Origin of the sequence: Deinococcus detaillensis, from assembly GCF_007280555.1 — a bacterium.
Taxonomy (GTDB): Bacteria; Deinococcota; Deinococci; order Deinococcales; family Deinococcaceae; genus Deinococcus; species Deinococcus detaillensis.
Genome location: NZ_VKDB01000001.1, coordinates 385,878 through 487,005, shown reverse-complemented (window position 1 = coordinate 487,005; position 101,128 = coordinate 385,878). Strand labels below are relative to the sequence as shown.

The following is a 101,128-nucleotide window of genomic DNA, read 5'->3' as shown; positions in this document are numbered from 1 at the left end:
TTGACTGGCACGGTGGGTGCCGGATTGACTGGCACGGTGGGTGCCGGGTTGACTGGCGTCTCATTTACAGGCGCTTGAGTAGAAGAAGGTGGCGACTTTACTCCTCCTGTACTGGCTGCCGGAGCAACGCCCGAGCTACACGAGGTCAGGGCGGCCATCAAAGCGAGAGACAAGTAGAGGTATCGCATGGCCTTCAATTTACCTAACCTTTATCTTCATTGCGTGAGCTGTCATCCAAATAAATTGGATGTCGGCCTTTTTTTCTTTTTTTGTACTCAGATTGATCCGTCTTTCACCACGAGGTGATAGAGATTCCTATCCTTTTCATGCCGGCGACTGACTCACGCTTCCCCACCCTGCGCTACTCTGAATGCATGACCAAAGCCTCCTCATCTCCTTCTAAATCGACGCTGTCCAAAGTGACCGTCGCCGACCATCCGCTGATTTTGCACAAGCTCTCGCGGATGCGCGACGTGGAAACCGGCGTCAAGGAATTTCGCGAGTTGGCCGGCGAAATCAGCTTGCTGCTGGCTTACGAGGCCATGCGCGACCTGGAGACGGCTCCGCAAACGCTGAGCACACCGATAGAAACCGCCGAGTTCCCGATGCTCAGCGGCAAAAAGCTGGCGCTGGTGGCGATTTTGCGGGCCGGGCTGATTATGGCCGACGCGATTGTGCAGCTCGTTCCGGCGGCCAAAGTCGGCCACATCGGCCTTTACCGCGACCCGCAGACCCTTAAACCGGTGGCCTACTATTCCAAACTCCCCCAAGACATCGCCGAGCGCCGCGTTTTCGTGACTGATCCGATGCTGGCAACTGGCGGCTCGGCGGTGGCGGCCATTCAGACCCTCAAGGACGCTGGAGCGCAGACCATCAAACTGATGACCATTCTCAGCGTACCGGAGGGCATAGCCGCCGTTCACGCCGCTCACCCTGAAGTGGAAATCGTCACGGCAGCGATTGACACGGGCCTGAACGATCACGGCTACATCGTGCCGGGACTGGGCGACGCGGGCGACCGAATTTACGGAACGAAGTAGCCAAAAGGTGGGAGGCAGCGCGGCTTGTGCTTCGCGCAAAGGTTAGGAGCGAGAAGTGGACTTTTGCGTTTCACACACACCGCGAGCCACATCCCTCACGCTGCCCGCGTAGACTGAACCCAAGTTATGGATCAACTTCGCATCTTCGCCCAGCATCTCGGCATTGCCGACCTTTTCGGACGCGGCTTTCTGGCCGTGCTGCTCACGTTTGTCACGGCTGCCGTGATCACTTGGCGCTTCATTCCGCCGGTTCGGGACTTCGCGCTGAGGGTCGGCTGGGCCGATATGCCCAACGAGCGCCGCCTCAACACCGTGCCGCTGCCCAACGCGGGCGGGCTGGCGATTTTTGCGGGCTTTGTCATCAGCATCGTGGTGGGCTGGGCGCTGCGGCCCATTGTCATCGAGCACGTCAATATTCAGGTGCTGGCGATCTTGCTGGGCGCGACGCTGCTGATGTTGGTGGGCTTTATCGACGATCAGTACGGTCTGTCGCCTCTGTTCCGGCTGGGAGTACAGCTTCTCTCAGCGGTGCTGCTGCTGGTCAACGGTCTCAGAATCGACTTCAACGCCATTCCCTTTTTGCCCGTCCTGGACGGCAACGTGGCCAATATCCTCAGTATTTTCCTGACCGTCATCTGGGTGGTCGGCCTGACCAACGCCATGAACCTGCTCGACGGCGTGGACGGTGTGGTGGGCGGCGTGGCGTTTATTGCCAGCATGGTGCTGCTGGTCACGGCGGCGCAGTTTACCGATAGGGCCGCCGCCGTCATTTTGCTGGCGGGTCTGGCGGGCTCGGCGCTGGGGTATCTGCGCCACAACTTCAACCCCAGCAGCATCATCATGGGCAATGGTTCGACCTTGTTCGGCTACACGCTGGCCGCTGTCAGCTTGCTCGGCACCCTCAAGATCAGCGCGGGGGCCAGCTTGTTGGTGCCGCTGCTGATTATGGCCCTGCCGATTCTGGATACCACGCAGGTGGTGGTCGGACGGCTGGCACGCGGCATCCGCAATCCGCTGGCCCACCCCGACAAAACCCACCTGCACCACCGCGTATTGGCCCGCACCGGCAACGCCCGCCGCACCTCGGTGGCACTGTGGACTGTGGCGCTTCTCTGCGGTGTGGCGGGCATGTTCGCCCAAGGGATTGCGCCGCTCACCGTGCTGCTGACCGCTGTGTTTATTGGTGGCAGCCTCTGGTTTGTCGCCGCCCGCCGTATCCGGGCCCAGATCATCGAAGCGGCGCAGGGACGCAGGGAACTGAATTGAGCCTGAGCCGATGAGCTTTGGCCGATGGTTGAAAGGAGCACTTCCCTTTCTAAAACTGATTTCCGCACTTTGAGACGACCCTCGCAAGGAAACCCCCATGAAAAAAATTGTCCTCGCCTTTGGCACCCGACCCGAAGCCACCAAAATGGCCCCCGTTTACACGGCCATCCAAGCTCAAAGTGGCCTGACCCCGCTGATTTTGTCCACCGGACAGCAGCGCCAGCAACTCGACGGAGCGCTTTCGGTGTTCGGCCTCACGCCCGACGAAGACCTGCAAGTCATGACCGAGCGCCAGACGCTGGCCGACTTGACCGGCAAGATCGTGCCGCAGGCGGGCAAGAAGCTGCGCGAGATGGGTGCTGACATGGTGCTGGTTCACGGCGATACCTCCACCACCTTTTGCGTGGCGCTCAGCGCTTTTTATGAGGGCATTCCGGTGGGGCACGTGGAAGCCGGCCTACGCAGCGGCAGCATGACCGAGCCGTTTCCCGAGGAAGCCAACCGCCGCCTGACCGGGGTGCTGAGTACCCTCGATTTTTCGCCGACCAGCGGAGCCGCCGACAACCTGCGGCGCGAGGGCAAGTCGGAAGCGGGCCTCTTTGTCACCGGGCAGACCGCTGTGGACGCGGTACGGATGGTGGCCGGACGCGCGGCGCTGCGGCCCGAGTGGCAAGCCAAATTAGACGCTGGACAGCAGCTGGTGACCATCACCATGCACCGACGCGAAAATCTGCCGATGATGCCCGAAATGGCGCAGGCTCTAGCCAACGTGGCCCGCGCTCACCCCGAGCTGTATTTCGTGTATCCGGTGCATCTCAATCCGGCCGTGCGCGAGGCGGTGCGGCCTGCGCTGGGCAACCTCGCCAACGTAGAACTCACCGACCCGCTGGATTATCACGACATGGCCCCGTTGATGGCCGCCTCTCTACTGCTGGCCACCGATTCGGGCGGCCTCCAGGAAGAAGGCGCGGCGCTGGGCGTGCCGGTGGCGGTGCTCAGGAACGTCACCGAGCGGCCCGAAGGCTTGGCGGCGGGCGTATTGAAACTGGCCGGCAACGACCCGGCACAGGTAGAAGCCACTTTGCTGGAGCTGCTCGGCAACCCCGCCACGCTGGAGCAGATGCGGGCCTCGCGCAATCCCTACGGCGATGGGCAAGCGGCGGGCCGCATCGCGCAGGCAGTGGCGTGGCACTTCGGCCTGGCCGAGCAGCCTAAGAACTGGAGCTGAGCAAAGAGCAGTTCACCATAACCACCTTCTCTCAGCCTCAAAACTCTCTCAAATACTCGTCCAGAAAGAGCGGCGATTGCAGCGGCAGGTACGCGGCGGCGGTGGCGGCGTCTCCCTTGCTGCCGAGCAACTTCATCAGTTCCGCGCCGGCTTGAGCGTAGCGGGTCACGTCGGCCCCAAAGGTCTTGGCGTCGTAAGCACTGGTGCTGGCGGCGGCTTTGGGCTTCCAAACCTTGAGGGCTTTGATGCGGTCTTCAAAGGCTTTTTTGGAAGCGTTCAAGCTGAGCGTAAAACGGCCCGCCGTCTGTCCACCCACCGGACTCAGAACCAAAGCCGCCACACTGGAGAGCGTGCCCTCAATTTCGGGATAACTGCGCGGTACGGCGTGCGAGTGCATCGTGCCGCCGCCCGCCATCGCATAGGCCAATGAGCCTTCGAGTTCGCGCAAGGTGCGGTAGAGGGTTCGCAGCTTGACAATGCGTTCACGCAGTTGTGGCGAGTTGCCGAGGGTGTCGGTGAGTTGGCTGGCTTGGCACTCGGCATACGCCGCGCTGCCCTGATCTTGATCGGCCTCGCTCCACTGCTCCAAGCTGAGGGTCAGGTAGGTGTTGATGTCCAACTTGGCGGCCAGCGGGCAAGGCAGCGGCGCAGCGTGAGCGGAGCTGAGCAGCAAGCCGAGAACCAAAGGCGCGGTCAGTGAAAAGCGGCGAAGCGTCATGCTCCTGATTGTGCCGAGTGTTTCTGAAGTCTGGGTGATGGAACCCGCTAGCCCTCGGCTTTGGCTTCCCGCTGCATCAGGGCCGAGAGCGCTTCTTGCGGCGAAAGCTGGCCTCCCGCGACGGCGGCTACCCCCTGCACAATCGGCAATTCTGCGCCGCTCTCCTGCGCCCAGGCCGAAAGCAGCCGCGCCGTTCGCAGGCCCTCGACCACTTTGCCGCCGCCTTCCGGAGCAACGCCGCGTGCCAGCGCTTCTCCGGCGGCGCGGTTGCGCGAGTGGCGGCTGGTGGCGGTGGCGACCAGATCGCCCAGTCCGCTCAAGCCGTAAACCGTGTCTTCCTGCGCTCCCTGACTGGCGAGGTAGCGGGCCATCTCGCGCAGGCCCCGCGTAATCACGCTGGCGCGGGCATTGTCGCCCAGCTTCAGGCCGTCGCCGAGGCCCGCAGCCACCGCCACCACGTTTTTGAGCACGCCGCCGAGTTCCACGCCCACCACGTCTGAGCTGGTGTACACGCGCAGATTGGGCGTCATCAGGTGGGCCTGAACTGTGCGGGCAAACTCGGCGTCTTTGCTGGCCACCACCGTCGCAGCAGGCAAGCCCAGCCCGATTTCCTCGGCGTGGTTGGGGCCGCTCAGCACCGCGACGCGCCCAAAGCCGAGCCCAGTAGCCAACTCGCTGAGGCGCTGCCCCGCTGGAGCCAGTCCCTTGGCGCACAGCACCGCGCCGAGCTGGGGCGGCAGAGCCGAGAGCAAATCACTCATGCCTACACTCGGAACCACCAAAAATGCCCAGTCCGCGCCCTCCACAGCGGCGCTCAGGTCGCTGGTGATCCGCACGTTGGCGGGCAAGCTCACTCCCGGCAGGTAAGCCGAATTGATGCGGCTTTCCCGCAACTGCGCTGCCAACTCCTCGCGCCGCGCCCACAGCGTCACCTCAGCGTGGGTCTGAGCCAAAGTGACGGCCAGCGCCGTGCCCCAGCCGCCCGCGCCCAGCACCACCATCTTTTGCAACGGGTCTGTTTCATTCATCGGTGGCTCTCCACGCAAAGACCCACACGCGGGGGCAGTCGGCTTCCGGCGGAGCGTAGTCAGGGTATTCCAAGATCTCCCAGCGCTCAAAGCCCGCTGCCCCGAGCGCAGCGGCGAGTTCGGCAGGGTCGTAACCGCGCTCCTGATGGGTTTCCACGAACTCCTCGGTTTCTCCGTCCTCGCTCAGCACACGGCAAAAAGCCTGCACCACACCCACATCCTGCTCGGCGTTGTAATGGTGCGACCAGTGATAATGCACCTGTGAACCGTCTGGCAGGGGTTCTAAACCTTCGATGCTATCGCCTTCCCACAACTCGCGCACGCCGATGCGGGTGTTGACATCAAAGGCCAGCAAGCCGCCGGGACTCAGGTGGGCGTGCATTTGCCGCAGAGTCAACTCCAGATCACCGTCTGCGGTCAGGTTGTTGACGCTGTCAAAGACGCAGGTGACAAGATCAAATGTTCTTCCCAGTTCAAAGGTTCGCAAATCGCCATGCACAAACCTCACCCCCGGCATTCGCTCAGCAGCGACCTTGAGCATTTCAGGGCTGGCGTCTAGGCCCGTCACTTCCAGCTTCAGGGCTGCGAGTTGCTGGGTCAGGCCGCCCGTGCCGCAGGCCAAATCGAGGGCGCTGGTGATGCTCAGGCCCGCTTCTGCGGCGTAGCTGAGAATGAAATCCGCCCAAACGTCGTATTCGATATCGGCCATAATCGCGTCGTAAACGCGGGCGAGGGCCGTGAAAGGCGCGTGCTGCATCTCGGCATGATAGAGGCTGGGGCCACTCAAGGTAACGCTCAAGGTGACTAGGCGCTGCTCATCCCCAGCCGCTAGCATGGCAGCTATGAAGTTTCATGCCCTGCTCGCCCCTGCCCTCCGGTTTGCGCTGACCGGCGCGGCCCTGCTCGGCGTTTCGGCACAGGCCCAGACCGCTGCCGGCCAAACCCCCCTCGTCAAAGTGACCGACGCCAAGTTGCCGTTTGACGTCAGCTTGCCCAGAGGCTGGGTCGGCCTCAACCTCAAAGACGGTCTCGGCGGCATCACCATTGCTTCGCAGCCTCAGCCGCCCGCTGCGCTGATGCGGCTGCTGTACATTCCCAAAAACGGCAAAAAAGTAGATCTCAAGTCTGAGTTCAGCAGTTTCGAAAAAGCGGTGGAGGGAAGCGGCTCGGCCCTGACTTTCAAAGGCGAAAAGCTGGCCAATTACGGCGGGGTTTCGGGGCTGATGCGCCAGTATGTCATCACCAGCAAGGAAGGCACGCTGGTGATGCGGGTGTGGTTCGGTAACGGAGCCAAGAACTTTTACAGCTTCCAACTGACGGTGCCCAGCCAAGCCTTCGAGCGGGTCAACAAAACCTTCGAGCAGGTGCTGGCGACCATAAAATTCTAGGGAGAAATTTTAGGAAGCAACTTCTGAGCTAGAGTTCGGAGCACCATGCGCCACGACCTGACTCTTTCTGACGGCTTTTACACCCTGCGCCCCCTCCAAGACAGCGACGTGGAGCCGCTCATGCAGTTGGCTGCTCAAGCGCCGCACGAGTACGCCCAGATGGGGACTTCGCCGGTGCTCAGGGCTTATTTCACCGCCGCGCTGGAGGCTCCCGACCAGATGCCGTTCGTGTCATTGGTCGGCGGAGAGTACGCGGGCAGCACCCGGTATATGGAGATGCACCCGGAGCACAAACGGCTGGAAATCGGCAGCACCTGGCTGGCTCCGGCGTATCTGCGGAGTGGGGCCAACCGCGCTTTGAAGCTGCTGCAACTGACCCACGCTTTTGAGGTGATGCAAATGCGGCGGGTGGAAATCAAGACCGACGCCGTCAACGTGCGCTCGCAAACGGCGATTGCGGCGCTGGGGGCAGTGCGCGAGGGCGTGATGCGCAAGCACATGGTCAGAACAGACGGAAGTGAGCGCGACACGGTGATGTTTAGCGTCACGGATACAGAGTGGCCGGAGATGAAGGCGCGGCTGGAGCGGCGACGCTAAAGTTGTGATTATTGTCTCAAGCAGGACGTTTCCCCCGCCTCCACAGGCGTAGCATAGAGCCATGATTCAGTCCCGTGACCCCGAAATGACCCCCATTATCGCCAAAGTGGAAGCGGGCCAGCGCCTGAGCTTCAAAGAGGGCATGGTGCTGTTTGACACGCCCGATGTGAACGCCCTGATGCGCCTGGCCAATCTGGTGCGCGAGCGTCAGCACGGCGACAAAACTTACTTCGTCCACTCAATGCGCCTCGAATTCACCAACATCTGCTATGTCGGCTGCACTTTTTGCGCCTTCGCCGCCCACAAAGGTGAGGAGCGGGCCTGGGACTACGACGCCGACGCGGTGGTCGAGCAGGTGCGGGCCAAGTACGAGCCGGGCCTGACCGAGCTGCACATGTCCAGCGGCCACCACCCCAACCGCCCGTGGAGCTTTTACCCCGAGATGGTCAGCAAGCTCAAAGCCAACTTTCCCGAGTTGCAGGTCAAGGCCTTTACGGCAGCCGAGATCGAGCACCTTTCCAAAATCAGCAAGAAACCCACACTGGAAGTTTTGCGCGAGCTGCAAGCGGCGGGCCTGAGCGCCATGCCGGGCGGCGGGGCTGAGATTTTTGCCGACCGAGTCCGCAAGCAAGTCGCCAAAAACAAAGTCAAGGCCGAAAAGTGGATTCAAATTCACCGTGAAGCCCATTCGCTCAACATGAGAACCAACGCCACCATGCTTTACGGCCACATCGAAACTTTAGAAGAACGGCTCGATCATATGGACCGCCTCCGGAACTTACAAGATGAAACCGGCGGCTTCCACGCTTTCATCCCGCTGGCCTTTCAACCGATGGGCAACACGTTGGCGCAGAACCTGGGCAAGACCGATTACACCACCGGCTTAGACGATCTCAGGAACTTAGCAGTGGCCCGCATTTATTTAGACAATTTCCCGCACATCAAAGGCTATTGGGTGATGATCGGCAGTGAACTGACCCAGGTCAGCCTCGATTGGGGCGTCTCAGACGTGGACGGCACCATCGTGGATGAGCACATCGCCCACGCTGCTGGCGCGACCAGTCCGCTGGGCCTGAGCAAAGAGCGGATGATCAACATGATTCAGCAGGCCGGACGCTTGCCGGTGCTGCGCGACGCTTATTACAACGAGTTGGAAGTTTATCCGGCGCGGGTCGAAGCGGCAGACTGATTTGCTATCCTGAGCCGAATGGACGCCGACACTCCCCCCGCTTTGGCCGAAGTTTTGGCTTTGGATGACGCCTGGAACCGGGGCTACCAAAGCAGAGACGCCGGGCTGCTCGGCGGCGTACTGGCCGACGACTGGCTGGCCCTCTTCGCTGACGGCGGCGTTGCCACCAAGCTCCAACTCCTCGCGGACGTGCCGAGCAACCCCGAGGCGGCGCTGAGTTTCGAGCGCCAAACGGCTCAGCTGTACGGCGATACGGCGGTGGTACGCGGCAGCCTCACGGCCAACGGCCAATATGTTCAGAGCTTTTTGCGAATTTATGCCCGCCGCGCCGGAAGATGGCAAGCGGTGGCGGTGCAGGTCGTGCCTTGAACGCTTTCTCAGACGATATTGCCGGTTTGGACGATTTTTTGACCATCAATGCCGTACTGATTTTGGATGACGCTTGGAACGCCGCTTACCAAAACCGGGACGCGCAAGCACTCAACGATCTGATTGCCGACGATTGGTCAGGCTTTTTGCCGGACGGACAGGTGATCAGCAAAGCCGTGTTGCAGCGGGCCATCACCACTTATCCCGAAGACGTTCTGGTGTTTAGGCGTCAAGTCGCCCAGCTCTACGGCGACACCGCCATCACGCGCGGGGAGCTGAGTGCCAACGGGGTTCACGCGCAGAGCCATTTGCGCGTCTACGCCCGCCGCGCCGGAAAGTGGCAAGCCGTGGCCGTGCAAGTGGTTCCCTGATTTCGAGTCAGATAAAGGCCCGTTCGTGCGGCTGGCTGGGTGTTCTCATGGCCTTTAGCCAGCATAGAGCATGACCAACAAAGCGGAAGGCGGCTTGCCAGACGGATACAGCGGCGAAAGCGACACCACCCCGGACGCGACGATTCAGGAAGGCATGCAGGGCGGCACCGGCGAGATGGACGCCAACGGCTTAGCGCCGGACTTTGACAGCGGGGAAAAGATGGAAGAGTTGAAGGAGAATCTGGGCAGCGAGTACGGCGCAGACAAATAGAACTAGCCGAGCTAAAAATTTATCTTTTCAACTACGGGTCGCTCGTAAGTTGTTAGAACTTGCCCCATCAAATCGTTTCCATTATTGAAAGGATTGATACCGAGCCAGCACATAAAATGGACTGAGCCACTTGATCCTTCAAATTCCACCAAAAATCTGTCTTCTTCAGGAGATTTTCTGTAGTTTATAATCTTCAGCATACTCTCATTCTCTGGTAGATCGGAATACGCATTGGGTATAGCTGAGGATAACAGTTTATATTTCTTATTTAGAGTTGTATATGTTTTGCCACACTCACTAAAATATCTTCTCCATATTTCCTCCTCTTGCTTAAGTTCCCTATAAAACTTATCGAAACTTAACTTGCCTTCTACATACGCTGGCTCCTCCACATGGCTGGAGTATATAGCGTTCGAGACAGATATGAGATTTAGCCTATCGTGCGTATCAAAGTTTATATCCACAGATGCCTTACGGTTTCCAATCCACCCAGTCCAACTCGAGTAGTTTTTGCCATTACCTGCGACACTAAAGCCTAGTTGCTCTAATCGGTCTTCAGCCTCCTCTTTCGACGAATTCCAGCGTAAACCACCAAAGGTCTCCACTTCCTTAGGTGTAGAGCAGCCTATAAGGGTAAGATTGGCAGCTGCAACGAAAAATAATTTTCTTTTATGCATCATCACTCCAGTTTGCTAGGCAAACGGCGCACCGGCAGACGTACCCAGCCTCGGCGTGATATCCAACGCACCACCACAACGAGCGCGGAGGCGAGAAGTTGCGTTTCGAGGTCGCCGAAATAAGGGTGAATAAAATACACCGTGATGGCTCCCAGCGCGGCGGCAGTGGCGTAAAGCTGATCGTTGCGGTACATCACCTCCGGCACCTGAGCCGCCAGGAGGTCGCGGATAATGCCGCCGCCCACTCCGCTGAGCATCCCCACAAAGGTCACGCCCAGTGGCCCCAGCCCCAGCCGCACGCCGAGCAGTGCGCCGCTGGCAGCAAACAAAGCCAGCCCGATGGTGTCAAAAAAGCTGATGGTGCGCTCGAAGCGGGCCAGCCGCTCGCCGAAGGAAAACGCCAGCAATGAGCCGAGCAAAGCCACCCACAAGTAGGTTTCATCTTGCAAAAAGAGGGGCAGCCCCTTACCGGTCAACGTGTCGCGGATGCTGCCGCCGCCGACGGCCGTGACGCCGCCCAGCACCAGCACGCCAAAAATATCAAAGCGCTTGCGAACCGCTGTCAGCGCCCCCGACATGGAAAAGGCGAAGATGCCTGCCAAGTCGAGGTAATGCAGCCCCGTGCGGATGGTGGCAGGGTCAACGTAAGGAAAGGGGGAGCCGTCAGACACGGAGGACAGCTTAGCGTGTGGGACGTGCAGAAAGTATGTCCGCTTCGCCCAGCACGTGCCGTGAATAATGACCCGCCATCCTAAACGGACTCCCGTGCGTGGCCGTTCCTCCCAGGAGAACGCTGCCCTTTGCAACCTCCTACAGCTTCAGCTCTCCCTCTTTTACCACCGTCTCGCTGAACTTCAACTCGCTGGCAATATCCTGCGAGACTTGCTGGCGCTCCCTGTCGAGGTAGGTTTGGGCGGTGCCGACTTCCTTGGCCAGAATCTGGGTGGTCTGGCGGAAGTTCTCCAGCGCCCGCACTTTGTATTCACTGATGGCGTCAAGCGCGGCGTAAACGTTCTTGAAGGCGTTCTGAAGCTGCTCCACATTGACGGTCGCGCTGCCCGCGCCTTCCTGAATGCGGGCCGACTGGGTACGCAGCAAATTAGAGGTGCTTTCGATCATGTTGCCGGTGGTGGTGTTGAGCGCCGTGACCTGCTCCAAGACCATTTGCTGCGTACCGAGCGCCTGCGACACCAGCACAGCGGTTCTCAGGGCGCTGATGGTGGTGGTGGTGGCGCGGTCAACGCCTTTGACCAGTTCCAAGTTGTTTTTGCGTACCAGATCGAGCGCCAAGTAGCCTTGCACGCTGACGGCCAACTGGGTCAGCAGATCGGTGATGCGCTGGCGAATGGCGAACAGCAACTCCTCGCGCACCATCCGGGCTTTTTCGGGATCGGTCTGCTCCAGCATGGTGAGGCGCTCGGTCAGGGCGTCATCTACGGCTTGGCCCACGTAGGCGTATTGGCGCAGCTTTTGCATCACGTTCCACAGCGCCACTTTCTCGGTTTCGATGGAGGCGTTGTCTTTTCGCAGTTCGTCTTGCGAGCGGTAAAGCGTGTCCAAAATAGCGTTGAGGTGGTCTTGGGCGCTGGCGTAGCGCTCTATATAGCTCTGGACTTTTTTGCCACCGGGCAGCATGCCAAAAAACCGCTTGGCGGGCGTGCCCCGGCTGGGATCGAGTTCTTCGACGGTGTGGCGCAGATCGGTCAGCCCTTTGATGATGCTGGAGCCTTCGTCAAACACGCCCGCTTTGGTGGCCCGCAGGGGGCGTTCCAGCATCCGGTTGCTGACCTGCGCCGCCGAGCGCTGTTCGTCCATGCCCAGCGCGTGAACCGAGTCGAGTTTGCGCTTAAAGCCTTCGCCGTGCGCGTCGAGCTTGGTCACGTCCTGCACGAAAGCGCGGGCCATTTCGTCTAAGCGGGTTTTGTCTTCACCGCTCAGCGGGGTCATGTCGCGGCCCTGATCGGGGGCGATGCTCGGCACGGCTTTGGGGGCTTTGAGGGTTTCAGGCGGGGTGAGTGCCTCTAGGATGTTGCCGTTATCGCTCATGGCTCAGCATACGAGTCGGGGATGAAAAGAGTTTCGGGGTTGGGGAGTGGGAATGAAAAAACCCGCCGAAGCGGGTAGAGAATTGAAGCAAGTGATTGATTTACCTGTTGAGGGCGGCCCAAGGATTAAACAGGTAAGGGTTGAGAGCCTGTGAAGACAGCGACTGGACAGCGTTCTTATTCTTCCAAGTCAGGCGGCCGGGGGTTTGATTGGGAGCCAGCGCTATTGATGTTGACGTGCCATTATAAGTGAAATCCATGACGTTCCAACCTTGCTTGAATGTTAGAGACTGATTCACGTTACCAAATCCTATGCAATTAGCATTGACTGTTACGGTTCCTGCCATATTCGCGAACCACCAGCCTTTGTAAGACACAGTTGAGCCAGCTACGTTTTCAGCAACAAAGGTTGCACCTTTCTGAGAAATAAGTGTGGTGATAGCAACCGATTTGAAGCCACTAGGCGCGGTGATTGGAGAGCCAGTGCACAAACCGAAAGTGTTGTCTGCACTGTTCAAATCTTTGGCGTGAGTTGAATTCATCGTCGCAACGTCAGGCAAAGCAATATCAAAGTTTCCCGTTGCAGTTAAAGGAGAACTTAGGTTAGCTTGTTGGCTGGTGACATTGTCAGCCGTTCCTGCGGTGAAAGGAACCAACGTACCGGAGACAGCAGTCGGCTGAGTGGCTGGAGGCGTTACCGGCGTCGTCGACCCGCAAGCGCCCAAAACGAGCGACGTACCGAGGAGGGCCAACGCCAACGCGGGTTGTTTCAAAGTCAAATTAGTCATGGTTCCATCATGAGCGCTGCAAGCTCTCATCTCCTAGCCCCAAAGCGGTTTGGTTTTTCTCACTTCGCGTCATATATGACAAATTCCACAGCCCATCAGCTTTGCAACTGTCTCACTGCGTCTTTGAGCTGCCAATCACCTCGGGGTCGCCCAGAAACTTTGGCTCGCGGCCAAACAGCACATCCAGTACGGCAGAAACACGGGCCAGCCCTTCGCGGAACTTGACCCTCGCGCCGCCCGTACCCTCCACGTCACGGGCGTCAAAGCCGATGGCGTCTAGGCCGTGCGCCCGTGCCAAATAGATGGCCCGCTCGTTGTGAAAGCGCTGTGAAATCACCGTGAAACGGCCTTGTCCAAACACTTTGTTGGCCCGCACGACCGAATCGAGGGTGCGGAATCCGGCGTAGTCGCGGTGCAGGCGCTGGGCCGGAATGCCGGCCGCTATCAAATCGGCCCGCATGGTGGTGGGTTCGTCGTAGCTGCGGTGGGCGTTGTCGCCCGACAAAATCAGGTCGCTGACTTTGCCCGCTCGGTAAAGGCTCAGCGCGGCGTCGATGCGGTACTGGTAATACGGATTGATCCCGCCGCCGCTGAGATACTTGCTGGTGCCCAGCAGCACGCCGACAGGCCGCGCCGGAATGTCAATGACGGAAGTGTAAAGCCGCCCCTGAGCGCTCAGGCTGACCCACTGGTTGGCCACCGAAACGAGCAGTACCAACGCGGCGGCGAAAGCCAGCAGCCAACGGAGCAGCCATTTGATTGGCTTGGTCAGTCGGCGGCCCATGTCTTGTCTTTGGCTTCCGTCTGGTCACCCGCAGCGAGGTTTACCCTCAGATCCAGCATGGCCCGCACCGCCCGCGAAAAACCTTCATCGTCCAGCGAGCGGTAAAGGTGCGCCCACTGCAAGCGGCGGTAAATTTCGGCGGCCCGCTCCCGCGCTCCGGGTTCGGTGTAATCGAGGCCGCTCAGCACGGCGCGGCGGCCCAACGTATGACCTTCCAACTCGCCCAGGGTCTTTGGCCCCCACGCGAACGAGACTTTGCCCTGTGCCAGCCAGCGCCGCAGGGTGTCTTCAGGGGGCAGGGCGTAGAGCACGACCTCACTTGTGAATTCAGCGCCCGGCAAATCGGCGGCGTCAGCCAGCAACATCAAGCTGGGGACATTGCTTTGCAGGTAAGCGGCCACCTCGCCCGAAGCGTAGACCGCCGCGCCGGTTTTGAGATGGCCCATCGCTGTTTTGGGATCTAGACGTTCCAGTAAGAGGCCAGTGTCCGGCTCGCCCGCCAAGCTCAGAGCGGCAGGCGAGCGCAATGCCTCACCGAAAAACTCAGCATTCTCGCGGCCATTCCACTCGTTGCGGTTGAGGTTGATGGCAAAGTCATGCGGCCCCGAACGGGTGCGGCCCTCACTGTACTTGATGCCGCGCACGCCGCCCACTTTGAAACTGAGTGTTTTTTTGTCTTGGCCGATCAATTTGGCGCTTTCCAAAGTGTCGCGCAAATGCCACAGCGGCGGGCGGTGGCCTTCACCAAACGGCTCGAAGCGCCTAATTTCAGCCGCAAAGTCGAGGTCGGCGCAGGCAGCGGGCAGCAGCGCGTCGAGCCGCACACTCGGCAGTGGACGGGGAAACTGGCGGGCGTAAGCGTGAATGCTGTCGCGGAAGGCGGCGAAGTTGTCCATCTCCAGCGAGAATCCCGCCGCACCCGGATGGCCGCCGAAGCGCTTGAGCAGTGGGGCCGAGTAGTAAAGCCCCTGCACCGCCGAAATGCCCGGCGTGCTGCGAACCGAGCCCTTGCCCTGCGCCACGATGTACACCGGCTTGTAATGCGCTTCCAGCAGCTTGCTGGCGACAATGCCCATCACGCCGGGGTGCCAATCGTCATGGGTGATCACCAGCGCCGGGTCTTCGGGGTCGGCCAGCGTCAGGGCTTCTTTGAACATCTTGTCCTGAATGACGCGGCGCTCGGCATTTTTGATTTCGAGATAAATGGCAATTTTTTCGGCTTCGAGTTTGTGGGTGGTGGTCAGCAGCTCTAAGGCCACTTCCGCTTCGCCCATCCGGCCCGCCGCGTTGATGCGGGGAGCCAGCACAAAGCCCACGTCGCGGGCCGTCACGGTTTTTTTGCCGTTCATCAACGCCCGCACGCCGGGCAACTCGGTGCGCTCAAACTCAGCTAGGCCCGCCACCACCAGAGCGCGGTTCTCGCCCACCAGCGGGGCCACGTCCGCCACCGTGCCGAGGGTCGCCAGCGGGGTGAGGTGCAGCGGGGCGGGGAGGCCCAGTTCGTTGTAGATGGCCCACAGCAAGTGGTAAGCCACCCCCGCGCCGGTCAGGTTGTGGAGGGCGGGGTCGTAATCCTGCGTCAGCTTAGGATGCACCACCAGACACTTGGGAAAGTCCGGCCCCGGCGAGTGGTGGTCGGTGACAATCACTTCCACGCCGAGAGAGAGCAGGCTCCTGACTTCTTCCAAGTTGGTCACGCCGCAGTCCACCGTCACCAGCACGTCAGCGGCCTCGGCGTGCTCCGTGACGCGGTCAGGGTGAACGCCGTAGCCTTCGTTGAGGCGGTGAGGAATAAAGCCGTGAACATTCGCGCCCACCTCGCGCAGCCCCCAGACCAGCGTGGCGGTGGCGCTCACCCCGTCAGCGTCGTAATCGCCGTGAATGCGGATGCGTTTGCCTGCCTTAATAGCCACTACAAGACGCTGTGCTGCTTCCAATAAGCCCGCGTTGGGCGTCAGCGTCAGGACAGGCTCAAGGTGATGGCGGCGAAGCTGACGGGCAAACAGCACCTGAGCCAGCATCGGGGAGACTTCAAACTCGGCCATCACCCGCAAGAGTTCGGCTTTGCTGGCGGGCGGGCTGAGCAGCCAGTGGGTTTCGGGAATGGTGCTGGCCGAAGTCACGGCTGGGCCTTGGTAGAAGTAGGCGCGTACCCCGCAGGCGCTTGAGCCACCAGCGGCGCGGCTTCACCGAGGCGGGAGCGCAGGGTCAGTTGCAACCGCTCCTCGGCTTCGCGTCGGCGGCGCACAGCTTGGCGGCGGCCAATCCGACTTTGCAGCAGCGGCGGCAGCAGCAGCAGAGCGCAGTAGAGTGCGCCCAGCAGCAGCGCCAGCCCCAGTGTCAGGCCGCTGGGCAGCAGCACTTCGCCGTCGCTGAACGGCAGCGGCAAGCGCATCCGCCCGGGGTTTTCTAAGGACACCAACAGCAGATAACCGCCGAGAATCAGCAGCAATAAAACTTGAAGAAACTGCACCACACGCATAGGTCAGGAGTCTAGCGCAGCGGGGGAATGGGAATTGGCTCTGTCGCTCGGCACGCGAAATGGACATGGAAAAAGCCCCCAACGGTGCGGGGGCTTGAAGGCTTGGGTTGAGTTTACGCCGTCGCCGGAGTTTCCACACCCCGTTTGCGGCGGGGAGCTTTCTTGAGCGGCTCGGTTCCGCCCTCGCCGCCCATCACTGGGGGCAACACACGTTCGTGGCTGCGTTCCAGCGCCGCCAAGCCGCCGACGATGGCGACGTCCAGCACCTGATCGAGGTTCTCGGCGGGGTGGAAGGCCATGCTGGAGCGCAGGTGCAGCGGAATGTCGCGCAGGTCGGCTTCGTTGGACTTGGGCATGATGATGTGCTTGATGCCCGCCCGGCGAGCGCCCAGCACCTTCTCCTTGAGGCCGCCAATCGGCAGATACCGCCCGGTCAGGGTGATCTCGCCGGTCATGGCCACGTCGTGCCGCGCCGGAATGCCCGACAGAGCGCTGATGAGGCTGGTGGCAATCGCGCCGCCCGCGCTGGGGCCTTCTTTGGGAATGGCTCCGGCAGGAAAGTGGACGTGAATTTCGGAATTGTCGATCTTGTCTTTGTCGATGTGGAAGCGCTCGGCGTTGGTCTTGATGTAGGTGAGCGCCGCTCTGGCCGACTCCTTCATCACATCGCCGATCTGGCCGGTGAGCAGCAGACCCTTGCCGGGGCTGACCGAGGTTTCGATAAACAGGATGTCGCCGCCGACGGGCGTGTAGAACATGCCGGTGGCCAGGCCAACAGTATCCTCGCGGGCCTCGGTTTCGGGGGTGTAGCGGCTCTGGCCGAGGTAGCGGTCGAGTTCCTTATCGGTGACTTTGACGCGCTTGGCCTCGCCGCCGGCCAGCCTGCGGGCCACCTTGCGGGCCACCGTGCCGATTTCGCGCTCGAGGTTACGGACGCCCGCTTCACGGGTGTAGTTGGAGATCAATCTCTCCAAGGCCGCGTCGGTGATCTGAATCTGGTTGCTTTTCAGCCCGTTCTGGTTGAGCTGGCGCGGCAGCAAGTAGCGCTTGGCAATTTCGAGTTTCTCGGCTTCGATGTAGCTGGAGAAGTCAATGACTTCCATGCGGTCCATCAAAGCGGGCGGAATCTGCTCGGGGTAGTTGGCAGTGGCAATGAACATCACTTCGCTGAGGTCAAACGGCACGCCCAGATAGTGATCGGTGAAGCTGAAGTTCTGAGCGGGATCGAGCACTTCCAGCAGCGCACTGGAGGGATCACCCTGATTGCCGTTGCCGAGCTTGTCCACTTCGTCAAGGAGCACAACGGGGTTCTTGGTTCCGGCAGTCCGCAGGCCCTGAATCAGGCGTCCGGGCATCGCGCCGATGTAGGTGCGTCGGTGGCCGCGAATATCGGACTCGTCCCGTGCGCCGCCCAGGGCAATCCGCACGTATTTGCGTCCCAGCGCTTTGGCGATGCTCTGGGCAATTGAGGTTTTACCCACGCCGGGAGGGCCAGTGAACACCAAGATCGGGCCTTTGTTCACGTCGGTGGAGTCGATCTCGCCGCGCTCGGCCCGCGCTTTGCGGAGTTGGCGCACCGCCAGGTACTCCAGCACCCGGTCTTTGACTTTCTCCAGGCCGTAGTGGTCTTCGTCGAGAATACGGGCGGCTTCGTTCACATCGAGCTGATCGTCGCTGCGAACGTTCCAGGGCAGTTCGGTGACCCAGGTCAGGTAAGTGCGGATTACGCTGGCTTCGGCGGCGTCGGGGTGCATCCGGCTCAGGCGGTTGAGTTCGCGGTCAATTTCTTTTTTGACATCGGGGGCGAGTTCCAGCGCCTCGATCTTGGTGCGAAGCTCCTCGGTTTCGTCGGTTTCGCCATCCTCGCCACCGTGGAGTTCTTTTTGAATGACCTTCATCTGCTCGCGCAGGTAGTATTCGCGCTGGTTGCGGTCAATTTCTTCTTTGACCTGACTGCGGATCTTTTGCTGCACCGCCATGACTTCCTGCTCAGCGTCAAGGAGCGTCAGCACTTTCTTGAGGCGCGAATTCAGGTTGCCTTCTTCCAGTACCGCTTGCTTGTCTTCAAGTCGGAAGTCCATGTGAAAGGCAATAAAATCGGCCAGCTCGCTGGGGTCTTCCTTGCTCTGAATGGCCTGCACCGCGTCACTGGTCAGCCCTTTGCCGCCCTGAATGACGCTCTCGAACTTTGAGGTCAGTTCGCGGGTCAGCGCTTTGATTTCCACCACTTTGCCAGATTTGACGGCGATTTCTTGCACGTCGGCGCGGAGGTACTCGGTTTGGGTGTAGCGGGCCACCCGCACACGCGAGAGTGCCGTGACCAGCATCTGGACGGTGCCGTCGGGGTTTTTGCGCACACGCAGCACGTTGCAGGCGGTGCCCACGTCGTAGAGGTCTTCGCCGGTTGGATCGTCCACATCTTTGTCGCGCTGCGAGACGATCAAAATGACTTTTTCTTCTTCCATCGCCGCTTCGATAGCCGCAATGCTGATGGCGCGGCTGGCATCGATATGCTGCACCATCGTCGGGTAGATCACGCTGCCGCGTACTGGGCAAACGGGGATGTTAAAGGGAATGATGGGGGTGGGAACATCTGGAACAGCGCTTTTATCGGTTGGGCTCTTGTCGGTTGGCATCAAAGGCTCCTTATCGTCGAGGGGAGAAGCGCTACCTTGGTTGTTCCAACACCGGCTAAGCCGTGCCAAGCAACTTCGGTAGAGCAGATAACTTGAGTCCCATACTATCAAGTAAGCGTCGTGATGACAAGTCGGGAGCGCCGTGCCCAGTGTGCCGGTCAGTGGCCTAAGCCATGCAGCTTAGAGCGGGGCTAGGAGCCCACCAGCACGCGGTTAGTGTATCCCAACGGGCCTGACACAACCCTCACCTGAACCTGACGGGGTATTTAGCGTTAACAGGGACTTGCGGCTTTGAGAAGTGGGCTTTGGGTTGTAGGGCGCTGGGATGGGTTGACGCCTGTCGGGTAGAGCGAAAATTCCCTCGTCCTTCCCGCCTCACAAGCCCCACCGACCACCAACTCCTGACCACTCACCACGTCCACCCCTCCTGCACTACACTGGCCCGCATGAGCCGCGACGACTTTTCTCCTTCCTTACCCGGCCAACCGCCCAGCGGCGCACGAATGCTCGAACTGGTGTTTCCCAAAGACACGAATTATCACGGCACCGCTTTTGGCGGCTTCGTGTTGTCGCTGATGGACAAAGCCGCTTCGGTGGCCGCCGTAAGGCACGCCAAGCATCACGTGGTCACCGCCCGCATGGACGCGGTGGATTTTCACCTGCCCGTGCGCTTGGGCGACGCGCTGGCCCTAGAAGCTCAGGTCATCCGGGTGGGCCGCACCTCCATGACCGTGCGGGTAGACGTTTTCCGTGAGACGCTGACTACCGGCGAGCAGCAACTGGCCACCAACGGCACTTTCGTGTTCGTGGCGGTTGACCTTGATGGCCGCCCTGTGGTGGTGCCGCCGCTGGCGACAGGCAACGAAGCGCAAAACTAAAAGTAAAAGGCCGCGCTTGAGAACTGGCTCGTGGGAGAAGCTGGACTGCGCCGTGTGCGCTCCAATCGCGCTCCTGCAACCACCTTCCCTTTTAAGCCACCACCGCTTCCCGCTGCGCCTTGTTGGGAAAGGGAGGGGAAAAGAACTGGCCGCCTTCTTCTGGGCGCAGGCCCGCGCTGAGCGGCCCAAAACCGAACACCTGCGTAAAACGCCGCGCAAACGCCGCTTGGATGCTGGCAGCTTTTTGCGGCAATCCGGCAAGGCCCAGCACCCAGCCCCACTGCGAACAAGCATTTTCTGAAAGCGGATCGAGTTCGCTGCGGCGGCGGGCCAATTCGCAGGCGTGGTCATAGTCTCCTTGCTCGGCCAACGCGCGGCACAGTTCCGCGAGGCGGCGGTCATATTCGGCGGCGAGCGTCTCGGCCCGCAGCATCAAGTAATCGTCCCACGCCGGATTGCCTTTCAGGTGCAGGCCCGCCAGAAAAAGGCCCGGCTTCCATGCCAGCGCTTGCTCGGCGCTCAACTGGCCCAGCGTGTGGGCGTCTACAAAAGCGCCGCTAAGGTCTAACGACAAGCCGCACCACTGGGTTTGCAGCCGCCAAGCTTGCTCACCCAGCGCCTGGCGCAGATGCAGCGCTGCCGTTCTCAGCGAGCCGCTGTGGGGCGAGTCGGGCCAGAGGAGTTCGAGCAAGGCGTCTTGCGGCTGCGGCCCTTCCAGCGCCAGATACAGCGCCAAAGCCAGCGCTTTGCGGGTTTTGAAGAACAAATCTTGGCCACCGATTTGCAAAGACGGCGGGCCCATCACCCGAATGTGCAACTCACTTTTTTGCAGTTCACTTTTTTGCGGCGCACCTTGCATCTTCCTTTCCCCCTTTCGTTGACCCCAAGCCGAGAAGTCCAGTTACCGAGAAGTTCAGTCGAGTCTTATCAACAGTTTCCAGATCAGGCGTGACATGAGCGTGACGGGCGCGTGATGCCGAGGTTTTGGGAAAGAGAAGGTGGAGCGCGGGGAAGGCAGTCGAGTGAAAAGAAGTTAAAAATATACTGGAACTCGGCGGAATTCGTATTAGGCTAGAGCATGACGCCGATGCATCTTCCACCGCATTTGTTCGACTCTCACCTGCATACGCCGCTGTGCAATCACGCTGAAGGCAGTCCCCGTGAGTACGCGCAGGCGGCCCTGGATTTGGGCCTCTCGGGCGTATGCTTTACCGATCATATCCCCATGCCGGCTTGGTTTGACGCCGAGTGGCGTATGAAGCGCGGGCAACTTGACGAGTACGTGCAGACAGTTAAAGACGTGCAGCGGGAATTCGAGGGCCGCTTGGTGGTGCGCCTGGGTCTAGAAGCTGACTTTCACCCCGGCACCGAGCGGTATGTGGCGCAGATCCTTGAAGAACATCCGTGGGATTACGTAATCGGCAGCGTCCATTATATCGGAGCTTGGGGCTTTGACAATCCGGCCTTCAAAGACGAGTACCAGCAGCGCGATTTGGCTGGCCTTTACCGCCACTACTACGCTTTGGTGGAAGGGGCGGCCCGCAGCACGCTCTTTGACGCCATCGGCCACCTCGATCTGCCCAAAAAGTTCGGCGACACCGACCCCGACGGTATGGCCGCCCTGCACGCGCTGGACGTGATCGCCATGCAGGGCCTGAGCCTCGATTTCAACACCGCCGGTTGGCGCAAGCCCGTGAAGGAAGCGTACCCGGCCCCGGATCTGGTGCGGGCCGCCGCCACGCGGGGCATTGCCTTCGTGCTGGGCAGCGACGCCCACGCCCCCGCCGAAGTCGGCTACCGCTTTGGCGACGCCGTCAAGGAAATTAACGACGTGGAAGGCGTGATTGTCAGTTACGCGGGGCGCGAGCGGGTGGGGTAAACACAAAGGGGCCCATCTCCGTCTTTATTGCGGCGTCCATCCCAGCCTCTTCAGTCTGCTGGCTGGGCGACCCCTTGACCACGGTGCCCACAGCGTAACCACCCCAGAGGCTGAAACGCCGGAACCTGCAAAAGCCAGAGCCCCCGCCCGCCTTCCACCCGCCCAAAACCCGCTACCCTACCTGCATGCTTCCCTTCACCCAAAAAGCCGCCGCCAGCGCTCTAGAAACCACCGCCGATCTGCTGGAAGTGCTGGGCGCGGAAGCGTTTAGGGCGCAGGCTTACCGCTCCGCCGCCCGCAGCATCGAAGCGCTGACCAATTGGGACGAGGCCGCCCAGAAGAACTTTCAGGGCGTGCCCAAAGTCGGCTCGGCGCTGGCGGGCGCACTCGGCGAGGCCTTGCAGACCGGCAGCTTTGGCCCCCTCACTGAGGCACTGGCCCAACTGCCGCCCGGCGTGGTGGAGTTGCTGGGCGTGCGCGGGCTGGGGCCAAAAAAAGTCCGCGCCCTCTGGCAAGGCGGATTCGATTCGCTCGAAGCGCTGCGGGAAGGACTGGACGACGGCAGCGTGACGGCCCTCAAAGGCTTCGGCGCGAAGACGGCGGCCACTTTGCTGGAAGCGGTGGAGTTTGTGCTGGCCGCGCAGGGGCGGCAACGCATGAACACCGCCCACCAGATCGCCGAGCAACTCGCAGCGAGGCTGGCCCACCTCAATGCCCGCGCCAGCGGTGATGTGCGCCGCAATCTGGAAACCACCCGCAGCGTCCGCGTCACCGTCAGCGCCACGCCGGAGGAGATTCGCGCCGCCTTGCCTGAGTTGGCATTAGAGCAAGTCGACAAGCGCCCGGTGCTGAGCGGCATCTGGGAAGGCGTGCCGATTGAACTCCCTTACGCGGCGGCAGAAGTGCGCGGGGCTCTGGATTTGATGATGGGCGGCGGCGCGGCTTACCGGGAAGGCTTGCGCTCGGAAGCGGCGCGGCAGGGCTTTGATCTCAACGGGCGCGGGCTGCACCGTGTTCATCAGGAGGGCGGCAAGCAGGGCAGCGGCGAAACGCTGAACACGCCCACCGAACAAGATGTGCTGGCCGCGCTGGGTCTTCCCTTTCGCCCCGCCGAGTACCGCGAAACCGAACACGACGCCGTGTGGGAAAGCCTGCCCGAGCTTGCCGAGCTAGTTACGCCGCAGGACATCAAAGGCTTCATCCATACTCACTCCACCTGGAGCGACGGCGCGGCGAGTTTGGGCGAAATGGTGGACGCCGCGCAGCAGTTGGGCGGCTACCTGGGGACGGCAGATCACTCGCGCAGCGCCTTTTATGCCAACGGTCTGTCGCCCGAACGGTTGCGGGCGCAAATCAAGGAAGTGCGCGAACTCCAGCGGGCGGGCTTGCCGGTCATCGCGGGCAGCGAAGTGGACATTCTGGAAGACGGTTCGCTCGACTTTGACGACGAGTTGCTGAGTGAGCTGGACTATGTGGTGGCCTCGGTGCATAGCCACTTCACGCTCAGCGAGGCGGCGCAAACCGAGCGGCTGATTAAGGCCGTTTCACACCCCCTGATTACCGTTCTGGGCCACGCCACCGGCAGGCTACTGCTGCGCCGTCCCAGTTATGCACTTGACTTAGACGCCGTACTGGACGCCTGTGAAGCCCACCAAACAGTGGTGGAGATCAATGCCAGCCCTTACCGCCTGGATATAGATTGGCGTTTTGCGCTGCGTTACCGCTCCCGTCTCAAATTCGCCCTCAACACCGACGCACACGCCGTCCACGGCCTGAGTGACATCCGTTACGGCGCACTGGTGGCCCGCAAAGCCGGACTGACGGCTGCCGAGGTGGTCAACACCTTGTCACAGGCCGACTTCTTGGCGTTCGTGGCGGCTCAGCGGAGAAGCCGAAGCTCAGCTTCATAGAATAAAAATTTCATACCCGCGCTTGACAAGTCAGCTGAGCGTGGCAAGATTAAAGCCACTCTTCATCAAACTGCCTCCTCACCGGAGTCTGGAGATCATATGAAACGAACCCTCAGTTTACTTCTGCTCAGCGCCCTCAGCCTCGCCGCCGCTCAAAAAGTCGCCACGCCCATCGCGATTGGGATTGCGGTAGCGCAAACCAGCAACGCTTCGCTCTTCGGTCAGGAACAGGTGATCGGAGCCAAACTGGCCGAGAAATTTTTGAATGCACGCGGCGGCGTGGGCGGCACCCCGATCAAACTGGTCTTTCAAGACACCAGCGGCGATGAAGCCGGAGCCATCAACGCCTTCCAGAACCTGATCAGCAAAGACAACGTGGTCGGCATTGTGGGGCCAACCCTTTCTCAGCAGGCCTTCAGCGCCGACCCCATCGCCGACCGTGCCAAAGTGCCAGTAATTGGGCCGAGCAACACTGCCAAAGGCATTCCGCAGATCGGCGCGTACATCTCCCGCGTTTCTGCGCCGGTCACGGCGATTGCGCCCAACGCGCTCAAACAGGCCCTCAAGATCAATCCCAAGCTCAAGAAAGTGGCGGTGCTCTACGCCCAGAACGACGCTTTCTCAACCTCTGAGACGGGGATCTTCCAGCAGACGGCCAAGGACCTCGATCTCAACATCGCCACCGTGCAAAAGTTTCAGACCACCGACAACGACTTCACCACCCAGGTCACGGCGGTGCTGGGCGAGAACGTGGATCTGGTGATCATCTCCGGGCTGGCCAATGACAGCGGCAACCTGATCAAGCAGCTGCGTCAACTCGGCTACAAGGGGCTGATCGTGGGCGGCAACGGCCTGAACAGTTCCAGCATGTTCCCCATCTGCGGCCAGTACTGTGACGGCGTGATTGTCGCGCAGGCCTACAGCCCCACCCAATCGAGCGCCGCCAACCAGCTGTTTGCCCGCGAATACAAGGCCCAGTATAAAAAAGATCCGCCTCAATTTGCGGCCCAGGCGTACACCGGCGTGCAGGTCTTCGTGGACGCCCTCAAGGTGCTCGACCACAAGAGGAAGATCGCCGACTGGGATCTGGGCGAACTCAGAGTGGCCCTGAACAAACAGATCCTGATCGGAAAATACAAGACACCCTTGGGTGAACTCAGCTTCGACAAAGACGGAGACATCGTGCAGCAGGCCTTCTACGTGGCGCAAATCAAGATGAAAGACGCTAAGAACGGCACCTTCGTCTTTTTGAAGTAAGCGAATACTCAGTGGGGAGTGGAGAGTGGGGCTTTATTTTTTCCTGCTCACCACTCCCCACTTGTGGATAAAAAGGAGCATATTCCTTGGAACTGAGCGGTTTTTTACAAAATGTCCTGAACGGTTTGGCGATCGGCAGCGTCTACGCCATTTTTGCGCTGGGCTACACCTTGGTGTTCTCGATTCTGGGCATCATCAATTTCGCGCACGGCGCGGTGTTTACACTGGGCGCTTACTTTACCTACACCCTGATCTCCGGTCAGTTTAGTGACAACGGCTTGCTGAAGGGCCTCAATTTGTTTCCGAACGGCTCACCGCTGGCGGGCAGCGCCTGGGGCTTTGCCCTCTCCGCGCTCGTCGGCTCGCTGCTGGCGGGGGTGGTGGCCGTCATCATCGAGCGCCTCGCCTTCCGGCCCATGCGGACGCGCAGCGCCGACCCGCTGCTGGCGCTGGTGAGTTCGCTGGGCGTGGCGCTGGTGATCGTCAACCTGATTCAGATTCTGGTGGGCGCGGAGAGCTACTCGTTTCCCGATGGCATTTACGGCAACCTGCCGCCCGCGCTGCTGTTTCATCTGGGCGACAAAACCATCATCATCCGCACGGTGCAGGTCATTATTTTTGCCGTCAGCATGGTGCTCCTGCTGATTTTAGGCTGGGTCATCGGACGCACCCGCACCGGCAAGGCGCTCAGGGCCGTTGCCGAAAATCCCGGCACCGCCTCGCTGCTGGGCATCAGCGTAGACCGCTTCGTCATCATCACCTTTTTTCTGTCGGGACTCCTCGGCGGCCTAGCTGGAACGCTGGTCGGCAGTTCGTTTGGCATCGCGGGACCGTATTTTGGCGTCACCTTCGGCCTCAAGGGGCTGGCCGTCATCGTGCTGGGCGGACTGGGCAGCATTCCCGGCGCGGTGGTGGGCGGGCTGGTGATCGGGCTGGCCGAGGCGTTCGTGCCTGCCCAGTACAGCGCTTACAAGGAAGCGGTGGCCTTTGCGCTGCTGTTTATCATTTTGTTGGTGCGTCCCCAGGGTCTGCTGGGCCAGGCGCAGATTCAAAAGGTTTAATGTATGGAATTTCTGCAACAGTACGGCTTTCTGATCGCCACCATGCTTCAGCAGGGTCTCCTGGGCCTGAGCCTCTACGCCCCGCTGATGGCCGGGCAACTCTCGCTGGCCAGTCCGGGGTTTTACGCGGTGGGCGGCTATATCGCTGCCATCCTACTGACCAATCCGGCCTTCGCGGGCTGGCGCGACTCGCTGGGGTACGGCATCTATCCGCTGACCTGGCTGCTCGCGGCTCTGGCCTGTGCGCTGCTCGGCCTTATTGTGGGCGTTCCGGCGCTGCGGCTGCGCGGCATCTATCTGGCACTGGCCACCATCGCCTTTGTAGAAATTTTGCGGGTGCTGTCGCTCAACTTAGAAATTACTGGCGGGGCAGTGGGGATTTTCGCCATTCCGCAACCTTTCGGCTTCGTTGACCGCTGGCAGTACCTGTGGCTGTTCTTGCCGCTGCTGATCCTGACCCTGCTGTTCTTCCGACAGCTCTCCAAATCGCGCACGGGCCGGGCCTTCCGGGCCATCCGCGAGGACGAGCTGGCCGCCGACGCGATGGGCGTGTCGCCAACCCGCTACAAGGTGCTGGCCTTTGTCATCGGCGCAGTGCTGGCCGGCATCGTCGGCTCGATGAGCGCTCCCTTTCTCAATACCTGGAACGCCAAGCAGGGCACTTTCGACGCTTCTATCGCTTACCTGGCCTTCGTGCTGATCGGCGGCAGCCGCAGCATGTGGGGGCCGCTGGTGGGCGGGGCGCTGCTGTCGGCTCTGCCAGAAGTGCTGCGCGGACTGGCCGATTGGCGCTTGGTGATCAACGGGCTGGTGCTGGTGGTGGCGAGTCTGTACTTGCCGCAGGGCATCGTGGGCAGCCTGAGCCGCAAGCCCAAGCCGCCGACCCGTCCCAAGCCGCCGACTCTCAACGAAGGCCCGTCGGGGCCGCCCTACACGTCGGAGACGACATGACGCTTTCTAATACGCTTCAGCAAAAACCCGTGCCCGAAATTCCGATTCTCCTCGACGCCCAGCACCTGACGCGGCGCTTTGGCGGCCTGGTGGCGGTGGGCGACGTGTCGTTTCAGGTGCGGCGCGGCGAGATTTTCGGGCTGATCGGCCCCAACGGCGCGGGCAAAACCACTCTCTTTAACCTGATGACCGGCCTGACGCCGCCCAGCAGCGGCTCGCTGAGTTTCGGAGGCCAGAATATGACCGGCCTCGCGCCGTATCAGGTGGCCGAAGCGGGTATCAGCCGTACCTTCCAGAACATTCGGCTGTTCGGGCCGCTCTCGGCGCTGGAAAATGTCAAGATCGCCCAGCACAGCCGCACCCACGCCGGGCTGTGGACAGGCATTTTTGGCCGCGACAAAGCCGAGGAGCGCCGAGTCGAGCAGCGGGCCTGGGAACTGCTGGATTTGGTGGGTCTGGCTGACCGCGCCGGAGAGCAGGCCGCCAACTTCGCTTACGGCGACCAGCGCCGCTTAGAAATCGCCCGCGCTCTGGCCACCCAGCCGCGTGCCCTGCTGCTCGACGAACCGGCTGCGGGCATGAATACCGCCGAAAAGAGCGCCCTGACCACCTTCATTCGGGAAGTCCGTGACCAGTTTGACCTGACGGTGATGGTCATCGAACACCACGTTCCGCTGGTGATGAATTTGTGTGACCGCGTGGCGGTGCTGAACTTTGGGCAATTAATCGCGGTGGGTAACCCTGCCGACGTCCAGCGCGATCCCAAAGTCATCGAAGCGTATTTGGGGGCCTGAGGAGATGGGGAGAGCAAGAGAGCACTCGCGGCACTCGCCGACCTGCACCCCAGGGGCCTGTGCTTACTCGATGTACAGCACGGCTTTACACTCGTCCACGCCCACCAACTCGATGTCGCTGCGGCGATTTGGTTCCCAGTCTTCCCGCTCAAGCCGCCAGCGGTTCAACACGGCGGGTTCACCGCGCCGGGTGGCCCAGTCCGTGCCGTTGGGTTGGTAGCCCATGCTCTCCGAGACCCGGTTAGACGCCGAATTGTCAAAGAACGCCTCGCTATTCGCCTCCCCCGCGCCAAACCCCCCAAAGGCGAGGTGAAGAATGGCCGCACGCATCTCGCGTCCCAGACCTCGTTGCCGGGCACTGGGAGCCAGCCAAGAAAAGCTGGTGACGGTGCGGCAAGTGTCAAAATTCACGCCGATCAAATCCTGCATTCCCACCGCCTGCCCGTTCAGCATCACCACAAAGTACAAACGCCAAGAATCAGGGTGAACATTGCCCCGCCCGCGCCAGATGGCCTGAAGCCACTTCCTTTCACGCAGCGGATTGTCTTCGTAGAGCGACATCGGATCATCGAATGGGTCAGGTGGGCGCGTGATTACGCCACCACGAACAATAGGAAGAAGCTGGGCCAGCAGTTCGTCCGTCGCTCCACGCAGTTCCAACTGGGGCGTAATGACTTTGAGGTTCAGTGGCGGGTAGAAATCGGTGGACATGAAGACAGGAGAACACGGGCAACCCAAAGAGTCCATGCGCGAAACGGCTTATCACCGCGTTCAGTTTGCGAGAAGCGCACAGAGGGCAAGAACCAACGCAATCCGCTCTATTCCGAGAGATAGAGCCGAGAAAAGACAGCCACAAACGCCAGCCAACCTGTTTCTATTCGCCGCCGCTCTCTGCGCAATCCCACCCGAAAGGAGCCTCCCCTTGCCTCTCCTAGAACTCAAAAATCTCAGCGTCAATTACGGAGCCATTCAAGCGGTGCGCGACCTCTCGCTGACCGTCGAGCAAGGCGAAATCGTGACCCTCATCGGCGCGAACGGTGCGGGCAAAACCACCACGCTGCGGGCCATTTCAAGGATGCTGAAAGCCAAAAGCGGCCAGATTATCTTCGACGGCCATGATTTGTCGCGTGTCACTGCCGATAAGGTGGTCAGCTACGGCATTGCCCAGAGTCCTGAAGGGCGGCAGGTCTTGGCCCGCCAGAGCATCGCCGATAACTTGGAACTCGGCGCGTATATTCGCAAAGATACGGCGGGCGTTCACGGTGACGTGGAGCGGATGTACGAGCGTTTTCCGCGCCTCGGCGAGCGCCGCAGCCAACTGGCCGGAACACTGTCGGGCGGAGAGCAGCAGATGCTGGCCATTGCCAGAGCGCTGATGAGCCGCCCTAAACTTCTCTTACTCGACGAACCGAGCCTCGGCCTCGCGCCGATTATCGTCCTCGAAATCTTTAAGATCATCAAAGAACTCAATGCCCAGGGCGTGACCATTTTGCTGGTCGAACAAAACGCCAAGCTCGCTATGCAGACCAGCCACCGCACTTACGTGATGGAAGCCGGGCAAGTCACCTTCAGCGGCTTGTCGAGCGAACTGGTGGGCGACGAGCGGGTGCTGCACGCTTACCTGGGCGGCTAGATAGGCTGACGGCGCTCCCAAAAACCCCAACGGGGACGAAGCTGAAATAGCCTTCGTCCCCGCTTCCTTCCTTTTGTTTCTCAGAGCGCCCTACGCTGCTCAGCGGGTGCCGTATTCCTGCGTCCAGTAGGTGCCGTACTGGGTGCCCTGCTTGTAGACGTAGCCGACGCCGAGCTCTTTGTACTTGGGATCCATCAATGTTTTGCAGTGTGAGGGGCTGTCAATCCAGCCTTGAACGACGACGGCGATGGCGTATCCGGCGGCGATGTTTTCGCCGAGTTCTTGCCAAGCGCTGTAGCCAGCCGCTTCGTCGCGCTTGATCATGGTGCTGCCGTCCAGGCCGACGTGGCTGAAGTACGACTTGTCGGCCATGTCCTGCGAGTGGGCGCGGGCCGACTTGGCGAGGTAGCCGTTCCAAGTCAGCGGGCCAGCGGCCGCGAACGACTGACCGCCGCAGGTGCGGGCGACGGCGCGGGCCTTGTTGGTCTGCTCCAGCACCATTCTTTCTTCCGCCGTCATATCCTGCGGCCCCGCGTCTTTGCTGCTGTTGGCTCCCAAACCGCCGGAAACTTCGCTGCTCCCCACCGCCGCACCTGCTCCAGCTGAAGGCGAGGGAAGATTTGCGCCTCCGCAGGCAGTCAGTGCGAGAGCGAAAAAGCCGATGGTCAGAAAAGTCAGGGGGGTTTTCATGATGATCTCCAAAAGCAAAAGTGAGGGTGGGGGCCGTGCTCGCCTATCTGAGAAGAAGCTTAGAAAATGCTCCCTTGCAGCGGCCTCACCTCACCGGCCCAGGATGTGAACTTTGACACATCATTTCTTACAAGCTCTAAATTTTGTCGTGCTGGACGCACTTGAGTCTTTGGCCTCTCTCTGCCGAATTCGCCCTCAGCCTTCAATCATGAAGACCCAACACCAAAAACTTCGTTCTGGTAGCTCAACATGAGAGAATTCTCATCTAGCTTGGGTGGTCGATCAGCTCGAATTGTTCACACTTCTTAGAATTTTCTGCGTCTGGACCGCACTTTTTGGATTTGTAAGAACTGGGCTTCATGGAGCGGACAAAACAGATGAGAGCGCTCCGTCTTCATCTGCACCGGCCACCGAGCGGTTGTCACATCTGGCCGCAGTACCATAGGTGCCTTGTGAATCTGATTTTTTCTTGGTCGGCGCTCAGCGCCTTGACGCCCACCCCCGGCAGCGGCGGCCTCCTGCGGCGAGAGCCAGCCGACTTCGTGGTCGAGGAACGCCCCACCTATTTGCCGTCCGGGAGCGGCGACCACTTGTATCTGCACCTTGAGAAAGTCGGCCACACCACCGCTCACTTGGCGCGGCAGCTCAGTGTGCAGCTCGGCGTCAAAGCCAAAGACCTCGGCATCGCGGGCCTCAAAGACCGCCACGCTGTTACCCGGCAGTGGATCAGCTTGCCTGCCAAGTATGAAGCCCGTTTGGGCGATTTCAGCTTGGAGGGCGTGCAGATTTTAGAGACGGGCCGCCACACCAACAAGCTCGGCCTCGGCCACCTGCGCGGCAACCGCTTTACTGTGCGGGTGCGCGGCGCTCCGGAGACGGCGGCGCAGGCGCAAAGCACGCTGGACTTGCTCACGCACCTCGGCGTGCCCAATTACTTCGGGCCGCAGCGCTTTGGCCTCGGCGGCCTGAATGCCGAGGAAGGCCTAAGGGTGCTGCGCGGCGAGTCGGAGCTGCGCGACCCACAAGTCCGGCGGTTCTTGAGCAGCAGCGTGCAGAGCGCTCTCTTTAACCGCTTTGTCAGCCTGAGACTAGAGCGCGGCCTGTTTGATGGGCTCCTCAGCGGTGACATGGCCAAGAAACACGACACCGGTGGGGTCTTTTTGGTCGAAGACGCGCAGGCCGAGTCGCTCCGCGCCGCCCGGAACGAAGTCAGCGCCACCGGCACGCTGTTCGGACGCAAAACCAAACCGCTGACCCTGGACGCAGGCGCACTCGAAGCTGAAGTGCTGGGCGAATTCGGCTTGACGCCCGAGGTCTTCGCTTCCCGCAGGGGCGACCGCCGCCTGATCCGCATTTTCATGGAAGACGCCGCTCTGACGCCCGAAGAAGACGGCTACACCGTCAGCTTTGCCTTGCCCAAAGGCAGCTTTGCCACTTCGGTGCTGCGCGAGCTGATGAAAACAGATGTAGACGCTCCAGACGCCGGTACACCGGACGAAGACGGAGACGACGAGTGAAACGCCGGGGCCGCCCGCTCTGGCTGGCGTGCGGCTTGGCGGGACTACTGAGCGCAGGTGTCTTGGCCGCGCCCAGCGCTGAAACGGCCACCCTGCGGCCTACCTTCGGCGGGGTGCTGCTCGAAGCCCACTTGCTGCCCGGCAGCGCCCAGAGCTTGACCGGCGTGTGGTCAGACACTGGACACGCCAAACTGCTGCGCTGCACCCCAAGCTGCCAAGTCGTCAAAGAAATTCCGCTGACTGGGCCGCTGACTGTTTCGCAGAGCAGTCCTTACCGGGTGGTGCTGGGCGGCACCTTCAAGGTCGGCAAGCGCGTCAAGGTTTTGCTGCGTTTCGGTCAGTCTGACTTGATCGCCGTCGAAGCGCTGGTGACGGCCACGCCTTCTCGGTAAAAGCCTCACCGTGAACTCTCCTGCCATCAACTTCCAATCGCCGCCCAGTCAACTGCGCTCAGCTTTCCTGTCCACTTCCTACGGCACAGCCCAGCGGCGCTACCAGTTGAGCCATGCTGGAGGCGTCTTGCCGTTTTGGAGCTTGCCACAACAGCGCTGGGCCATCTTGACGGCTTGGAATCCACACGGTCAGGCCAGCGACCCCGCCAGCAACGCCGAAGCACAGTCGCGCTTGCGGGCCGCTTTAGCAGCGTGGCCTGCCTTAGAGGGCGTCAATGGTGAAGGCAACTGGGCCGAGCCGAGTTTGATCGTGCCGGCGCTCAACCTGCGCCGCGCCTTAGAAATCGGCCAAGACTTTGGGCAAGCGGCGCTGATCTGGGGCGTGGGCCGCCGAGCAGCGCTGGTGTGGTGCGCTCCAGACGTACGGGTCGAGCGCTTTTGGATGGCTGCGGCGGGTGCTTATGGTACTGGTCAAAAAGGGCTTCTTTGTTGACTGAACGGGCAGGCCCGGTAGGTGCGGACAGCCCCCTGATGGAAGTGAATCACAGCGAGTGTTTAGGAAGCTGATCCGCTCACGCCACCGTCGCTCCAGAGCTTAACCAAACCCTTTGTCGCCCGCCATTTTTGAATGCAGAAAAGCCGGTGCTTTCCTTGTATGGTTTTCCACACCGTCTCAAGCAGAGCTTCACCCAGCGCACACAAAAGCTAGATCTGACGGCAAGCTGACAGCGGTCCTCAGAGACTGCTTAAAGCTGTCCCGAACGGGCTCAAATGGCCCTCCTAACATTGACAATGTTCGGTGAGGGGTGTAATCTTCCGCTACCAAACGTTCAAATGTGGAACCGCTTCCGAAAGCTGGCTTTTGTTCACTGATTACTCGGTGCCGGCCCAAGTCGAGGTTTCATCCGGAGGAATACATGAAGAAACCCGCCATGTTGTTAGCTGTTGCCGCCGCCGCCGCGCTGGGCTCACAAGCCCACGCCGTCACCGTCACTCTCGCCTGCGGTTCCGTGGGCCAGGAACTCCAACTGTGTAAAGAAGGCGCGGCCCGCTGGGCCAAGGCCACCGGCAATACCGTCAAAGTCTTTGAAAGCCCCAACTTGACCAACGACCGTTTGGGCCTGTATCAGCAGCAACTCGCCGCCAAGAGCAGCGACATTGACGTTTACCAACTCGACGTGGTGTGGCCGGGCTTGCTGGCGCAGCACTTCGTTGATCTCAAGAGCAAAGTACCTGCCGCCGAAGTCAACGCCAACTTCAAAGCCATCATCGCCGCCGACACCGTCAACGGCAAACTGGTGGCCATGCCCTGGTTTACCGACGCAGGAGTTTTGTACTACCGCACCGACTTGCTGAAGAAGTACGGCTTTACCGCCGCTCCCAAGACCTGGGCTGACTTGGCAATGATGGCCAAGAAAATTCAAGACGGCGAGCAAAAGACCAATAAGGCCTTTGCAGGATTCGTCTTTCAGGGCAAAAACTATGAAGGTCTGACCTGCGACGCGCTGGAATGGGTCAACAGCTTCGGCGGCGGCACCATCGTCGACGATGCGGGCAAAATCACCATCGACAACCCCAAAGCCGCCGCTGCGCTCGACGCCGCCGCGAGTTGGGTCGGCACCATCAGCCCCAAAGGCGTGACCACCTACGACGAAGAACCCGCACGCGGCATCTTCCAGTCCGGCAACGCCGCTTTCATGCGCAACTGGCCCTACGCTTGGGCACTCGGCCAAAGCGCCGACAGCAAAGTCAAAGGCATGATCGGCGTGGCCCCGTTGCCCGCTGGCCCCGGTGGCAACCCCGCCGCGACCTTGGGCGGCTGGCAGCTCGGCGTGAGCATGTATTCCAAGAATCAGGACGCGGCCATCGCCTTGGTGCGCTACCTGACCGGCCCCGCAGAGCAAAAGATTCGCGCCATTGAAGGCTCGTACAACCCCACTATCACCAGCCTCTACAAAGACAAAGACATCCTGAAGGCCAACCCCTTCTTCGGCAGCCTGCTCGACGTCTTTACCAACGCGGTGGCGCGTCCTTCCGGCCCCACCAAAGGCAAGTACAACCAAGTTTCGCAGGCCTTTAGCACCGCCGTCACCGACGTGCTGAACAAGAAAACCAAAGGCGCAGACGCGGTCAAGCAGCTCAGCACCGATCTGGCCCGTATTAAAGGTCGTGGTTGGTAAACGCTCACCGCGCTCCTGATTGACGGAGCGTAGGGGGATGTCCAGAGGGTACGGACATCCCCCTTTTTTGGATAACAAGCTGATCGTGATCTGACTTACGCTGCATTTGCTGCCTCCCTGCTCTTGCCCACTTTTTTATTTCCGTATTTCGCTGATGGCTTAGGGTTTTGCCCGTGTGCGCCAAGAAGGAGATCACCGGCTTATGACCACCACTGTACCCACCAATAAAGCTGTCAAACAGCGCGGCATCGAAGCGACCCGCGCCCGCCAAGCCGTCTGGCTGCTGATTCCCACCATGATCGCCATTATTTTGGTGGCGGGTTATCCGCTCTACCGCACCATTTTCTTTTCGCTGTTTGAGGCCAACCTCACCTCGCCCGACCAGAAAACCTTTCTGGGACTGGGCAATTTTTGGTTTACCACCGACGAAGGCGTTGCGCTGGGCTTTTTGCAGGATCCCAAATGGTGGGGCGCAGTCACCAATACGCTGCTCTTTACAGTGGTGTCAGTCTTTTTAGAAACTGTTTTCGGCATGATTATCGCTCTGGTGGTCAACAGCGCTTTTCCGGGCCGGGCCTTCCTGAGAACCGCCATGCTGGTGCCGTGGGCCATTCCCACCGTCGTTTCGGCGCAGATGTGGTCGTATATGTACAACGATTCGTTTGGGCTGATCGGGCGCGGTCTGCTCGGCGGAACGGCGCTGCTGGCCAACCCCAGCACCTCCATTTGGGCCATGATCGCGGTGGACGTTTGGAAAACCACTTCGTTTATGGCGCTGCTGATTTTGGCAGGCCTGCAGAGCTTGCCCAGCGACATGTACGAAGCCGCCGACATGGACGGCGCGAGTAAGGGGCGTCAGTTTTGGCAGATGACTTTGCCGCTGCTGCGCCCAGCGCTGTTGGTGGCTTTGGTGTTCCGTAGCCTCGACGCCCTGCGGGTCTTCGACATCATGTCGGTGATGGTCGGCAACGTCTCGGCGGCCCGGCTCTCGATGACCGCTTACGCCAGGCAAGCCCTGATCGACAATCAGTTGCTGGGCATGGGCAGCGCCGTGTCCATCGCCATTTTTATTATCATCATGGTGATTGTGGTGGTTTATGTCACGGCCTTCCGCGTGAAATTCGACTGAGCTAGGAGGACTACAGCATGTACTTAAAACGCACCAACCCCACTTTGTACTACCTCCAACGCGTCGGCTTTTACGCGCTCGTTGTTGTGATTACCCTTTACCTGCTGATTCCGTTTCTCTGGGCAGTACTGACCAGCTTCCGCAAAGCCGGCGACCTGTTCTTGCAGCCCCTGGCCTTTGCCACTGCGCCGTCTACGCTGGGCAATTACATCGACGTGTTCGCCAATCCCAATTTCCGTCTGGGCCTGCTCTACAGCTTGATTACCGCTGTGGGCGCGGTGGCTATTGCGCTGCTGTTCGGCAGCTTCGCGGCGTACGCGCTGGGGCGCTTCAAGTTCAGGGGCAAGTCGGCGGTGCTGTATATCGTGCTGGCCGTCAGCGTGTTTCCGCAAATCGCGGTGCTGGGCGGCCTCTACACCTTGATCAACTCGCTGGGCCTCTACAACACTCCCAGCGGCCTTATTCTCGCTTACCTGATTTTCACCATTCCCTTCACGGTCTGGGTGCTGACCTCGTTCGTGCGTGATTTGCCCGGCGAGCTGGAAGAAGCCGCGCTGGTTGACGGCGCGTCCCCGCTGCAAACCCTCTTTCTGGTTCTGTTTCCGGTGATGATGCCCGCGCTGGTGACCACTGGCCTCTTGGCCTTCATCAACGCTTGGAACGAGTACCTCTTCGCGCTGACCTTTACCAGCACCCGCCGCACCGTGCCAGTGGTGATCGCCAACTACTCCGGCGCGACGCAGTTCGACCAGCCGTGGGGCCAGATCATGGCCGCCAGTATCGTGGTCACTATTCCGCTGATTATTTTGGTGCTGGTGTTCCAGCGCAACATCGTCTCCGGTTTGACGGCGGGCGCCGTGAAAGGCTAAGCACTCCGCCTGAGTCTCTAAATTCGAGCTTCCAAGTTTGAATCTCCAGATCAGAAAGGGCCGGGCCAAGTGTCCGGCCTTTTTCGTGGTTTGGTCAGGTAAACCAGAAACCCCTCAGCCCAGCGCTGCTATAGTGACTTGCCTTAAGGCCACCTTAACGCTGTCAAAAAACATATGAAGACCCTGCCGCCCTCACCCCACCTTCTGGCCCGCTTTATCAAGCTGTGGCCGGGGCTGATTGCTGCCTTCTCTTTGCTGGCGGTGTGGGGCAACCAAACGCCGCACCCCGAGGGTCAGCGCACGCTGATGACGGCGGGGCAAGCCGCCTTGCCGGAACTGCGGGCCATGCCTGCGCCGACGCCGGGGCCAAGCCTGCTGGCCGCGCCGCAAGAAGAACTGATGATCGACGCGCCGCAGTATCAGCGAACTGCGCTGCTGCTGGGCGAAGCCCAAACCGGGCCGAGGATGCCGGACTTGACGGCGCTGGGACGGCAGCAAACTGATGGGGGCTGAGGTCAGGGCCACACGCCACCGACCTTGAACCCTTCTCTTCTACCGGAGTCCCCATGACCTTTAATACCCCCAAACGGCCCGTGCGCCGCAAGAAAGCCGCCCCGCAGCGGCGCAACTCCATCACGACCACCCTCGCCATTTTGGCGGTGCTGCTGCTGAGCATCACCTTTATCTGGCGGCCCTGGCAGCACAGAGACCATATTGGCGAGCTGTGGGGCAACAACTTTAAATTCATTACGCTGGGCCTCGACCTCGAAGGCGGGCTGCGAATGACGCTCTCGCCGGAAACGGGAACGGCCACCAAAGACCAGCTCTCTCAGGTCAAGACCATCATCGAAAACCGCATCAACACCCTAGGCGTCACCGAGCCCACCGTGACGGTCTCGGGCAACAAACGGGTGGTCGTGGAGATTCCGGGAGCCACTCCCGCCGTGCAGGACAGCGCCCGGCAAATCGTCAAGCAGCAGGCCAAGCTGGAATTCAAGATCGTCAACCCCGGAGCCAAGCAGGATCCCGCCGAGTTGCAGCGCAACCCCGCCTCGCTCGGCTACAAGCTCTCCGACCTCGGCCCGGCTGAGGCCACCGGCAGCATCGTGGCGGGCGCGACGGCGGGCATCGACCAGCAGCGGCCCAGCGTCTGGCAAGTCAACGTCAACGTCAATCCCAAAGATTCCAAAGCCTTTGGCGACTTCACCAGCAAGAATGTTCAGAAATCGATGGCGGTGGTGCTCGACGGCCAGATCAAATCGGTGGCCACCATTCAGTCGGCGCTTTACAACAACTTCCAAATCACCGGCAGCTTCGATTCAAAAGAAGCCAGCGAGTTGGCCTTGGTACTGAAATCCGGCTCGCTGCCGATCAAAATTAAAGTGGACGAGGAACGCGCCATCGGCCCGACGCTGGGCGCAGACGCCATCCGCAGCGGCGCAATTGCCGCGCTGGTCGGTATCGCTGCCGTCTTCGGCATGCTGTTTTTCTATTACGGCTTCTGGTTTGGTCTGGTCGGCTCTCTTGGCTTGCTGTTCAGCTCGGTGACCATTCTGGGCTTGCTGGGCGGCTTCGGGGCCACCCTGACCTTGCCGGGCATCGCCGGCCTGGTGCTGACCATCGGCGCGGCAGTGGACGGCAACGTGATTTCCTTCGAGCGCATCAAAGAGGAAATGGGCCGGGGCAAAGGTCTGAAAAACGCCATCAACGTAGGCTACGAACACTCCACCCTGACCATTTTGGACGTGAACGCTTCTCACCTGCTCTCAGCTTTGGCGCTTTACAACTACGCCTCGGGGCCGGTCAAAGGCTTCGCCGTCACTTTGATTATCGGCGTGGTGGCCTCGGCTTTTTCTAACCTGGTGTTCGCCAAGTGGATGCTGTACGCCGTTGCCAACAAGCGCGACTTCAAAGCGCCGTTCAGAATCGGCGTTCCGAACATCAACTTCATCAAAGCGGCTCCCTTTATCACCACTGCCAGTATCTTGCTGGCCATCGCGGGCGCGACCTTCGTAGGCGTGCGGGGACTGAATTTCGGGGTGGACTTCACTTCCGGTACCAGCATCACTGCTAAAGCTGCGCCGAGCACCACCACCGAGCAGGTTCGCACGGCAGTCACCAGCGCCGGCATTGCCAACGTGACCGGCCAAAGCACCAGCATCCAGCGCGACATCAACCCCACAGCGGGGGGCGTGACCTACACCATCAAGGTGCCGGAACTGACCAGCGATCAAGTCAAGCTGCTGGACGCCAAAATCAACGCGCTGCCCGGCGGCGAAGTGCAGCAAACCGAAACGGTGGGGCCAGCGGTGGGCGCAGAACTCACCCAGCAAACCATTTACGCTGTGCTGGTGGGCCTGGGCCTGATTCTTGTTTATGTCTGGTTCCGCTTCGATTTCGTGATGGGATTCGGCTCTATTATCGCCGTGCTGCATGACGTGGCCATCGTGATGGGCCTCTACGCCGTGGCGAAACTGGAATTCAACATCGCTTCGGTGGCGGCCCTCCTGACCTTGATCGGCTACTCACTCAACGATTCCATTATCGTGTCGGACCGTATCCGCGAGAATCTCAAGCTGCTGCGCGGCAAGAGCTACCGCGAAATCGTGAATATCTCGATCAACCAAACGCTCTCGCGCACGGTGATGACCTCGATCAGCACCATGTTGCCGCTGTTCAGCTTGCTGATTTTCGGCGGCCCGGTGCTGCGCGACTTTTCCATTGCGCTGATCGTGGGCATTTTGATCGGCACTTATTCCAGCATTTATATCGTGGCCCCGATGGTGGTGCTGCTGGAAGAACGCATGGGCAAAAAAGCCGTGACCGGCGCGGCAACGCCCACGACGAAGTAAAACCTTAAAAAAGAGGGCGGGCGGCTGATGAAGCTGGCCCGCCTTTTCGTGTCTTTATTTGAGGCCTATGACCACCGCTGCCTCAGTCGTGATACTGCCAGACCCCGTCCACCCAACTGCGCTGCACCGCGCCCCCCAGCCGCAAATACTCGGCGTGGGCCAAAGTTTCGGCCACTGCAAAGCGGCGACCGCTCGGCGGCAATTCGCGGGCAAACAGCACGAAGCTCAGGTCGTAAGCGTGGCGGGGGCGCTCCCGCACGGCCACAAGGAGCTCATCCAGGCGCTCCAAGTGATGCCCGTGTATTTCCTGCGCCCGCGCCGCCACCTTGTCCATCGTTGGCCCGTAGTGGCCCACCACCGCCTGCACCGGGCCAAGCGCCCTGATGTTCTCGAGCGTGGCAAAGTAATCGCCCAGCGGATCGGGCCGCCCGCCCACATATAGGCCGATGTTGGGGGTGATGCGCGGCAAGATGGCGTCTCCGGCGATCAGCATCTCAGTTTCGGGTTGCCACAGCCCCAGGTGCCCGTCAGCGTGGCCCGGCAGCCACAGCACTTGCCAGTCGGCCCCGTCCAGCGTCACCTGTTGCCCCGCTTGCAGCGGCGTCAGGCGAACGGCGGGCCGCACCCATTCGGATGTTTGCGCTTCGCCCACGCCAAAATTCGGCGGCGCACCGTGCTCGGCAAAAAACTGGTGCTGGGCGGGCAACTGCCTTTCCCAGTCCGACCAGAGCCGTTCTTGCTTAACAGAATGGTCGAGCATCTGCACCGACGCTCCGCTGCGCTCCTCGATCAGCCCCGCCAAGCCGTAGTGATCGGGGTGGATGTGGGTCACGATGACGCGCTCGATGTCGGGCCAGTGCAGGCCGAGGGCACTCAGCGCGGCTTCGAGGGCCTGCCGAGCTTCAGGGGTGTTGATGCTGGTGTCGATCAAAGTCACAGGCGGCGAGAGGTCGATCAGCACCGTGACGGTTTTCATCGGCAAGGGAATCGGGACCAAGGCGGCGTAGAGCGTGCCGCGCAGATGGTGCAGCGCGGGTGGGTGGGCAGCGGCGGTCATGGCTTAACTTAGCATCCTGCCTTGAACTCGGTACAAATTTGCTGGGGGTGTTTCTTAAGCTTTTCCTCTAGGTCACCTGCCTTCAACAATACCGAGCAAGCGGCCACCACCCCAAACGGGTCTGGGCTGAAATGACATCTGGGCTGACGCGGGCCTGACAAACCAGTGACGTTCCCCTGACAAACAAACAGCACAGTGTGAGGCATGAAGAAGATTTTGACTTTGGGCCTGAGCCTGATCGCAATGACCGCCGCTGCCGCCTCCGCTGCCACCATCACCGGCGCGGGCGCGAGCTTTCCTTATCCGCTGTATTCCAAGATGTTTGCCGAATACAAAACCGCCAGCGGCAACGACGTGAACTACCAATCGGTGGGTTCCGGCTCGGGCCAGCAGCAGATCATCGCCCGCACCGTGGATTTCGGAGCCAGCGACAACCCTATGAGCGACGAAGCCATGAAGCCTGCTCCCGGCAAGCTGCTGCACATCCCCACCGCCATCGGCGCAGTGGTTCCCTCCTACAACCTGCCCGGCGTGACCACCAAGCTCAACTTTGACGGCAAGCTGCTGGCCGACATCTACCTCGGCAAAGTCAAGTTGTGGAGTGATCCGGCCATCAAGAAACTCAACCCTGACGTGACCTTGCCCGGCCTGCCGATCACGGTGGCTCGCCGCTCGGACGGCTCCGGCACCACCGCCGTATTCACCGATTACCTGAGCAAAGTCAGCAGCGAGTGGAAAACCAAAGTCGGCAGCGCCAACAGTGTGCAGTGGCCGGTGGGCGTGGGCGGCAAAGGCAACGACGGCGTGGCCGGCATCGTCAAAAGCACCCCCGGCGCGATTGGCTACGTGGAACTGATTTACGCCAAGCAGACCAAACTGGACTTCGGCGCAGTCAAGAACCGGGCCGGCAAAATGATCGTGGCCGACAACGGCCCAGCCGCGCTGGCCGCTGAAGGCGTGGTCATCCCAGCCGATACCCGCGTCAGCATCACCAACAGCGCCAATCCCAACGCCTACCCGATTGCCAGCTTTACCTACATCATCTTTTACCAAGATCAGAAGTACGGCAGCCGCACCGAGGCGCAGGCCAAAGACCTCAAGAACCTCCTGAGCTGGATGGTCAGCACCGGCCAGCAGTACAACGAGCCGCTGGACTACGCCAAACTGCCGGCCAACGCGGCCAACAAAGCCAAGACCATCATTGCCAGCATGAACTACGGCGGCGCAAAGTTCTAAACGACGCCACTTGAACCTGACCTTTCTAAGCGGAGCACTCCATTGTGGGCGCTCCGATTTTTGCTGGCTTGTCGACTTTTTCGCAGCCTGACTTCAAGCTGACACTTGAACAGTGAACTATCTTAACGCGCACTTGTTCGGCGCTTAGAGGCCACAGATGAATGAACCCTTTCCCCGAAAAGTGACGCTCCCCAAACTCAGTTCTAAAGGCGACGGGATATTCCGCACCGTCATCGTTGGCTTGTCGCTGGTGATTGCCCTGACCTTTGTGCTGAGCATCGCGCTGCTGGGACAGCAGTCATGGCCGGCCATTCAGAAATTCGGCCTGAGTTTTTTGACCACCAATGTCTGGAACCCGGTCACCAGCGAGTACGGCGCACTGAGTTTGGTGATGGGCACACTGCTGACCAGCTTTTTGGCGCTGCTGATCAGCGTACCGCTGGCGATTGCCTCGGCGCTGTTTGTGGCCGAGTACGCGCCCAAGTGGCTGGCCAACCCGGTGGGCTACCTCGTTGAGCTGCTGGCCGCCGTGCCGAGCGTGGTATACGGGCTGTGGGCGCTCTTCGCGCTCAAGCCGCTGTTTCAGCAGGTGCAGCTGTGGCTCTACACCAGCAACCCCGACTTGACCGCCCGCTGCGCCGAGCTGTTTAACAGCAACACCACCTCGCTGCAATGCTTTTTTATGCCGCAGGTGCCCACCGGCCTGGGCTTTTTGCTGGCCGTCACCATTTTGGCGATCATGATTTTGCCGTTCACCGCTTCGGTGGCCCGCGACGTGATCCGGCTGGTGCCCGCCGATCAGCGCGAGGCCATGTACGCGCTGGGCGCGACCAAATGGGAAGTCATCAGCTTGGCGATTTTGCCGTATGCCAGAGCGGGCATCATGGGCGGCATTATTCTGGCGCTGGGCCGGGCGCTGGGCGAGACGCTGGCGGTGGCGATGGTCATCGGCAACACCCCCGAAATCATCAAAAGCATTTGGTCGCCCACCGCGACGATGGCTTCTATGATCGCCAATCAGTTCGGTGACGCCCGCGAGGGCCTCCAGCGCTCCAGCGTGGTGGGCCTGGGCCTGACACTCTTTTTTGTCAGCGTGTTCGTCAACTTAATCGCCCGCATCATCATTTTGCGCTTGACGCCAAAGGGGCTGTGAAATGGCCGTGTCGCAGTTATCACCGACCTTCAACAAAAACGGCCTGAGCGGTGGCCGCAAATCCAAGAACGCCTTCATGGGCTTTTTGATCGGCCTCGGCACCATGCTGGTGGTCGCGCCGCTGATCCTGATTTTCGGTTTTCTGCTTCTCAAAGGCTTCGGCGCTCTCAATCTCGACTTTTTTCTCAAAACCCCAGCGCCTGAAGGCGAAGCGGGCGGCGGCTGGGCCAACGCCATTTCCGGCTCGCTGCTGATCTTGGCGATGGCCGCCGTGCTGGGCGTTCTGGTGGGCGTCGCGGGCGGTATCTTTTTGGCCGAATTTCCGCGCCACCGCCTGATGCCGGTTATTCGAATGCTCAGTGACGTGCTGAGCGGCATTCCCGCCATCGTGATGGGGCTGGTGGTTTACGCACTGGTGGTCAGACCGATGGGACACTTCAGCGCCTTTGCGGGCAGCGTGGCGCTGGGCCTGTTGATGGTGCCTATCGTGGTCAGAACCACCGAGGAAGTGCTGAAACTGGTGCCGCTGAGCGTGCGTGAGGCGGGCTTGGCACTCGGCCTGCCGCAGTGGAAAGTGATTCTGAGCATCGTGCTGCCCGCAGCCAGCGGCGGCATTATCACCGGCCTGATGCTGGCCCTCTCCCGCGTGGCTGGAGAAGCGGCTCCACTGCTGTTCACGGCTTTCGGCAGCAACCTGGTCAACCTCAATCCCCTGCAACCCACCAGCGCTTTGCCGCTGCAAATTTTTATCGGAGCCACCAGCGCTTACGACGAAAACCAGCGCCTCGCTCAAGCTGGAGCGCTGCTGCTGATTACCCTCATTTTCGTGACCTCCTTGCTGGCCCGCTTTGCCAGCAGGCAAAAGTAAAACGCTGAGTAAAGGTATCCGCTTTTGCCCTCCCCTCCCCAAACCCTGAAAGGAGCTACATGTCCCTATTACTGACCGCCAGCAACGTAGATATCTATTACGGCAGCAAGCAAGCCGTGAACAAAGTCAACTTGGATGTTGAAAAAGGCACAGTCAATGCCCTGATCGGCCCTTCGGGCTGCGGAAAAACCACTTTTTTGCGGGCCATCAACCGGATGCACGACCTCACGCCGGGCGCACGCGTGGAAGGCCAGATTTTGCTGGACGGCCAAGACATTTACAGCGCTGGCGTCGACCCGGTAGAAGTGCGCCGCCGGGTGGGGATGGTGTTTCAAAAGCCCAATCCCTTTCCGACCATGAGCGTGTTTGACAACGTGGTCAGCGGCCTGAAGCTGGCCGGCATGCGCGACCAAAAAGCCCTCATGGAAATTGCCGAGCGCTCCCTGCGCGGCGGAGCACTTTGGGAAGAAGTCAAAGACCGCCTCAAGTCGCCTGCCACTGGTTTGTCGGGCGGACAGCAGCAGCGGCTGTGCATTGCCCGCGCTCTGGCCGTCGAACCCGAAATCCTGCTGATGGACGAGCCGACTTCAGCGCTCGATCCGGCCAGCACCGCCAAGATTGAAGATTTGATGACCGAACTCAAAAAAGTCACCACCATCATTATCGTGACCCACAATATGCACCAGGCTGCCCGCGTCAGCGACACCACCAGCTTCTTCCTGAACGGCGACCTCGTCGAGCACGGCCAAACCGACCAACTCTTCACTTCGCCCAAAGACGAGCGCACCGAAGCGTATGTCACGGGACGCTTCGGCTAAGCCCATTGATCTAGGCCCACTGAGCTAGGCCCATTCAGGTAGGCCCAGCAGCGCCGCCAAAGACCCAACGGAAAAACAAGAGTCTCAGGAGCTCAGTACAGCTATCCTGAGACTCGACGTTTTTGCTGACTTCCGCTTTGCTCAGCGGCCAAGAACCCGCATGACATCCCCCTTACCCATGAACGACATACTAGCCACGATGAACAGCCGCCTCATTACTCCCCTAAGAGGACACCTCAACGTCCGTTTTTTACGGATGCTCAGCATCACGCTAGAACAGATGGCGCTGCTTGAGCAGGCGGTGGGGCGTGGGGCGTTTGCCAATCTGGCCGTCCGCACCGCCGAGCTCGAGCGCGAAACGGACCTTTTGGAATATGAGCTTGAAGACCTGTGCCTGACGGCCATGGCCCAGCCGCTGAGCGACACCGAGCTGCATTTTTACGTGATGGTGTTTCGGAGTCTGGCCGATCTGGAGCGGGTCGGGGACTACGGGCGGCAAGTCGGGCGCGACCTGGAAGCGCTGGGGCCACTGGCCCAAACGGCGGCGCTGCAAGACGTGCTGCCGATTGCCCGCCTCCTGAGCAACATGTTGGAGAGATTGGCCTACGCTTTTGCCGAGCGCGACCTCGACGGCGTCAGGGAAGTGATTCGGCTGGATTTTGAGCAGGTCGACGCCCTCTACGAGCAGCTTCAACGCGCTTCACTCACCCGCATCCTGGAAAACCCCGAAGACGTCGGCGCGGCGCTGACCGCTACCCGGATGGCCCGCAGCTTGGAGCGCCTCGGCGACCACGTGGTCAACGTGGCCGAGCGGCTGGAAGCCAACATGTTGCAGGCCGGCGACTGAGTTACTCGCGCTACTCTGTCCAGCGCTTGAACACCAGCACCGCGTTCTGACCGCCGAAGGCAAACGAGTTGCTCATGGCGTAGTCCACCTGCTTTTCACGCGCTCCATCCGGAATAAAGTCCAGGTCAAGCGCTGGGTCGGGGTCGCCGGCCAGATTGATGGTCGGCGGCAAAATTCCGTCGCTGAGCGCCTGCGCCACCGCGATGGCCTCCATCGCGCCTGCCGCGCCGAGCAAGTGCCCGGTCATGGATTTGGTGCTGCTCACGGCCAATTTGTAGGCGTGATCGCCGTAAACACTTTTGATCGCCAGCGTTTCGTTGAGGTCGTTGGCGGGGGTGGAAGTGCCGTGCGCGTTGACATAGCCGATCTGTTCGGGGTTGACGCCGCCGGATTTGAGTGCTTGACGCATGGCGACCTGAGCGCCCCGGCCTTCCGGCGCGGGCATGGTGACGTGGTAAGCGTCGGCGGAGGTGCCGTAGCCCACCACTTCGGCGTAGATTTTGGCTCCGCGCTTTTTGGCATGTTCCAGTTCTTCCAAGACCACCACTGCGCCGCCCTCGCCCAGCACGAAGCCGTCACGTGAGGCCGCAAAAGGTCGGCTGGCCTGTTCAGGATCGTCGTTGTGCGAGGCGGTCAGGGCGTGCATGTTGCCGAAGCCGCCGATGCTCAGGCCGGTGATGGCCGCTTCCGCGCCGCCCGCCAGCATCACGTCCGCGAGGCCGAGCTGAATGATCCGCGCAGCGTCGCCAATCGCGCCCGAGCCGGTGGCGCAGGCGGTGACCACCGTGCTGCTCGGCCCAGTGGCTCCGAAGCGCATAGCGATGTGTCCGGTGGCCATGTTGGCGATCATCATCGGAATGAACAGCGGGCTGATCCGCGAGGGGCCGCGCTCCACCATCACCTTGGCCTGATCTTCAAAGGTTTTCATGCCGCCGATGCCGCTGCCGACCAAAGTGCCGGTGCGCTCGCCTGCCAATTCTTCCTTGCTCAGGCCGCTGTGCTCTACGGCCAGATCGGCAGCGGCCAGCGCGAGCTGCACGTAGCGGTCAAGCTTCTTGGCTTCGCGGGCCTCAATAAAGGGGCTGAGGTCGTCGTTGACCTGACCCGCGATCTGCGCCCGGCAGGCGCTGGCGTCAAAATGGGTGATCGGGCCGATGCCGCTCTTGCCTTCACGCTGCGCCTGTGCAAAGGTCTCAGCGCCCAAACCAATCGGGCTGACTGGCCCCAAGCCGGTAATCACCACTCGTTTGATCTCCATTCGTTTCTCCCTGTGCGCAATCAAGCTCAACTCAAAGGGGCGAGGTACGGCATGATCCGCAACTCGCCCCAGCCGTGCTTAAACCCGTTTTACTGCTGGCTGCTGATGTAATCCACGGCGGCCTGCACCGTGCGGATGTTTTCGGCGGCCTCATCGCTGATGGTCACGCCGAACTGGTCTTCCAAACCCATGATCAGCTCGACGGTCTCCAAGCTGTCTGCGCCCAGATCTTCGACGAAACGGGCTTCGGGCGTCACTTTTTCGGCTTCTACACCGAGTTTGTCTATGATCACATTTTTGACTTGTTCGTAAGTATCCATGCTGATTCCTCCTGAAGTGGTGTGCTTTGGCTGGCGACAGTCTACACGGGCAGAGCAAAGGGCGTGAAGATACTCAATAGAGTCTAAAATGTGGGCCGCTTCAGTGAGGGTGCAGGCCGCCGTCTACGCCGATGACTTGCCCCGTGATATAACCCGCCGCGTCGGAGGCGAGGAAGCCCACCAGCGCCGCTACATCTTCAGCCTGGCCGAGCCTGCCCAGCGGAATAGCGGCCACGTATCCGGCCTTTTGGGTGTCGCTGAGCGCGTCGGTCATGTCGGAGGCGATAAAGCCCGGCGCGACGGCGTTCACCGTGATGTTGCGTCCGCCGTATTCCTTGGCCAGCGCTTTGGTCAGGCCGATCAGTCCGGCTTTGCTGGCCACGTAGTTGGCCTGACCCGGATTGCCCATCAGGCCCACCACGCTGGAAATGTTGATGATCCGCCCCGCCCGCGCCCGCATCATGATTTTGATGGCGGCGCGGCAGGCGGCAAAAGCGCTGCTGAGGTTGGTGGCAATCACCGCGTCCCAGTCCTCGTCTCTCATACGGATGGCCAGGCCGTCGCGGGTGATTCCGGCGTTGTTGACCAGCACGTGCAGGCCGCCCATCTGCGCCGCCACGTCTTCTACCAGTTTGCTGGCGTTGGCAGGCACCGAGAGGTCGGCCATGAAGGTCTGGGCCGCGCCGCCCGAAGCGCGAATCTGCTCGGCGAGCTGCTCGGCTTCCGCGCTGCTGCGGCCATAGTGGACGGCTACATTAAAGCCGTCAGCGGCGAGTTTGAGGGCCATCGCTTTGCCTAAGCCCCGGCCCGCTCCGGTGACGAGGGCGACGCGCTGAGGGGTGATTGATTGGGTCATGAGTTGCCTTCTCTTGAAAGCTGCATCCTCCAGCCGGGATAAATACCATCTGGAAAGGTTTCAGGGATAGGATAAACGCCATCAACGCCTTCACAACGAATATTCGACTTGGAAGGTGCTGTCTCTGGATCGTAGTACCAACAATGCATAGAGTAGGCGATCTTGTTGCTAGACAACAGACGTAAATTCACTTCGCTGTCCAATCTCAATCTCCCCTGAGACTTGAGGTATCGATGAGTCTCCTTACCCTCCACTTCACCTTGAATCTGGTAAGACTCGGTGCCCACTAGAGCTGTTCCAGAAAGCTTATACATACTCTGATTGATGTACATGGCGTTCAGTTGTAGTTTGATCTGCTTCCCAACTGTTGGACTAATTTTTGGGAAATCTGCCTCCCTTTTTTCAAAATTTCTGCCATCGTAAACTGTGCCGCCCCATGTGCCGCGCAAAATACGGGAGTCCGAGTTGAAATCTATGGGCACTGGTTGATAAGTCTGATTGCAAGACATCATGATCGCCGCAAACGGCAATATAGGAAGAAGACGTTTCACAATGAACTCCTAGCATGAGATAAATTTCTTTGAATCATAACTCAAACTCCTTGACCTGCGCCGCATTCCCCACGTTCATCACCCGTGCGTCCGGCAAAATCCGCTTGACCAGCCCGGTCAGCACCGTACCCGGCCCAAATTCCACGAAGACTTCCGCACCCATCTCGGCGAGTTGGCGAATGCTCTGCACCCAGCGGACGCTGCCGGTGATCTGCTCAATCAGCAGTTCCGGCACCTCCGCCGCGTCACTTATAGCCTGCGCGTTCACGTTGGCTATCACCGGAAAAGCCAGTTGGCCCAGCGGCGCGGCCCGCAAATCGGGAGCGAGGGCTTCGGCGGCTGGCTGCATCAAAGCGCAGTGAAAGGGAGCGCTGACTTTCAGCGGAATGGCTTTGAGGCCGCGTGCCTTGAGCTGGGCGCAAGCGGCTTCCACAGCAGCTTTTTCACCGGAAATGACGGTCTGGGTCGGCGCGTTGTAGTTGGCAGGTTGCACACCTTCCAGACCCGCACAGACTTCCTCGACCACGCCCGGATCGCCCATGATGGCGGCCATTGCGCCCACACCGACTGGCACGGCTTCCTGCATCAGCTCACCGCGCCTGCGGGTCAGCTTCAGGGCGTCTGAGAGCGTCAGGGTTCCGGCGGCGACGTGGGCGCTGTATTCGCCCAGGCTGTGGCCCGCCGCCGCGAAAGGGTTCAAGTTGGTGTGGACTTGCCAAGCGCGGTAAGCCGCCAAGCTGGCCGTCACCAATGCGGGTTGCTGATTGGCGGTCAGGGTCAGGGCATCCAGCGGCCCCGTTTCGATCAGGGCGCGGAGGCCGGGCAAAGTCGATTCGGCGGTGTCAAAGACTTGGCGGACGCTGTCAAATTCGGCGATGAGGTCGGCGCTCATGCCGATGCTGTGCGAGCCTTGACCGGGAAAGAGGGCCGCAATTTTCATTGAAGTCATACTTGTAACTCTAAAGCCTGATCCGCCTGCGCCGTCCCCGCGTGCTTGAGCGGGTCGTACCACTTCAGCGTAGTCGCGCCCCAGCTCAGGCCGCCGCCAAAGGCGATCATCAGCAGCTGTTGGCCGTCTTGGATACGTCCGTCGTCGTAGGCTTCGGCCAGTGCCAACGGAATGGTGGCGGCGGAGGTGTTGCCGTAGCGATCTAAATTGACCACCGTTTTGTCTAAGGAGAGCCCAAACCGCTGGCAAGCCGATTCGATGATGCGGATATTGGCTTGATGCGGAATGAGCCAGTCCACATCTTTGACGCTCAGTCCGGCTTTTTGCATGGCGGCGTGGCCGCTCTCGCCCATCACCCGCACCGCGAACTTGAAGACCTCGCGGCCGTTCATTGCCAGATACGGTTGCATGGCGGCTCCGCTGGGCAACTGATGCGCCACACAGCGCACGTACAAGCTCTCCGCGCCCGCCGAATCCGCGCCCAGCACGAACGACTCGAAGCCGTAGCCGCTCGGCACCGCTTCAATAATCATGGCCCCGCCGCCGTCGCCAAACAAAATGGCGGTGCCACGATCCGTTTGATCCACGATCTTGCTCATGGTTTCAGCTCCTACGAGCAGCACCTTCTTGGCCGAGCCGCCCGCCACCAGGCCCTGAGCCACCGAGCAGGCGTACACGAAACCGCTGCACGCCGCCGACACGTCGAACGCCGCCGCTCCGCGCAGGCCAACCTGTCCGGCGATCAGCGCGGCAGTGGATGGAAACAGCGCGTCGGGGCTACCGGTGGCGCACACCACCGCGTCCACACCCTCCAAAGCGTGAGGAAAGCGCCGCACCAAATCCTGCACCGCCCGCACGCCCATGTGCGAGGTGTATTCGTTTTCGGCGGCAAAGCGGCGCTCACGGATGCCGGTGCGCGAAAAAATCCATTCGTCTGAGGTGTCGAGGTGCTGCTCAAAATCGGCGTTGGTCACGACTTTTTCAGGCGCGTAGACTCCCAGCGCGGTGATACCGATGGCGGGTAAGGCGGGGCGGAACGGCAAAGCAGAACCTTCGGGTTGCGGCATGAATTCAGCCTCCGCCCAGCAGATTAACATTCTTTGAACGGCTGTTCAATGAATAGGTTCCTGCGAAAACCAGACGCTTGCTTCGCCAAATTGAGCCGCTCATCCAGCAAAATAAGCGGGTGATCCCCACTTCTCAGCAGACTGCTCAGCGCAGCGGCATAGCCCTTGATCAAGCGCTCGGGGCGCTCAGCGGCGTCACCTTGGGCGGCGGGATAGGACTGACGTTGGCGCTGATTGGATCGTGGATTTGGCTGTGGAGTCACTCAGCGACCCTTTTGACAAACTGGACGCCTACGGCCCCGCTGTCTGCTTCTCAGCTTCAGCAGTTCACCCTCACTCTGTCGCTGCTGGGCATCCTGAGCGTGTCAGCGGTGGTCGTCAGCACGTGGCTCAGTACCGCCCTGATCGGCTGGACGCGGGCTTACCTCGGCGGCGTGCGCGGCTGGACGCAGGGTGAGGCCGTCAACTTGCAGCGCAGTGAAGCCCTGCGCCTGAGCTTAAACACCACGCTCAGCGTGACGCAGTGGGGATCGGCGCTCGGGGCGGCGGTTTTGATACTGGCGGGCGGTTTATCGGTGAGGACACTGGCCGAAACCGGACTGAACACCGCCGCGCTGGGCCCATTCTCGATCGGGCCAGAGCTAAAACTGACGCTGGCGCTGCTCGGCGGCTTGGTCGCCCTCGGCCTGGCGCTTGCGGTGCTGGTGGGCAATTTGATTTTGGCGGCGGCGCGGCAATGGCTGAGTCTCACGCAGGCCAAGTTGCGCGGCGAACTGAGTGAGGCACTGCAACCCACCGCCGAACGGCTCGGCAACTGGCTGATCTTCTGCTTGGTGCTGCTGGCCTTTGACATCGCCAGTCGGCTCTCGCTGCTGCCGCTGCTGGCGGTGGCCCGCTCTTTTTTTGCGTTTGACTTGCCCGAAAGCTGGTTGGTGCTGTTAGAGGGCGCAGTCTGGCCGCTCGTCGCCGCTTTGGTGATGGGCCTCGCACAAAACGTTGCCCTGCTGCTGAGCTTGCTGCACCTGCGCCGCTTTGCCCTCAGCGCCGCGCAAATCACGGACAGCCCGTCTCCAGAAAGTCGATAATGGGCGAATGAATGCCCGCTCCTTTCCCACCCTGCACGACTGCGACCCCGGCAGCGACGACGCCATCACCCTGCTCACCTTGCTGGGCCGCCCGGACGTGAACCTGCTGGGCGTGTCCACCACGCACGGCAACGCGCCGCTGAGCGCCACCACCCACAACGCCCGCGCCCTGCTGAAACTGGCGGGCCGCGAGAACGTGCCGGTCTATGCCGGAGCGCTTAATCCACTGGTGCGCGAACCGGTTTACGCGCCGCAGATTCACGGCGTCAGCGGCCTCGGCGGGGTGCCGCTGCCCTCCCCCAATGTGCCCGTCAGGAGCGAACACGCCACCCTAACGCTGATTCGCCAGCTCTGCGCCCAGCCTGGCGAGATCACTTTGCTGGCCACCGGCCCGCTGACCAATCTGGCACTGGCTGAGCGGCTCAGGCCTGGTGTGCTGAAGGAAGCCAAGCAGATCATCATCATGGGCGGCAGTCTGGAAAATGGTGCGCCCCGACTCGGCAACACCACCCCACGCGCCGAGTTCAACGCCTACGCCGACCCACACGCTTTCGATGTGGTGCTGAAAGCCGGGGCAAAACTCGCTTTGATCGGGCTGAACCTGACGCGGCAAGTGCAGGTCACGCGGGCGCGGGCGCAGCAACTCGCCGCTGTCGGCACCGCTGCCGCCCAAACCTGCGCCGCCCTGCTCGACGATTATCTAGACCGGATTGGCAAGCTGGGTCAGACGGTGGGGGCACTCCACGACCCCTGCACGGCGGCGCTGATGCTCTCTCAAGAGCTGTTCGAGTGGGAGGAGGCCCGCGTGGACATCCTGACCGACAGCGGCAAACGCCTGGGCGAAACGGTGCAGGTGGACGGCGAACCGAATGTGCAACTGGTGACGGGGGCCGATGAAGCGGGAATTTATGCGCTGGTGGCGGAGGCACTGGGACGGCTGCCGTGAAGGTGGCAGGGGCGGACATGGCAGCGGTGCGGGCGTTTTGCACTCCCTTCTACGCCGAAGCTCACCGCGCCTACCACACCCTCCGGCATGTGGAAACCATGCTGAGCGCCCTTGAGGAACGCTGCGCTCTGACTCCAGTGCTAGTACTGGCAATCTGGGGCCATGATCTGATCTACGATCCTGCCCGAAACGACAACGAGGCCCGCAGCGCAGAAGTGTTCGGAGCGTGGCTGGCAGAACAAGATGAGCCGGACGCACTTCAGAGGGAAGTCGGGGCGCTGATTCTGGCGACCAAGCACGACCAGCCCCCAAGCTCAGTCGCCGCCGCTTTAATGGTGGACGCCGACTTGGCCGTATTTGGCGCTTCAGATGCCGAGTTCTGGGCGTATGAGCGGGCCATTCGGCGGGAATATCAGTTCGTAGATTGGCCCATTTACCGGATGGGGCGGCAAGCCATCTTGAGCCACTTTCTTGAGCGCGAGCGGATTTACAACACGCCAGAGTTTGCTGACTTGGAAGCGGCGGCGCGGGCGCATCTGAGAGCCGCCACCCAGAAACTAGCGGACTCGCCTGAGGAATGAGAAAACCGCCCTTCCCATCAGGAAACGGCGGATTCGATATAAAGCAGCGCTCAGTCGGCGGCTTGCGCTTCCTTGGCGGCTTTTTTGTTGGCGGCGGCTTCGCGTTCCAGCTTGGCCTTGATCTTCTTGAGGCGGAAGCTCTCTTCACGCTCGCGCTGATCAAGCACGCCGCGAATAAAGCGGATTTCGGCCAGAATACCCGGAATCACCACCTGTTCCAAAGCATTGACGCGCCGCGAGGTCTTTTTGATTTCCTCGCCGATGCGCCGCAATTTGGTTTCGGTGGCGGCCACCTTGACCAGTGCGCTCATCACCGTTTGAAAATCAGTGGCGGCCTGAATGGTGCGCGAGCCGACGTTGATCGGGCTAAACGCTGCCGCGTTGCCACGGTCAGGAATCTCCATCTTCGGCACTTTCACGCCGTAGATGCTGACGATTTCCATATTGACGTTGTACTCGCTGCCCTGAGCCAGCGACAAACTCTCCACCGCTTCAGGACTGTCCCACGCTTTGGCCGAAAACAAGGACACGTAAGCGCCTTTGCTGACGCCGCTAAGTTCTTCGCGGGCCGCCAGCGCGTCTTTGATCAATGCAAAAAACTCGCCGATCAGAGCGTCACGCTTGCGCTTGAGCAAATCTGCGCCGCCGCTGGCCGTCTTAAGGCTGGCTTTGGCGGCAAGGAGTGCGCTGCGGGTTGGACTGATGTCTGCCATGATTCACCTCCTTTTTGAGGTTTGGGCGGTGGGTTGTAGGGGCTGACCCGTACAACCCACCGCCGACAACCTTACATCCGGTTGCCCTTCCACATCTCGTCCACCTTGGTGCCGTAATACTTATCAATCGAGTCCTTGCCGATGCGGGTCAGCTGCGACTGGGGCAGCTTGCTCAGGATGCCCCAGGCCACCGTCATCGAGTCCTCGATGCTGCGGTCTTGCCCACCTTGACCGATGAAGTAGTTCTCAAAGTCCTCGGCGAAACGCAGGAACAGCTTGTCGTTCTCGGTCAGCGCGTCTTCACCAGTGATGGCGACGAGCTTGCGCAGATCGAGGCCGTTGGCGTAAGCGGCAAAGAGCTGATCCGAGACATTTTTGTGATCGGCGCGGGTTTTGCCTTTGCCGATGCCGTTGCCCATGAGGCGCGACAGGCTGGGCAGCGGGTTGATCGGCGGGAAGATGCCTTTGCTGTTGAGCGTACGGTCAACCACGATCTGGCCTTCGGTGATGTAGCCGGTCAGATCAGGAATCGGGTGGGTGATGTCGTCGTCGGGCATCGAGAGAATCGGAATCTGGGTGACACTGCCGGGCTTGCCCTGAATGACGCCTGCCCGCTCGTATAGCGAGGCCAAATCGGTGTACATGTAGCCGGGAAAGCCGCGCCGTCCGGGGATTTCTTCGCGTGCTCCGCCGATTTCGCGCAGAGCCTCGCAGTAGTTGGTCAAATCGGTCAGAATCACCAGCACGTGGTAGCCGTGTTCGAAGGCCAAATACTCGGCGGTGGTCAGCGCCATGCGCGGCGTCAAAATGCGCTCAACGGTTGGATCGTCGGCCTTGTTGAGGAACAGCACCGCACGGGCCAGAGCGCCTGTGCGCTCAAATTCCTGCGTGAAGAAGCTGACTTCGCGCTGCGTCAAACCCATCGCCGCGAAGACCACCGCGAACGGCTCGTCAGAACCGGGCACCTTAGACTGACGGGCGATCTGGGCGGCCAGCTCGTTGTGCGGCAGACCCGAGCCGGAGAAGATCGGCAGTTTCTGACCACGAATGAGGCTGGTATTGATGTCGATGGTGCTGATGCCGGTCTGGATGAACTCTTCAGGCTTGGCACGGCTGGCCGGGTTCATGGCCTGACCGTTGATGCTCAGCCGCTTGTCGGCGATCACATTGGGCAGACCGTCAATCGGGCGGCCCAAGCCGTCGAAGCGGCGTCCGATCATGTCCTTGGAGACGCCCAAGCGGGCCACGTCTTCGACTAGGCTCACCGAAGCGGTGGCGAGGTCGAGTCCGCGTGTATCTTCAAAAATCTGAATCACGGCGTGGTCGTCGCTGACTTCAATGACTTGTCCGCCGCGAATACGTCCGTTGCCGTCTTTGATGTTCACGATAGCGTTGTAAGCCAAATCTGAGGCCGCATTGACGAACAGAAGCGGGCCGGAGATATAAGAAACGTCGTTGTATTCTTTCTGGAGCAAGGTCACGCGTTCACTCCTTGTACTGCTTTGGTTTTGAAGGTCGTGTCCAGCTCGTCCATCAAGTTCTCGGCGTAAACCATGAAATCACCCTCGGCCACATAACGGGCGCGGCTGAGTTTCTCGATAACCGAGTTCTGGATGATCTCGTCGATGGTCGCGCCGTTTTTCAAGCTGGCGTCGGCTTCGTCATAGAACTTGAGCATCATTTTCATCAGGCCGTAGTTCTTGGGCATCGAGGCGCTGGCGTCCACCGGATCAAAGCCGTTTTGCTGCAAAAAATCCTGGCGCAGCATCCGGCCCGCTTCGATGACGAGTCTCTCGCTGTCTTGCAGAGCGTCGGGGCCGACGAGCTGCACCACTTCCTGTAGGCTGGCTTCCTGCTGAAGGAGGTTCTGAATGCGCTGACGCAGTTCGGGGAAATCCTCGGCCACGTTCTGACGGTACCAGCTATCGAGAATCGGGGTGAACAGCGAGTAAGAGCCGTTCCAGTTGATTGCCGGAAAGTGGCGGCGGCGGGCTAAACCCGCGTCCAAGCGCCAGAACGCGCCAGTGATACGCAGCGTCGCCTGAGTGACGGGTTCGGACATGTCGCCGCCCGCCGGTGAAACCGCGCCGATCACGCTGACCGCGCCGTCCTCGCCCGCGAGGGTACGCACCGCTCCGGCACGCTCGTAGAAAGCTGCGAGGCGGGCCGAGAGGTAAGGCGGGTAGCCTTCTTCAGCGGGCATTTCTTCGAGGCGGGAGCTGATTTCACGCAGCGCCTCGGCCCAGCGGGAAGTGCTGTCGGCCATCAAGGAAACCGAGTAACCCTGATCGCGGAAGTACTCGGCCAGCGTGATGCCGGTGTAAACCGAGGCCTCACGCGCCGCCACCGGCATGTTGGAGGTGTTGGCGATCAGGATGGTGCGCTGCATCAGCGGGTTGCCAGTCTTGGGATCTTCCAATTCGGGGAACTCGACCAGCACGTCGGTCATCTCGTTACCGCGCTCGCCGCAGCCCACGTAGACCACGATGTCGGCGTTGCCGTACTTGGCCACCGACTGCTGGGTGACGGTTTTGCCCGAGCCGAAGGGACCAGGAATCGCCGCCGCACCGCCCATGACGAGCGGAAACAGCACGTCCAGAATCCGCATGCCGGTGAGGAAGGGCAAGCTGGGGTCTTTCTTTAGGGCCACCGGACGCGCCGCACGCACCGGCCAGTAGTGGGCCAGACGCAGCTTGGTGCCGTCTTCCAGCTCACCGATGGTGTCGTCGATATTGTAATCGCCTTCGCCCACAATGCTCTTGATGCGGCCCTTCTTGTCGGGCGGCGTCAGGATTTTGTGGGTGAAGCTGAACTCCGGCACGGTGCCGAGGATGGCGCTGCCGGTCACTTCGTCGCCCGCGCTGACGCTGGGGGTAAAGTGCCACTTGCGGTCGCGGTCGAGCGAGCTGACTTCGATACCGCGTGCGATAAAGTCGCCGGACTGCTCGCGGATCTTGTCGAGCGGGCGCTGAATGCCGTCATAAATGCCGTTGAGCATGCCCGGCCCGAGTTCGACGGACAGCGGCAGACCAGTGCTGACGACTGGCTCACCAACCGTTAGACCAGAGGTGTCTTCGTAGACCTGCACGAAGGCCGTGTCGCCGTCGAGGCGGATGATCTCACCGACGAGTCTTTCGTCACCGACGCGCACGATGTCAAACATCTTTGCGCCGTACATGCTGCGGGCAATCACGGCAGGCCCGGCGATGCGCTCAATGACGCCTTGTTTGTTTTGGGTCATGGATACTCCTGAGTAGAACGACGTTTATCTAAAGATAAACCGAGCGGAGCGGGCAGGCCCAATAGGTGCCGCTTTGCCCAAGAAGCGAGAAGTTGAAAAGGTACGGCTAGGCGAGAGTGGAGGGATGAAGCACTTTTTGCGGGCAGGCCCGAGAGGTGCCGCTTTGCCCAAGACGCGGAATCCCGAAACGGTAATCTGGCCGTACTTAAAAGGGAAGTCTAAGAGGTGAATGGGGTTAGGAGTCTAAGGAAAAGCCGGGAAAGCATTTGTGAGTCTTTGAGCTTTGCCCGGCGACCCCTGCCCCCGCCCACTGTTTAAAGCTTGATATCAAAGCCGATCGTTTCGCGCACCAGTTTGCCCATGTACGCTTTGGCGTCCACCTGCTCGGCGCTGAAAGCGTCGCTGAGGCTGGGAATCGGCAAAATAATCGGCAGATCGCGCCCACGCATAAGCCGGGCGGTGGAGCCAGCCGGATCAGCGATCAAACCGGTATCGACGGCCACCAAGCCGTACTTGTTGCTGGTGATCATCTCTTCCAACTTGGCCTGAGCGTTCTCGGCAGTGGCTTCCACCACTTCCGCGCCTGCCAGCCGGTAGCCGGTGGCCGTTTCGTTGTCGGCCAAGACGACGACCCGCTGGGTGGCTGAGGTTCCTACTTTTTGGGTCATCCTTGCGCCACCTCCTGACGAATCTGCTCGCCCGGCACGTTGTAGAACTTGCCGCGCCCGATGAGGCGGAGCTTGGCAATTTCCTGTTCCTTGCGGCGCAAAAAGTCAATCGCCACGCCCACGCCCAGCGGATCGCCGGCCGCAGCGTTGCGGGCGGCGTTATCGAGCATTTCGCGGGCCACCTTCTCAGCTTCGGCGGGGCCAGCGGCTTCCAGAATCGGAGCCATCTCGCCCGCGCCGCTGGGGTCGCCTTCGGTGAGCCGCAGGAAGGTTCCGGCGTCGATGTTGCGTCCGCCTTCCACGAACAGAGCCGGATTGGCTCCCACACCGCGCAGAGAGCGCGAGGTCAGTGCGTTGGTGATGTCCACTTCCTGCGACAGGTAGCGGCGCAGGGAGGTGTTGCGCGAAACCCGCAGCGCGTAGCGGTAATAGGCTTGATCGAGAGCGACTTCCAGATCGAGCAGTTTGCTGCTGGAGCTGTAGGCCGCCACGCCCTCGCGGAACGCCGCCGCCAGCGGGTGACCGGTGAGGGTCAGCGCGGTGGAAGCCGAGGCGAGGTCGCCACCTTGAAGGGCGGTTTGCAAAGTGGTCATCGGAATGGTGCCGCCGGGAATCAGGCTGGAGAGCAGTTGCTCACCGCTGCGGCCACTGGTCAGGCCACGGGCGATGGACTTCAGATTCACTAGGTCCCACTTTTGCAGCAGCACGCCGATTTCGGCTTTAGCGTCGCCGTCCGCGAAGCGGTAGACCTTTTCCACCGTCTCGAAGAAATTCTTGGAGAGGCCTTGATCGAGTTCGGGCAGGCCCGCGCCCTGAGCCGTGGCGGCGGAGAGGTCGCCCGACAACTCGGACTCACTCAGCAACCGCAAAAACTCGGGGTAGGTCTGTGCGCCCAGCGCGGAATCGAGGGCACGCCCGTCGAGCAGTTGCGTCCGCATCATTTTAATGCGGGCGTTGATGTAACCGTAGTCGTCGGCCATATCAGCCTTCCGAGAGAATGCGGCTGACTTGCGGAGCAAGCGTGCCTTGCAGTCTCTCCAAGCGGCCCTGCAAAGTGTTGGTCACGCCGCTTTTGCCGTTGTTGGCCACCACCCGCACGCCGCCCTGAATGGCGTAGTTCTCACGCACTTCAAGGTCAGTGACGAGTTCGCGGGCTACGTGGGCTTCGTTGGGATGGACTTCAATCGCCTCGGCGTTGGGCACCACTGCGCGGGCTTCTGCAATCAGGCGGGCCAAAATGTCTTTGTATTCGGGAGCGCGGGTCACGGCCAGCAGTTCATGCTGAGCAGTTTTGAAGGCCCGGCTCATCCCGTTTTCGCCCGCGTTGAGCCGTGAAGCGCTGCGCTCCAAATCGGCTGCCGAGCGGGCGCGGGTCAGTGAGGCCTGCGTCTGGGTTTCTAAGGCCCGGGTGCGGCTCTCGATGAGGGTTTGGGCTTGTTCTTGGGCAGCCCGGATAATGGCTCCAGCGCGGTCACGCGCCTCAGCGCGGATGCGCTCGATCTCCGACTGCGCCTCGTTTTCGAGCAGTTTATCGAGCGCCATCGCTTAGATCTTGCCGGAGAGAATGAAGAAGCCCACCAGGCCGAAGATCACCAGGGTTTCGGGGATGGCAAACCAGAGGAGCATCAAGCCCAAGCGGCCCGGGTTCTCGGCGGTCACGCCAGCGGCAGCCGCACCGATGCGGCCCTGAGCAAGGCCAGTGCCGATTGCGCCGAGGCCCAACGCGAGGCCCGCGCCCACGGCAATCAGACCGCCGTTGGAGTTCACGGCAGTCGTGGCAGGAACGACAGCTTCCTGAGCAAAGCCGGTGCTGGCGAGGGCGAAAACGAGGGCGGCGAGGGCGATCTTGTTGGTCTTGGTCATGCGGGTGCTCCTTTGAATGGGGGATGAACTTGAGGGAGAGGTGGAAGAAAGAACACTCACTGCTTGCTGATGGCCGTGCCGGTGGGCGGGCTGAGGCGGCGCAGTGGGCTATACGGCACGCCAGATTCGTTGTGATAGCCGGTGGGCGTCAAAAATTCGACGAAATGCAAACGGATGGGCTGCAAAACGTGGCCGATGATGGTGATGGCCAGCGCGAAGGCGTGAACCAAGAGCGCCAGAATCACCCCGACGATGATGCCGAGGACGCCGATGCGCTCGTACATCCCCCAGCCCAGATCGGTGGCGAGGTTGGCCAGAATTGCGCCTGCTACACCCACCGCGAACAGACGGGCGAAGCTGATGATGTTGCCGCCCTGCGAGAGGATTTCAATGATCATCAAGAAGACTTTGGACATGACCATGCCGAGAACGAAAACGGCAAAACCGATGTACATGGCAATCAGGAGTGGGCTAGAGAAATCTTTGTAGATGGCTGCATTGACCAATTGGTTGCCGCCCTGCGACAAAAAGCCGAGGCTGATCAAGCCGACCAAGCCGCCGAGCATGCCGATGGCTTCCCACAAGTGGGTTTTGTCGCCGTGACGGCTGGCCAGTTGAACGCGGATCAGCCAGCTCCACAGCACCATGCCGATACCGACGATGAGCGTGGTGATCAGGGCGGTGTTGGTGAAATAAGACGCCAAGCGCGGGAAGACAATCGGCAGTAAGCCGCTTTCCTGCTCGCCGGGTACGGTGATGCCCCAGATGCGCCGAATCCAGTCGTGATTGACGTAGAAGATGTGCAGGTGCTCGGCGAGGTTGCCGAAAAACTCACCGGTCAAGAAGCCCCAGAAAATCGCCCAGGTGCTCATGGTGCGGATAATCACGCCGAGCTTGCCCATTACATCGGGCGAGAGGTACGAGTTCATGGCGGCAAGGTTGACGCCCTCGCCCTTCTTGGCTTTGAGGGCAAACCAAGTACCGACAATAAAGAACAGCAGGCCGTAACCGATATCACCGATGATAAAGCCGAAAAACAGCGGAAAGAAAAACGAGATGATGCCGGTGGGATCGAAGTTGCCGTAGCGGGGCAGCGGCAGCATCCCCAAAATCAGCTCGAAGTTCTTGCTGTAGGAGGTGTTTTTGAGTTCGACCGGCACATGGGCGGTGTGGTGCGAGTCCACCGGGTGCAACTCGTAGCTCACCGCGTCACCGAAGCGGTCGAGCGCCGACTTGAGGCCGGAAATCCGGTCTTCTGGCACAAAACCCTGCATGACGAGGCTGTATTTGCCGCGTGCGCTCATGCCCTCCACGTCGTGAATGGCAACCTGATCGCTCAGGGCATCACGGATGGCGAACAACGTCGGCCCGAACTTGTTGGCCAGGCCAGTGCGCTCACGCTCCAAAGCGTCGCGCTGCGGCGCACCTTCACGCTCGATGCGGCTCAGATCGGCGCTGACCTGACTGATCGGCTGCCCATCAAAGCGCCCCGGCAACCGCAGCTCGCCGAGGCGGGCTTTGCCGAGGGCGGCGCGGGCCGCGTCACGGTCGATGCTGAGGGTGGCCACCGCGCCCACGTGGTCAGCGTTCGACAGCGGGCGGGTCGCCACTTCAAAGCGGCCGTCCAGACTTCCTTGCAGCGCGGCTTGCAAAGCGCTCAAGTCTTCAGGCTTTTGATAGATAAACGGCACCAAGCTGACCCGGCGGCTTTGATCGAGGCCGCCGGACAGCTCGCTCAGCGCTTTGACGGCGGAGCCGTAGGTGCGGGCCACGTCCATATCGGCGTCTAAGGCTTGCCGCCGCTTGGCCAACTCAGCGGCGGGGCCAGCCACTTCTTCGAGAAGGGCGGGCCACTCTGACTCGGCAGGCACCGCCGCAGCAACGCGGCGGGACGCGCCCAATTCGGTCAGGGTGGTCTCGGCGCGGGCGAGGAGCCGCTCGCTTTCGCGGCGAAACTCGGCGTCCTCACCGGTCAGCGGGCCAGCGTTGAGCACCCCTTCCGCTTTGACCGGCACCAAATGCAGCGCTCCAGCATCTTGCAGCGCTTCGATGACGTCGCGGCTGCCCTGCTTGCGGGTGGCGATCACCACCTGCTGCATGTTGTTGATCACGGCAACACCGCCCGCAGGATGGTTTCCACCGCCTGACCCATTTTGGCATCCGAGCGGGTGTGGGCTACCAGCACCTCTTCTTTGGCCTGTGCCTGCGCTTCCTCACGGACGCGCACGCCTTCTGCGGCCATTTCTTGCTCGCGGGCAGCGGTGAGCGTTTTGACTTGCTCGCCGGCCTCCTTCAAAATACGCGCGGCCTCGGCTTCGGCAGCCTCGATTTCACGCGTGGCGTCTTGACGGGCCGCTTCGATCTGTGCATCGAGCGCCTGCTCACGGCTGGCCAGCTCACTTAAAACCCGACTTGAGACGTCCAAATCTTCCCTCCTTTGGTGTGGTTCTTGGCAGTGCGGTTCGTGGCACATGACCCCCCGCGCCCTGAGGTGGGTGGCGGCGAGTCAAACATGCAGTTGGTTTGGCCCGACTCTTAGACTGTCAAGCTCAACGAAAATCTTATCACAGCACCCCCAATCACTTTTTAGGACATCAATCCCGGATGAAGCCCCCGCCGCGTGGCGTGCCCTGACCGGGAAGATAAAGCTGAGGTGAAAGTCACAGCCGCTCCCACCTTCGGCAGACCTGCAAAATCCCCCAGCCACTGCACTGGGGGACACAAAAACGAATGCTCGACCTCACTGGAAAGGGCAATTTAATCAAAACTTAATCTCCGCCGATCATCACCGGAGCGCTGAGGCCCGATTCGTTTTCGGCGTAGCCCTGCTCACTATGCGAGGAGATGTCGATGCCGCTGACTTCTTGGCTGGCCGTGACCCGCAGCGGCAACACCAGACCCACCAACTTGAGCAAAATGAAGCTGCCCACGCCGCAGAACACCAGAGTAAACACCACCGCTTGAGTTTGAATCAGCATTTGCTCGCCCAGCGGCTTGCCTTGGCCCGTCGTCCACGCTAGTGCGCCGGTCAGCAGCGCTCCTACAATGCCCGCAATACCGTGACAGGCAAAGACGTCTAAAGCGTCGTCGGCGCGGAAGGCCTGCTTGAACTGCACCGCCCAGAAGCTGGCGGTGGCTCCGGCAATGCCCACCACCAAAGACGCCCAGGGAGAAACGAACCCGCAAGCCGGCGTGATGGCGACCAGGCCCACGACCAAGCCAGTCGCTGCGCCCACAGCGGTAGGCTTGCCGCCCCGCGCACTTTCCCAAATGAGCCAGGTCAGCATGGCGGCGGCGGTAGCCACGCAGGTGGTCATAAAAGCCAGCGCCGCCGATTGGTTGGCTCCCAGAGCGCTGCCGGCGTTAAAGCCGATCCAGCCGAACCACAAGATCGCCGCGCCGAGCAGCACGAAGGGAACATTGTGCGGCACGTGGGCGGTGCGGCCATGTCCGATGCGCGGCCCCAACACGAAGGCGGCCACCAGAGCGCTGACGCCCGCCGCGATGTGAATGACGGTGCCGCCCGCGAAGTCCAGCGCTCCGCGCACGCCCAGCCAGCCGCCGCCCCAGACCATATGGGCCAGCGGCGAGTAGATCAGGAGGCTCCACAGTCCGCCGAACAGCAAGAAGGCCCCAAAGCGCATCCGCTCGACGACCGCGCCGGAGATCAGCGCCAGTGCGATGACGGCGAACATGGCCTGAAACGCCGCGAAGACGTAAGACGGAATGGTGCCGTTGACAGTATTGCTCAGGCCATTGAGGCCGGCAGCGCTGAGTCCACCAAAAAAGGAATTGCCCGGCGTGAAGGCGATGCTGTAACCGCCCAGCATCCACAGCACCAGCACCAAGCCTATAGAAACAAAGCTCATCATCATGGTGTTGAGCACGCTCTGTGAGCGGGTCAGGCCGCCGTAGAAAAAGGCCAGACCCGGCGTCATGAACAGCACCAGCGCGGCGGCCACGATCATCCAAGCGGTGTCGCCGGTGTTAAAGGCAGGGGCTTTGACCGCTTGGGCCAGCGCCGCACCTATGCTCAACAAGGTCAGCAGCGGCAGCGAGCGCCTCAGTACAGTTGGGGTCAGCAGCATCGAATCTCCTCGGTACGGTCGTCAGGCCCGGTTTAGCGGGTGGGCGTCAGGGTTTTGGTTGCGACGGGCGTCAGGGCGCTGTTGTCTTCTTCACCAGTACGGATGCGGATGACCCGCTCTAGAGGCGTCACGAAAATTTTGCCGTCGCCGACTTCTCCGGTGCGTGCGCCCCGGCAGATGGCTTCAATGGCAAGTTCTATAAACGGCTCGCTGACGGCCATCTTGAATTCCACTTTGTCGTGAAACTCGACGATGACGCGGGTGCCCCGGTAGCGCTCCACGACTTCCTGCTCGCCGCCGTGTCCGCTGACCCGGCTCAGCGTCAATCCCTTGATGCCCGCTTGGAACAGGGCTTCTTTGACTTGCTGCACCCGTTCGGGCCTTACCACTGCGGTGATCAGTTTCATGCGGCTCCTTTGGCCCTGCACTGCAACCTGTCCGTTGAAGCTCCTCCACGACTGGAACTTTTAGGCCATGTCTAAAATGCAGATTAAGGTCAGCCGTGCAGTCTGTCAACGCCAAAGCGTTCATATCGCTGCATTTGTGTGGACAACTTGCACAATTTAGGCGGCGAGACGATTTTTCTAGATCCAAATATGCAATCCGTTCAAACTTTTTTGGACAAGATGTCCATTTGTCCTCCATAAATCAGGCCAGCAAGAAGCGGCGCAGACACTGAACCGTCTGCGCCGCCCTGTCTCTCCCCTGTTCTACGTCAGCGACCTGCGCCTTGGCCGCCGCTGCCACAAGCGGAAGCCAAAATACAGCAGCAGTAGCAACAGGGTCACCGCCAGCACCGGAGCGAAAATCGCCAAAATACTCAGCAGCACCGAAGTGCCGTCCTCGGCAGTGGACACCAGCGGGTTGGCCAGCCCACCAGTCAGGGCGGTAGACGCCGGACGCAACACCGTGCGGCCCATCTGCACGCTGCCCGCCACCACGAAGCCCAGCAGCAGCGACACGCTGGGATCGAGGTGGGTGATGCCCGCATGCGAAGCGAACAGCACCGCCCCCGCCGCCGCGTTGAGAATGCCGCCGAAGACATGCAGGGCGTGGTCTATGCCGGGAATCTTGTCTCCGACGAAATCGAGCGCTCCGACGACCGTGATGCCCAGAAGCACCCAGGTGTTACTCAGCAGCGCGTACGACTCTGGCAAGGCAATCACGCCGTAGCGCTGGAGCAAGCCGACGATCAGCAGCGGCACGTAAGCGTTCAGGCCCGCCGCGCCAGACAAACCGAACGAAGTCAGCAGTCCGGTCAGGACTTCCATTGCGTCACCGTCAGTGAGATCAGCGTCATACGGCTTGATACAGCAGCGGCGGGCCTGAAGTTCTCCGGCTCTCTTGAGCGCGGCTTTACTTCTGAGCGGTTTGAGAAAGTGGTACCGGGCCTGACTCGACTTCCGATTCGGCTGCACTGACCGGCACTTGAGCGGCAGGCTCCGGCTTGGGGCGCAGGTCGGTGTTGTTGTAGGCCGCCTGCGCTTCCTTGGGGCCGGCTGTGACCCACTTGAGCGACGCGCCGACGCCCAGCCGCACCAACTCGTCTAAGGTGGGGCGCTCGCTCTCGGCCCATTTGCTCAGCACCCAGTCGGCAGGGTCGCGGCCAGCAGGCGGGCGAGAAATACCGATTTTGAGGCGGGCAAACTGCTCAGTGCTCAGCACGCGGATAATATCGCGCACACCGTTTTGGCCGCCGTGCCGCCCGCCCACTTTGATTTTGAGTAACCCGAAGGGGCTGTCTAGGTCGTCTTGAATGACCAACAGCGCCTCGGGGCTGAGCTTATAAAACTGCATGGCGGGCAGCGCCGCTTTGCCCGAAGCGTTCATAAAGGTCTGCGGCTTGATCAGCAGGACCTTTTCGCCGAGCACCCGGAATTCGGCTTGCTCCGCGTGTTCGCCGGCTCGCCACACTGCACCCTGTTGCCTTGCCAGCTCGTCGGCCACCTGCCAGGCGACGTTATGCCGGGTTTGGGCGTACTGAGAACCGGGATTGCCGAGGGCCACGATGAGTTTCATGCGTCATGGGCGTCCAAGACTTCCCGCACCTGCGCTTCGGTTTGGTGCACCTTGGGATCGTGCTTGGCCTTCCTAAACCCGTCACGGAAATCTGCGAAGCGGGTGTCGGTATTGCCGAACAGCAGACCGTAAGCTTGGCGCACGTCACCGAGTTGGCGCTCGCCCAGCACGGTGTTTTTTTGGTCGATCACTTCGTCTAAGGTGGACATCAAGCCCGAAAGTGGGCGCAACCACTGAAACGCCGGATCGTTGGTGACGAGGTTGAACAAAGTGAAAGGGGAAGTCACGGGGCCGTGCAAAAACTCGTAGTCGCTTTTGGCCACCTCCAAAAGAGCGGAGTGAAAGTGTCGCAGGGCGGCGGCGAGGGCTTCTAGGCGGGCGCGAACGGGTTCGGCAGTCATGTCCAGCAGTTTGCCACAGCCCGCCGGAGTTTGAATTAACCAATCTGCCGAGCCAGCCCACCAATCGGCGCACACCCAAGCGCTAGCCTGCGTTTATGCTGCGTTACCGAATCTTTACCCCTGACGACTTCCCTACACTCGAAGCGCTCGACTTGGCCGTGCAGCGCCGCGCCGACCCTGCCTTCGACACCCTCGATGAGCGCGAGCGAGAAGGCCGCCTGCGAACTTCGTTGCCCGCCCTCAAGTTTTTTGAACGAAGCGAACACAGCTTTTTGGCGGAAGAGGAAGGCCAGCTCATGGGCGTACTGCTGGCCCAGGCCGTTTGGCAAGGCGACAAGCCAGTGGTGATGGTGGTGCAGGTGCTGCTGACCGAAGGTGCGCCCAGCGAGGCGGCCAGCGGGTTGCTGCACGCCTGCGTCAAGAGCGCTTACGACGCCGCCGTCTACGAAGTTCACTTTCCCGTGACGCCGGAGTTAGAGAGCGCGGCCCACAATGAAGAAGCGCACCTGCTGGGCCGCTACGCAGTGAGCTATCTGGGCAGCCGCCACCAGACCGCGTCCGGCGAGCGGCTCAGTAAAATGCCAAACACGGGTGGCGAGAGTAGCGCCTAAAAAAACGCGGTTCCTGGCATTCACCATGAAAGCACCACTCCCAGAAGACACTAAAAGGAGAATCAACCCATGACCCAACCCAACAACAAAGCCCGCGTCCTGATCGGCGTGCGCGGCATGGAGCAAGAATCGGGCGTCCGCATCTCGGCAGCGCTCTTGGCCATGCCCGGCGTGACGCAGGCCCAACCCGACCAAGGGCAAATCGCCGTGCAGTATGACCCCACCGCCCTGACCGTCATGGATTTGCTGCGGGCCATTCGCAAGCAGGGCTTTTTGGCGGGAATGCTTTAGGTGGCGCTCGGCTATATCGGCAGCCTGACGGTGCGCGTAGAGATGCCCTGGGTCAGCAATCTCAAGGAAAAGCGAGCGCTGGTGCGGCCCGTGGTCGAGCGCCTCAAGGCCCGCTTTCCGGTAACGGTGGCCCGCTTGGACGGCCTCAACGCCCACGACTGGGAAATTATCGGGGTGGTAACGGTCAGCAATGATCGGCAGTGGGTCGAAGAAACCTTGCAACTCGCCGCCGACTTTATCGTGGCGCAGGGCGAGTACCGAGTGACCGAGGAAGAGCGCGGCATCGTGACGATTGAAGAGGTGATGGAGTAATCGAGAACTTCCCTCTCGTCCAAGATGTCCTCTAGAATGATAAACGGGCCGACTAGATAATATGCTCAAGGAGAATATTAGAACCTTGCGTGTTAGATTTGAGCAGGGCAAGTATACATCTGACTCAGGTATTGAATTTTCATTCAAAATAAACCGCAGATACGAACACAAGGAATTAAAGTCTCTTTTTCTCGGTTTTGGAATTCCCGAGAAGAGCGAATACTTTGAATTCCTCATTATGTTTGGCGCTTGCGATATATTTGCAAAATACAAATGTCAAGAAGGAATGACTGAAATACTCATGCAATCTATCGAATTTTTTCGTGTTGAGAAGCTCAGAGAGATCAATGCATCTGTATCGGATGTGCTTATAGAAGATTTATCGCAGTTTTTTTTGGTGGCTCGTAATTCATATTCAGGTTACTATTTTGGCTTCGATCTATCTAGAAGCACTAACACATTTGGTATATTTACTGTTGACTCTTATCCAGAAGATTGGCGAGAAGATACTGATGCTTGGTGCGATTTTAGCGAGTGGATTAACCTACTGATAAAGACGGATGGAAGAAGGAGCAGGTTTTCCAAAAAATGATTGCGTCTAATGAACAGCAGCAGGCCTATCCAAAACCAGAAGTGCTTTTGTAAAGCTGTAGCGCGTGGTTGCCCCACCCCGTACACCTACCCCACTTAAAGTTTCACGCTGCTCTCACTCGCTTGGGGAAACAGAACGCCGTCAGATTCAGCAAATAAAAGAGCGGCGTTTTATCAGCCAGCTCAAAGTGCTGAGCTATCAGTCTGGCAACTGGTGGGCAGGCGGACAGCTCACGCTCCTCACGGCGTGGCGAGTTTGCGGCCCCTCTTTCTTAAACTTTGTGCTCTCCTCCACCGCTGCCTTGCTACAATCTCTCCATTCATGGAAGTGGTTCCAACTCCGGCAGCCGGAGACAGCCAGCCGCCGGTTGTGTGACGGACCACGCCCATCCAAGGAGATGTCATGCTGATTGCCCGTTCCAGTGGAGTCCTGCTCCACCCCACCAGTTTGCCCGGCCCTTACGGGATCGGCGAACTCGGCCAAGAGGCCCGCAGCTTTATCAACTGGCTTGCCAGCGCGGGCCAAAAATACTGGCAAGTCATGCCGCTCGGGCCCACCGGCTACGGCGATAGCCCTTATCAGGCCTTCTCGGCGTTCGCGGGCAATCCGTATCTGGTGTGCCTCGACACCCTACGCGAGCAGGAACTGCTGCTGGACGTGGACTTTGACGCGGTGCCGGAATTTAACCCTGACCGGGTGGATTTTGGCCTTCAGTACATCTGGCGCAACCAAATGCTCAGCCGCGCCTTCTCACACTTCGAAGCGGGCCGGGCCGAGGGCGAAATGGGCGAAGTGGACGCCGAGTTCGCCGTATTCAAGGCCAGCGAGCAGCACTGGCTGGGAGACTACGCGCTATTTATGGCCATCAAAAACGAGCAGGGCGGCCTGCCGTGGAACGCTTGGCCGCTGCCGATTCGCCGCCGCGAAGCCGAGGCCATGTCGGACGCCAAAACCCGCTTGGTTCGCGAAATCGAGCGCTATTCGTTTCAGCAGTTTTTGTTTTTCAGGCAGTGGACGGCCATCCGTGATTACGCCGCCGAACAGGGCGTGCAGGTCATCGGGGACATTCCAATTTTCGTGGCGATGGACTCTTCCGACGCTTGGGCCAACCCGGAGCAGTTTTTCTTTGATGACGAAGGCCAGCCGACGGTGGTCGCGGGTGTGCCGCCAGATTACTTCAGCGAAACCGGCCAGCTCTGGGGCAATCCCTTGTATGACTGGGACGTGATGAAAAAGAGCGGCTTCGAATGGTGGATTCGCCGTTTTCAGGCCAGCTTGAAGCTGTACGACCTGATCCGGGTCGATCACTTCCGGGGCTTTGCGGGCTACTGGGAAATTCCTTTTCCTGCCGACACCGCCATGAACGGCGAGTGGAAACCGGCGCTGGGGCACGACATGTTTGACGCCGTGCGTCAGGCGCTGGGCGACCTCCCGATTATCGCCGAGGATTTGGGCGTGATTACGCCGGACGTGGAAGCGCTGCGCGACGATTACAACTTGCCGGGCATGGCGGTGCTGCAATTTGCTTTTGGCGGCGGCGACTTTGCCGTCAACGCCTTTTTGCCGCACAACCTCAAGGAAAATCAGGTGGTCTACACCGGCACCCACGACAACGACACCACCCGGGGCTGGTGGCGCAATGCCGACGAGCACGAGCACCACACCTTCCGGGTCTACACCCACAGCGATCCCAGTGAAGAGAGCTTTGCTTGGCTGCTGACCACCATCGCCTTTGAATCGAAAGCCAATTTGGCCGTCGTGCCGCTGCAAGATTTGCTGAATTTGGACAGCGACGAACGGATGAACTTGCCCGGCAGCACTGGCCCCGAAAACTGGACCTGGCGCTACCGGGAGGGCGTGGTGTCGGCTGATTTGGCCCACAAGCTGCGCGAGTTGACCGAAGAGACGAAGCGAACGGCTTAAAACAAGAGGCGAAGGGTAAAATTAGGCCGCTCGCTGCAAGGTGGGCGGCTTTGTTGCGGCCTGCTTTGTTGCGGCCTGCTTTGCTTTACCCTGAAGCCATGAAACTGTATACCCGCACCGGCGACGGCGGTCAGACTGGACTCTACGGCGCAGACCGCGTGAGCAAAACGCATCCCCGCGTGGAGGCTTACGGCACGGTCGACGAACTCAACAGCGTGCTGGGCCTTGCCCGCGCCCACAACGCCCGCTCGCACACGCCGCAGGCCGACGTGGAAACGGATTTGGAATACCTGCAAAACGCGCTGTTCGATCTCGGCGCAGATCTGGCGACCCGTCAGGACAGCCCCTATGCCAAAAATGTGGCCCGCATGGACGCTGAGGACGCCGCTTACTTGGAAGCCATGATTGACCGTTATCAGGACGGTGTGGAACCGCTCAAGCATTTTATTCACCCAAGCGGCACGCCAGTTGGAGCCAGCTTGCACGTGGCCCGCAGCGTGGCGAGGCGGGCCGAACGAGACGTGCTCAGGCTGATGGAGGTGGAGGAGGCCAACCTTCAGGCTCAGATCTATCTCAACCGCGTTTCGGATTTGCTGTTCGTGATGGCCCGCGCCGTCAACGCCCGCGCCGGACTGAGCGAGGAAGCCTGGAAGGTCAAGCCGAGGCGTAAAGCGGCGGAGCAGAACAACTCCTAATCCACCACGACGATGCTTAGTCGCCTCGGCCCGTGAACACCCTCAACGCGGCTGAGTTCGATGTCGCTGGTGGCGCTCGGCCCGCTGATCCAAGTCAGGGGGCGGCCCGCCAGCACCGCTGCTTGTAAAGCGGCCACCGCCTCAGGCACACTGTCCACCACTTGCTCGGAGCGCACCACGCAGACATGCCAATCCGGAATCAGCGTCAACGCTCGCCGCCCCTGCCCCGCGCCGTGATCGAGTACCACCGTACCGGTTTCGGCAATAGCGACGGCACAGGTGGTCAGCACGGCGTCGTAAGCGGCGAGGTCGGCGTGGGTGGTTTGCGGCTTGTGGGTTGCGGGCTGCGGGAAAAGCTGGGCTGGAAATCCTTCAGGAATTAAGACATTCTGGCCGCTCAGCAAACCAGCGAGCAGAGCGGGCAAGTCAGCTCCACTGGCGCGGTGAACTTCGGCCCGGTACTCGGCGGCGTACTCGGCAAACTGAGCCACGATCTCGGCCCTTTGGCGGGTCGAAGCAGGAATGGGGGGGCGTTCTATCTCCAGATTGGGGCCAGCGGCGGCACGGTGGATGCGGGTCAGGATTTCTAAACGGGCCTCACTCGTCATTTTGTCCCTCCTCTCGCCACAGCTCACGAAACGATTTGGCCGGAAACGGCGGCAAGTTGCGCGAACTCGTCCAGCCACCGAGCAGGCCGGGTAGAGCGTGAATCGCGCCGTGCTGCACCAGCGGCCCCTGCCCAGTACGGGCCAGTTTCAGCGCTCCCTCAAAGCGGAACGGCTCGTTAAAAATCCAGGCGGCGGTTTTCATAGCAATACTCTCCACCGTGTTCTCTAGATTGTGCGACTTGTGCGGCGTAATCTGTCCACGCAGATAAATCAGGATTTCGGGAATGTTGATCTTGACCGGGCAAGCATCGTAACAGGCTCCGCACAAACTGCTGGCCCACGGCAAGGTGTTGGCATTTTCATCTTCGAGTTGCAGCAGTTGAGGCGTCAGAATCGCGCCAATCGGGCCGGGGTAGACGCTGCCGTAAGCGTGGCCGCCCGCCCGCTCGTAGACGGGGCAGACATTCAGGCAAGCCGAGCAGCGAATACAGCGCAGCGTTTGACGGGCGGCTTCGTCGGCCAGCACGTCGGTGCGCCCGTTGTCCAGCAGAACCAGATGAAATTCCTGCGGGCCGTCGCCGGGGGTGACGCCGCTCCAGAAACTGGTGTACGGATTCATACGCTCGGCGGTAGAGCTGCGCGGCAGGAGTTGCATGAACGGCGCGATGTCGGCCCACTGGGGCAGCACCTTCTCTATACCCATCACCGAAATCAGCACGTCGGGCAAGGTCAGGCACATCCGCCCATTGCCTTCGGATTCCACGATGCAGACGGTTCCACTTTCGGCAATGGCAAAGTTTGCGCCGGATACGGCCACTTTGGTGCTCAGGAATTTCTCGCGGAGGTAGAGGCGAGCGGCTTCGGCCAGCACTTTCGGCTCGTCGGTCAGCAATTCTGCGCCGAGTTTTCGGCGAAACAAATCACGGATTTCGGCGCGGTTTTTGTGAATGGCCGGAACCAGAATGTGGCTGGGCGTGTCTCCGGCGAGTTGCACGATCAGCTCGGCAAGGTCGGTTTCGATGGCCTGAATGCCGCGCTTTTCCAGCGCCGCGTTGAGTTCGATCTCGTCGCTGGTAATGCTCTTGACTTTGATGATCTCCCGCGCTCCATGAGAAGCGGCGAGGTCAGTCACGATGCGGCAGGCTTCGGCGGCGTCCCGCGCCCAGTGAACTTGCCCGCCGCGCCGCTTGACTGCCGTTTCCAGCGTCAGGAGTTGCTCAGCTAAGTCTGAGAGAGCGGCGTCTTTGAGTTCTGCACCTCGCGTGCGGAGAGCTTCCCAATCCGGCAGCTCAGCCACCGCCCGAAAGCGCTTCTCGCGGATGGTGGTGGTGGCGTGCTTGAGGTTCCGCCGCATCTGGGCGTCTTGCAGCGTGTCACGGGCCGCCTCAGGAAAAGGCCGGGCCGGGTGAATGCCTCCAGCGCTCACAGCAGGGCCTCCGCGCTGACCTGCATTGCGCCGATGGTTTCTGAACTTCCAGCGCTCATTGACTCAGTGCTTGCCAAAATTTCCGCCAAATGCACCACGCCCACCCCACTCTGCAGCCGACTCAGGCCGCCGCCGATGTGCATCAAACAAGAATTGTCGCCCGCCGTGCAGCACTCGGCCCCGGTACTCATCACGCTCTGCACCTTGTCGGCCAGCATCGCTGTACTGGTTTCGGGGTTCTTGACACTGAACGTTCCGCCGAAGCCGCAGCACTGCTCAGAGGCGGGCAATTCCACCAGGGTCAGGCCGCGCACATTCTTGAGCAGCCTCAGAGGCGCGTCGCCCACCCGCAGCAGCCGCGCCGCATGGCAGGTTGGATGGTAGGTGACGCGGTGCGGATAGTACGCGCCCACATCTTCGACCTTCAGCACCTTGATGAGAAATTCGCTGAGTTCATACGTCCGCTTTCCAAGTTCGGTGACTTCCCGCAACAAATCGTCGTCTCCGGCCCACTCTGCCGCCTTCGGATACAGGTCGCGCACGAAGGCCACGCAGGAGCCGCTGGGGGCCACGATCACCTCGGCGTTTCTGAAGTCGTTCACGAATTTGCGGATGAGTGGCAGGGCCTCGCGCTGATAGCCGGTATTGAAATGCATCTGGCCGCAGCAGGTCTGCGCTTCGTTAAAGCGGACTTGGTGGCCGAGTCGCCGCAGCAGCCGCGCCATCGCCAGGCCCGTTTGCGGAAAAAGGGCGTCGTTGAGGCATGTGATAAACAAATCTATTTTCATGGTTGGGGGTTGGGTGAGAAAGTTTTCAAGGCGGTGGAGGCCCGCACCACTTGGCGCAGGGTAGGAAGGTCGGTTTGGCCCAGCGCTTGCACCGATAGATTACCCATTAAAGTGGCCTCCACAGGGCCAGCGATCACCCATTTGCCACAGGCGTTGGCGATCAGTTGGTTGAGCAGAGCAATTTGTGAGCCGCCGCCCACCACATGCACCACGCGAATAGCCTGACCGCTCACGTCTTTCAGCACCCTTAGAATCTGCGCCGTTTTGTGGGCGAGGCTGTCCAGCACGCAGCGGGTAATCTCAGCGGGCGTCTGGGGTACGAACTGATTCGTTTCGGAGCAGTACGCCTGAACCCGCACAGCCATATCCGCACCGGGCGGCAAAAAGCGGGCGTCATCCGGGTCAATGGTGGAGCCAGATGCCACGTCGGCGGCCTGCTTGTACAAATCGGCATAGTCCAGCTTCCAGACCTCGTTGCACTGCTGAATAATCCACAGGCCCATCACGTTTTTGAGCAGCCGGTTGGTGCCGCCCACGCCTGCTTCGTTGGTCAGATTCTCGGCGAGGCTGCGCGGCGTGATGATCGGCTGGGGCGTTTCAATACCCACCAAGCTCCAAGTGCCGCTCGACACATAAGCCCAGTCTTGGCCCTCGGCAGGCACGGCGGCGACGGCGGAAGCGGTGTCATGCGTGGCGGGCAGGATCACTTGAACGCCTCTCAGCCCCGTTTCGCGTTCCACTTCCGGCGTCAATTTGCCTAAAGTCGTGCCGGATTCAACGATATCGGACAACAATCTGGTGGGGATATTGAGGGCGTCGAGCAATTCGGTGGCCCATTTTCCCATTTGAGGGTTGAAAAACTGCGTACTGCTCGCATTGGTGCGCTCGGTGACGGCCACGCCGCACAGCCAGAAGTGCAGCAGATCGGGGATCATCAGCAACTTGTCGGCGCGGGCCAAACGTTCAGGCGGTTCGGCAGCGAGTTGGTAGAGGGTGTTGAACGGCAAAAATTGAATGCCGGTGGCGTTATAAATCGCCTGGTCGGTCAGCGTGGCCCGCACCCGCTGCATCACACCATCTAAGCGGGGGCTGCGGTAATGGTGCACCGCGCCCAGCAAGTCGCCCTGAGCGTCCAGCAAGCCGTAATCCACCGCCCACGAATTGACGCCGATGCTCTGAATCTCGCCGTGCTGCGCCGCCAGTTTGAGGCCGTGCAGCACCTCGCGCCACAGGCCCAGAACGTTCCAGTAGAGTTGCCCACGCACGGGTACGCCGCCGTTGGGGAAGCGGTGCAGGATTTCTACGTGGAGCTTGCCGCCTTCGAACGTACCGAGAGCGACGCGGCCACTGGAAGCGCCGAGGTCAACGGCTATGTGACGAGTGGGAGGGGCAACCGCTTTGCTCACTTCACCCCCTCTCCTTGAGAGCTGTACTGGCTCCACTCTCCACGCTTTCACGCGTCGCTCCCCTCAAGGCGGACGGCGACAACAGGGGTGATCTTTGCTCACCGCACATAAGCTATCGGCACCCCGCCGTCCACCGTGATCACGCCGCCCGTCGTCTTGGCGGCAGCGGGCGAGGTCAGCCAGTAAGCGGCCTCGGCAATGTCTTCGGGAAACACATTGACCTTCAGCGTGGTGCGGTTGCGGTAAAACTCCTCCAGTTGATCAGGTTCGAGGCCGTAGGTCGCCGCACGCTCGGCCCGCCATTTGCCGTCCCAGATGCTGCTTCCGGCCAAAATCCCGTCGGGCAGCACCGAGTTGACGCGGATGCCCGCTGCGCCGCCTTCCTCGGCAAGGCAGCGGGCGAGGTGGAGTTCTGCGGCTTTGGCGGTGCTGTAAGCCGCCGCATTCTTACCTGCCGCCACGCTGTTTTTACTGCCGATAAAAATCAGGCTGCCGCCGGTACCCTGCGCTTTCATCAGCTTGAAGGCTTCGCGGGCCACCAGAAAGTAGCCGGTAGACAGAATACTTTGGTTGTGGTTCCACATCTCCAGACTGGTTTCTTCAATCGGGGCGCTGGAGGCGATTCCAGCGTTGTTGACGGCAATGTCCACGCCGCCGTACTGCAACACGGCTTGGTGGTAAGCGTTGATGACTTGCCCTTCCTCGGTCACGTTCATGCTGAGGCTGGTGGCCCGCCGCTGGCCACGCTGCTTGTTCACTTCCTCGGCCACGGTCTTGCCGCCGTCGGCGTTCAGATCAGCAATCACGATGTGCGCTCCGTCCGCCGCCAGCCGGTGGGCAATCGCCCGTCCGATGCCGCTGGCCGCGCCCGTCACGAGTGCTACGTGTCCTTCCAGCGCTTTGGGCGCGGGCTTGAGGCTGAGTTTGTAGAGTTCCATCGGCCAGTATTCGATGGCGTAACTCTCGGCGGCAGACAAGCTCACGAAGCCGCTCAGGCTGCTAGCGCTCTTCATCACCTGAATGGCGCGGGTATAAAGTTGGCGCGAAACGTCGGCTCCCTGCGCGTCGGGGCCACTGGTGACCATCCCGAGGCCCGGAATCAGCACCACGCGCGGCGAGGGCGCGAACATCACGTCGCCTGCCGATTTGTTGCCGTCAAAATACTCGGCGTACTCGGTCTTGAAGCCGGCCACACCGTCTTTGGCCGCCTGAATCAGCGCTTCCACTCCCTGCTCCGGCGTCCAGTTGAGGTACAGCGGCACGCGCTTGGTGTGAACCAGATGGTCGGGGCAGGCCGCGCCCACCTGCGACAGCTCGGCGGCGGCGTTGGAGTTGACGAATTCCATGATGTTAGGAGAAGTGTCCACTTCCAGAATCACCGGACGCGCCCCCTTCATTGCGCCGCGCAGGATCGGCAAAACACTGAAGAGGAGGGCGTCACGCTCGTCGGCTGGCACACTTTGGACTTTCGCGCCGCCAAACGGCTGGGCCTCGGCGTGGACGTCCAGGTAAGTCTGCGCCTCGCCAATAATTTTCAGGGTGGATTCATAGCTCTCTCTGGAGGTGTCACCCCACGTCACCAGCCCGTGTTTGCCCATCACTACGGCTTCCAGCTTGGGATTATCGCGCACCGCCGCGCCGATCTGCTGGGATAAGGTGAAGCCGGGCCGGATGAAGTCCACCCAGGCCGCCCGCTCGCCGTAAATCTCGCGCATCACGTCGGGGCCGTTGGGCGTGCAGGCGATGCCAATAATGGCGTCGGGGTGGGTGTGGTCCACGTGCTTGGCCGGAACGAAGGCGTGCAGCAGCGTTTCGATGCTCTGGCGCGGGCGGCCCACTTCGAAGGCGGTGCGGTCAAGGTAGGCGGTCATTTCCTCGTCGGACATCTCGGCGCGGTCAAACAGGGGCAGCACTTCGTCGAGCTTGAGGCCCGCAAACCCTTTCTCGGTGATGGTGGCAATGTCCGAACCCGAACCCTTAACCCACAGCACCGTCACGTCGCGGCCCAGATGGTCTTTTTCCACACTCTTGGTGCTGGTGTTGCCGCCGTAAATGTTGACCAGCGTACGGTCGGAGCCGAGCAAATTGGAGCGGTAAGTCAGCGAGGCGAGGCCGTCCGACTTGGGCGCGTCGGCGTCGTTCCAGCGGTCTTCGGGCAAAGTTGAGCGGGCTTGAGTATTGGTCATAAGTTCTCCTTATCTGGGCGGTTAAAGCCCTAAAGCTTTCTGGCGGTGGTGCTCGTCGGGGCGCTGATAGATGCGGGCCACCTGTTCGGGGGTCAGGTAAGTGGGGGTGCCGCAGGCGAGGGCATGCAGCAAAATCTGGGCGGCTTTGTCGGCCATCTGGGTCACGGCCTGCACCTCACGGGCAGACTTGCCCAGCGCGATGAAGCCGTGGTTTTGCAGGTAGATGGTTTTGGGCGTGACGCCGTGCGCCTGCTGATGAAACTCAATGGCGTCCCTTAAAGCGCGGGCCAGCCACAACCCTGGATCGGTATACGGCACGCAGCACGGCGCGGGGCCGCACACCACGATTTCGTCGGGAAAGAGCCGTCCGCCTGCTTGCAGAGCAGACCAGCCCCGAGCCGAGCAGGTCAGGCCGTTGATAGACACCGGATGGGTGTGGCCCACAAAGTTCACGTCCGGCAAGCCCAGCAAGAAGGCGTGCAGCAGCGTTTCCACTGAGGGCAGGGCGGGCGTCAGACTGGCACCGGTCAGCAGAGCTTTGATGTCGGCGTCGGCGTAGGGCCGATTACTGCTCAGTACGTCCAGCAGCGGCGCAAACTGCACTTCGCTGAGGTGGGCCTCGGTCAGCGTTCGCAGCTCGGAGCCGCTCGCCTTGACCAAAAAGGTGTCGGCGCTCAGGCGTGCCGAGGTGTTGCCCTCGCCCAGAATCGCCCAGGGGTGCTGCGGGTTGCCCAGCGTGTGCGAGAGCGAGAGCAGTTCATTCAGGATTTTAGGCATGAGCGGCCTCCAGTGCGGCGGGTTCAAAGATCTGCACAGTTTCGGAGCGCCGCACCACGCCGCGCAGTTCGTCCCGCCGCAAATACCCCAGCGTCTGCGCCTGAATCAGCAAATTGCCGATCAGGGTGGCTTCCACTGGCCCCGCCATCACCGTTTTGCCGGAGAGGTCGGCAATGCGCTGATTGAGTAGGGCAATCTGCGAACCGCCGCCCACGATATGAACGGTGTTCAGGTGCTTACCGCTGACCTCCTCCAGCACCGTCAGCGCCTTTGCGGTGGCCTGCGCCAAACTTTCCACGATGCAGCGGGTGATCTCGGCGGGGGTCTGGGGTGGGGTTTGCTGAGTTTCCAAGCAATACGCCTGAACACGCTGCGGCATATCAGCCCCCGGCGCGGCAAAACGGGCATCTTCGGGATCAATCAGCGGGCCAGCTTCAACCTGTGCGGCCTGCGCGTAGAGGTCAGCGTAGTCCAACTTCCAAGCCAAATCGCACTGCTGCAAGAGCCACAGACCCATACCGTTTTTCATCAGCAGGGTCTGATCGTTCGCGCCCGCCTCGTTGGTCAGCTCGGCGGCGAGGGCGGCGGGCGTCAGCACAGGTTCGGGAACTTCCAAGCCCACCAGAGTCCATGTCCCGCTGGACACGAAGGCCCAGTCCTGACCCTCAGCAGGAACGGCGGCCACAGCGGAGGCCGTGTCGTGGGCGGCGGGCGCGATCACCTGCGTTCCGCTCAGGTTAGTCAGGCGAGATACTTCGGGCGTCAGCGGCCCCAAGTCCGTTCCGGCGGGAACCGGTTCGGGGAGTAAATTGGCGGGCAAGTTCAGAGCATCTAATACCGATTTTGACCACTCACGGCTGCGGGGGTCGTACATCTGCGAGGTGCTGGCAATGGTGCGCTCACAGACGGCTTTGCCGCTGAGCCAGAAGTGAAAAAGGTCGGGCGTCATCAGCAATTTATGGGCAGATTCAAGGCGCGTCGGCGACTCGCACAGCAGTTGGAAGGCCGTGTTGATCGGCAAAAGCTGAATGCCGGTGTGGGCATAGAGGTCGGCTCTGGGCATCAACCCAAAGGCTCGCGTCAGCACGCCGTCGGTGCGTGAATCGCGGTAGTGGCGCACCCCGCCGAGCAGTTCGCCGCGCTTATCCACCAGACCGTAATCCACGCCCCAGGTATTGACGCCCACGCTGGCAACCTCGCCGCGCCCAGCCGCCAGCTTGAGGCCGTGCAGAATCTCGCGCCAGATATTCAGCACATCCCAGTACAAGCCGCCGCGCACGGGGACGCCGCCGTTGGGAAAGCGGTGCAAAATCTCGATGCTGAGGCGCTGCTGCGGCGGCTGGCCTTCCAACCGTCCCAGCGCCACCCGCCCGCTGGACGCGCCCAAGTCCACGGCAATGAAACTCACCGACTCGCCGCCCATCGTTAGCGGCTCACCCCCGCCTTTCCCTTGACCGGATAGCCGCCGCCGCCCGTCTGGGTGCCGCGCTCGCGGGCCACTTTTTCCTGATAACCGCTTTGCCGGTGCGCCTCAATCGGTTCAGAGTGAATGCCCATCTCGGCACGCAGTTCCATCAGCAGCGGACGCACATCGGTTTTGAAGGCGTCCATCATGACGCGGTGGGCGGCCAGCACGTCGCCCTTGCTCTGGGCCTCTTTGAGCAAATCACGGTCAATCAATAAAGCTTTGGCATAAGATTCCTGGCAGTTCAGCACGCTTTGCAGCATGGCCTCCACCTTCGGCTCAATATTGTGACTCTGGTCAATCATGTAGGACAAGTTCTGAGCGGTCTGCTTTGTCAAATCGTCCGCCGAGTTCGCGCCGTAAACCAGTTCAGCGTAAATACAGAACAGTTCAAACGGGTTGGACGTGCCCACGATCAGGTCGTCGTCGCCGTAGCGGCGGGCATTGAAGTGAAAGCCGCCCAGCCGCCCCTCGTCCAAGAGAAACGCCACAATCTGCTCGATGTTGACGCCCTGCGCGTGATGGCCGAGGTCAACCAGCACTTGCGCCTTATCTCCAATGGCGAGGCAATGCGAGTACGAAGCGCCCCAGTCAAACAGATCGGTAGCGTAGAAAGCCGGTTCAAACAATTTGTATTCCACCAGCATCCGAGTGCCGCTCGGCAGAGCGTCGTGAACGCGCTTCAGTCCCGCCCGCATTCGGCGTTTGCGTGAGCGCAGATCGTCCTGTCCGGCGTAATTGGTACCGTCCGCGAACCACAACGAGAGGTCGCGGCTGCCGGTCTGCTTCATGACCTCCACGCAGTCGAGCAGGTGCTGAATAGCTTGTTCGCGCACCGCTTCATCCGGGTTGGTGACGCTGCCCAGCCGGTATTCCTCATCCTGAAAGACGTTGGGGTTGATTGCGCCAATGGTGAGGCCACGCTCTGAAGCATATTTTTTTAACTCGCCGTAATCGTCCACCGCGTCCCAGGGGATGTGAATAGCCACGCCGGGCGCGATGCCGGTCAAGCGCTGAACCTCGGCGGCGTCGTCCAGCTTTTCCCAGATGGTTCGGGCCGCACCCGCAGCGGCAAAGGTCTTGAAGCGCGTACCGGAATTGCCGTAGCCCCACGAGGGCGTCTCGATGCGCTGGGCTTTGAGTGCGGTCAGAAGGTCTGGGTTCATGTGGCTCCTTTTGAAGCGGCGGGAAGGCCAAGTTCGTTTTGCTCACCAATCGTCGTGGATGGACTGTCGTCGTGGGCAGCACCCTTATGGGCTCCTCCTCTGCTTTGCAGCTCTGCCAAGAGGACGCCGCTCCTCACCCCGTCATGATCACCTGAATGTCGTCTTCCTCCAGCCGCCTGCGCTGCTCCGGCGGCAAATCGGCGTCGGTAATCAGGGTGTTGATGTCGGCGTGGGTGGCGATGGTGGCCAGCGCCCGGCGGCCCACTTTGCTGGCGTCCAGAAGGGCCACCACGCTGCTGCCACTGGCGATCAGCGCCCGTTTGGCTCCCACCTCCGGCAAATGAGGATCAGTAAAACCGGCGTCGGGGGTGTAGCCTTTGGCCGAAAAAAACACCAGATCCGGATGCAGCCGCGAGATGGTATCGGTGAAAAATGCCCCCACAAACGAGCGGGCAGGCGTGTGAAAATTGCCGCCCACCATCAAAAACGGCACGCCGCCGCTGGCCAGCACGTTGGCGGCGTCCAAGCTGCAAGCAATCGCCTGCACTTTGCGGGCCGGCAGCAAGCGGGCCAGCGCCAGACAGGTGGTGCTGGCGTCGAGAGCCACCGTGTCGCCGTCTTGGATCAGGGCCAGAGCGGCGCGGGCAATCCGTTCTTTGGCCTCCACATGCTGCGCCGAGCGCAATTGCTGAGAAAGTTCTTCACTGGTTTTGTCGAGCAGTTGCGCTCCACCGTGAACGCGCAGCAGCTTGCCCTGCTCGCACAGCGCGTCTATGTCACGGCGCACGGTCATTTCGTGGACACCAAACTCGGCGGCCAAGTCTTTGATCCGCACCACTTTCTCGCTAAGGGCGCGGCGCAAGATGTCTTGCTGGCGTCCCGGCAAGGGAGCCACAGTGTCACTAGGCATGGCTATACTCTAACATCAAAGTGACAAAAGATAACAAGCCCTTGCAATTTTTTGTGCGGTAGTGTTGAATGGGGCCAGTCCAAAGTTCATTTCGATCCCGCGTTCTGGAGGGCCATGACCGCACCCCATCAACGAGTTTGCTTTCTACTTCAAGTGCGCCCCAAGCGCTTAGAAGAGTACAAATCCCGCCACGCCGCTGTCTGGCCCGAGATGTTGGCGGCCCTCTCAACAACCGGCTGGCACAACTATTCGCTTTTTCTCAAAGAGGACGGCTTACTCGTCGGCTATTTTGAAACGCCCAGCTTGGAAGCGGCGCAGTCCCGCATGGCGAATACAGAAGTCAATGCCCGCTGGCAAAGCGAAATGGCCCCGTTTTTTGTAGACCTGGCAGGCACGCCGGATCAGGGTTTTCTACGACTGGAAGAGGTGTTTCACCTTGACTGATCTTCAAAACGCCCAGCCCAACAGGCAGCCTCTCCTGACCCTCAGTCACGCCAGCAAATCCTTCGGCCCAGTCAAGGCGCTCTCGGATGTCAGCATCGACCTCTTTCCCGGCGAGGCTCACGCCCTGCTGGGCGAGAACGGCGCGGGCAAGTCAACCTTCGTCAAGATTCTGGCGGGTGTCCACAAGCGCGACAGTGGCACACTGCAAGTCGGCGGGCAAGATGTTCACTTTCACTCGCCCGGCGAAGCGCGGGACGCGGGCATTGCCATCATCTATCAGGAACCGACCCTCTTTCCTGATCTCAGCGTGGCTGAAAATGTGCTGATGGGACGGCAGCCCTCCGGCGGACTGGGCCGCATCGACAAGGCCGCCATGCGCCAGCAGGTCGCGGGGTTGCTGAGCGAACTCGGCGTCACGCTCGATCCGGCCCGGCTGGTGCGCGGCCTGAGCATCGCCGATCAGCAACTGGTCGAAATCGCCAAGGCCCTGTCGCTCAAGGCCAATGTCCTGATCATGGACGAGCCGACGGCGGCGCTGACATTATCGGAAACCGAGCGGCTGTTCAAGGTGGTGCGCTCGTTGCGGGAACGCGGCGCGGCGGTGCTATTTATTACCCACCGGCTTGAAGAAGTCTTCGGCGAGTGCCAGCGCGTGACCATCATGCGCGACGGCACCTGGGTCAGCAGTGGCCCAATCACTGACTACGACACCGATAAGGTGGTGCGGCAGATGGTGGGGCGCGATCTGGGCGACCTGTATCCACGCGGCGAGGCTCACTTGGGCGAAGTGGCCCTGTCGGTACGCGGACTCAGGCAAGCGGGCGTCTTTGACGACATCAGCTTTGAAGTGCGTAAAGGCGAGATCGTCGGGCTGGCGGGTCTGGTGGGCGCGGGCCGCAGCGAGGTGGCGCGGGCTATCTTTGGCATCGATCCACGTGAGGGCGGCGAGGTCAGGATCAATGGACACGTTGCCCCGCCGCTCAACCCGCAGGCGGTGATGGCCGCCGGGCTGGGTCTGGTGCCGGAAGACCGCCGCCAGCAGGGATTGGTGATGGACATGAGCATCGAGCGTAATGCCAATCTGGCCATTTTGAATCGGCTGCGGAGCGGCTGGCTGATGAACCGCGAGGCCGAGAGCAGCAGCGCCCGCGACTGGACCACCAAGCTGCAACTTAAGGCCCACCGCCTGACCGACCCGGCCAGCAGCTTATCGGGCGGCAATCAGCAGAAGGTGGTGCTGGCCAAGTGGCTGGCCACCAATCCCAGCGTCCTGATCGTGGACGAACCGACGCGCGGCATCGATGTGGGCGCAAAAGCCGAGGTGCATAAGACGTTAGCGGAGCTGGCCGCCTCGGGCCTCGCCGTGCTGATGATCTCCTCGGACTTGCCGGAGGTACTGGGCATGGCCGACCGCATTCTGGTGATGCGCGAGGGGCAACTCGTCGGCGAACTCAGCCGCGAGGAAGGCAGCGAGGAAGCCGTGATGTATCTGGCGACGGGGCAGCGTAAACAAAGCAGTCCACTGGGCGGCGCGGCGTGACCGGCAAAATTGCTCAGACTCAGACCTCCGCCCCGAACCTCCTGACGCGGCTGCTCAGGGCGCGGGAAGTCAGTCTGATGGCGCTGCTGCTGTTCGTCACACTGGGTACGGCAGCCATCAATCCGCTATTTCTCAGCTTCACCAGCCTCAAGGATCTGTTTTTGAACGTGGCCATCATCGCGCTGGTAGTCGTCGGTCAGACCATCGTGCTGCTGATGAAACACGTGGATCTGAGCGTCAGCAGCGTGGTAGGCCTCAGCGCCTTCCTGACCGGCTCGCTGTTCGTGGCTTTTCCGGGCCTGCCGGTGCCGCTCGCCCTGCTGTTCGGTCTGGGGCTGGGCGCGGTGCTGGGCAGCGTCAACGGCTTACTGGTCGCTTACGGCAAGGTTCCGGCGCTGGTCGCCACCCTCGGCACGCTGTATGTCTTTCGGGGAATCGATTACGCGGTGGTTCACGGCGGTCAGATCAACGCTTCCAACTTGCCGCCGAGCTTTCTGGGCTTTGCGACGGGCAATCTGCTGGGCGTCCCCAATCTGGTGCTGCTGGTCATCGTGGTGATGCTGGGCTTCGGGATTTATCTGGGGTCGTACCGGGGCGGGCGCGAATACTACGCGGTGGGGTCCAACTCGGAGGCGGCGGTGCTGGCAGGCATCAGCGTCACCCGGCGCACCCTCACAGGATTTGCCCTCAGCGGGGCGATTGCCGGGCTGGCGGGCGTGCTGTATCTGGCCCGCTACGGTACGGTGGACGCCAACGCAGGCAGCGGCCTGGAGCTGCAAGTGATCGCGGCGGCGGTGGTCGGCGGCGTCAGCATCAACGGCGGAGTGGGCAGTCTGCTCGGCGCGGGCCTGGGCGCACTGCTGCTGGGCGTGATGAGCAGCGCTCTGGTGACGCTGCGGGCACCCGGCTTTTATCAGCAGGCCATTCAGGGGGCGCTGCTGCTGGCAGCCATCAGTGTGGACATGCTGGTGTCTCGCCGTAGCGCCAAGCAGAACGCCAAAGGTCGGCAATCATGAAATGGCGCACTCTGCTGGGCTGGGAAGTCACCTTGATCGTGCTGGTCTTCGCCGCCCTCTTCGGCGGGGCGCTGCTCTCGCCCGCCTTCTTGACCGCTTCCAACCTGACCTTCCTGACCGCCAATTTCAGCGAGGTGGCATTGATCGCGCTGAGCATGACCCTGATTATCATCGTGGCCGAGATCGATCTTTCGGTGGCTTCCACGCTGGGACTGTCCAGTGCGGTGCTGGGGGCACTCTTCGCGGCGGGCTGGCCGATTCCGCTGGCGATTGTGGCGGCTTTGGCGGTGGGCGCACTGGCCGGACTGTTCAATGGCCTGCTGATTACCCGGCTGGGCCTGCCCTCGCTGGCGGTCACAATTGGCACGCTGGCGCTCTACCGGGGGCTGGCTTACGTGGTGCTGGGCGACAAGGCCATCGCCGACTTTCCAGCCTTTTACACTAATTTGGGATTTGGCACGCTGCCGGGCACGCCGATTCCCATTCCCATCGCGCTGTTCTTTGTGCTGGCTGTCATCACGGTGGTGGTGCTCCACGCCACAGCTTTCGGGCGCAGCTTGTACGCCATCGGAGCCAATCCAGTGGCGGCGCGGTTCGCGGGCTTGCGGGTCGAGCGGGTCAAGCTGAGCCTCTTTGTGCTGTCGGGACTGATGTCGGCACTGGCAGGCGTGGTCTATACCTTCCGCTTTGCCAGTGCGCGGGCCGACAACGCCGTGGGCCTGGAACTCGGCGTGATCGCGGCGGTGCTGCTCGGCGGCGTCAGTATTTTTGGCGGCAAGGGCAGCGTGGTGGGCGCGGTGGCCGCCGTCTTTCTCATCGGCATCATCAACGGAGCGCTGACCATCGTGGATGTGTCCAACGAGGTGCTGACCGTCGTGACTGGCCTGCTGCTGATCGGCTCGGTGCTGGTGCCCAACCTGCTCGGCCACTTCCGCACGTACCGCGAGCGCCGCCGCGCCAAAGGGGACCGCGTGATTCAGTAGCCCCCACTTCCCACTCATCTTCCACAGCCGCCTCACCACCCTTCGCCCCTCTCCCCGATCTGGAGGTTCCACATGAAAAAGCGCACCGTACTCCTGTCCGCCCTGACCCTGACCGCTGGCCTCGCTTCGGCGGTCCTGGTCCAGAACACCTATAAAAAGGGCCTCAAGATCGCCATGCTGCCCAAGATCATCAACATTCCCTACTTCACCACCACCGACAACGGCGGCCTAGAGGCCATCAAGGAACTTGGCGGTATCGGCAAGGCCGTGGGGCCGTCGGACGGCGGAGCCAGCTCACAGGTCAGCTACATCAACACCCTGATCGCCCAGCGTCAGGACGCCATCGTGCTGGCCGCCAACGACGCCAACGCTTTGGTGCCTTCGCTCAAGCGGGCGATGGCTCAGGGCATTAAAGTGGTTACCTTTGATTCGGACGTAGCCGTCGAAGGCCGCCAGATCTTCATCAACCAGGCCAAGAGCGACGGCATTGCCAAGGGGCAGGTAGAGCTGCTGGCCAAGCTGATGGGCAACAAGGGTGAATTCGCCATCCTGAGCGCCACCCCCAACGCCACCAACCAGAACGCCTGGATCAAGATCATGCAAGACGAGCTGAAAAAGCCTGCTTACAAGGACATGAAGCTGGTCAAAATCGCTTACGGCAACGACGACGACCAGAAGTCATTCACCGAGATGCAGGGCCTACTCCAAGCCTACCCCAACCTCAAGGGTGTGATTTCTCCCACCACAGTCGGCGTGGCGGCGGCGGCGCGGTATCTCTCGACCAGTCCCAAGAAGGGTCAGGTGATGCTGACCGGCCTCGGCACCCCCAACCAGATGCGCTCGTTCATTAAAGACGGCACCGTCACCGCCTTCCAGCTCTGGAATCCCGGCGACCTCGGCTACCTGGCCGCCTACGCCGCCGCCGCGCTGGCCAGCAATCAGGTGACTGGCAAGGAGGGCGACACCTTCACGGCAGGCAAGCTCGGCAAGTACACCGTCGGCAAGAACGGCGAAGTGGTGCTGGGGCCTCCCACCACCTTCGACAAGGCCAACATCGACAAGTTCAATTTCTGAGCTGATCGCAAGACAAAGCCGCCAACGCCCCCAGTGGGCGCGGGCGGCTTTTTTGAGCTGGATAGGCTGGAATGCTGCGCCGCCTGACGGCTTACCCTGAGCGGCGGGCACGGCGTGTTAGATTTCCCCTATGACTAATCCCCAGACCCATTCGCAGGCCCAGACCCAGAAAAGCGCGTTTATTACCGGCGGCAGCAAAGGCATCGGCTACTCTACCGCCGAGGCGCTGCTCAAAGAAGGCTACGCCGTGACCGTCACCAGCCGCGACCAGGGTGAGATCGAAGCGGCGGCCCAGCAACTCAATTCACAGCAACTTGGAGAGTCTGCGCGGGGCGTGGTCTGCGACGTGCGCGACCTCAGCAGCTTGGAAGGCGCGATGAAAGCCCATGCCGAAGCGTTCGGCGGCTTGGACGTGCTGTTCGTCAACGCGGGCGTCGGCAAGTTCGCCCCCATCCAGGATATGAGCGCCGAGGACTGGCAGGCCGTGATCGACACCAACCTCACCGGAGCTTTTTTCACTGTCAAGGCGGCCATTCCCTACCTCAAGGAAAGCCACGGCTACGTGATCACACTGTCCAGCTTGGCCGGCAAAAATCCCTTCGCGGCCGGCGGAGCCTACAACGCTTCCAAATTCGGCCTCAACGGACTCTCAGAAGTGATGATGCTCGACCTACGCCCCCTAAACATTAAGGTTACCCAGATCATGCCGGGGTCGGTGGCCACCCACTTTGGCGGACACACTCCTTCAGAAAGTGACGCCTGGAAGATTCAGCCCGAAGACATCGCTCAGATCGTGGTGGATTTGGTGAAAATGCCCGCACGCACGCTGCCCAGCCGCGTCGAAGTGCGGCCCGCGCAGCCGCCCCGCAAGTAAATTCAGCTTGCTGTGCCGTTTTCCCGCGCCTCGGCGTCTTCGTGACCCAGAGCGCGGGTTTTTGTGCGCCCAGACAAATAATTCGCCGCAAAAAAAGCTGTCAGAAAATTGAAAGCGCCTGCATGATCTGATGCCATTGTCGCGCCCCCTTCCCGCTCTTAACCCTCTAGACGCAGGAGTGACCGCTTCATGATGATGTTCATGAGGAAATGGTAAAATCAACGCAACTCCTGGAGGAAGCATGTCGAGTTTTCTACAACGGCTCATCAATTCAAAACCAGTGGCCATCGGGGTCGAGATCGGCACCAGTTCGATCAAAGTGGTGGTGCTCAAGCCCGGTTCGCCGCCCGTACTCCAGCACGCCGTCATGGTTCCGACTCCGATTGGCAGCATGCGAGACGGCCTCGTGATCGAGCCGCAGGCGGTGGCCAGCGAACTCAAACGCTTACTCGCCCAGCACCGCATCACCACCAAATACGCTGTCACTGCCGTGCCCAACCAGCAGGCTGTGACCCGCAACATCATGGTGCAGAGAATGGATCCGAAGGAGCTCAAGGAAGCCATTAAATGGGAAGCCGAGCGCTATATCCCTTACCCGATCGACGACGTGAGCCTCGACTTTGACGTGCTCGACGACATTCCCGGCGCGAACGACGACGGACAAATGGAAGTGGTGATCGCCGCCGCGCCCACCGAGGCGATTGCCCGCCAAGTCGAAGTGCTGCGTCTGGCAGGCCTAGAGCCTACCGTCATCGACCTCAAGTCATTTGCCACCTTGCGTGCCCTGCGCGGCAATTTGCTGGGCGAACACCTCACCAAAAGCACCCTGACCGGCACCAATTACACCGAGGGCAACGAGGTGGCCCTCGTGATGGAAATCGGCGCGAGCAGCAGCGTGATCAGTTTGGTGCGCGGCGATAGGATGCTGATGGCCCGCAACATCAACGTGGCCGCCGACGATTTCACCACCGCCCTCCAGAAAGCCTTCGACCTCGATTTTTCCTCCGCCGAGGAAATCAAGATCGGTTACGCCACCGCCACCACTCCCACCGAGGACGAAGAAGACTTGCTCAACTTCGACATGGCCAGGGAGCAGTACAGCCCCGCCCGCGTCTTTGAAGTGGTGCGGCCCGTGCTGGGCGAGCTGATTACCGAAGTGCGGCGCTCGATGGAGTTTTACCGGGTGCAGTCCGGCGACATCGTCATCGACCGCACCTTCCTGGCAGGCGGCGGAGCCAAGCTGCGCGGGCTGGCTCCGGCCATCAGCGACGCGCTGGGCTTTAGGGTCGAGGTGGCCAGTCCTTGGCTGACGGTGCAGACCGATCAGGCCAGCGTAGACACCGGCTACCTCCAGACCAACGCGCCGGAATTTACCGTGCCGCTGGGCTTGGCTCTCAGGGGGGTGAATTCGCGTGGTTGAGATCAACCTCCTCCCGGCGCAGTACCGCAAGCGCACCGAGCCAAACGTTTGGCTGTATGCGGGCGTCGCGGCGGTGGCCGTCACTTTGCTGGCGGTGGCCATTCCCGAAATCGTGGTGGCCACTCAGGTCGGCAATCTGCAAAAACGGCTCGATGATGAAAACGGCCAAATCAGCGGTATAGAGGAAAAGGACGCTCCCGAGTTTCGCCGCCTGACCGCCGACAAAGCCCGCCTGACCGCCATCAGCCAAACTGCCACGAGCCTCAGCAGCGGCAAAACCTACTGGTCAACCGACCTCGCTCAGTTCGTGGCGCAGTTGCCGCAAAACGGAGGCGTGGCGCTGAGCAGCCTTAACATGCACCAAGCCGCCAGCAATACGCTTTATAACGGCAAACCCGCCAGCAAGGAATACGACCTGAGCGGCACGGCGCTGAGTACCAGCACATTGGTCGGCTTTTTAAACGCTTACGACCAAGACAAGTACGGCGTGAACTTCAAAAGCACCCAGCGCAACACCGCAACCAACAATTTTGACTTTACCGCCAGCATCGGCCAATTGGCAGGCACGCCGGTCAGCGCGGCGGCCACGACCACGCCCACCACACCTGCTAACGGCACCCCGGCAAACGTGACGCCCACGACCCCCGCCCCTGCGGCCCCCGCCGCACCGACCAGTGGAGCCACCCAATGAATGCGGCCATGCCCAAACTCAAACCCCGCGACCTGTTTTTTATCGTGGTTGGCCTGTGCCTGATCGCTTTGGTGATGTGGTACTTCCTGCGCTTTCAAGCCCGGCAACAAGAAATTCAGGCGGTACAAACCAGCCTAGATGACGCCGACACCCGGCTCGCCACCTTGCAAGGTCAGCAGGCTCAGCTCCCTCAACTCCGCACCGATGTCAGGGCACTGGAGCAAGAACAAGCCGTGTTCGTTCGCGCCCTACCCAGCACCGTCAAAATGGGACAAGTCATCCGCGACGTGCAGGACAGTGCCAGCGCAGCGGGAGGGAAAATCGACGGCATCACGGTGGCCAGCAGCGCCGAAGCCGATCTGCCCGCTGGCGTGCAGGCGGTCAACCTCAATCTCAACGTGCAGGGCCGCTTCGCACCGACGTTCCGTACCCTGCGCTCGGTGGAGACGATGGGCCGCTTTTCCAAGATCACCAGCGTCAATATGACGTTGCCCGCGCCCAATGACACCGATCCCAACCTCAACAGCGTCATCAACATGACCGTCTACACCTTCGATCCGAGCAGCACGCAGGCCACGCCCGCAGGTGCACCCGGCGCGGCCCCAACGACGCCAAATGCACCCGCCACACCGTCCGCGCCCAGCGCTCCTGCGGGAGGCAATTCGTGAAAGCGCCCCTCAAACTCTCACCCGAAATGAGAATCTTGCTGACGGTACTGGTGCTGGTCGCCTTGGTAGGCGGTTGGTACACTTGGAATACCGGACGCGACGCCAGCGCTCAGGCTCCCAGCGACGTGCCCACCGCCACAGCTCCGGTTTCGCCGACCGCCACCGTGCCGGGCGGTGCGCCGGTAACGCCTGCTCAGACCACCACCGCACTGTCCGGTACGCCAGATTCAGGCACGGCCAACGCCACCGGCAAAGCTGACCCAGCGGCGGCAACGGCTGCCAAGTTGGGTACCATCCAGCCCGGTTCAGCCCAGCCCAACAAGTCGCTGCCCAGCGCCGTCAAGCCTGCGACGCCCAAGCCCACCGCCTCCGGCTCCACCGCGCCCGGCTTAAGCGCTGCGCCCACGCTGGGCAGTTCGCCCTCGGGGCTGCCTACCGCTCAGGGCGGCTCGGAAGCGGCCAGCAGCCCACAAGCGCCGACCCCTTCCAGCACGACCATTTCTCCGGCCCGCACCAGTGCCGTGCTGAGCATTCCGCCGCTGAGCAGCGCTCCTGCCGGTGATACTGCGGCCACAAGCACCGCTCCTGCCGCCAGCACACCCACCGAAACCAACGCCGACGTGCAGCGCCCGCCTTCGGGCATCAATCCCAATGAGCCGCTGGCCAGCGTACCGACGGTCAATCCTTTCAGCCCGCTGAACGTGGTGCCGGATGCCAACTCCTCGGGTGCGCCCGCGCCAGTCGCCACTGCGTCCACGGCCACTCCGGTGCGCCCCACCCCCACCTCGCCGATTGCCTCACCGGTTCGCACCACCGGCGTGCTCCCCAGCGCTCCGATCGTGGTGGCCGACAACAATTCTAGAAATGCTACGGGCAGCCCCTCCGGAAACGGCGGCTTGTCCAGCGGCCCGCGCATCGGCGGTATCCTGCCGCAGCCCAATATTCAAAGCGGAGCGCCAGTTGCCACTCGAGGCGCTGACGGCGCTCAGGGCCAGACCGGCCAGCAGGGTCAGCAAGGTCAAGCTGAACGAGCAGCGGCGCAGGCTGAACAGGCCCAACTTCAGTCTCAGCGCGACGCCGCTCAGCAAGCGCAGAAAGCTCAGCAACAAGCCGCTCAGCAAGCCGCCGCACAGGCTCAGCGTGACGCTGCCCAGCAAGCCGCTGCCCAAAAGCAGGCACAACTCGACGCCGCCAAAGCCCAAAAAGCCGCTCAGCAAGCGGCCGACAAGGCCCAAGTTGAGCAGGCCAAAGCCGCCAAAGTGCAGCAGGCCGCTGCCGACAAACTGGCCGCCGCTCAAAAAGCCGAGGCCGATAAAGTGGCCAAGGCGCAGGCCATCGCTGAAGCCAAAGCCAAATTGGCCGCCGCTCAAAAAGCCAAGCGCGAAGCTGACATCAAAGCGGCGCAGACCCGCGCTCAGGCTCAGGCCAGTATCAGCGTGCCGGGAGTGAGCCAAACGCCGAAACTGCAACTGCCCGGTGTTAATCCGCTGGTCGGTGCGGCAGGGACAACCGGCGGTACGGCCACCAACGCGGCCCCCGGCGTAATTACCCAGCTCAACAACGCCGCTCCCGTCGCCAACTCCGCTGGACAAGCGCTCGCGCCGACTTCTGCCGCGCCGCTCAACACCTTGGAGCGCTACATCCAAGAGCGCAATCTCAGCTTCAACTCGGCAGTGCTGGGGCCGCTCAACACCGCCGTCTTCAAGACCGACCGGGGCTTTGTGGTCGTCTCGGTGGGCCAGAACATTCCCGATACCAATATCAATGTGCGCGAAGTCACTGCTTCAAGCGCCACGCTGGCCCTCGACAACACCGCCAAAACCCTCCAACTCGACAAAAGGTGAGCCATGAAGAACCGTAGCCTGATTTTGCTCTTAACTCTCGCGCTGAGCGCCGCCAGCGCCCAAAGCGCCCAAACCGGGAACGCCGTGAGCGCCGATACCCGCTTGTCGAAGGCCAACGTGACCTTCAAAATCGTGCGCGACGGCACCGGCTTGATGGCGCTCCTGACGGCTGTGGCCAAGTCGGCAGGCTACGAACTGATTCTCGACCCGGCGCTCGACAGCCTCATTATCCCCGGCGTCGGCAGCGGCTCAGGCGTGCCCAGCGACGCAGCCACGCCTCAGGCCGCTCAACCCGGCGTTTCTGCGACACAGCTCACTTACGATTTTGCCAGCAAACCTTTTAATCAGGTCTGGCCCTTTTTGATGGACGTGTACGGCCTGAACTATGACGTGGTCAAACTCGGCAGCAGCGAAGTGCTGCGCGTCGGCAAAAACCCGATTCAGCGGATCGTCGTGTTGCCTAAAACGCTGGACGCCAGCTTGGTGGGAGAGCGCGTCAAGTTGGCCTTCGGAACGCGCCAAACTTCAGCGCCGGTCACCGCCACGCCGGGCAGCCCCGCTCCCCAGACGGCAGGCGGCGACATCGTTCTCGACTCGCCCACACTCAAAATCGTCGGCGAACCGGTTTCCAACAGCTTGATTATTCGCGGCAACAACCAAGAAGTCTCGCAGGTCGAAGCGCTGGTCAAAGAAATTATCGCTTCCCAGCCGCCGGAACTCGCCAAAGTGGTGGTACCGGTCAGTCCGGTAATTCAGTCCATCTACAACGTCAAAGGTGCTCAGGACGACGCGGTGGCCCTTATCAAAGATCAGTACCCCGGCCTGGCCGTCACGGCAGTCGGCAAAACGGGCCAACTGATTCTGAGCGGTCAGAAGACCCAGATCGACGCGGCCCTGACGCTGCTGACACAAGTGGACCGCGCGCCTTCGGTGCAGCAAAACCCGGATGTGCGCCAGCAGGTGTACGGCGTGAAGGGCAGCCAAAAAGACATCGCCGCGCTGCTGACCGCGCAGTTTCCGGCGCTCAAGATCACCCCCGTCGGCACCACCGGCCAGTTGGTGCTCAACGGCACCCAGGATCAGCTCAGCGCCGCCAGCACCCTGCTGGGCCAGGTCGACAAGGCCATTGCCGTGTCGAACGGCCCCGAGATTCAGCAAAAAGTCTTTCAGCTCGTGAACGCCAGCGCGGAGAGCGTCAAAGCAGTGCTTGAAGGCTCATTGGCCCGCGACCTGACCACACAGACCAGCGGTAGCCAGCTCCAGAACAACGCCGCCGTATCGGCAGCCGCGCTCTCCGGACTGACCCCAACCCAGGCCCGGCAAGCTCAGGCTGCTCAGGCTACTGCTCCAGCACCAACCACCGCCGCCAATCCAGCCAGTCCTGAACCGGACACCGCTGCCGTTGCTCCAGCTACTCCCGATGCCACTATCATCGCCGATAAGCGCACCAATACCTTGATTGTGCGCGGCACCGCACAACAGGTCGCCCAGATCGCCGAGCTGATTCCCAGCCTCGACCAGCGCGTTCCGCAGGTCAACGTGCAAGTCCGTATCCAGGAAATCACCGATACGGCCATGCGGGCGCTGGGTGTCAACTGGAAAGCGGGCTTCGGCGGCTTCTCGCTGGGCATTGCACCCGGTAGCGATGGTAATTCGGCGCTCACAGCGGCCTTTGATCCAACTCGCGCCTTGGTTGGTGGCTTTAATATCTTGCCAACCTTGACAGCTATGGAATCGCAAGGCCAGACGAAACGTGTTTACGATGGCTCAGTAAGTATGCAGAGCGGACAGCGCAATTTAACTAACACCAGCGTGACACAAAATGCAGCAGCGGGAGCAGCAGCTCTCGTAAGGTCTGGTGGTACATTAGAGATTAACCGTGTTGGCACGGGGGGTAGTGAGTCAATTCAGAAAACTTATCCTTACGGTGTTACCTTGGGCTTCTATGATCCTCAAGTTGCGCCTGATGGCACCATTACAGTAAGAGTGCGTGGTGAAGTGAGTGCTCAGCCAACACTAAGCTCGAACGCAGCGGGAGATTTTCTCCTGACCAGCAGTGAGGCCCAGTCTACAATCTCATTTAAGAACGGTGAAACTGTGTTGCTCAGCGGTTTGCTTGGCACAAACGAAACGTCTAACAAAAGCGGTGTGCCCTTCTTGTCCAGCATTCCAGTGGTAGGCGGCGCATTTGGCAATCAAAGCAGCAAAAAAGACCAAGTGCAGCTGATGGTGGTCATCACTGGTACTGTAATCAAATAAGCAAACATTACGCCTCTGGCCCAAAACAGACTCGCCGCCCCGTGCGCTGGGTCTGTTTTCGTTTTGTGCCCTGTCGTCTGGGCAACGCCCAGAACCGGTCCCCCTAGCCTGATAAAGTTGGAGGCATGAGGTTTTTGACCGCTGGAGAATCGCACGGGCCGCAACTGACGGCCATCATCGAGGGTCTGCCCTCCCAATTGCCGCTGCTGAAGGCCGATATCGATCCGATGCTGCGCAAGCGCCAGGGTGGCTACGGACGCGGGCGGCGGATGGTCATCGAAACCGACGAGGCCCAGATCATGAGCGGCGTGCGGGCCGGACGCACCACCGGAGCGCCCGTGACGCTGGTGATCGAGAACAAAGACCACCGCAACTGGACGGAGATCATGTCGCCCGAAGAAGGCGGCGAGCCGCGCAAGAAAGCGCTGACCGAGGCCCGCCCCGGCCACGCCGACCTCACCGGCGGCATCAAATACCGCCACAAGGATTTGCGCGACGTGCTGGAACGCGCTTCAGCCCGCGAAACTACGGCGCGGGTGGCGGTGGGCGCGGTGGCCCTCAAGCTGCTGAGCGAACTGGGCATCGACGGAGTGAGCTACGTGACCCACCTCGGCGGCGTGGACGCCCTCGGCACGTTTGGCTGGGACAGGTTGGATGAAATTGAAGCGTCTGATCTGCGAGTGCTGGACAAGGACGCCGAACAACGCATGCGTGACGGCATCGATCAGGCCAAGAAAGACGGCGACACCCTCGGCGGCATCGTGGAAATTCGCTTTCGGGGCTTGCCACCGGGCCTCGGCAGCTATGTCCACTGGGACCGAAAACTCGACGGGCGGATTGCCGCCGCCGTGATGGGCACGCAGGCCATCAAGGGTGTGGAAATAGGCACCGGCTTTGAAAATGCCCGTGTGCCCGGCTCCAAAGTGCATGACGCGGTGTATGTGGGCGAGGGCGGTCACGGCTACCGCCGCGAAACCAACGGCGCGGGCGGCTTGGAAGCGGGCATGACCAACGGCGAAGATCTGATCGTGCGGGCGGCCATGAAGCCGATTGCCACGCTGATGAAATCCTTGCCCACCGTAGACGTGGTAAGTCATCAACCCGCCGACGCCGCCAAAGAGCGCAGCGACACCTCCGCCGTGCCTGCCGCCGGAATTGTGCTGCACGCGGTGATCGGCTGGGTGCTGGCCGACGCGGTGATGGAGCGGTTCGGCGGCGATAGTCTCCCCGAACTTCTGGAGCGGGTCCAAGCGGCGCGAAGCTACGCGCAACACTACTAGGGCCGGTGACTCCCCATCCGTTGCCGCTGATTTCTGAATCGGCGCTGGAACTGGGTTTGGCCGCCCACCTCAAAGAAGTGCCGGAAGAAGTTTTGAAAGCCCAGCTCAACCACACTCTCTTTGCAGACGGTGAGCGAACTGGGGGTTTTGAAGCGGGCACATCGTCTAGACTGCAAAGCATGAATTTGCCCAGCCTGATTGACCGCCCCGCGAACTGGATCGCGTTGGCGGGCTTTATGGGGACGGGCAAGAGCCGAATCGGTTGGGAGCTTTCCCGCGAACTCTCGCTGCATTTTGTAGACACCGACAAACTGATTTCGCGGGTGGTCGGCAAAACCATTCCCGAGGTGTTCGCCGAGCGCGGCGAGGGCTTTTTTCGTGCCTGCGAATCGGAAGTGGTGCGCCGCGTGACCCGCTTAGATTACGCGGTGGTCAGCCTCGGCGGCGGCACTTTTGTCCACGAGAGCAACCGCCGCGAACTGCTGCGGCGCGGCCCCGTGGTGGTGCTGACTGCGACGCCCGAAACGGTTTACGCCCGCACCAAGAATTCGGATCGCCCGCTGCTCCACGTCCCCGATCCCCTGACACGCATCACCGAACTGATGCGTGAGCGCGAAGGCGCGTACCAGCACGGCACCATTCACGTTCACAGCGACGGACGGCCCTCGGAGGAGATCGTGGCCGAAATTGTGGAGCGGCTGTGGGACTGGCAAGACACCCAAGCCGACGCCCAGCACGAAGCCGACGCCGAACGAACGGCGCTGGACTGGCAGGAGGTGGAGCGTGCCTGCGACTGAGCCGCTTGGGCAAGTCCTGACCATCGAAGTCGGCGGCGCTTTGCCCTACCGCGTGGAAGTCGGCTCCGGTTTGCTGGCCCACCTTGAAGTGCCGCATAAGCAAGTGGCACTGATCTATCCCAGTGATTTGCCAAATCAGTTCGTTGAGCAAGTGCGGGCCGCCCTCTCCCCTGCCGTGATGATCGTGGTTCCGCCCCGCGACGCCTGCAAAACGCTGAGCGTGCTGGAAAGCGTGCTCTCTGAACTGGCCCAAGCCAACCTGACCCGTGACAGCGCGGTGGTGGGCCTCGGCGGCGGGGCCGTCACCGATCTGGCAGGTTTCGCGGCGGCGAGTTACTTGCGCGGGGTGGCTTATTACTCGGTGCCGACCACGCTGCTGGGCATGGTGGACGCAGCAGTGGGCGGCAAAACCGGAGTCAACTTACCGGAAGGCAAAAACCTGGTGGGCGCGTTTTGGCCGCCCAAGCAAGTCTGGGTAGACGTGGACACGCTTGCCACGCTGCCCCCCGCCACCTTCCGCGAGGGCGCTGCCGAGGCCTACAAGCACGGCCTGATCGCCGACCCCAGCCTGCTTGAGCGGGTACTCTCACCTGAGTTCGTGCCGGGTCACGCCAGCTTGCCGCAGATTATTGCCGACGCGATTGCCGTCAAGGCCGGAGTCGTCACCCGCGACCTGACCGAGCAGGGTGAGCGGGCGTACCTCAACTTTGGGCACACGCTGGCCCACGCGCTGGAAGCAGTCACCCACCAAGCAATCACGCACGGCGAAGCGGTGGGCTACGGCATGCACTACGCCGCGCTGCTGTCGCGTGAAATGGGCGGCAAAGACTTGACCGATGACACGCGGGCCTTTTTAAAGTACCAAAAGCCCCAGCCGCTGCCTCCACTCACTTTTGAAGACCTCTGGCCTTACATGGCCCGCGACAAAAAAGCCGACGCTGAGGGCGTGCGTTTCGTGCTGCTCTGCGACTTGGCACAGCCTTATCTGGCGCGGGTGCCGGAAGACATTTTGCGGCGAGCTTTTGGGATATGGGTGGAGGAGATTTAGATTTAGGGCAATCGCTGACGCTCACACACCCTCTCCCCAACCGAGGTTTTCCATGCTCCTAGTGCTCAACGGCCCCAACCTCAACCGCCTCGGCAAGCGCGAACCGGGCGTCTACGGCACCCTGACGCTGGAAGAACTGGAACGGCAGTGCGAACTGTGGGGCAGTGAACTCAGCACCACCGTGACGTGCCGCCAGAGCAACTTCGAGGGCCAGCTTCTGGAGTGGATTCACGACGCCGAAGAACACGGCTTTACCGGCATCGTGATCAATCCTGGTGCGCTGACCCACTACAGCTACGCCCTGCGCGACGCCATCGGTGGGCAGAATGTGCCGGTGGTGGAAGTGCATATCAGCAACGTAGACGCCCGCGAGGAGTTCCGGCACAAGTCGGTGACGGCGGCGGTCTGCAAAGGTAAAATCAGCGGGTTGGGTTTTGCCGGCTACAGGTTTGCAATGGAATTTTTGGTCGAGGAAGTCGGCGGGTGAGCCTCGGCATTCGTTCACTGCCATCCACCGACTTTGAGCGGGTGCTGCCGCTGGACATGGGCTTTATTAAGGCTGATGCTGCGCTGGCTGATCACTTTCCAGCGCGGTGCGCTCGGCCCGGTTGGGCAATACTGGGAGGTGGGTAAGTTGGCAAGCGGCCTGAGCAATAAGCTGACTGGACAGATTGGAGAGTTTCTAGTGTGTGCTGAGATGGGGCGGCAATTGGATCTGGTGGCAGCCCCTTTTGCAGGAAACGTTCCGGCCTTTGATCTGCTGGTGGCAGACGAGCAGTGCCGCTCTGTTGCCATTCAGGTCAAAGCAGCGCGTGGTACGCAGTGGCCTTCCCGAGCGGACTCATGGCTGAAACTGACTGTTGTGGACGGCGACCAGATAGACGGCGGCGATCAGGAGATTGATCATCCCAATCTGATCTATGTTTTCGTTGCCATTGCCCCGAGAGGCGCTGCCCAGCAGAGCGACAACCTTAGAGATCGATTTTTTATCTTGACCAAGCGCGACGTGCAGGGCATTCTGACTGCAGCCTACCGAAAATACATGAAAGAGCGGAAGATACCTTGGCATCGCCCACACAACCCGGCTTCATTTGATGCCCGCATTGACGCCTCTCAGATGACAAATTTTGAGGATAATTGGGAGCTGGTCAGGCATCAGCTTGCAGCACAAACTTCTGCCTGACTTTGGTGAGACCAACACCATTATCCCGCACCCAGAGCGCGACTCCTAAGACAACCGCTGTCCTAAGCTGAGTTTGAGCTCACTGTCCTTCTGACCGCTCTACACTACCCCATGTCACCTGACGCTCTGTCCTCCAGCGAACTCTTCGGCGTCTTTATGGTGCTGATCTCGGCGCTGTCCTATTTCAACAGCCGCTATTGGAAACTCTCCCCCACCATCGCCATGCTGCTCAGCGGCCTGGTCATCGCGGGCGCGGTGGCGCTGGCCGATTCACTGGGCTGGCCCCCCGCCGGGCGTGTCCGTGATTTGGTGCAGGGCATTCCGTTTGGCACGCTGGTGTTCGACTGGCTGCTGAGTTTCTTGTTGTTTTCCAGCGCCATGCAAATTGACGTGAAATTGCTGTTTCGCAAGCGGCTGGCCGTCATTGCCATGACCCTGCTGACCACCCTGATCACCATGCTGCTGCTCGGCGGCGGGTTTTACGGGCTGCTGAACTGGGCGGGCTTGCCGATCACTTGGCCGCTGGCGCTGCTGTTCGGAGCGATTATCGCGCCCACCGACCCGGTGGCGGTGCTGCCGATGCTACAAGCCGCCCGCGTGCCCAAAACGGTGGAGACCTTGATCGCTGGCGAGAGCCTGTTCAACGACGGCGTGGGTGTGGTGGCCTTTACCGTGCTGGTGGCCGCCACCTTGCCCGCCGCTGGAGAGGCCGCTCAAACGGTCACGGTGCTGAGCACGGCGCTGCTGTTTTTGCGCGAGATGCTGGGCGGCTTGCTGGTGGGAGCGCTGCTGGGTCTGGCCGCTATTTTGCTGATCAGGCAGGTGCCGCGCGAAGAAAACACTCGCCTAACCATCTCGCTGGCGATGGTGGTGGGCGGCAACGCACTGGCGCAGTGGTTGGGCGTCAGCGGGCCAGTGACGGTGGCGGCCAGCGGCCTGACCCTCTCGGCTCTGCTGCAAATCTGGCGGCGGCGGGCCAAACAAAGCGGCTGGCTGGGCAGTTTGTCGGGCGACGAGCGCCGCCAATTGGAAGACACCCGGACGCGGCTGTTTGGCTTCTGGCAATTTATCGATTACCTGCTCAACGCCGCCCTGTTTACCGTGATGGCCTTTGAAGTGCTGAGCCTCAAAGTCAACACCTTGCTGCTGCTGCTGGCTCCGGCGGTGATCGGGCTGAACTTGGTGGCGCGGGCCATTGGCGTGTGGCTGCCAGTGACTTTGCTCAAAAACCGCGAAACCTTTGCGCCCTACACCAAACGGGTGATGATCTGGTCGGGCCTGCGGGGCGGCGTGACGTTGGCGCTGGCCTTCAATTTGCCTGACAATCCGCTGCGCGGCACCTTTTTGGTGCTGAGCTACGCAGTGGTGGTCTTCAGCATGTTGGTGCAGGGCCTGACCTTGCCCACACTCGCCAAGAAACTCAAGAAAACCGCTCAGGAAGACGCGGCGGAGGGCGAGCCGGTGACTTGAGTGTTTGACCTGAGTGTTTTGCTCCCTGCCTTACCGCCCCGCAACAAAAGCTCAACCCCCACTCCAGCACGCCCTGACATAAGCTAAGGCGACCGGAGGCCTTAACCCATGACCGTATACGCTGCCAAACCCGCGTTTCAAAAATTGCTGCGCCCGCTGGCTTACCGTCTGGCCGACCTGGGGGTGAGCGCCAACGCCGTGACGCTAAGCGCCATGTTCTTGTCGGTGGTTTTGGGCGCGGGGCTGGCCATCAATATCGTGGGTGGCGGGCGCTGGGTGTTCTTTTTGCTGCCCGCGTTTTTGCTGATCCGGATGGCCCTCAACGCCATTGACGGTCTCATCGCCCGCGAACGCCATCAAGTCAGCCGCCTCGGGGCGTACCTCAACGAGCTGGGCGACGTGGTTTCGGATTCGGCACTGTATTTGCCGTTCGCGCTGCTGCCTTACGGCTGGCCCGCCGCCATGTTGGTGGCGCTCAGTGCTGCTGGCGAGTTGGCCGGAGTGCTGGGGCAAACCAACGGTGGCACCCGCCGCTACGACGGGCCGCTGGGTAAAAGTGACCGGGCGCTGTGGCTGAGCGTACTGGCCCTGCTGCTGGGTTTTGGGGTCGCGCCGGGGGTGTGGCTGGCGGTGGTGCTGGCGGTGCTGTGCGTTCTTGCGGCGCTGACCATCGCCAACCGAGTGCAGCGCGGCCTGGGGGAAGCAAACTGATGCAGGGTATCCTGGACACTTTGCGCGGCGGCGTCGGTCTGATTCTGGGCCTGATCTTGCTGCTGCTGCTGATCGCCACTTTTATCTCCGAACTCGTGCCCAAGTTGCGCGGAAGGGCTGGCAGCCCCGAACTGATCTCACGGGTGCGGGCGTGGTGGGTGATGGCGGGGCTGTTTGTGCTGGCGGTATTGGTCGGCAAACGGGTGGGCATCGCCTTCATCATGTTTTTGTCTTATCTGGCGCTCAAGGAATACCTCAGCCTGATTCCGCAGCGCAGCGCCGACCGCAAGGTGCTGCTGTGGGCCTACCTCGCCATTCCTCTGCAATATTTGTGGGTCTTTACCGGACGCTACGGCATGTTCATTATCATCGTGCCGGTCTACCTGTTTTTGCTGCTGCCCTTCCGGCTGATGCTCACCGGCATCACCCAGAACTTTTTGCGGGCCAGCTCCACCCTCCACTGGGGCCTGATGATGACGGTGTTTTGCTTGGGCCACCTGGCTTACTTGCTGGTGCTGCCGCCACTGCATCCGGCGGGCGGGGTGGGTCTGCTGCTCTACGTGGTACTGGTGACGCAGTTTAACGACGTGGCGCAGTATGTCAGCGGCAAGAGTTTCGGCAAACACAAAATCGTGCCGCAGGTCAGTCCCGGCAAAACCTGGGAAGGTTTTATCGGCGGCCTGATTTGCACGGCGGTGCTGGCAGTGGTGATTGCGCCGGTCATTACCCCGCTGAGCGTTTGGGAAGCGCTGATTCTGGGCCTGCTGCTGCCCGCCGTCGGCTTCATCGGCGACGTGACCATGAGCGCCGTCAAGCGTGATCTGGGGGTCAAGGACGCCTCCAGCTTAATTCCCGGCCACGGCGGCATTCTGGACAGGGTCGACAGCTTGATGTTCACGGCTCCGGTGTTTTTCCACTTCATCTACTACTTCGTCTACGGGCCTTACCGCTGATGCCCGACTCTGATTCGGCTGGCCCGCATCCGTGGTTGCGCCCGCTCTTTTTCGCGGCGGTGGTTCGGCCCGCACTGCTGCTGGGGTTCGGGCTGGGCGTGCGGCACCGTGAGAGATTGCCACAAACCGGCCCCGCCATCATGGTCGCCAACCACAACAGTCACCTCGACACCTTGCTGCTGCTCTCCTTGTTTCGGCTAGGGGCGCTCAGAACGGTCAGGCCCGCCGCCGCCGCCGACTATTTCGGCAAGTCGGGCGCGGTG

The 101,128-nt window shown here is 61.0% G+C and carries 104 protein-coding genes (1 of these 104 running past the window's edge); 59 read left to right on the top strand and 45 right to left on the bottom strand.

Features of this window, described 5'->3' with window-relative positions; genetic code table 11:
- Positions 1-188, bottom strand: a 188-nt coding sequence (locus FNU79_RS19350; RefSeq protein ID WP_225429828.1) for a hypothetical protein, incomplete at its 3' end; no start/stop codon positions are given.
- A gap of 186 nt (positions 189-374) precedes the next feature.
- On the opposite strand from FNU79_RS19350, the gene upp reads away from it, so the two are divergent.
- The 3 genes from upp to wecB all read left to right on the top strand — a co-directional run bounded on the left by upp (position 375) and on the right by wecB (position 3,534).
- On the top strand, positions 375-1,040 hold the full coding sequence (upp, locus tag FNU79_RS02565; protein ID WP_143719289.1) for a uracil phosphoribosyltransferase: 666 nt from the start codon (positions 375-377) through the stop codon (positions 1,038-1,040).
- A gap of 126 nt (positions 1,041-1,166) precedes the next feature.
- Positions 1,167-2,306: an MraY family glycosyltransferase gene (locus FNU79_RS02560; protein WP_143719288.1), complete on the top strand. Its 1,140-nt coding sequence runs from the start codon at positions 1,167-1,169 to the stop codon at positions 2,304-2,306.
- 97 nt (positions 2,307-2,403) lie between these two features.
- A complete protein-coding gene (gene wecB / locus FNU79_RS02555) occupies positions 2,404-3,534 on the top strand; it encodes a non-hydrolyzing UDP-N-acetylglucosamine 2-epimerase (protein WP_143719287.1) in 1,131 nt (376 codons plus the stop codon).
- Positions 3,535-3,571: 37 nt separating this feature from the next.
- On the opposite strand, the gene FNU79_RS02550 is transcribed toward wecB, so the two are convergent.
- Genes FNU79_RS02550 through FNU79_RS02540 form a run of 3 tightly spaced genes read right to left on the bottom strand, consistent with a single transcriptional unit; the run spans position 3,572 to position 6,037 of the window.
- A complete protein-coding gene (locus tag FNU79_RS02550) occupies positions 3,572-4,252 on the bottom strand; it encodes a hypothetical protein (RefSeq protein ID WP_143719286.1) in 681 nt (226 codons plus the stop codon).
- Between the two features lie 47 nt (positions 4,253-4,299).
- On the bottom strand, positions 4,300-5,280 hold the full coding sequence (locus FNU79_RS02545; protein WP_143719285.1) for an NAD(P)H-dependent glycerol-3-phosphate dehydrogenase: 981 nt from the start codon (positions 5,278-5,280) through the stop codon (positions 4,300-4,302).
- Positions 5,273-6,037 (bottom strand): class I SAM-dependent DNA methyltransferase, encoded by a 765-nt coding sequence (locus FNU79_RS02540; RefSeq protein WP_143719349.1) that lies wholly within the window; start codon positions 6,035-6,037, stop codon positions 5,273-5,275. The genes FNU79_RS02545 and FNU79_RS02540 overlap by 8 nt, the downstream gene beginning before the upstream one ends.
- Positions 6,038-6,122: 85 nt before the next feature.
- On the opposite strand from FNU79_RS02540, the gene FNU79_RS02535 reads away from it, so the two are divergent.
- The 6 genes from FNU79_RS02535 to FNU79_RS02510 all read left to right on the top strand — a co-directional run bounded on the left by FNU79_RS02535 (position 6,123) and on the right by FNU79_RS02510 (position 9,465).
- Positions 6,123-6,668, top strand: a complete 546-nt coding sequence (locus FNU79_RS02535; RefSeq protein ID WP_143719284.1) for a hypothetical protein — start codon at positions 6,123-6,125, stop codon at positions 6,666-6,668.
- 45 nt (positions 6,669-6,713) lie between these two features.
- Positions 6,714-7,265, top strand: coding sequence for a GNAT family N-acetyltransferase (locus tag FNU79_RS02530; RefSeq protein WP_143719283.1), 552 nt, complete (start codon positions 6,714-6,716; stop codon positions 7,263-7,265).
- A gap of 61 nt (positions 7,266-7,326) precedes the next feature.
- Positions 7,327-8,454, top strand: coding sequence for an aminofutalosine synthase MqnE (gene mqnE / locus FNU79_RS02525; RefSeq protein WP_143719282.1), 1,128 nt, complete (start codon positions 7,327-7,329; stop codon positions 8,452-8,454).
- 18 nt (positions 8,455-8,472) lie between these two features.
- On the top strand, positions 8,473-8,823 hold the full coding sequence (locus FNU79_RS02520; protein WP_143719281.1) for a nuclear transport factor 2 family protein: 351 nt from the start codon (positions 8,473-8,475) through the stop codon (positions 8,821-8,823).
- Complete coding sequence (locus tag FNU79_RS02515; protein WP_225429827.1) at positions 8,820-9,194, top strand: nuclear transport factor 2 family protein; 375 nt, start codon at positions 8,820-8,822, stop codon at positions 9,192-9,194. Before FNU79_RS02520 ends, FNU79_RS02515 begins: the two co-directional genes overlap by 4 nt.
- A gap of 70 nt (positions 9,195-9,264) precedes the next feature.
- Positions 9,265-9,465, top strand: a complete 201-nt coding sequence (locus FNU79_RS02510; protein WP_143719279.1) for a hypothetical protein — start codon at positions 9,265-9,267, stop codon at positions 9,463-9,465.
- Positions 9,466-9,476: 11 nt separating this feature from the next.
- On the opposite strand, the gene FNU79_RS02505 is transcribed toward FNU79_RS02510, so the two are convergent.
- The 8 genes from FNU79_RS02505 to lon form a co-directional block, all read right to left on the bottom strand.
- Positions 9,477-10,145: a hypothetical protein gene (locus FNU79_RS02505; RefSeq protein ID WP_143719278.1), complete on the bottom strand. Its 669-nt coding sequence runs from the start codon at positions 10,143-10,145 to the stop codon at positions 9,477-9,479.
- Entirely contained in the window at positions 10,145-10,813 is a 669-nt protein-coding gene (locus FNU79_RS02500; protein ID WP_225429826.1) for a trimeric intracellular cation channel family protein, read from the bottom strand. The genes FNU79_RS02505 and FNU79_RS02500 overlap by 1 nt, the downstream gene beginning before the upstream one ends.
- Positions 10,814-10,952: 139 nt before the next feature.
- The gene (locus tag FNU79_RS02495) at positions 10,953-12,188 is read right to left on the bottom strand and encodes a toxic anion resistance protein (protein ID WP_143719277.1); all 1,236 of its coding nucleotides are present in this window, start codon (positions 12,186-12,188) and stop codon (positions 10,953-10,955) included.
- A gap of 100 nt (positions 12,189-12,288) precedes the next feature.
- On the bottom strand, positions 12,289-12,975 hold the full coding sequence (locus FNU79_RS02490) for a hypothetical protein (RefSeq protein WP_143719276.1): 687 nt from the start codon (positions 12,973-12,975) through the stop codon (positions 12,289-12,291).
- Between the two features lie 112 nt (positions 12,976-13,087).
- Positions 13,088-13,759 carry a SanA/YdcF family protein gene (locus FNU79_RS02485; protein WP_143719275.1) on the bottom strand — a complete coding sequence of 224 codons (672 nt, stop codon included), beginning with the start codon at positions 13,757-13,759 and terminating at the stop codon, positions 13,088-13,090.
- Positions 13,744-15,804, bottom strand: a complete 2,061-nt coding sequence (locus FNU79_RS02480) for a single-stranded-DNA-specific exonuclease RecJ (protein WP_143719347.1) — start codon at positions 15,802-15,804, stop codon at positions 13,744-13,746. Before FNU79_RS02480 ends, FNU79_RS02485 begins: the two co-directional genes overlap by 16 nt.
- Positions 15,805-15,878: 74 nt before the next feature.
- Entirely contained in the window at positions 15,879-16,241 is a 363-nt protein-coding gene (locus FNU79_RS02475; protein WP_143719274.1) for a hypothetical protein, read from the bottom strand.
- Between the two features lie 113 nt (positions 16,242-16,354).
- Entirely contained in the window at positions 16,355-18,877 is a 2,523-nt protein-coding gene (lon, locus tag FNU79_RS02470) for an endopeptidase La (RefSeq protein WP_143719273.1), read from the bottom strand.
- Positions 18,878-19,323: 446 nt separating this feature from the next.
- Between lon and FNU79_RS02465 the strand changes: the two genes are divergently transcribed.
- On the top strand, positions 19,324-19,755 hold the full coding sequence (locus FNU79_RS02465) for an acyl-CoA thioesterase (protein ID WP_143719272.1): 432 nt from the start codon (positions 19,324-19,326) through the stop codon (positions 19,753-19,755).
- A 91-nt stretch (positions 19,756-19,846) separates the two neighbouring features.
- Here the strand turns inward: FNU79_RS02465 and FNU79_RS02460 are convergent, their stop codons facing one another.
- Complete coding sequence (locus FNU79_RS02460; RefSeq protein WP_143719271.1) at positions 19,847-20,557, bottom strand: AfsR/SARP family transcriptional regulator; 711 nt, start codon at positions 20,555-20,557, stop codon at positions 19,847-19,849.
- Between the two features lie 285 nt (positions 20,558-20,842).
- Between FNU79_RS02460 and FNU79_RS02455 the strand changes: the two genes are divergently transcribed.
- The 6 genes from FNU79_RS02455 to FNU79_RS02430 all read left to right on the top strand — a co-directional run bounded on the left by FNU79_RS02455 (position 20,843) and on the right by FNU79_RS02430 (position 27,607).
- Positions 20,843-21,634: a histidinol-phosphatase HisJ family protein gene (locus FNU79_RS02455; RefSeq protein ID WP_143719346.1), complete on the top strand. Its 792-nt coding sequence runs from the start codon at positions 20,843-20,845 to the stop codon at positions 21,632-21,634.
- 185 nt (positions 21,635-21,819) lie between these two features.
- Positions 21,820-23,544 (top strand): DNA polymerase/3'-5' exonuclease PolX, encoded by a 1,725-nt coding sequence (locus tag FNU79_RS02450; RefSeq protein ID WP_143719270.1) that lies wholly within the window; start codon positions 21,820-21,822, stop codon positions 23,542-23,544.
- A gap of 99 nt (positions 23,545-23,643) precedes the next feature.
- Complete coding sequence (locus FNU79_RS02445; protein ID WP_143719269.1) at positions 23,644-24,801, top strand: ABC transporter substrate-binding protein; 1,158 nt, start codon at positions 23,644-23,646, stop codon at positions 24,799-24,801.
- A gap of 86 nt (positions 24,802-24,887) precedes the next feature.
- Positions 24,888-25,862, top strand: coding sequence for a branched-chain amino acid ABC transporter permease (locus FNU79_RS02440; RefSeq protein WP_143719268.1), 975 nt, complete (start codon positions 24,888-24,890; stop codon positions 25,860-25,862).
- Between the two features lie 3 nt (positions 25,863-25,865).
- Entirely contained in the window at positions 25,866-26,813 is a 948-nt protein-coding gene (locus tag FNU79_RS02435) for a branched-chain amino acid ABC transporter permease (protein WP_143719267.1), read from the top strand.
- Entirely contained in the window at positions 26,810-27,607 is a 798-nt protein-coding gene (locus FNU79_RS02430) for an ABC transporter ATP-binding protein (RefSeq protein ID WP_124869703.1), read from the top strand. The genes FNU79_RS02435 and FNU79_RS02430 overlap by 4 nt, the downstream gene beginning before the upstream one ends.
- Before the next feature lie 63 nt (positions 27,608-27,670).
- On the opposite strand, the gene FNU79_RS02425 is transcribed toward FNU79_RS02430, so the two are convergent.
- The gene (locus FNU79_RS02425; protein ID WP_143719266.1) at positions 27,671-28,318 is read right to left on the bottom strand and encodes a GNAT family N-acetyltransferase; all 648 of its coding nucleotides are present in this window, start codon (positions 28,316-28,318) and stop codon (positions 27,671-27,673) included.
- 211 nt (positions 28,319-28,529) lie between these two features.
- On the opposite strand from FNU79_RS02425, the gene FNU79_RS02420 reads away from it, so the two are divergent.
- Positions 28,530-29,240, top strand: coding sequence for an ABC transporter ATP-binding protein (locus tag FNU79_RS02420; protein ID WP_143719265.1), 711 nt, complete (start codon positions 28,530-28,532; stop codon positions 29,238-29,240).
- A 99-nt stretch (positions 29,241-29,339) separates the two neighbouring features.
- On the opposite strand, the gene FNU79_RS02415 is transcribed toward FNU79_RS02420, so the two are convergent.
- Positions 29,340-29,930, bottom strand: a complete 591-nt coding sequence (locus tag FNU79_RS02415) for a CAP domain-containing protein (RefSeq protein ID WP_143719264.1) — start codon at positions 29,928-29,930, stop codon at positions 29,340-29,342.
- A 452-nt stretch (positions 29,931-30,382) separates the two neighbouring features.
- Here FNU79_RS02415 and truD point away from each other — a divergent pair, with 452 nt between their 5' ends.
- The 8 genes from truD (at position 30,383) to secD (ending at position 38,869) form a co-directional block, all read left to right on the top strand.
- Positions 30,383-31,447: a tRNA pseudouridine(13) synthase TruD gene (truD, locus tag FNU79_RS02410; protein ID WP_225429824.1), complete on the top strand. Its 1,065-nt coding sequence runs from the start codon at positions 30,383-30,385 to the stop codon at positions 31,445-31,447.
- On the top strand, positions 31,444-31,839 hold the full coding sequence (locus tag FNU79_RS02405; RefSeq protein WP_225429823.1) for a hypothetical protein: 396 nt from the start codon (positions 31,444-31,446) through the stop codon (positions 31,837-31,839). The genes truD and FNU79_RS02405 overlap by 4 nt, the downstream gene beginning before the upstream one ends.
- 10 nt (positions 31,840-31,849) lie before the next feature.
- On the top strand, positions 31,850-32,332 hold the full coding sequence (locus FNU79_RS02400; protein ID WP_225429822.1) for a DUF3293 domain-containing protein: 483 nt from the start codon (positions 31,850-31,852) through the stop codon (positions 32,330-32,332).
- Between the two features lie 424 nt (positions 32,333-32,756).
- A complete protein-coding gene (locus FNU79_RS02395; protein ID WP_143719262.1) occupies positions 32,757-34,019 on the top strand; it encodes an ABC transporter substrate-binding protein in 1,263 nt (420 codons plus the stop codon).
- 202 nt (positions 34,020-34,221) lie between these two features.
- Complete coding sequence (locus FNU79_RS02390; protein ID WP_143719261.1) at positions 34,222-35,148, top strand: carbohydrate ABC transporter permease; 927 nt, start codon at positions 34,222-34,224, stop codon at positions 35,146-35,148.
- 17 nt (positions 35,149-35,165) lie between these two features.
- Entirely contained in the window at positions 35,166-36,017 is an 852-nt protein-coding gene (locus FNU79_RS02385; protein WP_143719260.1) for a carbohydrate ABC transporter permease, read from the top strand.
- 174 nt (positions 36,018-36,191) lie between these two features.
- Positions 36,192-36,530, top strand: coding sequence for a hypothetical protein (locus tag FNU79_RS02380; protein ID WP_143719259.1), 339 nt, complete (start codon positions 36,192-36,194; stop codon positions 36,528-36,530).
- Between the two features lie 53 nt (positions 36,531-36,583).
- On the top strand, positions 36,584-38,869 hold the full coding sequence (gene secD / locus FNU79_RS02375; RefSeq protein WP_143719258.1) for a protein translocase subunit SecD: 2,286 nt from the start codon (positions 36,584-36,586) through the stop codon (positions 38,867-38,869).
- Between the two features lie 82 nt (positions 38,870-38,951).
- Here the strand turns inward: secD and FNU79_RS02370 are convergent, their stop codons facing one another.
- Positions 38,952-39,926, bottom strand: coding sequence for an MBL fold metallo-hydrolase (locus tag FNU79_RS02370; protein ID WP_143719257.1), 975 nt, complete (start codon positions 39,924-39,926; stop codon positions 38,952-38,954).
- A 204-nt stretch (positions 39,927-40,130) separates the two neighbouring features.
- Here FNU79_RS02370 and pstS point away from each other — a divergent pair, with 204 nt between their 5' ends.
- The 5 genes from pstS to FNU79_RS02345 all read left to right on the top strand — a co-directional run bounded on the left by pstS (position 40,131) and on the right by FNU79_RS02345 (position 44,848).
- On the top strand, positions 40,131-41,162 hold the full coding sequence (pstS, locus tag FNU79_RS02365; RefSeq protein ID WP_143719256.1) for a phosphate ABC transporter substrate-binding protein PstS: 1,032 nt from the start codon (positions 40,131-40,133) through the stop codon (positions 41,160-41,162).
- A gap of 157 nt (positions 41,163-41,319) precedes the next feature.
- The gene (gene pstC, locus FNU79_RS02360; RefSeq protein ID WP_143719255.1) at positions 41,320-42,315 is read left to right on the top strand and encodes a phosphate ABC transporter permease subunit PstC; all 996 of its coding nucleotides are present in this window, start codon (positions 41,320-41,322) and stop codon (positions 42,313-42,315) included.
- 1 nt (position 42,316) lies between these two features.
- Positions 42,317-43,183 carry a phosphate ABC transporter permease PstA gene (gene pstA / locus FNU79_RS02355; RefSeq protein WP_124869745.1) on the top strand — a complete coding sequence of 289 codons (867 nt, stop codon included), beginning with the start codon at positions 42,317-42,319 and terminating at the stop codon, positions 43,181-43,183.
- A 59-nt stretch (positions 43,184-43,242) separates the two neighbouring features.
- Complete coding sequence (pstB, locus tag FNU79_RS02350) at positions 43,243-44,001, top strand: phosphate ABC transporter ATP-binding protein PstB (RefSeq protein WP_143719254.1); 759 nt, start codon at positions 43,243-43,245, stop codon at positions 43,999-44,001.
- A gap of 199 nt (positions 44,002-44,200) precedes the next feature.
- On the top strand, positions 44,201-44,848 hold the full coding sequence (locus FNU79_RS02345; RefSeq protein WP_143719253.1) for a phosphate signaling complex PhoU family protein: 648 nt from the start codon (positions 44,201-44,203) through the stop codon (positions 44,846-44,848).
- A 10-nt stretch (positions 44,849-44,858) separates the two neighbouring features.
- On the opposite strand, the gene fabF is transcribed toward FNU79_RS02345, so the two are convergent.
- The 6 genes from fabF to FNU79_RS02315 all read right to left on the bottom strand — a co-directional run bounded on the left by fabF (position 44,859) and on the right by FNU79_RS02315 (position 49,849).
- On the bottom strand, positions 44,859-46,106 hold the full coding sequence (fabF, locus tag FNU79_RS02340; RefSeq protein ID WP_124869751.1) for a beta-ketoacyl-ACP synthase II: 1,248 nt from the start codon (positions 46,104-46,106) through the stop codon (positions 44,859-44,861).
- Positions 46,107-46,195: 89 nt separating this feature from the next.
- A complete protein-coding gene (gene acpP / locus FNU79_RS02335; protein WP_124869754.1) occupies positions 46,196-46,426 on the bottom strand; it encodes an acyl carrier protein in 231 nt (76 codons plus the stop codon).
- Between the two features lie 100 nt (positions 46,427-46,526).
- Positions 46,527-47,282, bottom strand: a complete 756-nt coding sequence (gene fabG / locus FNU79_RS02330; RefSeq protein WP_143719252.1) for a 3-oxoacyl-[acyl-carrier-protein] reductase — start codon at positions 47,280-47,282, stop codon at positions 46,527-46,529.
- Positions 47,279-47,833, bottom strand: coding sequence for a hypothetical protein (locus tag FNU79_RS02325; protein WP_143719251.1), 555 nt, complete (start codon positions 47,831-47,833; stop codon positions 47,279-47,281). Before FNU79_RS02325 ends, fabG begins: the two co-directional genes overlap by 4 nt.
- A gap of 34 nt (positions 47,834-47,867) precedes the next feature.
- Entirely contained in the window at positions 47,868-48,773 is a 906-nt protein-coding gene (gene fabD / locus FNU79_RS02320; protein ID WP_143719343.1) for an ACP S-malonyltransferase, read from the bottom strand.
- A 5-nt stretch (positions 48,774-48,778) separates the two neighbouring features.
- Positions 48,779-49,849, bottom strand: a complete 1,071-nt coding sequence (locus FNU79_RS02315; RefSeq protein WP_143719250.1) for a beta-ketoacyl-ACP synthase III — start codon at positions 49,847-49,849, stop codon at positions 48,779-48,781.
- A 119-nt stretch (positions 49,850-49,968) separates the two neighbouring features.
- On the opposite strand from FNU79_RS02315, the gene FNU79_RS02310 reads away from it, so the two are divergent.
- The 3 genes from FNU79_RS02310 to FNU79_RS02300 are packed head-to-tail and all read left to right on the top strand — an operon-like array spanning position 49,969 to position 52,461.
- Positions 49,969-50,934 carry a hypothetical protein gene (locus FNU79_RS02310; protein WP_143719249.1) on the top strand — a complete coding sequence of 322 codons (966 nt, stop codon included), beginning with the start codon at positions 49,969-49,971 and terminating at the stop codon, positions 50,932-50,934.
- A gap of 7 nt (positions 50,935-50,941) precedes the next feature.
- Complete coding sequence (locus FNU79_RS02305) at positions 50,942-51,880, top strand: nucleoside hydrolase (RefSeq protein ID WP_143719248.1); 939 nt, start codon at positions 50,942-50,944, stop codon at positions 51,878-51,880.
- Positions 51,877-52,461, top strand: a complete 585-nt coding sequence (locus FNU79_RS02300) for an HD domain-containing protein (protein WP_225429821.1) — start codon at positions 51,877-51,879, stop codon at positions 52,459-52,461. The genes FNU79_RS02305 and FNU79_RS02300 overlap by 4 nt, the downstream gene beginning before the upstream one ends.
- 50 nt (positions 52,462-52,511) lie before the next feature.
- Here FNU79_RS02300 and FNU79_RS02295 read toward each other — a convergent pair whose 3' ends face one another.
- The 14 genes from FNU79_RS02295 to FNU79_RS02230 all read right to left on the bottom strand — a co-directional run bounded on the left by FNU79_RS02295 (position 52,512) and on the right by FNU79_RS02230 (position 65,454).
- Positions 52,512-53,177 (bottom strand): V-type ATP synthase subunit D, encoded by a 666-nt coding sequence (locus FNU79_RS02295; RefSeq protein ID WP_143719247.1) that lies wholly within the window; start codon positions 53,175-53,177, stop codon positions 52,512-52,514.
- Between the two features lie 68 nt (positions 53,178-53,245).
- Complete coding sequence (locus FNU79_RS02290) at positions 53,246-54,655, bottom strand: V-type ATP synthase subunit B (protein WP_143719246.1); 1,410 nt, start codon at positions 54,653-54,655, stop codon at positions 53,246-53,248.
- Positions 54,652-56,415, bottom strand: a complete 1,764-nt coding sequence (locus FNU79_RS02285) for a V-type ATP synthase subunit A (protein ID WP_143719245.1) — start codon at positions 56,413-56,415, stop codon at positions 54,652-54,654. The genes FNU79_RS02290 and FNU79_RS02285 overlap by 4 nt, the downstream gene beginning before the upstream one ends.
- A 314-nt stretch (positions 56,416-56,729) precedes the next feature.
- Positions 56,730-57,083, bottom strand: a complete 354-nt coding sequence (locus tag FNU79_RS02280; RefSeq protein WP_124869785.1) for a V-type ATP synthase subunit F — start codon at positions 57,081-57,083, stop codon at positions 56,730-56,732.
- A complete protein-coding gene (locus tag FNU79_RS02275) occupies positions 57,080-58,063 on the bottom strand; it encodes a V-type ATPase subunit (protein ID WP_143719244.1) in 984 nt (327 codons plus the stop codon). The genes FNU79_RS02280 and FNU79_RS02275 overlap by 4 nt, the downstream gene beginning before the upstream one ends.
- Position 58,064: 1 nt before the next feature.
- Positions 58,065-58,625 (bottom strand): V-type ATP synthase subunit E, encoded by a 561-nt coding sequence (locus tag FNU79_RS02270; protein ID WP_124869790.1) that lies wholly within the window; start codon positions 58,623-58,625, stop codon positions 58,065-58,067.
- Between the two features lie 3 nt (positions 58,626-58,628).
- Positions 58,629-58,946: a V-type ATP synthase subunit K gene (locus FNU79_RS02265; protein ID WP_124869793.1), complete on the bottom strand. Its 318-nt coding sequence runs from the start codon at positions 58,944-58,946 to the stop codon at positions 58,629-58,631.
- 56 nt (positions 58,947-59,002) lie between these two features.
- Positions 59,003-61,057: a V-type ATP synthase subunit I gene (locus tag FNU79_RS02260; protein ID WP_143719243.1), complete on the bottom strand. Its 2,055-nt coding sequence runs from the start codon at positions 61,055-61,057 to the stop codon at positions 59,003-59,005.
- Entirely contained in the window at positions 61,054-61,371 is a 318-nt protein-coding gene (locus FNU79_RS02255) for a V-type ATPase subunit subunit G family protein (protein ID WP_143719242.1), read from the bottom strand. The genes FNU79_RS02260 and FNU79_RS02255 overlap by 4 nt, the downstream gene beginning before the upstream one ends.
- Positions 61,372-61,714: 343 nt before the next feature.
- Positions 61,715-63,034, bottom strand: coding sequence for an ammonium transporter (locus tag FNU79_RS02250; RefSeq protein WP_143719241.1), 1,320 nt, complete (start codon positions 63,032-63,034; stop codon positions 61,715-61,717).
- A 32-nt stretch (positions 63,035-63,066) separates the two neighbouring features.
- Positions 63,067-63,441, bottom strand: coding sequence for a P-II family nitrogen regulator (locus FNU79_RS02245; protein WP_143719240.1), 375 nt, complete (start codon positions 63,439-63,441; stop codon positions 63,067-63,069).
- Between the two features lie 303 nt (positions 63,442-63,744).
- Positions 63,745-64,305: a DUF4126 domain-containing protein gene (locus FNU79_RS02240; protein ID WP_143719239.1), complete on the bottom strand. Its 561-nt coding sequence runs from the start codon at positions 64,303-64,305 to the stop codon at positions 63,745-63,747.
- 85 nt (positions 64,306-64,390) lie between these two features.
- Positions 64,391-65,053, bottom strand: coding sequence for an aminoacyl-tRNA hydrolase (gene pth / locus FNU79_RS02235; RefSeq protein WP_143719238.1), 663 nt, complete (start codon positions 65,051-65,053; stop codon positions 64,391-64,393).
- Positions 65,050-65,454, bottom strand: coding sequence for a hypothetical protein (locus FNU79_RS02230; RefSeq protein ID WP_143719237.1), 405 nt, complete (start codon positions 65,452-65,454; stop codon positions 65,050-65,052). Before FNU79_RS02230 ends, pth begins: the two co-directional genes overlap by 4 nt.
- Before the next feature lie 95 nt (positions 65,455-65,549).
- On the opposite strand from FNU79_RS02230, the gene FNU79_RS02225 reads away from it, so the two are divergent.
- The 6 genes from FNU79_RS02225 (at position 65,550) to FNU79_RS02200 (ending at position 69,878) form a co-directional block, all read left to right on the top strand.
- On the top strand, positions 65,550-66,065 hold the full coding sequence (locus FNU79_RS02225; RefSeq protein WP_143719236.1) for a DUF1999 domain-containing protein: 516 nt from the start codon (positions 65,550-65,552) through the stop codon (positions 66,063-66,065).
- A gap of 69 nt (positions 66,066-66,134) precedes the next feature.
- Entirely contained in the window at positions 66,135-66,356 is a 222-nt protein-coding gene (locus FNU79_RS02220) for a heavy-metal-associated domain-containing protein (protein ID WP_143719235.1), read from the top strand.
- Entirely contained in the window at positions 66,357-66,668 is a 312-nt protein-coding gene (locus FNU79_RS02215) for a DUF503 domain-containing protein (protein ID WP_124869824.1), read from the top strand.
- A gap of 61 nt (positions 66,669-66,729) precedes the next feature.
- Positions 66,730-67,260 carry a hypothetical protein gene (locus tag FNU79_RS02210; protein WP_143719234.1) on the top strand — a complete coding sequence of 177 codons (531 nt, stop codon included), beginning with the start codon at positions 66,730-66,732 and terminating at the stop codon, positions 67,258-67,260.
- 402 nt (positions 67,261-67,662) lie between these two features.
- On the top strand, positions 67,663-69,183 hold the full coding sequence (gene malQ / locus FNU79_RS02205; RefSeq protein ID WP_143719233.1) for a 4-alpha-glucanotransferase: 1,521 nt from the start codon (positions 67,663-67,665) through the stop codon (positions 69,181-69,183).
- A gap of 98 nt (positions 69,184-69,281) precedes the next feature.
- Positions 69,282-69,878, top strand: coding sequence for a cob(I)yrinic acid a,c-diamide adenosyltransferase (locus FNU79_RS02200; RefSeq protein WP_143719232.1), 597 nt, complete (start codon positions 69,282-69,284; stop codon positions 69,876-69,878).
- Here FNU79_RS02200 and FNU79_RS02195 read toward each other — a convergent pair.
- The 9 genes from FNU79_RS02195 to FNU79_RS02155 all read right to left on the bottom strand — a co-directional run bounded on the left by FNU79_RS02195 (position 69,875) and on the right by FNU79_RS02155 (position 80,610).
- Positions 69,875-70,486 carry a LutC/YkgG family protein gene (locus FNU79_RS02195; protein WP_143719231.1) on the bottom strand — a complete coding sequence of 204 codons (612 nt, stop codon included), beginning with the start codon at positions 70,484-70,486 and terminating at the stop codon, positions 69,875-69,877. The two genes, FNU79_RS02200 and FNU79_RS02195, sit on opposite strands and share 4 nt — an antisense overlap.
- Positions 70,476-71,912 carry a lactate utilization protein B gene (locus FNU79_RS02190; RefSeq protein ID WP_185974579.1) on the bottom strand — a complete coding sequence of 479 codons (1,437 nt, stop codon included), beginning with the start codon at positions 71,910-71,912 and terminating at the stop codon, positions 70,476-70,478. The genes FNU79_RS02195 and FNU79_RS02190 overlap by 11 nt, the downstream gene beginning before the upstream one ends.
- Positions 71,909-72,700, bottom strand: coding sequence for a (Fe-S)-binding protein (locus tag FNU79_RS02185; protein WP_143719230.1), 792 nt, complete (start codon positions 72,698-72,700; stop codon positions 71,909-71,911). The genes FNU79_RS02190 and FNU79_RS02185 overlap by 4 nt, the downstream gene beginning before the upstream one ends.
- Positions 72,697-74,106: a rhamnulokinase gene (locus tag FNU79_RS02180; protein WP_143719229.1), complete on the bottom strand. Its 1,410-nt coding sequence runs from the start codon at positions 74,104-74,106 to the stop codon at positions 72,697-72,699. The genes FNU79_RS02185 and FNU79_RS02180 overlap by 4 nt, the downstream gene beginning before the upstream one ends.
- A 98-nt stretch (positions 74,107-74,204) precedes the next feature.
- Positions 74,205-76,292 (bottom strand): bifunctional aldolase/short-chain dehydrogenase, encoded by a 2,088-nt coding sequence (locus FNU79_RS02175; protein WP_143719228.1) that lies wholly within the window; start codon positions 76,290-76,292, stop codon positions 74,205-74,207.
- A gap of 21 nt (positions 76,293-76,313) precedes the next feature.
- A complete protein-coding gene (locus FNU79_RS02170) occupies positions 76,314-77,069 on the bottom strand; it encodes a class II aldolase/adducin family protein (RefSeq protein WP_143719227.1) in 756 nt (251 codons plus the stop codon).
- On the bottom strand, positions 77,062-78,477 hold the full coding sequence (locus tag FNU79_RS02165; protein ID WP_225429820.1) for a rhamnulokinase: 1,416 nt from the start codon (positions 78,475-78,477) through the stop codon (positions 77,062-77,064). Before FNU79_RS02165 ends, FNU79_RS02170 begins: the two co-directional genes overlap by 8 nt.
- A gap of 17 nt (positions 78,478-78,494) precedes the next feature.
- Positions 78,495-79,700, bottom strand: coding sequence for an L-rhamnose isomerase (gene rhaI, locus FNU79_RS02160; RefSeq protein WP_143719225.1), 1,206 nt, complete (start codon positions 79,698-79,700; stop codon positions 78,495-78,497).
- 133 nt (positions 79,701-79,833) lie between these two features.
- Positions 79,834-80,610 (bottom strand): DeoR/GlpR family DNA-binding transcription regulator, encoded by a 777-nt coding sequence (locus tag FNU79_RS02155; RefSeq protein ID WP_143719224.1) that lies wholly within the window; start codon positions 80,608-80,610, stop codon positions 79,834-79,836.
- Between the two features lie 114 nt (positions 80,611-80,724).
- Here FNU79_RS02155 and FNU79_RS02150 point away from each other — a divergent pair, with 114 nt between their 5' ends.
- The 20 genes from FNU79_RS02150 to FNU79_RS02055 all read left to right on the top strand — a co-directional run.
- On the top strand, positions 80,725-81,054 hold the full coding sequence (locus tag FNU79_RS02150; protein ID WP_143719223.1) for an L-rhamnose mutarotase: 330 nt from the start codon (positions 80,725-80,727) through the stop codon (positions 81,052-81,054).
- Positions 81,047-82,594: a sugar ABC transporter ATP-binding protein gene (locus FNU79_RS02145; RefSeq protein WP_143719222.1), complete on the top strand. Its 1,548-nt coding sequence runs from the start codon at positions 81,047-81,049 to the stop codon at positions 82,592-82,594. The genes FNU79_RS02150 and FNU79_RS02145 overlap by 8 nt, the downstream gene beginning before the upstream one ends.
- Positions 82,591-83,610 carry an ABC transporter permease gene (locus FNU79_RS02140; RefSeq protein ID WP_225429819.1) on the top strand — a complete coding sequence of 340 codons (1,020 nt, stop codon included), beginning with the start codon at positions 82,591-82,593 and terminating at the stop codon, positions 83,608-83,610. The genes FNU79_RS02145 and FNU79_RS02140 overlap by 4 nt, the downstream gene beginning before the upstream one ends.
- Positions 83,607-84,593: an ABC transporter permease gene (locus FNU79_RS02135; protein ID WP_143719221.1), complete on the top strand. Its 987-nt coding sequence runs from the start codon at positions 83,607-83,609 to the stop codon at positions 84,591-84,593. The genes FNU79_RS02140 and FNU79_RS02135 overlap by 4 nt, the downstream gene beginning before the upstream one ends.
- A gap of 72 nt (positions 84,594-84,665) precedes the next feature.
- Positions 84,666-85,667 (top strand): rhamnose ABC transporter substrate-binding protein, encoded by a 1,002-nt coding sequence (rhaS, locus tag FNU79_RS02130; RefSeq protein WP_143719220.1) that lies wholly within the window; start codon positions 84,666-84,668, stop codon positions 85,665-85,667.
- A 130-nt stretch (positions 85,668-85,797) separates the two neighbouring features.
- A complete protein-coding gene (locus FNU79_RS02125) occupies positions 85,798-86,541 on the top strand; it encodes an SDR family oxidoreductase (RefSeq protein ID WP_143719219.1) in 744 nt (247 codons plus the stop codon).
- Between the two features lie 241 nt (positions 86,542-86,782).
- Positions 86,783-87,961, top strand: a complete 1,179-nt coding sequence (gene pilM / locus FNU79_RS02120) for a type IV pilus assembly protein PilM (protein ID WP_143719218.1) — start codon at positions 86,783-86,785, stop codon at positions 87,959-87,961.
- The gene (locus tag FNU79_RS02115; RefSeq protein ID WP_143719217.1) at positions 87,954-88,652 is read left to right on the top strand and encodes a fimbrial assembly protein; all 699 of its coding nucleotides are present in this window, start codon (positions 87,954-87,956) and stop codon (positions 88,650-88,652) included. Before pilM ends, FNU79_RS02115 begins: the two co-directional genes overlap by 8 nt.
- Entirely contained in the window at positions 88,649-89,320 is a 672-nt protein-coding gene (gene pilO / locus FNU79_RS02110; protein ID WP_143719216.1) for a type IV pilus inner membrane component PilO, read from the top strand. Before FNU79_RS02115 ends, pilO begins: the two co-directional genes overlap by 4 nt.
- The gene (locus FNU79_RS02105) at positions 89,317-91,164 is read left to right on the top strand and encodes a hypothetical protein (protein ID WP_143719215.1); all 1,848 of its coding nucleotides are present in this window, start codon (positions 89,317-89,319) and stop codon (positions 91,162-91,164) included. The genes pilO and FNU79_RS02105 overlap by 4 nt, the downstream gene beginning before the upstream one ends.
- A gap of 3 nt (positions 91,165-91,167) precedes the next feature.
- Complete coding sequence (locus FNU79_RS02100) at positions 91,168-93,423, top strand: type II secretion system protein GspD (protein ID WP_143719214.1); 2,256 nt, start codon at positions 91,168-91,170, stop codon at positions 93,421-93,423.
- 125 nt (positions 93,424-93,548) lie between these two features.
- Positions 93,549-94,703, top strand: a complete 1,155-nt coding sequence (gene aroC / locus FNU79_RS02095) for a chorismate synthase (RefSeq protein ID WP_143719213.1) — start codon at positions 93,549-93,551, stop codon at positions 94,701-94,703.
- A 92-nt stretch (positions 94,704-94,795) separates the two neighbouring features.
- Positions 94,796-95,500 (top strand): shikimate kinase, encoded by a 705-nt coding sequence (locus FNU79_RS02090; RefSeq protein WP_404825757.1) that lies wholly within the window; start codon positions 94,796-94,798, stop codon positions 95,498-95,500.
- Positions 95,487-96,548: a 3-dehydroquinate synthase gene (aroB, locus tag FNU79_RS02085; RefSeq protein WP_143719212.1), complete on the top strand. Its 1,062-nt coding sequence runs from the start codon at positions 95,487-95,489 to the stop codon at positions 96,546-96,548. The genes FNU79_RS02090 and aroB overlap by 14 nt, the downstream gene beginning before the upstream one ends.
- Positions 96,549-96,600: 52 nt before the next feature.
- Positions 96,601-97,035 (top strand): type II 3-dehydroquinate dehydratase, encoded by a 435-nt coding sequence (aroQ, locus tag FNU79_RS02080; protein ID WP_143719211.1) that lies wholly within the window; start codon positions 96,601-96,603, stop codon positions 97,033-97,035.
- A gap of 75 nt (positions 97,036-97,110) precedes the next feature.
- Positions 97,111-97,731 (top strand): hypothetical protein, encoded by a 621-nt coding sequence (locus FNU79_RS02075; RefSeq protein ID WP_143719210.1) that lies wholly within the window; start codon positions 97,111-97,113, stop codon positions 97,729-97,731.
- Between the two features lie 111 nt (positions 97,732-97,842).
- Positions 97,843-99,201: a cation:proton antiporter gene (locus tag FNU79_RS02070; protein ID WP_225429817.1), complete on the top strand. Its 1,359-nt coding sequence runs from the start codon at positions 97,843-97,845 to the stop codon at positions 99,199-99,201.
- 108 nt (positions 99,202-99,309) lie between these two features.
- Positions 99,310-99,912, top strand: a complete 603-nt coding sequence (locus FNU79_RS02065; protein WP_143719209.1) for a CDP-alcohol phosphatidyltransferase family protein — start codon at positions 99,310-99,312, stop codon at positions 99,910-99,912.
- Positions 99,912-100,865, top strand: coding sequence for a phosphatidate cytidylyltransferase (locus FNU79_RS02060; protein ID WP_143719208.1), 954 nt, complete (start codon positions 99,912-99,914; stop codon positions 100,863-100,865). The genes FNU79_RS02065 and FNU79_RS02060 overlap by 1 nt, the downstream gene beginning before the upstream one ends.
- Positions 100,865-101,128, top strand: partial view of a lysophospholipid acyltransferase family protein gene (locus FNU79_RS02055; RefSeq protein ID WP_143719207.1) — the 5' end (the start) only. Its footprint extends 408 nt past the window's final position; 264 of the gene's 672 nt are visible here — the first part of the coding sequence; it begins with the start codon at positions 100,865-100,867; the stop codon falls past the right edge of the window. The genes FNU79_RS02060 and FNU79_RS02055 overlap by 1 nt, the downstream gene beginning before the upstream one ends.

What these genes read in the sequence shown, in the direction of transcription:
- upp (WP_143719289.1), top strand. Translation starts at nt 375, where the DNA reads ATGACCAAAGCCTCCTCATCTCCTTCTAAATCGACGCTGTCCAAAGTG.
- FNU79_RS02560 (WP_143719288.1), top strand. Translation starts at nt 1,167, where the DNA reads ATGGATCAACTTCGCATCTTCGCCCAGCATCTCGGCATTGCCGACCTT.
- wecB (WP_143719287.1), top strand. Translation starts at nt 2,404, where the DNA reads ATGAAAAAAATTGTCCTCGCCTTTGGCACCCGACCCGAAGCCACCAAA.
- FNU79_RS02550 (WP_143719286.1), bottom strand. Translation starts at nt 4,252, where the DNA reads ATGACGCTTCGCCGCTTTTCACTGACCGCGCCTTTGGTTCTCGGCTTG.
- FNU79_RS02545 (WP_143719285.1), bottom strand. Translation starts at nt 5,280, where the DNA reads ATGAATGAAACAGACCCGTTGCAAAAGATGGTGGTGCTGGGCGCGGGC.
- FNU79_RS02540 (WP_143719349.1), bottom strand. Translation starts at nt 6,037, where the DNA reads ATGCAGCACGCGCCTTTCACGGCCCTCGCCCGCGTTTACGACGCGATT.
- FNU79_RS02535 (WP_143719284.1), top strand. Translation starts at nt 6,123, where the DNA reads ATGAAGTTTCATGCCCTGCTCGCCCCTGCCCTCCGGTTTGCGCTGACC.
- FNU79_RS02530 (WP_143719283.1), top strand. Translation starts at nt 6,714, where the DNA reads ATGCGCCACGACCTGACTCTTTCTGACGGCTTTTACACCCTGCGCCCC.
- mqnE (WP_143719282.1), top strand. Translation starts at nt 7,327, where the DNA reads ATGATTCAGTCCCGTGACCCCGAAATGACCCCCATTATCGCCAAAGTG.
- FNU79_RS02520 (WP_143719281.1), top strand. Translation starts at nt 8,473, where the DNA reads ATGGACGCCGACACTCCCCCCGCTTTGGCCGAAGTTTTGGCTTTGGAT.
- FNU79_RS02510 (WP_143719279.1), top strand. Translation starts at nt 9,265, where the DNA reads ATGACCAACAAAGCGGAAGGCGGCTTGCCAGACGGATACAGCGGCGAA.
- FNU79_RS02505 (WP_143719278.1), bottom strand. Translation starts at nt 10,145, where the DNA reads ATGATGCATAAAAGAAAATTATTTTTCGTTGCAGCTGCCAATCTTACC.
- FNU79_RS02495 (WP_143719277.1), bottom strand. Translation starts at nt 12,188, where the DNA reads ATGAGCGATAACGGCAACATCCTAGAGGCACTCACCCCGCCTGAAACC.
- FNU79_RS02490 (WP_143719276.1), bottom strand. Translation starts at nt 12,975, where the DNA reads ATGACTAATTTGACTTTGAAACAACCCGCGTTGGCGTTGGCCCTCCTC.
- FNU79_RS02485 (WP_143719275.1), bottom strand. Translation starts at nt 13,759, where the DNA reads ATGGGCCGCCGACTGACCAAGCCAATCAAATGGCTGCTCCGTTGGCTG.
- FNU79_RS02480 (WP_143719347.1), bottom strand. Translation starts at nt 15,804, where the DNA reads ATGGCCGAGTTTGAAGTCTCCCCGATGCTGGCTCAGGTGCTGTTTGCC.
- FNU79_RS02475 (WP_143719274.1), bottom strand. Translation starts at nt 16,241, where the DNA reads ATGCGTGTGGTGCAGTTTCTTCAAGTTTTATTGCTGCTGATTCTCGGC.
- lon (WP_143719273.1), bottom strand. Translation starts at nt 18,877, where the DNA reads ATGCCAACCGACAAGAGCCCAACCGATAAAAGCGCTGTTCCAGATGTT.
- FNU79_RS02465 (WP_143719272.1), top strand. Translation starts at nt 19,324, where the DNA reads ATGAGCCGCGACGACTTTTCTCCTTCCTTACCCGGCCAACCGCCCAGC.
- FNU79_RS02460 (WP_143719271.1), bottom strand. Translation starts at nt 20,557, where the DNA reads ATGGGCCCGCCGTCTTTGCAAATCGGTGGCCAAGATTTGTTCTTCAAA.
- FNU79_RS02455 (WP_143719346.1), top strand. Translation starts at nt 20,843, where the DNA reads ATGCATCTTCCACCGCATTTGTTCGACTCTCACCTGCATACGCCGCTG.
- FNU79_RS02450 (WP_143719270.1), top strand. Translation starts at nt 21,820, where the DNA reads ATGCTTCCCTTCACCCAAAAAGCCGCCGCCAGCGCTCTAGAAACCACC.
- FNU79_RS02445 (WP_143719269.1), top strand. Translation starts at nt 23,644, where the DNA reads ATGAAACGAACCCTCAGTTTACTTCTGCTCAGCGCCCTCAGCCTCGCC.
- FNU79_RS02435 (WP_143719267.1), top strand. Translation starts at nt 25,866, where the DNA reads ATGGAATTTCTGCAACAGTACGGCTTTCTGATCGCCACCATGCTTCAG.
- FNU79_RS02430 (WP_124869703.1), top strand. Translation starts at nt 26,810, where the DNA reads ATGACGCTTTCTAATACGCTTCAGCAAAAACCCGTGCCCGAAATTCCG.
- FNU79_RS02425 (WP_143719266.1), bottom strand. Translation starts at nt 28,318, where the DNA reads ATGTCCACCGATTTCTACCCGCCACTGAACCTCAAAGTCATTACGCCC.
- FNU79_RS02415 (WP_143719264.1), bottom strand. Translation starts at nt 29,930, where the DNA reads ATGAAAACCCCCCTGACTTTTCTGACCATCGGCTTTTTCGCTCTCGCA.
- FNU79_RS02395 (WP_143719262.1), top strand. Translation starts at nt 32,757, where the DNA reads ATGAAGAAACCCGCCATGTTGTTAGCTGTTGCCGCCGCCGCCGCGCTG.
- FNU79_RS02390 (WP_143719261.1), top strand. Translation starts at nt 34,222, where the DNA reads ATGACCACCACTGTACCCACCAATAAAGCTGTCAAACAGCGCGGCATC.
- FNU79_RS02385 (WP_143719260.1), top strand. Translation starts at nt 35,166, where the DNA reads ATGTACTTAAAACGCACCAACCCCACTTTGTACTACCTCCAACGCGTC.
- FNU79_RS02380 (WP_143719259.1), top strand. Translation starts at nt 36,192, where the DNA reads ATGAAGACCCTGCCGCCCTCACCCCACCTTCTGGCCCGCTTTATCAAG.
- secD (WP_143719258.1), top strand. Translation starts at nt 36,584, where the DNA reads ATGACCTTTAATACCCCCAAACGGCCCGTGCGCCGCAAGAAAGCCGCC.
- FNU79_RS02370 (WP_143719257.1), bottom strand. Translation starts at nt 39,926, where the DNA reads ATGACCGCCGCTGCCCACCCACCCGCGCTGCACCATCTGCGCGGCACG.
- pstS (WP_143719256.1), top strand. Translation starts at nt 40,131, where the DNA reads ATGAAGAAGATTTTGACTTTGGGCCTGAGCCTGATCGCAATGACCGCC.
- pstC (WP_143719255.1), top strand. Translation starts at nt 41,320, where the DNA reads ATGAATGAACCCTTTCCCCGAAAAGTGACGCTCCCCAAACTCAGTTCT.
- pstA (WP_124869745.1), top strand. Translation starts at nt 42,317, where the DNA reads ATGGCCGTGTCGCAGTTATCACCGACCTTCAACAAAAACGGCCTGAGC.
- pstB (WP_143719254.1), top strand. Translation starts at nt 43,243, where the DNA reads ATGTCCCTATTACTGACCGCCAGCAACGTAGATATCTATTACGGCAGC.
- FNU79_RS02345 (WP_143719253.1), top strand. Translation starts at nt 44,201, where the DNA reads ATGAACAGCCGCCTCATTACTCCCCTAAGAGGACACCTCAACGTCCGT.
- fabF (WP_124869751.1), bottom strand. Translation starts at nt 46,106, where the DNA reads ATGGAGATCAAACGAGTGGTGATTACCGGCTTGGGGCCAGTCAGCCCG.
- acpP (WP_124869754.1), bottom strand. Translation starts at nt 46,426, where the DNA reads ATGGATACTTACGAACAAGTCAAAAATGTGATCATAGACAAACTCGGT.
- fabG (WP_143719252.1), bottom strand. Translation starts at nt 47,282, where the DNA reads ATGACCCAATCAATCACCCCTCAGCGCGTCGCCCTCGTCACCGGAGCG.
- fabD (WP_143719343.1), bottom strand. Translation starts at nt 48,773, where the DNA reads ATGAAAATTGCGGCCCTCTTTCCCGGTCAAGGCTCGCACAGCATCGGC.
- FNU79_RS02315 (WP_143719250.1), bottom strand. Translation starts at nt 49,849, where the DNA reads ATGCCGCAACCCGAAGGTTCTGCTTTGCCGTTCCGCCCCGCCTTACCC.
- FNU79_RS02305 (WP_143719248.1), top strand. Translation starts at nt 50,942, where the DNA reads ATGAATGCCCGCTCCTTTCCCACCCTGCACGACTGCGACCCCGGCAGC.
- FNU79_RS02285 (WP_143719245.1), bottom strand. Translation starts at nt 56,415, where the DNA reads ATGACCCAAAACAAACAAGGCGTCATTGAGCGCATCGCCGGGCCTGCC.
- FNU79_RS02280 (WP_124869785.1), bottom strand. Translation starts at nt 57,083, where the DNA reads ATGACCCAAAAAGTAGGAACCTCAGCCACCCAGCGGGTCGTCGTCTTG.
- FNU79_RS02275 (WP_143719244.1), bottom strand. Translation starts at nt 58,063, where the DNA reads ATGGCCGACGACTACGGTTACATCAACGCCCGCATTAAAATGATGCGG.
- FNU79_RS02270 (WP_124869790.1), bottom strand. Translation starts at nt 58,625, where the DNA reads ATGGCGCTCGATAAACTGCTCGAAAACGAGGCGCAGTCGGAGATCGAG.
- FNU79_RS02265 (WP_124869793.1), bottom strand. Translation starts at nt 58,946, where the DNA reads ATGACCAAGACCAACAAGATCGCCCTCGCCGCCCTCGTTTTCGCCCTC.
- FNU79_RS02250 (WP_143719241.1), bottom strand. Translation starts at nt 63,034, where the DNA reads ATGCTGCTGACCCCAACTGTACTGAGGCGCTCGCTGCCGCTGCTGACC.
- FNU79_RS02245 (WP_143719240.1), bottom strand. Translation starts at nt 63,441, where the DNA reads ATGAAACTGATCACCGCAGTGGTAAGGCCCGAACGGGTGCAGCAAGTC.
- FNU79_RS02240 (WP_143719239.1), bottom strand. Translation starts at nt 64,305, where the DNA reads ATGGAAGTCCTGACCGGACTGCTGACTTCGTTCGGTTTGTCTGGCGCG.
- pth (WP_143719238.1), bottom strand. Translation starts at nt 65,053, where the DNA reads ATGAAACTCATCGTGGCCCTCGGCAATCCCGGTTCTCAGTACGCCCAA.
- FNU79_RS02230 (WP_143719237.1), bottom strand. Translation starts at nt 65,454, where the DNA reads ATGACTGCCGAACCCGTTCGCGCCCGCCTAGAAGCCCTCGCCGCCGCC.
- FNU79_RS02225 (WP_143719236.1), top strand. Translation starts at nt 65,550, where the DNA reads ATGCTGCGTTACCGAATCTTTACCCCTGACGACTTCCCTACACTCGAA.
- FNU79_RS02220 (WP_143719235.1), top strand. Translation starts at nt 66,135, where the DNA reads ATGACCCAACCCAACAACAAAGCCCGCGTCCTGATCGGCGTGCGCGGC.
- FNU79_RS02210 (WP_143719234.1), top strand. Translation starts at nt 66,730, where the DNA reads ATGCTCAAGGAGAATATTAGAACCTTGCGTGTTAGATTTGAGCAGGGC.
- malQ (WP_143719233.1), top strand. Translation starts at nt 67,663, where the DNA reads ATGCTGATTGCCCGTTCCAGTGGAGTCCTGCTCCACCCCACCAGTTTG.
- FNU79_RS02200 (WP_143719232.1), top strand. Translation starts at nt 69,282, where the DNA reads ATGAAACTGTATACCCGCACCGGCGACGGCGGTCAGACTGGACTCTAC.
- FNU79_RS02195 (WP_143719231.1), bottom strand. Translation starts at nt 70,486, where the DNA reads ATGACGAGTGAGGCCCGTTTAGAAATCCTGACCCGCATCCACCGTGCC.
- FNU79_RS02185 (WP_143719230.1), bottom strand. Translation starts at nt 72,700, where the DNA reads ATGAAAATAGATTTGTTTATCACATGCCTCAACGACGCCCTTTTTCCG.
- FNU79_RS02175 (WP_143719228.1), bottom strand. Translation starts at nt 76,292, where the DNA reads ATGACCAATACTCAAGCCCGCTCAACTTTGCCCGAAGACCGCTGGAAC.
- FNU79_RS02170 (WP_143719227.1), bottom strand. Translation starts at nt 77,069, where the DNA reads ATGCCTAAAATCCTGAATGAACTGCTCTCGCTCTCGCACACGCTGGGC.
- rhaI (WP_143719225.1), bottom strand. Translation starts at nt 79,700, where the DNA reads ATGAACCCAGACCTTCTGACCGCACTCAAAGCCCAGCGCATCGAGACG.
- FNU79_RS02155 (WP_143719224.1), bottom strand. Translation starts at nt 80,610, where the DNA reads ATGCCTAGTGACACTGTGGCTCCCTTGCCGGGACGCCAGCAAGACATC.
- FNU79_RS02150 (WP_143719223.1), top strand. Translation starts at nt 80,725, where the DNA reads ATGACCGCACCCCATCAACGAGTTTGCTTTCTACTTCAAGTGCGCCCC.
- FNU79_RS02135 (WP_143719221.1), top strand. Translation starts at nt 83,607, where the DNA reads ATGAAATGGCGCACTCTGCTGGGCTGGGAAGTCACCTTGATCGTGCTG.
- rhaS (WP_143719220.1), top strand. Translation starts at nt 84,666, where the DNA reads ATGAAAAAGCGCACCGTACTCCTGTCCGCCCTGACCCTGACCGCTGGC.
- FNU79_RS02125 (WP_143719219.1), top strand. Translation starts at nt 85,798, where the DNA reads ATGACTAATCCCCAGACCCATTCGCAGGCCCAGACCCAGAAAAGCGCG.
- pilM (WP_143719218.1), top strand. Translation starts at nt 86,783, where the DNA reads ATGTCGAGTTTTCTACAACGGCTCATCAATTCAAAACCAGTGGCCATC.
- pilO (WP_143719216.1), top strand. Translation starts at nt 88,649, where the DNA reads ATGAATGCGGCCATGCCCAAACTCAAACCCCGCGACCTGTTTTTTATC.
- FNU79_RS02100 (WP_143719214.1), top strand. Translation starts at nt 91,168, where the DNA reads ATGAAGAACCGTAGCCTGATTTTGCTCTTAACTCTCGCGCTGAGCGCC.
- aroC (WP_143719213.1), top strand. Translation starts at nt 93,549, where the DNA reads ATGAGGTTTTTGACCGCTGGAGAATCGCACGGGCCGCAACTGACGGCC.
- aroQ (WP_143719211.1), top strand. Translation starts at nt 96,601, where the DNA reads ATGCTCCTAGTGCTCAACGGCCCCAACCTCAACCGCCTCGGCAAGCGC.
- FNU79_RS02075 (WP_143719210.1), top strand. Translation starts at nt 97,111, where the DNA reads ATGCTGCGCTGGCTGATCACTTTCCAGCGCGGTGCGCTCGGCCCGGTT.
- FNU79_RS02070 (WP_225429817.1), top strand. Translation starts at nt 97,843, where the DNA reads ATGTCACCTGACGCTCTGTCCTCCAGCGAACTCTTCGGCGTCTTTATG.
- FNU79_RS02065 (WP_143719209.1), top strand. Translation starts at nt 99,310, where the DNA reads ATGACCGTATACGCTGCCAAACCCGCGTTTCAAAAATTGCTGCGCCCG.
- FNU79_RS02060 (WP_143719208.1), top strand. Translation starts at nt 99,912, where the DNA reads ATGCAGGGTATCCTGGACACTTTGCGCGGCGGCGTCGGTCTGATTCTG.